At 30.9% G+C, this 85,515-nt stretch carries 77 protein-coding genes and 1 tRNA gene (1 of these 78 cut by a window edge); 47 read left to right on the forward strand and 31 right to left on the reverse strand.

Annotated elements, in window-relative coordinates:
- From WA340_RS12255 to WA340_RS12275, 6 genes are all read right to left on the reverse strand, one after another.
- A protein-coding gene (locus tag WA340_RS12255; RefSeq protein WP_304143621.1) for a hypothetical protein crosses the window boundary here: on the reverse strand, positions 1–266 show its 5' portion. Its footprint begins 91 nt before the window's first position; 266 of the gene's 357 nt are visible here — the first part of the coding sequence; it begins with the start codon at positions 264–266; its stop codon lies off the left edge, out of view.
- A 9-nt stretch (positions 267–275) separates the two neighbouring features.
- Positions 276–509, reverse strand: coding sequence for a hypothetical protein (locus WA340_RS12260; protein ID WP_336129287.1), 234 nt, complete (start codon positions 507–509; stop codon positions 276–278).
- A complete protein-coding gene (locus WA340_RS15270; protein WP_442920774.1) occupies positions 503–964 on the reverse strand; it encodes a lysoplasmalogenase family protein in 462 nt (153 codons plus the stop codon). The genes WA340_RS12260 and WA340_RS15270 overlap by 7 nt, the downstream gene beginning before the upstream one ends.
- A gap of 79 nt (positions 965–1,043) precedes the next feature.
- Positions 1,044–1,739 (reverse strand): lysoplasmalogenase, encoded by a 696-nt coding sequence (locus tag WA340_RS12265; RefSeq protein ID WP_336129288.1) that lies wholly within the window; start codon positions 1,737–1,739, stop codon positions 1,044–1,046.
- Between the two features lie 72 nt (positions 1,740–1,811).
- Positions 1,812–2,987, reverse strand: a complete 1,176-nt coding sequence (locus WA340_RS12270) for a GlmU family protein (RefSeq protein ID WP_106676920.1) — start codon at positions 2,985–2,987, stop codon at positions 1,812–1,814.
- Positions 2,988–3,090: 103 nt separating this feature from the next.
- Complete coding sequence (locus WA340_RS12275; protein WP_027878633.1) at positions 3,091–3,342, reverse strand: type B 50S ribosomal protein L31; 252 nt, start codon at positions 3,340–3,342, stop codon at positions 3,091–3,093.
- Positions 3,343–3,501: 159 nt separating this feature from the next.
- Here WA340_RS12275 and WA340_RS12280 point away from each other — a divergent pair, with 159 nt between their 5' ends.
- The 7 genes from WA340_RS12280 (at position 3,502) to WA340_RS12310 (ending at position 10,371) form a co-directional block, all read left to right on the forward strand.
- The gene (locus tag WA340_RS12280) at positions 3,502–4,032 is read left to right on the forward strand and encodes a DUF4199 domain-containing protein (protein ID WP_336129289.1); all 531 of its coding nucleotides are present in this window, start codon (positions 3,502–3,504) and stop codon (positions 4,030–4,032) included.
- A gap of 35 nt (positions 4,033–4,067) precedes the next feature.
- Positions 4,068–5,018 (forward strand): glycosyltransferase family 2 protein, encoded by a 951-nt coding sequence (locus WA340_RS12285; protein WP_336129290.1) that lies wholly within the window; start codon positions 4,068–4,070, stop codon positions 5,016–5,018.
- Between the two features lie 53 nt (positions 5,019–5,071).
- Entirely contained in the window at positions 5,072–6,802 is a 1,731-nt protein-coding gene (locus WA340_RS12290; RefSeq protein ID WP_336129291.1) for a phospho-sugar mutase, read from the forward strand.
- 2 nt (positions 6,803–6,804) lie between these two features.
- A complete protein-coding gene (locus WA340_RS12295) occupies positions 6,805–8,634 on the forward strand; it encodes an ABC transporter ATP-binding protein (protein ID WP_336129292.1) in 1,830 nt (609 codons plus the stop codon).
- A 232-nt stretch (positions 8,635–8,866) separates the two neighbouring features.
- Positions 8,867–9,412, forward strand: a complete 546-nt coding sequence (locus WA340_RS12300; protein ID WP_442920775.1) for an RNA polymerase sigma factor — start codon at positions 8,867–8,869, stop codon at positions 9,410–9,412.
- Positions 9,413–9,445: 33 nt separating this feature from the next.
- Positions 9,446–9,922 carry a hypothetical protein gene (locus WA340_RS12305; protein WP_336129293.1) on the forward strand — a complete coding sequence of 159 codons (477 nt, stop codon included), beginning with the start codon at positions 9,446–9,448 and terminating at the stop codon, positions 9,920–9,922.
- 11 nt (positions 9,923–9,933) lie between these two features.
- The gene (locus tag WA340_RS12310; protein WP_336129294.1) at positions 9,934–10,371 is read left to right on the forward strand and encodes a sensor of ECF-type sigma factor; all 438 of its coding nucleotides are present in this window, start codon (positions 9,934–9,936) and stop codon (positions 10,369–10,371) included.
- A gap of 32 nt (positions 10,372–10,403) precedes the next feature.
- On the opposite strand, the gene WA340_RS12315 is transcribed toward WA340_RS12310, so the two are convergent.
- Positions 10,404–11,462, reverse strand: a complete 1,059-nt coding sequence (locus tag WA340_RS12315) for a WD40/YVTN/BNR-like repeat-containing protein (protein WP_336129295.1) — start codon at positions 11,460–11,462, stop codon at positions 10,404–10,406.
- Positions 11,463–11,568: 106 nt separating this feature from the next.
- On the opposite strand from WA340_RS12315, the gene WA340_RS12320 reads away from it, so the two are divergent.
- From WA340_RS12320 to WA340_RS12370, 11 genes are all read left to right on the forward strand, one after another.
- Positions 11,569–12,780, forward strand: a complete 1,212-nt coding sequence (locus WA340_RS12320; protein ID WP_336129296.1) for an RsmB/NOP family class I SAM-dependent RNA methyltransferase — start codon at positions 11,569–11,571, stop codon at positions 12,778–12,780.
- A gap of 23 nt (positions 12,781–12,803) precedes the next feature.
- Positions 12,804–14,660, forward strand: a complete 1,857-nt coding sequence (locus tag WA340_RS12325) for an endonuclease (RefSeq protein WP_336129297.1) — start codon at positions 12,804–12,806, stop codon at positions 14,658–14,660.
- Positions 14,661–14,822: 162 nt separating this feature from the next.
- A complete protein-coding gene (purL, locus tag WA340_RS12330; RefSeq protein WP_336129298.1) occupies positions 14,823–18,497 on the forward strand; it encodes a phosphoribosylformylglycinamidine synthase in 3,675 nt (1,224 codons plus the stop codon).
- A 68-nt stretch (positions 18,498–18,565) separates the two neighbouring features.
- Complete coding sequence (locus WA340_RS12335; protein WP_336129299.1) at positions 18,566–19,372, forward strand: AraC family transcriptional regulator; 807 nt, start codon at positions 18,566–18,568, stop codon at positions 19,370–19,372.
- A gap of 290 nt (positions 19,373–19,662) precedes the next feature.
- Positions 19,663–21,432, forward strand: a complete 1,770-nt coding sequence (locus WA340_RS12340; protein WP_336129300.1) for an AMP-dependent synthetase/ligase — start codon at positions 19,663–19,665, stop codon at positions 21,430–21,432.
- Between the two features lie 135 nt (positions 21,433–21,567).
- A complete protein-coding gene (locus WA340_RS12345; protein ID WP_027878619.1) occupies positions 21,568–22,023 on the forward strand; it encodes a MarR family winged helix-turn-helix transcriptional regulator in 456 nt (151 codons plus the stop codon).
- Positions 22,024–22,028: 5 nt separating this feature from the next.
- Positions 22,029–24,437 (forward strand): 3-hydroxyacyl-CoA dehydrogenase/enoyl-CoA hydratase family protein, encoded by a 2,409-nt coding sequence (locus WA340_RS12350; protein ID WP_336129301.1) that lies wholly within the window; start codon positions 22,029–22,031, stop codon positions 24,435–24,437.
- Positions 24,438–24,509: 72 nt separating this feature from the next.
- A complete protein-coding gene (locus tag WA340_RS12355; protein WP_106676948.1) occupies positions 24,510–25,700 on the forward strand; it encodes an acetyl-CoA C-acyltransferase in 1,191 nt (396 codons plus the stop codon).
- A gap of 37 nt (positions 25,701–25,737) precedes the next feature.
- Positions 25,738–26,091: a four helix bundle protein gene (locus WA340_RS12360; protein WP_336129302.1), complete on the forward strand. Its 354-nt coding sequence runs from the start codon at positions 25,738–25,740 to the stop codon at positions 26,089–26,091.
- Positions 26,092–26,133: 42 nt separating this feature from the next.
- Positions 26,134–27,942 (forward strand): acyl-CoA dehydrogenase family protein, encoded by a 1,809-nt coding sequence (locus tag WA340_RS12365; protein WP_027878615.1) that lies wholly within the window; start codon positions 26,134–26,136, stop codon positions 27,940–27,942.
- A 95-nt stretch (positions 27,943–28,037) separates the two neighbouring features.
- Positions 28,038–29,369 carry a M28 family metallopeptidase gene (locus WA340_RS12370; protein ID WP_336129303.1) on the forward strand — a complete coding sequence of 444 codons (1,332 nt, stop codon included), beginning with the start codon at positions 28,038–28,040 and terminating at the stop codon, positions 29,367–29,369.
- A 40-nt stretch (positions 29,370–29,409) separates the two neighbouring features.
- Here the strand turns inward: WA340_RS12370 and WA340_RS12375 are convergent, their stop codons facing one another.
- Positions 29,410–31,215 carry a glycoside hydrolase family 15 protein gene (locus WA340_RS12375; RefSeq protein ID WP_336129304.1) on the reverse strand — a complete coding sequence of 602 codons (1,806 nt, stop codon included), beginning with the start codon at positions 31,213–31,215 and terminating at the stop codon, positions 29,410–29,412.
- Positions 31,216–31,294: 79 nt separating this feature from the next.
- On the opposite strand from WA340_RS12375, the gene WA340_RS12380 reads away from it, so the two are divergent.
- Together WA340_RS12380 and WA340_RS12385 are read left to right on the forward strand one after the other, a co-directional pair.
- The gene (locus WA340_RS12380) at positions 31,295–33,505 is read left to right on the forward strand and encodes a bifunctional alpha,alpha-trehalose-phosphate synthase (UDP-forming)/trehalose-phosphatase (protein ID WP_336129305.1); all 2,211 of its coding nucleotides are present in this window, start codon (positions 31,295–31,297) and stop codon (positions 33,503–33,505) included.
- Positions 33,506–33,513: 8 nt separating this feature from the next.
- Positions 33,514–35,160 (forward strand): M1 family metallopeptidase, encoded by a 1,647-nt coding sequence (locus WA340_RS12385; protein WP_336129306.1) that lies wholly within the window; start codon positions 33,514–33,516, stop codon positions 35,158–35,160.
- 38 nt (positions 35,161–35,198) lie between these two features.
- On the opposite strand, the gene WA340_RS12390 is transcribed toward WA340_RS12385, so the two are convergent.
- Both WA340_RS12390 and WA340_RS12395 read right to left on the reverse strand, forming a co-directional pair.
- Positions 35,199–36,665, reverse strand: a complete 1,467-nt coding sequence (locus WA340_RS12390) for a magnesium chelatase (RefSeq protein ID WP_336129307.1) — start codon at positions 36,663–36,665, stop codon at positions 35,199–35,201.
- A gap of 8 nt (positions 36,666–36,673) precedes the next feature.
- Positions 36,674–37,801: a vWA domain-containing protein gene (locus WA340_RS12395; RefSeq protein ID WP_336129308.1), complete on the reverse strand. Its 1,128-nt coding sequence runs from the start codon at positions 37,799–37,801 to the stop codon at positions 36,674–36,676.
- A 98-nt stretch (positions 37,802–37,899) separates the two neighbouring features.
- On the opposite strand from WA340_RS12395, the gene WA340_RS12400 reads away from it, so the two are divergent.
- The 5 genes from WA340_RS12400 (at position 37,900) to WA340_RS12420 (ending at position 43,841) form a co-directional block, all read left to right on the forward strand.
- Entirely contained in the window at positions 37,900–41,118 is a 3,219-nt protein-coding gene (locus WA340_RS12400; protein WP_336129309.1) for a VPS10 domain-containing protein, read from the forward strand.
- A gap of 90 nt (positions 41,119–41,208) precedes the next feature.
- Positions 41,209–41,766 carry a superoxide dismutase family protein gene (locus WA340_RS12405; RefSeq protein ID WP_336129310.1) on the forward strand — a complete coding sequence of 186 codons (558 nt, stop codon included), beginning with the start codon at positions 41,209–41,211 and terminating at the stop codon, positions 41,764–41,766.
- Positions 41,767–41,787: 21 nt separating this feature from the next.
- Positions 41,788–42,414, forward strand: a complete 627-nt coding sequence (locus tag WA340_RS12410; protein ID WP_027878606.1) for a YceI family protein — start codon at positions 41,788–41,790, stop codon at positions 42,412–42,414.
- Positions 42,415–42,514: 100 nt separating this feature from the next.
- Positions 42,515–43,042, forward strand: a complete 528-nt coding sequence (locus WA340_RS12415; RefSeq protein WP_027878605.1) for an RNA polymerase sigma factor — start codon at positions 42,515–42,517, stop codon at positions 43,040–43,042.
- A gap of 1 nt (position 43,043) precedes the next feature.
- Complete coding sequence (locus tag WA340_RS12420; RefSeq protein WP_336129311.1) at positions 43,044–43,841, forward strand: anti-sigma factor; 798 nt, start codon at positions 43,044–43,046, stop codon at positions 43,839–43,841.
- A 377-nt stretch (positions 43,842–44,218) separates the two neighbouring features.
- On the opposite strand, the gene WA340_RS12425 is transcribed toward WA340_RS12420, so the two are convergent.
- The 4 genes from WA340_RS12425 to WA340_RS12440 all read right to left on the reverse strand — a co-directional run bounded on the left by WA340_RS12425 (position 44,219) and on the right by WA340_RS12440 (position 49,063).
- Positions 44,219–46,441 (reverse strand): TonB-dependent receptor, encoded by a 2,223-nt coding sequence (locus tag WA340_RS12425; protein WP_336129312.1) that lies wholly within the window; start codon positions 46,439–46,441, stop codon positions 44,219–44,221.
- Positions 46,442–46,460: 19 nt separating this feature from the next.
- Positions 46,461–47,744: a tetratricopeptide repeat protein gene (locus WA340_RS12430; protein ID WP_336129313.1), complete on the reverse strand. Its 1,284-nt coding sequence runs from the start codon at positions 47,742–47,744 to the stop codon at positions 46,461–46,463.
- Between the two features lie 85 nt (positions 47,745–47,829).
- Positions 47,830–48,390 carry a DUF4331 family protein gene (locus tag WA340_RS12435; RefSeq protein ID WP_027878601.1) on the reverse strand — a complete coding sequence of 187 codons (561 nt, stop codon included), beginning with the start codon at positions 48,388–48,390 and terminating at the stop codon, positions 47,830–47,832.
- A 22-nt stretch (positions 48,391–48,412) separates the two neighbouring features.
- The gene (locus tag WA340_RS12440) at positions 48,413–49,063 is read right to left on the reverse strand and encodes a DUF4331 family protein (protein WP_336129314.1); all 651 of its coding nucleotides are present in this window, start codon (positions 49,061–49,063) and stop codon (positions 48,413–48,415) included.
- A gap of 152 nt (positions 49,064–49,215) precedes the next feature.
- On the opposite strand from WA340_RS12440, the gene WA340_RS12445 reads away from it, so the two are divergent.
- A complete protein-coding gene (locus WA340_RS12445; protein ID WP_336129315.1) occupies positions 49,216–50,400 on the forward strand; it encodes an LETM1-related biofilm-associated protein in 1,185 nt (394 codons plus the stop codon).
- Here the strand turns inward: WA340_RS12445 and WA340_RS12450 are convergent, their stop codons facing one another.
- The 4 genes from WA340_RS12450 to WA340_RS12465 all read right to left on the reverse strand — a co-directional run bounded on the left by WA340_RS12450 (position 50,401) and on the right by WA340_RS12465 (position 53,174).
- Positions 50,401–51,156, reverse strand: a complete 756-nt coding sequence (locus WA340_RS12450) for a LytR/AlgR family response regulator transcription factor (protein WP_336129316.1) — start codon at positions 51,154–51,156, stop codon at positions 50,401–50,403. It abuts the gene before it with no gap.
- Positions 51,157–51,270: 114 nt separating this feature from the next.
- A complete protein-coding gene (locus WA340_RS12455; RefSeq protein WP_027878597.1) occupies positions 51,271–51,612 on the reverse strand; it encodes a 2TM domain-containing protein in 342 nt (113 codons plus the stop codon).
- Between the two features lie 22 nt (positions 51,613–51,634).
- Positions 51,635–52,993: a histidine kinase gene (locus WA340_RS12460; protein WP_336129317.1), complete on the reverse strand. Its 1,359-nt coding sequence runs from the start codon at positions 52,991–52,993 to the stop codon at positions 51,635–51,637.
- A 1-nt stretch (position 52,994) separates the two neighbouring features.
- The gene (locus WA340_RS12465; RefSeq protein WP_336129318.1) at positions 52,995–53,174 is read right to left on the reverse strand and encodes a hypothetical protein; all 180 of its coding nucleotides are present in this window, start codon (positions 53,172–53,174) and stop codon (positions 52,995–52,997) included.
- Positions 53,175–53,347: 173 nt separating this feature from the next.
- Here WA340_RS12465 and WA340_RS12470 point away from each other — a divergent pair, with 173 nt between their 5' ends.
- Together WA340_RS12470 and WA340_RS12475 are read left to right on the forward strand one after the other, a co-directional pair.
- Entirely contained in the window at positions 53,348–53,842 is a 495-nt protein-coding gene (locus tag WA340_RS12470; protein ID WP_336129319.1) for an RNA polymerase sigma factor, read from the forward strand.
- A gap of 3 nt (positions 53,843–53,845) precedes the next feature.
- Positions 53,846–54,478 carry a hypothetical protein gene (locus WA340_RS12475; RefSeq protein WP_336129320.1) on the forward strand — a complete coding sequence of 211 codons (633 nt, stop codon included), beginning with the start codon at positions 53,846–53,848 and terminating at the stop codon, positions 54,476–54,478.
- A 25-nt stretch (positions 54,479–54,503) separates the two neighbouring features.
- Here WA340_RS12475 and WA340_RS12480 read toward each other — a convergent pair whose 3' ends face one another.
- A complete protein-coding gene (locus tag WA340_RS12480; RefSeq protein ID WP_027878592.1) occupies positions 54,504–55,310 on the reverse strand; it encodes a lysophospholipid acyltransferase family protein in 807 nt (268 codons plus the stop codon).
- Between the two features lie 47 nt (positions 55,311–55,357).
- Complete coding sequence (locus WA340_RS12485; protein WP_336129321.1) at positions 55,358–55,999, reverse strand: NUDIX hydrolase; 642 nt, start codon at positions 55,997–55,999, stop codon at positions 55,358–55,360.
- A 7-nt stretch (positions 56,000–56,006) separates the two neighbouring features.
- Between WA340_RS12485 and WA340_RS12490 the strand changes: the two genes are divergently transcribed.
- Complete coding sequence (locus tag WA340_RS12490; RefSeq protein ID WP_336129322.1) at positions 56,007–56,714, forward strand: peptidylprolyl isomerase; 708 nt, start codon at positions 56,007–56,009, stop codon at positions 56,712–56,714.
- Between the two features lie 9 nt (positions 56,715–56,723).
- On the opposite strand, the gene WA340_RS12495 is transcribed toward WA340_RS12490, so the two are convergent.
- Complete coding sequence (locus tag WA340_RS12495) at positions 56,724–57,326, reverse strand: trimeric intracellular cation channel family protein (protein ID WP_336129323.1); 603 nt, start codon at positions 57,324–57,326, stop codon at positions 56,724–56,726.
- A 303-nt stretch (positions 57,327–57,629) separates the two neighbouring features.
- A complete protein-coding gene (locus WA340_RS12500; protein WP_336129324.1) occupies positions 57,630–58,376 on the reverse strand; it encodes an RDD family protein in 747 nt (248 codons plus the stop codon).
- A gap of 79 nt (positions 58,377–58,455) precedes the next feature.
- On the opposite strand from WA340_RS12500, the gene WA340_RS12505 reads away from it, so the two are divergent.
- From WA340_RS12505 to WA340_RS12545, 9 genes are all read left to right on the forward strand, one after another.
- Complete coding sequence (locus WA340_RS12505; RefSeq protein WP_336129325.1) at positions 58,456–59,439, forward strand: stage II sporulation protein M; 984 nt, start codon at positions 58,456–58,458, stop codon at positions 59,437–59,439.
- Positions 59,420–60,361, forward strand: a complete 942-nt coding sequence (locus WA340_RS12510) for a hypothetical protein (RefSeq protein WP_336129326.1) — start codon at positions 59,420–59,422, stop codon at positions 60,359–60,361. The genes WA340_RS12505 and WA340_RS12510 overlap by 20 nt, the downstream gene beginning before the upstream one ends.
- Entirely contained in the window at positions 60,354–61,124 is a 771-nt protein-coding gene (locus tag WA340_RS12515) for a DUF4129 domain-containing protein (RefSeq protein ID WP_336129327.1), read from the forward strand. Before WA340_RS12510 ends, WA340_RS12515 begins: the two co-directional genes overlap by 8 nt.
- The gene (locus tag WA340_RS12520) at positions 61,121–62,317 is read left to right on the forward strand and encodes a DUF4350 domain-containing protein (RefSeq protein ID WP_336129328.1); all 1,197 of its coding nucleotides are present in this window, start codon (positions 61,121–61,123) and stop codon (positions 62,315–62,317) included. The genes WA340_RS12515 and WA340_RS12520 overlap by 4 nt, the downstream gene beginning before the upstream one ends.
- 3 nt (positions 62,318–62,320) lie before the next feature.
- Positions 62,321–63,415 carry an AAA family ATPase gene (locus tag WA340_RS12525; RefSeq protein ID WP_336129329.1) on the forward strand — a complete coding sequence of 365 codons (1,095 nt, stop codon included), beginning with the start codon at positions 62,321–62,323 and terminating at the stop codon, positions 63,413–63,415.
- Between the two features lie 5 nt (positions 63,416–63,420).
- Complete coding sequence (locus tag WA340_RS12530) at positions 63,421–63,750, forward strand: DUF805 domain-containing protein (protein ID WP_336129330.1); 330 nt, start codon at positions 63,421–63,423, stop codon at positions 63,748–63,750.
- 35 nt (positions 63,751–63,785) lie between these two features.
- Positions 63,786–65,117: a DUF58 domain-containing protein gene (locus WA340_RS12535; protein ID WP_336129331.1), complete on the forward strand. Its 1,332-nt coding sequence runs from the start codon at positions 63,786–63,788 to the stop codon at positions 65,115–65,117.
- Positions 65,118–65,211: 94 nt separating this feature from the next.
- Positions 65,212–66,456: an OmpA family protein gene (locus tag WA340_RS12540; RefSeq protein ID WP_336129332.1), complete on the forward strand. Its 1,245-nt coding sequence runs from the start codon at positions 65,212–65,214 to the stop codon at positions 66,454–66,456.
- Positions 66,457–66,558: 102 nt separating this feature from the next.
- Entirely contained in the window at positions 66,559–66,990 is a 432-nt protein-coding gene (locus tag WA340_RS12545) for a DUF2141 domain-containing protein (RefSeq protein WP_027878580.1), read from the forward strand.
- 68 nt (positions 66,991–67,058) lie between these two features.
- On the opposite strand, the gene WA340_RS12550 is transcribed toward WA340_RS12545, so the two are convergent.
- Together WA340_RS12550 and WA340_RS12555 are read right to left on the reverse strand one after the other, a co-directional pair.
- Positions 67,059–67,140 (reverse strand) — tRNA-Tyr (locus WA340_RS12550).
- Between the two features lie 150 nt (positions 67,141–67,290).
- Positions 67,291–69,669, reverse strand: a complete 2,379-nt coding sequence (locus WA340_RS12555) for a TonB-dependent receptor (RefSeq protein ID WP_336129333.1) — start codon at positions 69,667–69,669, stop codon at positions 67,291–67,293.
- A gap of 174 nt (positions 69,670–69,843) precedes the next feature.
- On the opposite strand from WA340_RS12555, the gene WA340_RS12560 reads away from it, so the two are divergent.
- Positions 69,844–70,446, forward strand: coding sequence for a YdeI/OmpD-associated family protein (locus WA340_RS12560; protein WP_336129334.1), 603 nt, complete (start codon positions 69,844–69,846; stop codon positions 70,444–70,446).
- A gap of 105 nt (positions 70,447–70,551) precedes the next feature.
- Here the strand turns inward: WA340_RS12560 and yajC are convergent, their stop codons facing one another.
- From yajC to WA340_RS12580, 4 genes are all read right to left on the reverse strand, one after another.
- Complete coding sequence (gene yajC / locus WA340_RS12565) at positions 70,552–70,845, reverse strand: preprotein translocase subunit YajC (RefSeq protein WP_027878577.1); 294 nt, start codon at positions 70,843–70,845, stop codon at positions 70,552–70,554.
- A gap of 2 nt (positions 70,846–70,847) precedes the next feature.
- Entirely contained in the window at positions 70,848–71,333 is a 486-nt protein-coding gene (locus WA340_RS12570; protein WP_106677014.1) for a DUF1573 domain-containing protein, read from the reverse strand.
- A gap of 84 nt (positions 71,334–71,417) precedes the next feature.
- Positions 71,418–72,362, reverse strand: a complete 945-nt coding sequence (nusB, locus tag WA340_RS12575) for a transcription antitermination factor NusB (RefSeq protein ID WP_336129348.1) — start codon at positions 72,360–72,362, stop codon at positions 71,418–71,420.
- Positions 72,363–72,483: 121 nt separating this feature from the next.
- Entirely contained in the window at positions 72,484–73,587 is a 1,104-nt protein-coding gene (locus WA340_RS12580) for a Glu/Leu/Phe/Val family dehydrogenase (RefSeq protein ID WP_027878574.1), read from the reverse strand.
- A gap of 149 nt (positions 73,588–73,736) precedes the next feature.
- Between WA340_RS12580 and WA340_RS12585 the strand changes: the two genes are divergently transcribed.
- Both WA340_RS12585 and WA340_RS12590 read left to right on the forward strand, forming a co-directional pair.
- A complete protein-coding gene (locus WA340_RS12585; RefSeq protein ID WP_336129335.1) occupies positions 73,737–75,479 on the forward strand; it encodes an ABC transporter ATP-binding protein in 1,743 nt (580 codons plus the stop codon).
- A gap of 83 nt (positions 75,480–75,562) precedes the next feature.
- A complete protein-coding gene (locus WA340_RS12590; protein ID WP_036226860.1) occupies positions 75,563–75,934 on the forward strand; it encodes a PUR family DNA/RNA-binding protein in 372 nt (123 codons plus the stop codon).
- A gap of 290 nt (positions 75,935–76,224) precedes the next feature.
- Here WA340_RS12590 and WA340_RS12595 read toward each other — a convergent pair whose 3' ends face one another.
- Both WA340_RS12595 and WA340_RS12600 read right to left on the reverse strand, forming a co-directional pair.
- Positions 76,225–76,533, reverse strand: a complete 309-nt coding sequence (locus WA340_RS12595) for a GIY-YIG nuclease family protein (protein WP_336129336.1) — start codon at positions 76,531–76,533, stop codon at positions 76,225–76,227.
- A 293-nt stretch (positions 76,534–76,826) separates the two neighbouring features.
- Positions 76,827–77,162 carry a tRNA-binding protein gene (locus tag WA340_RS12600; RefSeq protein WP_336129338.1) on the reverse strand — a complete coding sequence of 112 codons (336 nt, stop codon included), beginning with the start codon at positions 77,160–77,162 and terminating at the stop codon, positions 76,827–76,829.
- A 45-nt stretch (positions 77,163–77,207) separates the two neighbouring features.
- On the opposite strand from WA340_RS12600, the gene WA340_RS12605 reads away from it, so the two are divergent.
- Together WA340_RS12605 and WA340_RS12610 are read left to right on the forward strand one after the other, a co-directional pair.
- Positions 77,208–77,777: a hypothetical protein gene (locus tag WA340_RS12605; protein WP_336129339.1), complete on the forward strand. Its 570-nt coding sequence runs from the start codon at positions 77,208–77,210 to the stop codon at positions 77,775–77,777.
- A complete protein-coding gene (locus WA340_RS12610; protein ID WP_336129340.1) occupies positions 77,777–78,472 on the forward strand; it encodes a DUF2490 domain-containing protein in 696 nt (231 codons plus the stop codon). Before WA340_RS12605 ends, WA340_RS12610 begins: the two co-directional genes overlap by 1 nt.
- A 164-nt stretch (positions 78,473–78,636) precedes the next feature.
- On the opposite strand, the gene WA340_RS12615 is transcribed toward WA340_RS12610, so the two are convergent.
- Positions 78,637–79,704, reverse strand: coding sequence for a tyrosine-type recombinase/integrase (locus WA340_RS12615; protein WP_223077084.1), 1,068 nt, complete (start codon positions 79,702–79,704; stop codon positions 78,637–78,639).
- A 208-nt stretch (positions 79,705–79,912) separates the two neighbouring features.
- On the opposite strand from WA340_RS12615, the gene WA340_RS12620 reads away from it, so the two are divergent.
- The 4 genes from WA340_RS12620 (at position 79,913) to drt3b (ending at position 85,056) form a co-directional block, all read left to right on the forward strand.
- Positions 79,913–80,356, forward strand: a complete 444-nt coding sequence (locus tag WA340_RS12620; protein ID WP_336129341.1) for a GNAT family N-acetyltransferase — start codon at positions 79,913–79,915, stop codon at positions 80,354–80,356.
- A 149-nt stretch (positions 80,357–80,505) separates the two neighbouring features.
- Positions 80,506–81,015 (forward strand): hypothetical protein, encoded by a 510-nt coding sequence (locus WA340_RS12625; protein WP_117160300.1) that lies wholly within the window; start codon positions 80,506–80,508, stop codon positions 81,013–81,015.
- 123 nt (positions 81,016–81,138) lie between these two features.
- Positions 81,139–82,716, forward strand: a complete 1,578-nt coding sequence (drt3a, locus tag WA340_RS12630; protein WP_336129342.1) for an antiviral reverse transcriptase Drt3a — start codon at positions 81,139–81,141, stop codon at positions 82,714–82,716.
- Between the two features lie 3 nt (positions 82,717–82,719).
- Positions 82,720–85,056 carry an antiviral reverse transcriptase Drt3b gene (drt3b, locus tag WA340_RS12635; RefSeq protein ID WP_336129343.1) on the forward strand — a complete coding sequence of 779 codons (2,337 nt, stop codon included), beginning with the start codon at positions 82,720–82,722 and terminating at the stop codon, positions 85,054–85,056.
- Positions 85,057–85,515 lie beyond the last annotated feature (459 nt).

Raw genomic sequence — 85,515 nt, forward strand, 5'->3', positions numbered from 1 at the left:
AAGTTTTTCTTTAATAAATAATGAAATAATGCTACAGTACCTAATCCAAAAGGTATTGCTATTAAAGACATCAATAAAGTATTTTCCCAATCTATATACCAACCAAAAATTTCACTTAAAACTCCTATAATAACTCCTCCAATTACAGAACCAGCATAATAACTAATTACTCCTAAAACAGCATAAAGCCATTTGTTTTTATTATAAGCTTCAGCTAATTTGATAAAATGTTTTCCTATAAATATAATTAAAATTATTCCTAACATTATTTTACTTTATTCATTAATTAAAACCGTCTCTTTTATTATACCAAGCACTACAAGATATTGAAATAATCCGTAAAATAACATTTCAGAATACTGATTAAGACCAAAGTTTTGATTGTAAAACGATTGTAATACCGATATAGAATCTGAAAACACACTACATACAACGCCTGCAAAAACTAAATAAAAACATAAACTATTTACCTCATCATACCTTAGATAAGCAAATAAGAAGATTAACATAGACACAAAAAATAAAGTAAAACAGATATAAAGAAGTCTCCTAAATTGTCAAAAATTAAAGAAGCAACAAAGACAATGTATATAAAAAGGATAGTTAGAAAAGGAAATAACCTTTTAATTTTAAAATCCTTTTGATTAGAAAACCTTACTGTGTAAGCTATTTTACCTAACATAAAACAGAATAAACCTGTAAGATATATTGTCTCATATTCATAGAAAATTAGAAAAAAATCTCCCAAAAGAAAAGCAAACAAACCTGCTAAAAAAATTTTATCTTTTAATAGTTTAATTGGTTTATTATATTGAAAGAAAAATACAATAAGTAGTATAACTAAAGATAGTTTTGTGAAGATTCTTACATAGAAAAAATCAGATATGTTTTTAAAAATTATATCTAAGAATAATATAAAGAAATAAACGAAAGTAAAATATTTAATATTTACAAAAGCTGTCATAAATTATTACAAATAGCATTTGCAATATAGAATAATTATACGGCTATCACAATAATTTAAAACTAAAAACAAACAATAATCAACTAGTTACTAGAGTGTTATTTTCTTTTAGTATGCCTAAAACTATTAGATATTGTGATAAACTATAGAAGAGCATGATTGTATACTTATGATAAAAAAAGCTTGAATCATAAAAAGATTTTAAAAAAGCAATACTATCGGATGCCATAGAGAATAAAACACCTATTAAGACCAAATAATAGCTTAAATTATTCACTTCATTTTTTCTTAAATAAGCTATTTGACCTAGCAATAGCACCACAAATAAGTATATTAAAGTAGGTATAAAATATAAGCCTAATTTACTGTAAATAAAATTCATCATCAAGCTCATGTAAATAAAGCAAAACAGTAAAAAAGGGAGTAGATTTTTTATATAAAAGTCTTTTTTATTTCTAAATCTAACAATATAAAATGCTTTTGCTATCCCAAAAAAAACACCTCCAATAGCAAAAGATTTTGTAGTATTTTCTCCTACTAAAACTAAATCTCCAATAATAAAACTAAATAAAGCTAATAATACTAATCTATAATTAAATACACTTTTTTCTTTTTGATTAACTATATAAAATAATAGTAAAATTAAGATTAAAAATGTCTTAGAAATATATCTAAAAGGGAAACGAAACTGAGAATTTTTAATAAAAGTATCAATAATAAATACTAAAAAGTATAGCAAAGTAAATAACTTTACATCCTTAAATATTAGTTTCATAAACTTGGGGCAGTTTTAAGTATATCCAATATTAAAATACTTTTTTATTAAATGCAAAATTTTTAGATAATCTTAGTCTTTTCTATATTTTTTTGTAATTTCAAAAACATGTTCTAAAATAGCTTTATCTTGTAATGTAAACTCTATATTTCTTCTAGACATTACTACTTCTGCTACTTCAAAAGCTTTTTTAGTTAAATATGTAGAAAACCCAGATGCTCCGCCCCAACTATAGCTTGGTACAAAATTTCTTGGGAAGCCACTTCCAAAAATATTAGCATTGACACCTACAACTGTTCCTGTGTTAAACATTGTATTTATGCCACATTTACTATGATCACCCATCATTAAACCACAAAACTGAAGACCAGTTCTAGCAAAACGCTCGGTATCATAATCCCAAAGTCTTACTTCTGCGTAATTATTTTTTAAATTAGAATTATTAGTATCTGCACCAAGATTACACCATTCGCCTAAAACAGAGTTACCTAAAAACCCATCGTGTCCTTTATTAGAATATCCAAATAGTACACTGTTATTAACTTCTCCTCCTACTTTAGAAAATGGACCAATGGTAGTAGGACCGTAAATTTTAGCTCCTAATTTAATAGTAGCATTATCACACAAAGCTAACGGACCTCTAATGATTGAGCCTTCCATAATTTCGGCATTTTTACCAATATAAATTGGTCCAGAACTAGCGTTTAGTGTTGTAAATTCTAGCTTAGCGCCTTCTTCTATAAATATATTTTCTGGTGCAATTACGTTATTACTTGATGGTATTGGTTGCGATGTACGGTCATTAGTCAATAAATCAAAATCTTGTTGTATCGCTTCTCCGTTTTTAGAAAAAATATCCCAAGTATGCTCTATTTGTAGTATATCGTTGTCAAATTCTATCGCTTCAAACTTATCAAAATCTATATCCTCTTCGGCTTCTGTAGTAAAAAAAGCAATAACGTCTTCATCTTTAAAAATTGCTTGATTTTTTTCAAGACCAATTATTAATTCTATTAATTCTGGGTTTGGTAAATATGACGCATTAAGCATAATATTTTCTTCCATTTCTACCATGGGATATTTGTCCGACAAATAATCTTCGGTTACAGTAGTTGTGGTTGTTTTAAGATACTGTTCCCATTTTTCTCTAATGGTCAAAATACCTACGCGTATATCTGCAACTGGTCTTGTATATGTAAATGGTAGTAATTGGTTTCTTACTGGTCCGTCAAATAGAATATAATTCATGGTAACTTTTAATGATTAAAGTATAAAAATAGCTTAATTAGAGGTAACAAAAAAGCCTTTCAAAAAATATTGAAAGGCTTTTAATATATGATTGCGTCTAAACTTATTTTTTAAATTTAGCGTATTTGTTTTTGAATTTATCGATACGTCCAGCTGTATCAATTAATTTAGTCTTACCAGTGTAAAAAGGGTGAGATGTTCTAGAAATTTCCATTTTAATTAATGGATACTCAACACCATCAACTTCTAAAGTTTCATTAGTATTTGCAGTAGATTTTGTTATAAAAACATCTTCATTAGACATGTCTTTAAATGCTACTAATCTATAATTTTCTGGATGTATACCTTTTTTCATCGCTTAATGCTTTTGTGTCTTTACTAAATTCGAGGTGCAAATTTAAGCATTTTTTACAAATCAACAACAAATTTATCAAAATTTTTTATTTCATTTTTTATGTAACAATTTGTTGTAAAATTATACTAACTTACAAATACTAACTTAAATCAAAATATTATGGAAAAAACTATTAAATCTATTGCATCTAATTATGGATTGTATTTAGGGCTTTTTATCGCTGTTGTATACGTTGTATCGTATGCTGTTAATCTTGAATTACTAACAAATCCATTTGTAGGAATAGCAATGCTTTTAGCTATTATTATTTTTGGTATTGTATCTATCTCTAAAGCAAAAAAAGCTCAAAATGGTTTCATTTCTTTAAAAGAAGCTTTTACATCTTATTTTATTACTATTTTAATAGGATTAATTGTTGCTAGCGTGGTAGCCATAGTTCTTTTCAATGTTATTGATCCTGATGCTGCTATAACTTTAAAGGAAAAAACTATTGAAGGAACAGCAGAGATGATGAGAAACTGGAACGCTCCAGAAGAATCAATTGTTGAAACCGTTGAAAAAATGCGCGAGCAACCAAACCAATTTAGTATTGGTAGCGTATTACAGTCTTTAGTTATCCAACTTGTTATATTTAGTATAATTGGTTTAATAGCTGCATTAATCATGAAAAAATCTGATGATAACGCATAATAATTCTATATTTGAAATAATTTTCAAGTTGAATTATGGATATATCAGTAGTCATACCACTACTTAACGAACAAGAATCTTTAACAGAGTTACACCATTGGATTTCATCAGTCATGAAATTCAATGGTTTTTCTTATGAAATTCTTTTTATAGACGATGGTAGCACGGACCAATCCTGGCAAACCATTTGCACTTTAAAAGAGCAAGATAAAAATGTAAAAGGAATTAGATTTTTAAAAAACTTTGGTAAGTCTCAAGCATTACATGCAGGTTTTGCGCAAGCTAAAGGTGATGTAATAATCACTATGGATGCAGATTTACAAGACAATCCAGAAGAAATACCAGAACTTTACAACTTAATTACAAAACAAAAATTTGACCTTGTTTCTGGTTGGAAAAAGAAACGATTTGATAATAAATTTACCAAAAACTTACCTTCTAAACTTTTTAATTGGGCTGCAAGAAAAACATCTGGTGTTAAACTAAATGATTTTAATTGCGGACTAAAAGCCTACAATAAAAACGTAGTAAAAAATATAGACGTTAATGGCGAGATGCATCGTTACATTCCTGTACTAGCCAAAAATGCTGGTTTCACAAAAATTGGTGAAAAAGTAGTACAACATCAAGCCAGAAAATATGGCGAAACAAAATTTGGTATGGATCGCTTTATTAATGGCTTTTTAGATTTAATTACCATTTGGTTTTTATCAAGATTTGGAAAAAGACCCATGCACTTATTTGGCGCCTTAGGCGTTATCATGTTTATTATTGGATTTGGTTTTGCTGCATATCTAGGTATTGATAAAATCTTTTTTAACCCTGCGGGAAGACTAATCACACAAAGACCACAATTTTACATTGCGCTTACAACAATGATTTTAGGTTCTCAGTTTTTTATAGCTGGTTTTTTAGGTGAAATTATTCTACGCCAAAACGCAAACAAAACACGCTATTTAATTAAAGAATCTTTAAATTTAGAATAGTAAAACTTTAGCATTTTATAAATGCTTACTTTTGTATACAATTTAATTACATTATGAGATATATTGACCCAGAACTTTTAGATCGTGTCAACAAATGGTTAACTCCAACTTTCGATAAAAAAACACAAGATTACATAAAAGATTTAATCGCTTTAAAACCTGAAGAACTAAAGGAAAGTTTCTATAAAGATTTAGAATTTGGTACTGGCGGAATGCGTGGCGTTATGGGTATTGGTACAAATCGTATCAACAAATATACACTCGGAAAAAACACACAAGGCTTAAGCAATTATTTACATAAAAGTTTTCCTAATCAAGACTTAAAAGTAGCTATTGCTTTTGATTGTAGACATAATAGTAAAACACTAGCAAAAGTAGTTGCAGATGTGTTTTCGGCAAATAATATTAAAGTGTTTTTATTTGAAGATTTGCGTCCTACACCAGAGCTTTCTTTCACTTTAAAACATCTAAATTGTCATTGCGGAATTGTACTTACCGCATCACACAACCCGCCAGAATATAACGGTTACAAAGTATACTGGCAAGATGGAGGACAATTAGTTCCGCCACAAGATGCCGAAATTATTCAAGAAATAAATAACCTTGAATATTCAGAAATTAACTTTAAAGCAAAAGAGGAAAACATTCAATACATAGGTCAAGACGTAGATGATGTATTTATAAACGCATCTGTTAAAAACGGAAGTTTTAACACAAGTCAAGACGCAAAAGATAACTTAAATATTGTATTTACGTCTTTACACGGTACATCAATAACAACCATTCCAGAAACTTTAAAACGTGCTGGTTATAAAAATGTACATATTGTAGAAGAACAACGCGAACCAAATGGAGACTTTCCTACGGTAGTTTCACCTAACCCAGAAGAGCCAGAAGCTTTAAAAATGGCTTTAGAATTAGCAGAAAAAGTTAATGCAGATATTGTTATTGGTACTGATCCTGACAGTGATAGATTAGGTATTGCAGTAAGAGATCTTGATAATAAAATAACGCTTTTAAACGGAAATCAAACCATGGTCTTAATGACAGATTTTCTTTTAAAGCAATGGAAAAACAATAACAAAATTAACAACAACCAATTTATTGGTAGTACAATAGTATCTACACCAATGATGCCTGTTTTAGGTCAAGCTTATAATGTAGAATGCAAAGTCGGACTAACTGGTTTTAAATGGATTGCTAAGATGATTAAAGACTTTCCGGACTTAGACTTTATTGGTGGTGGCGAAGAAAGTTTTGGATTTATGGTTGGCGATTTTGTAAGAGATAAAGATGCTGTTACCTCTTCCCTTCTAGCGATTGAAATTGCAGCACAAGCCAAAGCAAAAAACAGTAGTTTTTACAAAGAACTTATAAATCTGTATCTAGAACACGGTTTTTATAAAGAACGGCTTATATCAATGACCAAAAAAGGGATTGAAGGCGCGCAACAAATTAAACAAATGATGATTGACGCTAGAGAAAATCCTTTAACAGAAGTTAACGGGTCTAAAGTTGTACGCATTGAAGACTATCAACTTTCAGTAGCTAAAAACCTAACTAATAACACTACAGAAACAATAGAAATTCCAAAATCTAACGTACTAATTTATTACACAGAAGATGGTAATAAAATAGCATTAAGACCAAGTGGTACCGAACCTAAAATTAAATTTTACATTAGTGTAAATACTACTTTAGACAATGTGTCAGACTTCACTACAACGGAACAAAAATTGGAAGCAAAAATAGACGCTATCATAAACGATATGCAACTTAATTAAAAATGAAAAAAATAATACATCAATTACTTCCTTTTATCAAAGAATATAAAAAGCACGTGATCTTAAACGTGTTTTTTAATTTGTTATATGCCCTATTTAGTGCATTGGCTTTTGTTTCATTAATACCAATGTTAAAAGTATTATTTGATAAAACCGCTGTAGTTAAAGAAGCTCCTGTTTGGGAAGACATTTTTAAAATAAAGGATTACGGAGAACAACTTTTAAACTACAAAATGAGTAGTTTTATTCAAGAAGGTAATCCTCAATTAGCTTTAATTATTGCTATTGCACTTGTCATTTCTACTTTTTTACTTAAAAATCTATTTGGCTATTTTGGTTCTCAGCACATGATGTATCTTAAAAACGGTGTATTAACCGATTTAAGAAAAACCATGTTTAATAAGATAATCAATCTACCTGTTAGCTTTTATTCTAAACGTCAAAAAGGTGATGTAATGGCTCGTATTTTAGGAGATATAAACGAAGTTCAAAATTCATTTTTTATTCTTTTAGAACTTATTGTTAGAGAACCTGCAACTATCGTCTTTTCTCTTATTATTATGTTTACCATAAGTTGGCAATTATCATTATTCGTACTTGGTTTTATACCTATTGCTGGATTTTTAATTTCTAGAATTGGTAAAAGTTTAAAGAAAAATTCACTTAAACAACAACAAGAATCTGGTCGTTTAATTTCTACAGTAGAAGAATCTTTAACAGGTCTTAAAATTGTAAAAGGATATAACGCAGAAAACATCTTTGGAAACAAGTTTTTTAATTCTGCTGATACTATTTTAAAATTATCAAACAAAATAGGTCTAAAAAATAATTTAGCAGGACCAGTTAGTGAAGTTTTAGGTATAGCTACAATTGCCATTTTATTATGGTATGGCGGTAAATTAGTATTAGTAGATAAAATTATAGAAGGAGAAACTTTTATAGCTTTTATGGGATTAGCCTATGCTATACTAACACCAGCAAAAGCGATAAGTAAAGCCTCTTATCGTGTAAAAAATGGTCTAGCTGCTGCAGATCGTGTATTTGAAATTTTGCATGAAGAAGACCAAATGCCAGATCTTCCAAATGCTAAAGAAATCAAAACCTTTAATGATAAAATTTCAATAGAAAATATTTCATTTAAATATGATGAAGATTACGTATTAAAAAACTTTTCAATTCAAGTTCCTAAAGGAAAAACAGTCGCATTAGTTGGACAATCTGGTAGCGGTAAAAGTACAATAGCTAATCTTGTCACTCGATTTTACGATGTTAATGAAGGTAAAATATCTATAGATGGTAACAACATCAAAAATGTCACTAAAAAATCTTTAAGATATCAAATGGGATTAGTAACTCAAGATTCCATTTTATTTAATGACACTATAAAAAACAATATTTTATTAGGTAAACCAGATGCTACAGAACAAGAACTTATTGATGCTCTAAAAATTGCAAATGCTTGGGAATTTGTTAGCCAACTACCTAATGGTATAGAAACTAATGTTGGTGATGCTGGTAACAACTTTTCTGGCGGACAAAAACAGCGTTTAAGTATTGCAAGAGCTGTACTTAAAAACCCACCTATTATGATTCTTGACGAAGCTACTTCTGCACTAGATACAGAAAGCGAAAAACTAGTACAAGAAGCTTTAGAAAACATGATGAAAAACAGAACATCTATAGTCATAGCACATAGATTATCTACAATACAAAATGCAGATATCATTGTAGTTATGCAAAGAGGCGAAATTGTAGAACAAGGAACACATCAAGAGTTGTTAGCTAAAAATGGTATGTACAAAAGGTTAGTAGAAATGCAAAGCTTTGACTAACAAAACTCTAAATAAACAAAAAGGATAAACAAATGTTTATCCTTTTTTTATTCATTATTAAATTTGGAGACGACTAATAGCATAAGTATTATGGTAAACTAATTGCAGTTTAAATATCTAAAAAATGCTTTATCGATTAGTCCATACTAAAGACAGCTAGTTTTAAGTTAAATAAACTTAAATTCATCTAAGCAATTAAACCATGTAAATAAAATTTAGTCTAACAAATTATATGATAATAGACGAAAACCAATTAATAGCTCAATTACAATCGCAAGATCAAAAAAATCATGCGTTTAAAAAGCTTATTTCGCTTTATAAAGAGCGATTATATTGGCATATTAGACATATAGTAAAATCCCATGACGATGCAGACGATGTCTTACAAAACACGTTTATCAAAGTTTTTAAAAACATAGATAACTTTAAAGGTGAAAGTAAGCTATACTCTTGGATGTACAGAATTGCAACTAATGAAGCCTTAACTCACCTAAAAAAAAATGCAAAAAGACTTAATTTAAATAGTGAAGAAGCTAACAATTTAGCTATTAAAAATTTAGAAAGTGACGTGTATTTTGAAGGCGAAGCTATTCAACTAAAGTTACAAAAAGCGATAGCAACATTGCCAGAAAAACAACAACTGGTCTTTAACATGAAGTATTTTCAAGATTTAAAATACAGTGAAATCTCTGAAATTCTAGAAACTAGTGAAGGCGCATTAAAAGCATCCTACCATATTGCCGTAAAAAAAATTGAAACCTATTTAACTCAAGATTAAACCTTTATTAAAAAAAAGCGTCTAAATATTGAAATGAAAAAAGAAAACTTAAATAACATCAAACAATCTGGTTTTAAAACACCAAATAACTATTTTAATACTATTGAAGACCAAATTATGTCTCAAATTAGTTTAGAAAAAATAGATAAAAACTCCGGTTTTAAAGTACCCGATAATTATTTTGATACTATTGAGGATAATATTTTAAGCAAAACTAAAGAGACTAAAATATTTAAATTATTCAACAAAAAAACTATAATTACAGTAGCCAGTATTGCAGCAATGTTTGTTTTATTTTTTAATTTAAATCCTTTTAAAACACAAGTTACTTTTGACAGTTTAGACACAGAAACTGTTGAAGCTTACATTTTAAATGAAGTTGAACTTAACGATATTAGCAATCTAATTAACACCGATCAATTATCACAAACAGACTTTATTGACTATAATGACATTTCTATAGACAATTATTTAGACGACATAGATTTAGAAGATTTTTTAGACGAATAAAAACTTAACACATGAAAACACCTATAATATACCTATTCACATTTTTACTATCATGTTCTGCATTAGCACAAAGTAAATTAGAAAAAATAAAAGCACTAAAAGTAGCTCATATTACAGAGCAATTAGACTTAACAAAAAAAGAAGCCGAAGCGTTTTGGCCAATCTATAATGCTCATGAAGAAGAAAAACACAAACATTTTGAGTCTTCAATGAAAAAAAGAAAAGATTTAGATATCGAAAAACTTTCCGAGTCAGAAGCCGAAGCATTGTTAAAAGAAATGCAAGCTAATGAAGAAGCAAAAGTAAAAAGCGAAAAAGCTTTTATTGAAAAACTTTCTAAAGTAATTAGTTACAAGAAAATTGTAAAATTAATGCACGCAGAACGTACCTTTAAACGCAAAATGATTGAAGAATATAGAGGTAGACATCGAGAAGCACGAAAAGACTAAACATAAAAAAGCAGCCAAATGGCTGCTTTTTTTTATTTAAAACTTAATTTACTTATACGACCGTTTCCTGCTGCGTAAGCAGTACTATCGTTTAAAAATCTTAATGTATAAAAACCTTCATCGCTTAGATGTTTCCAGGTTTGTCCTGCATCTGCACTGTAATCTATACCTTTAAAACCTATCGCGACTAATTGTTGTGCATTGCTGTTTGGTACATATTGCACACAACTACGGTAACCTGGTCCACTTCCATCGGCAACAACCTGCCATGTTTTTCCGCCATCATTAGTCACTATTTTATTATTTTGATTAGCATCTGCATCTGTATAATCGCCACCAATTGCAAAACCATGGTTTTCATCATAAAAATCTATACTATACATTCCGGTAGTTTCTTTTCCTTGTATAATTGGCGTATCAAAAACATCCCAAGTTTTTCCTTTATCTGCCGAAAATAATATTCGGCTAGACTTTCCTCCTGTTGCTACCCAAGTCTTATCACCTACTATAGCAATATTGGTGTCACTTGCTGCAAATGCAGCTTCACCTTCATTAGCTTTTGGTAAAACATCACAAGATAGTTTGGTCCAAGTATTTCCGCCATCTCTTGTAATAATTACACTCATACAATCCTCTGTTGGATCACCAATGGCGATACCTTCTTGGTCGTTCCAAAATTCCATGGAATCGTAAAAAGCTTTTGGGTGATTTTCTTGGTAGACAATTTTAACTTTTTCAGCTTCTGCATGTAGCCTGTAAAGATATGCTGGACTACCAACAGATAAGCCAAATGCTTTATTTTTATCAACTGCTAAAGATCTAAAATTTGGTGTGATACTATCACTAGAAACATCAAAAATCTGACTCTTTTTTTCTCCTGAATAATCTATTCTATAAGCTCCTAATCGACCATCAGATGATAAATAAGCAATACCTAATTTGTTAACTACCTTTAAAGCTCTAATGTTTAGAGTTGAGTCTTTCACTAAAGTTTGAATTTCCACAGAAGTAAACTCTTTCCTATTTTTCGAACTGAAAGCACTTATAGTAACAAATAATACTGCTACTGATAAATATAAAAAGTATTTCATGATTTATAATTTTCAATAAAAATAGAAAAGCAAAACGAATTATTTAACAAAGTCATTCAAAATCCACATATAAACCTTAACTTTGTTCGCTTTTAAATTTTAAAATATGCGCTTACACAGAAACTTATGTTTTGCAACCGTAGATGGTTTACTTCAAATTTTTAACGAAGGTCAATACGCAGACAAAGTAGTACAACAACTTTTAAAAAGAGACAAACGTTGGGGAAGTCGTGATCGTGCTTTTGTAGCCGAAACCACTTACGATATCGTACGTTGGAAGCGTTTATATGCTGAAATTGCAAACGTAAAAGAACCTTTTAGCAGAGATGATATTTGGCGTATGTTTGCGGTTTGGGCAACTTTAAAAGGTATTAAATTACCCGATTGGAAGTATTTTGAAAACACACCAACACGAAAAATTAAAGGACGTTTTGACGAGCTTTCAAAAATTAGAAAAATTAAAGAATCTATTCCTGATTGGATCGACAACATTGCTGTAAAAGAACTTGGAGAAGCCAAATGGACTAAAGAAATCCAAGCACTTAACGAGCAAGCAGATGTTATTTTAAGAGTAAACACCTTAAAAACGACTAAAGAAAAGCTTCAAAATATTCTTTTTGACTTAGATATAGATACCGAAACTTTAAAAGATTATCCAGACGCATTACGTTTAAAAGAACGTGCTAATGTGTTTTCTACCGAAGCTTTTAAAGATGGATTATTTGAAGTTCAAGATGCGTCTTCACAATTAGTGGCAGACTTTTTGCAAGTAGAACCAGGTATGCGTGTAGTAGATACTTGTGCTGGTGCTGGCGGTAAAACATTACACCTAGCTTCTATTATGCAAAATAAAGGACAAATAATTGCTTTAGATATTTATGCAAATAAGTTGAAAGAATTAAAGCGTCGTGCAAAGCGTAATGGCGCGCATAATATTGAACCTAGACATATAGACTCTACCAAAGTCATTAAAAAATTACATGACCAAGCAGACCGTGTTTTAATTGATGCACCTTGTTCTGGTTTAGGCGTTTTAAGAAGAAACCCTGATGCTAAATGGAAATTAGAACCAGAATTTTTAGACCGAATTAAAAACACGCAAGCCGAAATTTTAAGTTCGTATTCTAAAATGGTAAAATCTGGTGGACAATTAGTTTATGCTACATGTTCTATTTTACCATCAGAAAATCAAGAACAGGTTAACAAATTCTTAGCTTCAGAAGAAGGAAAAGAATTTACATTTGTAAAAGATAAAAAAGTATTAGCTCATGAGTCTGGTTTTGACGGATTCTACATGGCTTTATTAAAAAGAAAATAAATTCCCCCAAAATTAACAACTAAATGAAACATTTTTACACACTTTTAGCTTTACTAGTCGCAACTGCTGGATTTGCTCAAATTCCTGCAGGATATTACAGTACAGCGACAGGTACAGGTTACACTTTAAAAACACAATTACACAACATTATTAACGGACATAGTGACCAAGGTTATAATGCTATGGACGGTTTTATTGCTAATTACGATTTAGACAATTATTACGAAGCTGGAAGCAACACTATTTTAGATCCTTATTCTGAAAACCCAACTGGAGCTGATCCATATAATTTCACACCTGTTGGTGATGAATGTGGAAATTATAATGGCGAAGGTGACTGCTATAATAAAGAACACGTCATACCTCAATCTACTTTTAATAGTAATACGCCAATGCAAAGTGATGCACACCATTTATTACCTACAGATGGTCGTGTTAATGGTTTTAGAAGTAATTACCCTTTTGGTGTTGTTGACAATAGTAGTTTAGTATCACAAAGCGGAATTAGTAACCCAACGCAAAACGGTTCTAAATTAGGAGGAAACTTAAACAGTGGTTATTCAGCTGGATATACTGGAATTGTATTTGAACCAATTGACGAGTTTAAAGGAGATATAGCAAGAATCTATTTTTACTTTGTAACAAGATATGAAGATCAAGTTTCTGCTTGGTCTGCTTATGATATGTTTGACGGAAGTTCTGATAAAGTACTTGAAGATCCTTTTTTAAATATTTTAATGACTTGGCATCAAAATGATCCTGTTTCTCAAAAAGAAATTGACAGAAACAACAATATCTATTACAACTACCAAGGTAATCGTAATCCTTTTGTAGATCATCCAGAGTATGTAGCAATGATTTGGAATCCTTCAACAGATAACACAGCACCTACTGCTCCAACAAATTTAGTGGCATCTAATGCTACTGCATCTACAATAGGCTTATCTTGGACTGCCTCTACAGACGATGTTGCTGTAGCAAGTTATGATATTTTTGTAGATGGAACTTTTTACACAAACACATCAACAGCTGTAACTAATTTTACTGTTACAGGATTAGCATCAGAAACTAACTACTGTTTTACAATTTATGCTTTAGATGCAGCAGGAAATACTTCTGCTGTAAGTAATCAAGATTGTGAAATGACAACTAATGTTCCAACAGGTATAAACGAGTTATTCTTTTCTGAATATATGGAAGGAAGCAGCACTAATAAAGCTTTAGAAATTGCTAATTATACAAACTCAACTATACAATTAGCAAATTACACTTTAAGATTAGGCTCAAACGGTAATAACTTTGGAAGTGATATTTCTTTTCCTTCAGGTGCTTCAATTGCTGCTGGTGATGTATACGTTATTGTAAACAGCGGACTATCTTTAGGTTGCGAATCTGAAGCAGATTACACCAATAATACAATCACAGGATTTAACGGTAACGATGCTATTGGCTTGTTTAAAAACGGAACTTTAATTGATATTATAGGTGAAGAAGGTAACTCTTCTACTTTTGCTCAAAACACTACTTTAGTTAGAAAGCCAACTATTACTAATCCTACTACTGCTTTTAGTTTATCAGAATGGGATAGTTATCCTGAAGACACTTGTGATAATTTAGGGCAACCTACATTATCAACTTTAAATTTTGAAAAATCAACATTCAAAATCTACCCTAATCCAATTAAAGGGAATACTTTAAACGCAGACGTAAAATCAACAACCAACTATCAAATCTATGATATTTTAGGTAAGAAAATTTTAAGCGGAACGGTAACAACAACCAACAAAAAAATTAATGTATCTAATCTTAAAAAAGGGATTTACATTCTAAAACTAGAAACTAGTAATGGTAGTGTTACAAAAAAATTAATTAGAGAATAAGCTATCAAACTTGTTAATAAAAAAAGCGACACCTAGATGTCGCTTTTTTTATGGTTAATAACCACGTGAATAACTAAAAAAAAATGACAACTTTTTAATAAAATAATCTAACTAAAAGATGTAAATTTGATGCTTTAAAAACAACACAAAACTCCTGATATAATGATTCATTTCTTCGGAAACCAAAACAGTAAAGTATTTGCTGTTCAAGCAACAAAAGAATTATCTACTGAAACAATCAATAAATTAACGTGGTTATTTGGCAACCAGCCTAAAATAGAACAAGCATCCTTAGATGCTTTTTTTGTTGGTCCACGTGCAGCAATGATTACTCCATGGAGTACCAACGCAGTAGAAATCACCCAAAATATGGGTATTGATGGCATCGTTAGAATTGAAGAATTTGAATCTTGCTCACAAGATTTTAAGGATTACGATCCTATGATTTCAGAAAAATTTAATGGTTTAAATCAAGATAGTTTTACTATAAACATTCAACCAGAAACCATTAAAAACATAGAAGATATTGCTGCTTACAACACTCAAGAAGGTTTAGCCTTAAGTGATGAAGAAGTAGACTATTTAGAAAGCGTATCTAAAAAAATAGGAAGACCGTTAACAGACTCTGAAGTATTTGGTTTTTCTCAGGTAAATAGCGAGCATTGTCGTCATAAAATCTTCAATGGTACATTTGTAATTGATGGCGAAGAAAAGCCTACATCGCTTTTCAAATTAATTAAAAAGACTTCAGAAACTAATCCAAACGATATCGTTTCTGCTTATAAAGATAACGTGGCTTTTATAAAAGGTCCAGTAGTTGAGCAGTTTGCTCCAAAACGTGCAGATGTTCCAGATTTTTATCAAACTAAAGATTTTGAATCTGTAATTTCGCTTAAAGCGGAAACCCACAACTTTCCTACAACAGTTGAGCCTTTTAATGGTGCTGCAACAGGATCTGGTGGAGAAATTAGAGACAGACTTGCTGGAGGAAAAGGTTCTTTACCTTTAGCCGGAACAGCAGTTTATATGACTTCATATTCTAGATTAGAAGACAATCGTCCGTGGGAAAAAGCGTTTCCAGAACGCAAATGGTTATACCAAACACCAATGGATATTTTAATAAAAGCTAGTAATGGTGCTTCAGATTTTGGTAACAAATTTGGGCAACCGTTAATCTGCGGATCTGTTTTAACTTTTGAACACAAAGAAGATGCTAAAGCTTTAGGTTTTGATAAAGTGATTATGCAAGCTGGCGGAATTGGTTACGGTAAAGCAGACCAAGCTTTAAAAGACACACCTAAAAATGGTGATAAAATTGTAATTCTTGGTGGAGAAAATTATCGTATCGGAATGGGTGGAGCTGCAGTTTCTTCTGCAGATACAGGTGAGTTTTCTTCAGGAATAGAGCTTAACGCTGTACAACGTTCTAACCCAGAAATGCAAAAACGTGCGGCTAACGCTGTTCGCGGTATGGTAGAAAGTGATGAAAATTTCATTGTTTCTATTCACGATCATGGTGCTGGCGGACATTTAAATTGTTTGAGCGAATTAGTTGAAGATACCGGTGGAAAAATAGACTTAGATGCTTTACCTGTTAGTGATCCAACACTTTCTGCTAAAGAAATTATTGGTAACGAGTCTCAAGAACGAATGGGATTAGTTATAGCAGAAAAGCACATCGAAACCTTAAACAAAATTGCAGAGCGCGAACGCTCGCCAATGTATACTGTTGGTGATGTAACTAACGATAACCGCTTTACTTTCCAGTCTAAAACCAATGGAGACAAACCAATGGATTTAGCTTTGGAAGATATGTTTGGAAGCTCGCCAAAAACTATAATGACAGATAAAACTGTAGCTTCTAATTACAGTGAAATCGCTTACGATAAAGACAAAATCTACCATTATTTAGATCAAGTCTTACAGTTAGAAGCTGTGGCGTGTAAAGATTGGTTAACCAATAAAGTAGACCGTTGTGTTGGTGGTAAAGTTGCTAAACAACAATGTGCAGGACCATTACAATTACCATTAAATAATGTTGGTGTAATGGCATTAGACTTTAAAGGAAAAGAAGGTATTGCAACATCAATAGGTCACTCACCTATTTCAGGATTAATAAATCCTGTTGCTGGTAGCCGCAATAGTATTACAGAAGCTTTGACTAACATTGTTTGGGCACCATTAAAAGATGGTTTACAATCGGTATCTTTATCTGCAAACTGGATGTGGCCTTGTAAAAATGAAGGTGAAGATGCAAGATTATATGAGGCTGTTCAAGCCATTTCAGAATTTGCAATTGATTTAGGCATTAATGTTCCAACAGGAAAAGACTCTTTATCAATGAAGCAGAAATATCCTGATCAAGAGGTTATTTCTCCTGGTACAGTTATTATTTCTGCAGCAGCAAACTGTAATAATATTACTAATGTTATTGAGCCTGTTTTACAAAGAAATGGCGGAGATATTTACTACATCAATTTATCTCAAGATCAATTTAAATTAGGCGGAAGTAGTTTTGCTCAAATCTTAAATAAAGTAGGAAATGATGCGCCAAACGTAAAAGATGCCGGTTACGTAAAAACGGTGTTTAACACCATACAGCAATTAATAAAAGACCAAAAAATTGTTGCTGGTCATGACGTTGCTTCTGGTGGATTAATCACCACATTATTAGAAATGTGCTTTGCAGATATCAATTTAGGAGCTGAGCTAGATCTTTCTGCTTTAAATGAAAAAGACACGTTAAAGTTATTATTTGCTGAAAATTCAGGAATTGTATTCCAAGCTTCAGATAATTCAATAGAAACTGTTTTAAGTGACGCTAATATTGAGTTTTTCAACATAGGAAAACCAACCACAAGCGATGTTTTAAGCATTATAAATAACGATGAAGTCTATACAATGACGGTTTCTAGGTTAAGAGACATGTGGTACAAAACTTCATATTTATTAGATCAAAAACAGACGTCTAACGGATTAGCAAAAACACGTTTTGAAAACTACGCAAAACAACCGCTAAACTATTATTTTCCAAAACATTTTACTGGCGAGTTAAGTTTTTACAACAAAAACCAATCTTCAGATAGACCAAAAGCTGCTATTTTAAGAGAAAAAGGAAGTAACTCTGAACGCGAAATGGCTAACGCTATGTATTTAGCTGGTTTTGACGTAAAAGATGTACATATGACCGATTTAATTTCTGGTCGCGAAACACTTGAAGACATTCAGTTTTTAGGTGCAGTTGGAGGTTTCTCTAATAGTGATGTTTTAGGCTCTGCAAAAGGTTGGGCTGGAGCAATTAAATATAACGACAAAGCTAATAAAGCTATTAAAAACTTCTTTGAAAGAGAAGATACACTTTCTGTAGGTATATGTAATGGTTGTCAATTATTTATGGAGTTAGAACTGATAAATCCAGAGCATGAAAATCACGGAAAAATGGTACATAATAACTCTCATAAACACGAAAGTTCTTTCACCTCTGTAGTTGTACAAAAAAACAATTCGGTGATGTTATCAACACTAGCAGGAAGCACTTTAGGTGTTTGGATAAGTCATGGTGAAGGTAAATTTAACCTTCCAAAAGATGAAAACAGTTATGATATTGTTGCTAAATATGCTTATAACGATTACCCATCAAATCCTAACGGGTCTGATTACAATACAGCAATGTTATGCGATAAAACAGGAAGACATTTAGTAACAATGCCACATATAGAGCGTTCTATTTTCCCTTGGAATTGGGCTAATTATCCAGAAAACAGAAAAGATGAAGTTTCCCCTTGGATAGAAGCTTTTGTAAAAGCTAGAAAATGGATAGAAAACAAAAAAAATTAAAAACCGTATAATATTTCAATCTTTTTTTATTACATTTCACTCACTTAAAAGTGTGTTAAGTATTATAAATGAAGTTTGAAAGAATTTATTGCCATAGGCCTAACAAGCTTATTGGCTCTTTTGTTGAAGTACAAATTGAAGAAAATGACTTTCCTTACGTAGTAGATTTATTACCTACAGCTCAAAGTCATATTATCTATTTCTTCTCTGATGTAAAACATGAAGTTAAAATTAATAACAAGTCCTTTTTTAACAAAGGACTTGTTATATCTGGTCAATCTTACCGATCCTATCAGTTTATACCTAAAAAACCTGTTAGAGTTTTTGTTGCTAATTTTAGCGCAACCACACTACACAAGGTATTAGGAAAACAAATGTCTTCTATAACAGATTCTCATATTCCATTATCAGAATTTTGTAATGAATTTTATCAAAAAATCATTCCTTTATTTGATCCCAAAAAAACAGCTAAAGAAATTGCTTTAGACTTTGAAAGTTTAATGTATGACTTGCCCAAAATTGATAATAAGAATGTTAATTATGTTGATATTGCAGTAGATTTGATTCATCAAAAAAAAGGTAGAATTACTGTAGATGAACTTTTAGAATTTCTTACTATATCACAAAAAAATCTAGAGATTCAATTTAAAAAGATAGTTGGCTTAACACCTTTAAAATACATTAAACTCTATAGGTTTTGGCATTTAATGAAAGCTTACGAGAGTAATAAAATTGATTTTAATCAAGCTTTAGAATTTTATAATTATTATGATTTATCTCATTTTAATCGTGACTTTAAGCTTTTTATGAAAATAAAACCTTCAGAATACGTTAAAAGAGATAATTTTTTAATAAGAAAATATTTAACAATTTAATTTTTACGATAATTTACATCCTGTTTCATTATAAATTCAATACTTTAGCTATCAAATGGTACTATTTGTTTAATTTAAATGAAAGTTAAGGGATTCATTTAAAAATAGTTAGTTATTAAATAAATATATTAAAAGTATCATTTTAAGCTATCAATCAGTTAGCAAGGAGCTGTTTAATTACAGCTCCTTTTTTGGCAAAAAAATGAAAGCTTTATTTAAATTTTAATAATTTTTGTTAACCTTAAATCATTTTTTCATAATTTGCATTCCCCTTAATTCATTTAAATATAATGATTGAAGTAACCCGACTTTTCGATTTTCCTTATTATCAACTTGAAAAACACAACCTAGAAGCTGCTTTAGTTACCAAAAAAAATGGTACATGGGAAGCAACTTCTACTAAAGAATATATTGACAAAGCCAATGCTTTAAGTAGAGCATTGTTAAAATTAGGAGTCAATAAAGATGATAAAATTGCAGTAATCTCTTCTACTAACAGAACAGAATGGAATATTGTAGATATCGGTGTTTTACAACTTGGTGCGCAAAATATTCCTATCTATCCAACAATTTCGGCTGAAGATTATGAGTATGTTTTAAACCATAGTGAATCTATTTACTGCTTTGTGTCTGACAAAGAAGTTTTAGAAAAAATAAATAAAGTAAAAGATAAAACTAAACTTAAAGAAGTTTATTCTTTTGATCATATTGAAGGCTGTAAACACTATTCAGAACTTTTTGAATTAGGAAAAGATGAAAGTAATCAAGCAGAAGTTGAAGCCAGAAAAGATGCAGTAACACCTGATGATTTAGCTACAATAATATACACTTCTGGTACAACAGGTAAACCAAAAGGTGTTATGTTAAGTCATAATAATATTACTAGTAACGTATTAGATAGCATACCACGATTACCAATTTCTACTGGTCAAACAAAAGTATTAAGCTTTTTACCAATTTGCCATGTATTTGAACGTGTATTAATTTACCTTTACCAATATGAAGGAATAAGTATTTATTATGCAGAAGCTATAGATAAAATTGCAGAAAATGCTCAAGATATTAAACCTAATTTAATGAGTGTTGTTCCTAGATTGCTAGAAAAAGTTTACGACAAAATCTATGCAAAAGGTACAGAATTAAGCGGTATAAAAAGCAGACTTTTCCATTGGGCTATAGAATTAGGAGAACAATGGGAACCTTACGGTAAAAATGGTGCTTGGTACGAGTTTAAACTAAAAATAGCTAATAAATTAATCTTTAGTAAATGGCGAGCTGCTTTAGGTGGCGAGTTAACTACTATGGTATCTGGTAGCGCAGCATTATCACCAAGATTAACACGTATATTTTGTGCTGCAGGCATGAAGGTTATGGAAGGATATGGATTAACAGAAACATCTCCTGTTATTTCTGTAGGCATGTACAGAGAAAATCATTTTAAGGTTGGTACCGTTGGTAAACCGATAAGAAATGTAGATGTAAAAATAGCAGAAGATGGCGAAATCCTAATTAAAGGACCAAACGTAATGAAAGGTTACTACAAAGATCCAGAAAAAACAGCTAGTGTTATGACTGGAGATTATTTTCATACCGGCGATAAAGGAGAAATCGATCCAGATGGTTTCTTAAAAATTACTGGTCGCAAAAAAGAAATGTTTAAAACTTCTGGAGGAAAATACGTTATACCTACTCTATTAGAAAACGACCTAAAACAGTCTAGATTTATAGAACAAGCAATGGTTGTTGGTGAAGGCGAAAAAATGCCAGCAGCTATTATTCAACCTAATTTTGAATTTTTAAGAGATTGGATTGATAGAAAACATAATCATATAGGTAAATCAGATAAAGAAATTGCAACGTCACAAGTAGTTATAGATCGTATCCAAAAAGAAATAGACAACTGCAATAAAAGTTTCGGAAAATGGGAACAAATTAAACGATTTGAACTTACACAAGATGTTTGGTCTGTAGATGGTGGACAATTAACACCAACCATGAAAATGAAACGAGACGTCATTAAAAATATCTATAAAGATCTCTACGATAAAATTTATAATTAATCATTTTTTAATACAAAATAAGAAGCCATCTAAAATTTAGATGGCTTTTTTTGTTAATATCATAATCTTTTTTTAAAATTTATTATGCACGCATAATAAATTTTACTATCTTTGAAAACCTTCAAAAGAATTTTAATGCAAAACAAAAAAGAAAGAACGATAGATTACATGCTAAGAACCACTTGGTTAGCGGTAAATAAAATGTATAACGAAGAAGCTGCAAAGTTTGACACAACTATGGCTACAGGGTTTACATTATTAAGTATCGATAAAGAAAACGGTACACCTTCTACCTCTTTAGGACCAATAATGGGCATGGAAGCAACTAGTCTTTCAAGAATATTAAAACGTATGGAAGAATTAGGTTTAATAGAACGTAAACCTAACCCAAACGACGGTCGTGGTGTTTTAATTCATCTTACTGAGTTTGGAAAAGAAAAAAGAAAAGACGCCAAAGAACGTGTTTTAGTTTTTAATGAAACTGTAAGAGCACACGTTTCAGAAGAAAAACTAAAACATTTCTATGAAGTGTCAGACACTATAAACGAGTTAATTTCTAATAAAAAAATATATACTAAAGAAACCATTTAATAAAAATGAGTAAACGTAGAATCAAAAAAGTAGCCATTATTGGATCCGGAATTATGGGAAGCGGTATTGCTTGTCATTTTGCCAATATTGGTGTAGAAGTCTTATTATTAGACATTGTACCAAGAGAATTAAACGATGCCGAAAAAGCTAAAGGATTAACTTTAGAAGACAAGGTTGTAAGGAACCGCATTGTTAACAATGCATTAGCCGCATCGTTAAAATCTAAACCATCACCAATCTATCACAAAGATTTTGCTAACAGAATTACTACTGGTAATCTTGAAGATGATATTGCAAAAGTTGCAGATGTAGATTGGATTATGGAAGTAGTTGTAGAAAGACTTGACATTAAAAAGCAAGTATTTGAAAAACTAGAACTACACCGTACACCAGGTACTTTAATTACATCAAATACATCTGGTATTCCTATTAAGTTTATGAGTGAAGGACGCAGCGAAGATTTCCAAAAGCATTTCTGCGGAACGCACTTCTTTAATCCAGCACGTTACTTAAAGTTATTCGAAGTAATTCCTGGACCAAAAACATCTCAAGACGTTTTAGATTTCTTAAACGGTTATGGCGAACAATTTTTAGGAAAAACATCTGTAATCGCTAAAGATACACCAGCATTTATTGGTAACCGTATTGGTATTTTTGGTATTCAATCGTTATTTCATCAAGTAAAAGAATTAGGATTAACTGTTGAAGAAGTTGATAAATTAACGGGGCCTGTTATTGGTCGTCCAAAATCGGCAACTTTCCGTACGGTAGATGTTGTTGGATTAGACACTTTAGTACATGTTGCCAACGGAATTTACGACAACTGTCCTGATGACGAAGCACATGAGCTTTTCAAATTACCAGATTTCATCAATACCATGATGGAAAACAAATGGTTAGGAAGTAAAACTGGTCAAGGGTTTTATAAGAAAGTTAAAACAGACGATGGTAAAAGCGAAATTTTATCATTAGACTTAGATACATTAGACTATCGCTCTAAAAAAAGAGCCTCTTTCCCTACTCTAGAATTAACAAAAACTGTAGATAAAGTTATCGACCGTTTTCCAATTTTAGTAAAAGGAAAAGATAAAGCTGGCGAATTTTATCGCAAAAACTTTGCAGCAATGTTTGCTTACGTATCACATCGTATTCCTGAAATTTCAGACGAATTATATAAAATAGATGATGCTATGAAAGCTGGATTTGGTTGGGAACATGGTCCTTTCCAAATTTGGGATGCAATTGGTGTAGAAAAAGGTCTTGAAATAATGAAAGCTGAAGGAAAAACACCAGCAGCTTGGGTAAATGATATGGTTGCTTCTGGTAACACATCGTTTTACACAGTAAAAGATGGAGCTACGTATTTCTACGATATTGATAAGAAAGCACAAGAAAAAGTACCAGGACAAGATAGTTTCATCATATTAGATAACATCAGAAAATCTAACGAAGTATTTAAAAACTCTGGTGTAGTTGTTGAAGATTTAGGTGACGGAATTTTAAATGTTGAATTCCAATCTAAAATGAATACTATTGGTGGCGACGTGCTTGCTGGTTTAAATAAAGCAATAGACTTAGCTGAAAAAGACTTTGCTGGTTTAGTGGTTGGTAACCAAGGCGCAAACTTCTCTGTTGGAGCAAACATCGGAATGATTTTTATGATGGCTGCAGAACAAGAGTATGACGAGCTTAACATGGCGATCAAATACTTCCAAGACACGATGATGCGCATGCGCTACTCTTCTATTCCTACTATTTCTGCACCACATGGCATGACGCTTGGTGGCGGATGTGAGTTATCACTTCATGCAGATAAAGTTGTTGCTGCTGCAGAAACTTACATGGGATTAGTTGAATTTGGAGTTGGTGTAATTCCAGGTGGTGGCGGATCTAAAGAAATGGCTTTAAGAGCGCAAGACACTTTCAAAAAAGGTGATGTCGAGTTAAATACTCTTCAAGAGTATTTCTTAACTATTGGTATGGCAAAAGTATCAACTTCAGCTTACGAAGCATTTGATTTAGGTGTATTACAAAAAGGAAAAGATATCGTTGTTGTTAATAAAGACAGACAAATTGCTACAGCTAAAGCACACGCTAAATTAATGGCAGATCAAGGCTACACGCAACCTGTAAAACGTAAAGACATTAAGGTACTTGGTAAACAAGCATTAGGTATGTTCTTAGTAGGAACAGATGCAATGGAAGCAAGCCACTACATAAGTGAACACGATCAAAAAATAGCTAACAAATTAGCTTACGTTATGGCTGGTGGTGATTTATCAGAACCAACTAAAGTAAGTGAGCAATATTTATTAGATCTAGAACGCGAAGCATTTTTATCGCTTTGTACTGAAAGAAAAACATTAGAAAGAATTCAGCATATGTTGAAGACAGGAAAACCACTTAGAAATTAGAAAAAAGAAACAAGATGCAAGAAACAAGACATCTTGATTCTTGATTCTTGGCTCTAAAAATCAAAAGAAAAAATGAAACAAGCATATATAGTAAAAGCATACAGAACAGCAGTTGGTAAAGCACCACGAGGCGTGTTCCGTTTTAAAAGAGCAGACGAGTTAGGTGCAGAAGTGATTCAGCACATGATGAAAGAATTACCAAATCTAGACGTAAAACGTATTGACGACGTTATAGTTGGTAACGCAATGCCAGAAGGATCACAAGGTTTAAATATGGCACGTTTTATCTCATTAATTGGGTTAAATAGTGTTGATGTTCCTGGTGTAACGGTTAACCGTTTTTGTTCTTCAGGAATAGAAACTATCGGTATTGCAACTGCAAAAATCCAAGCAGGAATGGCAGATTGTATTATAGCTGGTGGATCAGAAAGTATGAGTAGCGTACCAATGACAGGTTTTAAACCAGAACTAAATTACGATACCGTAAAAGATGGTCATGAAGATTATTATTGGGGAATGGGTAATACTGCAGAAGCGGTTGCTAACCAATTTAAAGTGTCTCGTCAAGATCAAGATGAATTTGCTTACAATTCACATATGAAAGCTTTAAGAGCTTTAGCAGAAGATCGTTTTCAAGATCAAATTGTTCCTATAGATGTAGAGCAAATTTATTTAGATGAAAACGGTAAAAAAGCAACTAAAACATACACTGTAACAAAAGATGAAGGTCCTAGAAAAGGAACTAATGTAGAAGCTTTAGCAAAATTACGACCAGTATTTGCTGCAAACGGAAGTGTAACCGCTGGTAACTCGTCTCAAATGAGTGATGGTGCTGCATTTGTTATGGTTATGAGTGAAGATATGGTTAAAGAATTAAATCTAGAGCCTGTTGCAAGATTAGTAAATTACGCTGCTGCTGGTGTTGAACCAAGAATTATGGGAATTGGACCAGTTAAAGCTATTCCAAAAGCATTAGAACAAGCAGGATTAAAACAATCCGATTTAGAGTTAATAGAACTTAACGAAGCTTTTGCATCTCAATCATTAGCTGTAATTAGAGAGTTAGATTTAAATCCAGACATTATTAATGTTAATGGCGGTGCAATAGCATTAGGGCATCCATTAGGATGTACAGGTGCAAAACTTTCAGTACAGTTATTTGACGAAATGCGTAAACGTGACATGAAAGGTAAATATGGTGCTGTAACCATGTGCGTTGGTACAGGTCAAGGTGCTTGTGGAATTTTTGAATTTTTAAACTAGAGACAAGATTTTAAGAATCAAGAAACAAGAGGTGAAGATGCATAATTTTAAAAAATTAAAAATTTGGAATGAAAGCATGAGAATAGTTTCTGAATCTTATAAAATTACTAGAACGTTCCCAAAATTTGAAACTTATGGATTAATGAGTCAAATGAATCGAAGTGCAGTTTCTATTCCTTCAAATATTTCAGAAGGTTCAAGCAAAAGCTCTGATAAGCATTTCAATATTTATTTAGAAAACAGCTTAGGTTCTGCTTTCGAATGGGAAACACAATTAAATGTAGCTTTCAATGAAAACTATATTACAGAAGAAAAATTTTTAGAATTAGAACAACAAATAAAACAAATACAAAAAATGATTTCGGGATTTCAATCTAGACTTGATTTATAAGTCTTGGATCTTGAATCTTGAATCTCTTAATCTTATAAAAATATGGCAGAAACAGAAAAAGACATCCTACGTGGCGGTCAATTCTTAGTAAAAGAAACAAATTGTGAAGATATTTTCACACCTGAAGATTTTTCAGAAGAACAACAAATGATGAAAGACTCGGTTATCGAATTTAATGACCGTGAAATTATACCTAACAAACCTCGTTTTGAAGCTAAAGATTATGCTTTAACAGAAGAAGTAATGCGTAAAGCTGGAGATATGGGCTTTTTAAGCGTTGCTGTTCCTGAAGCTTATGGCGGAATGGGAATGGGCTTCGTATCTACAGTGTTAACTTGTGACTATATTTCTTCTGGTACTGGATCTTTTAGTACTGCTTTTGGTGCACATACAGGTATTGGTACTATGCCAATTACACTTTATGGTACAGAAGAACAAAAACAAAAGTATGTACCAAAATTAGCTTCTGGTGAATGGTTTGGTGCGTATTGTTTAACAGAACCTGGTGCTGGATCTGATGCAAATTCTGGTAAAACTACTGCAGAGCTTTCTGCAGATGGTAAAACATACAAAATCAACGGTCAGAAAATGTGGATTTCTAACGCTGGTTTCTGTAACTTAATGATTGTTTTTGCTAGAATTGAAGACGATAAGAATATCACAGGTTTTATTGTAGAATATGATAAAAACAATCCTAACGGAATCACTTTAGGTGAAGAAGAACATAAATTAGGAATCCGCGCAAGTTCTACACGTCAAGTATTCTTTAATGATACTGAAGTTCCTGCAGAAAATATGCTAGCAGGTCGTGGTGAAGGTTTTAAAATAGCAATGAATGCCTTAAACGTTGGTCGTATCAAATTAGCTGCTGCTTGTTTAGATTCGCAAAGACGTATCACAACTACAGCTGTTCAATATGCTAACGAGCGTAAACAATTTAAAACACCAATTGCAGACTTTGGTGCTATAAAAATTAAGTTAGCCGAAATGGCAACTAACACTTATGTTGGTGAATCTGCAACTTACAGAGCTTCAAAAAATATCGAAGACCGTATCGCTTTACGTGTTGAAGCAGGAAACACACATCAAGAAGCAGAACTTAAAGGTGTAGAAGAATACGCTATCGAGTGTTCTATCTTAAAAGTAGCAGTATCAGAAGACGTACAAAATTGTGCAGATGAAGGTATCCAAATTTTTGGAGGTATGGGATTCTCTGAAGAAACTCCAATGGAAGCTGCTTGGAGAGATGCTCGTATTGCTCGTATCTACGAAGGAACAAACGAAATTAACCGTATGCTTTCTGTAGGTATGTTAGTTAAAAAAGCAATGAAAGGTCACGTAGACTTATTAGGTCCTGCAATGAAAGTTCAAGAAGAATTAATGGGTATTCCTTCTTTTGATACACCAGATTATTCTGAGCTTTTTTCTGAAGAAAAAGAAATGATTGCAAAACTTAAGAAAACCTTCTTAATGGTTGCTGGTGCTGCAGTACAAAAATTTGGACCAGATTTAGAGCAACATCAACAATTACTAGTTGCTGCTGCAGATATTTTAATTGAAATCTACATGGCAGAATCTGCTATTTTACGTACAGAGAAAAACGCAAAACGATTTGGAGAAGAGTCTCAATCTGCTCAAATCGCAATGTCTAAATTATACTTATATCACGCTGTAGAAACTATAGAGAAAAAAGGAAAAGAAAGTATTATTTCTTTTGCTGAAGGTGATGAGCAACGTATGATGTTAATGGGACTTAAGCGCTTTACTAAGTACCAAAACTACCCAGACATTGTAGACTTACGCAATGAAATTGCAGAAAAAATAAAAGAAGAAAACAAATATTGTTTCTAAGAATTTAAGTGAGTTTTAGTTTTAATTTCGAAAAGGCTGATTCAAGTATTTGAATCAGCTTTTTTATTTTAGTACTTTAGAGAAAAATTAGAAAAATGAAAAAACTAATCATTCTCCCTTTATTATTATTTGCTTACATTTCGCTAGGTCAAACTAACCAAAAGATTTATGATATTATCGATTCTGTTTCAGCAAAACGAATAGAGAAAGATATACAAACATTAGTAAATTTTGGAACAAGAAACACCTTTAGTGATACCATTTCTAACACAAGAGGAATTGGTGCTGCAAGACGTTGGATAAAGTCTGAATTTGAATCAATTTCTAAAAACTGTAACAACTGTCTTGATGTATTTTATCAAAAAGACTTTGTGACTAAAGAAGGGAATCGACGTGTACCACATGATGCTTGGGTTGTAAATGTTGTAGCTATCCAAAAAGGAACAAAATATCCTAATAGATATATTATAATGAGTGGAGACATAGACTCTAGAGCTAGTGATACTATGGACTTTACCACAGATGCGCCTGGAGCAAATGATAATGCATCTGGTATGGCAGGAACCATTGAAGCTGCAAGAGTCCTATCTAATTATCAATTTGAAAGCAGTATTGTTTATGTAGGTCTTTCTGGTGAAGAACAAGGTCTTTTTGGAGGTAGTGGTTTAGCTAAATATGCTAAAGAAAACAATTGGGATATTATTGGTATTCTTAACAATGACATGATAGGAAATATCAAAGGAGTTGATGGAGTAATAGACAATCGTACTTTTAGAATTTTTTCTGAACCTGTTCCTGCAAACGAAACAGAAAGAGAAAGACAACTTAGACGCTTTTATGGTGGTGAAGTTGACGGAATATCAAGACAATTGGCTAGATATGTACACAAAACGGTGAAGACATATATGCCAGAAATGAATCCTATGATGGTTTACAGATTAGACCGTTTTGGTCGTGGTGGTCATCACAGACCTTTTAATGATTTAGGTTTTGCAGGAATTAGAATTATGGAAGCACATGAAAATTATAATCAACAACATCAAGATATTCGTGAGGAAAACGGAATTAAATATGGAGATGTTATTGAACACGTTAATTTTGAATATGCTAAAAAACTAACTGCTGTTAACGCTATAAACATGGCTAGTTTAGCTTCTGCGCCGCCAGCTCCAAAAAACGTTGCTATTGGTGGTATTGTAGAACCTTCGGCTAAATTTAAATGGGATAAAGTTGAAGGTGCTGTTGGCTATAAAATATATTGGAGAGACACAACTTCTCCTACTTGGGATTACAGTAGATATGTAGGTGATGTATCAGAATTTACTTTAGAAGGCATTGTTATAGACAACTTCTTTTTTGGGATTGCTACTGTAGGAAAAGATGGTTTTGAAAGTCCCGTTGTTTTTCCTAATAAGGTATTTAGATAATAAAAAAGGACTTCAAATTTGAAGTCCTTTTTTTGTTTATTTAATTAGCTATACTACTTTTTACTTTTTCATCTGTTGTCACATTAGACAAGTTAATCGCTGTTTCAATTAAAGCTAAATGAGAATAGGCTTGTGGGAAATTACCTAACAATCGTTTTGTTTTAAAGTCTATATCCTCACTAAACAATCCTAAATGATTACTGTAAGATAATAGTTTATCAAACATAGCTTTAGCTTTTTCCTCCTCGCCTATTTTATACAAACTGTTTATAAACCAAAACGTACAAATTGTAAATGATGATGATGGTAAACCAAAATCGTCTTTATTTTTATATCTATAAAGTAATCCGTCGTTACTTAACTCTCTTTCTATTGCGTTAACCGTGCTAACATATCTTGGGTCTTTAGCATCAATAAATCCATAAGGTTCCATTAATAAGACAGAAGCATCTAAATCTTCAATACCATAAGCTTGCGTAAATGCTTTAGCAGAATCACTCCAAGCATTGCTCATAATATCGTTTTTAATTTCTTCTTTAATAATTTTCCATTTATTTGCTTTATGGTATTTATTTAATATTTCAGCAACTTTAATAGCACGATCTATAGCAACCCAACATAACACTTTAGAAAACGTAAAATGCCTATCCTCGCCTCTAAATTCCCAAATTCCTTTATCTGGTTCTTTCCAGTGTTTGTTTACTACCCAAACAATTCCTTTAGTAATGGTCCAAAGTTCTTCGGTATTTTCTATGTCTAAAGAAAAAGACACAAATTGCTGATGGATTACATCCATTAAAATACCATAAATATCATTTTGTTTTTGCTTATAAGCAGCATTACCAACACGCACAGGTTTAGAATCTTTATAACCGCTTAAATGATCTAAACTATACTCGGTTAACTTTTTCTCCTTATTGATTCCATACATGATTTGCAGTTTTTCATCTTTATCAGGAATCAAATCGATAATAAAATTTAAGTAGCGTTTAGCCATATTTTTATGACCTAATTGTGATACTACTTTTATCACCATAGAAGCATCTCTAATCCAGCAAAAACGGTAATCCCAGTTTCTTACCTCGCCTATTGTTTCTGGTAAAGAAGTAGTTGCTGCTGCTAGTACAGCACCAGATTTATCGTAGGATAGTAATTTTAACGTTAATGCACTACGCAAAATTTGTGCATTATACATATTGTATTTTGGTGTTTTATCTATCCAATTTAACCAATATACTTTGGTACGTTGGTGATCTAAGTAAATACTTTCTACTGTTGGGTTAAAAATCTTTTCGTTGTAACCTATTAAAAAGTAACCGTCTTCTTTAAGTGTAATTTCTTTTTTATCTACAATTGCATTTTTATCAAATGACGTGTATAAAAAAAGCGTATCAAACTTTTCACCATGAGTTAGGCTAGCTATAAAATCATCTTTTACGTAAATTTCTGTTTTACCTTTAGCATACTCTAATTTTGGGTTATAATCCACTGTAAATGTAGGTTTACCTGAAATATGTTTAAAATATCTTACTAATTCTGGTGGATAATAATATGTTCCATCTTGCTTATGAAATCTTGGCATAAAATCATGCACTTCAAAAACATCAATACCATTACTAAATCTAGTAACCAAGATATTTGTTTTATCAATGTAAAATTGGTTAGTTGTATAACTATCATCTAAATTAATAGAAAAATGACCTCCAATTTTTTCATCTAAAAGTTTAGCAAAAACAGATGACGAATCAAATTCTGGCAAGCAACACCAATCTACAGATCCTGTTTTTGATATTAATGCTGCACTTCTACAATTTCCTACAATTCCGTAATCTAAATTATTTCCCAAATCTTTTGTTTTATAATGTTTTCAATCAATTTTTCATTAAATTAACGAAAATCTTAACTTTAAACCAAAGCAAACCCTTATGAATAAAACAATTATTGTTTCTAATCGTCTTCCTTTACAAGTCAACATTGAAAATAATGCTTTAAACATAAAACCTAGTGTTGGTGGTTTAGCTACCGGTTTAAAATCGGTTCATGAAGAAGGAAATGGTATTTGGATTGGTTGGTCAGGATTGACCGAAGAAGAGTTAAATAAAGACTTGTCAAATCAAGTTAAAAAAGAAGTTACTAAAGCAAAATGCGCTACTGTACCGTTAACACAAGATGATGTAGACAATTTTTACTTCGGATTTAGCAATAAAACCCTTTGGCCTTTATTTCATTATTTTATGGAATATACCGAGTTTGACAACGACCAATGGGAAGCTTATAAAACCGTTAATCAAAAATTTGCAGATGTTGTTTTAGACAATATCGAAGATGGTGACACAGTTTGGGTACATGATTATCAATTACTGTTACTGCCAAAGCTTATTAAAGACAAAAAACCAAATACAACCATAGGTTTCTTTTTACACATTCCTTATCCGTCTTATGAAATTTTTAGAACGTTTCCTTGGCGTGAAGAATTGCTGCACGGTATGCTTGGTGCCGATCTTTTAGGATTTCATACCTATGATTACGAGCGTCACTTTTTAAGTTCTGTAAAACGAATTTTAAGATTAGATGTTCAGTTTAACGAAATTTCATATTTAGATCGTGTTGTTAAGGTAGATTCATTCCCAATGGGAATAGATTATAATAAATTTCATAACGCAGCGCTTTCTCATTTAAATCAATCAAATACTGAAAAATCCGAGCTTCAAAAACGATTAGACGATCATATTCAGGCTGGTCCAGACACCAAATTAATCTTGTCTATAGACCGTATGGATTACACCAAAGGTATTCCAAATCGTATTCGCGCTTTTGAATATTTCCTTAATAAATATCCGCAGTTTAAAGAAAAAGTAAGGTTGGTGATGTTGGCGGTTCCGTCGCGTTCTGATGTGCCTCAATATCAAAAATTGAAACGAGAAACAGACGAACTTGTTGGTCGTGTTAACGGAGAATTTTCTACCGTTAGTTGGACGCCAATCTGGTATTTTTATAGATCTATGCCTTTTGATAATTTAATAGACTTGTATACCTCATCACAAATTGCATTAATTACGCCAGTAAGAGATGGAATGAATCTTGTTGCTAAAGAATACGTTGCAACACGCGTTAACCAAGATGGTGTTTTGATTTTAAGTGAAATGGCTGGCGCATCTAAAGAAATGAACGAAGCATTACTTATTAATCCTAATAACTTCGAACAACTAGCTGATACTTTAAAACATGCTATTGAAATGCCTGCTGAAGAGCAATCTAAAAGAATAAAAATTCTTCAAAAACGTCTACAACGTTACAGCGTAGAAAAATGGGCAGATGAGTTTATGAAATCCTTAAACGACACCAAAAAAATAGGCAAGACAATTGTTGCTAAAAAAATGGATAAAGACCATCAAGCAACTATGATTTCAGATTTTAAAAAGGCTAAAAGAAAGCTATTATTCTTAGATTATGATGGCACTTTGGTTGGGTTTAAAGACAATCCTCAAGATGCTAAACCAGACGATAAATTAATACAACTTTTAGACCAATTAAATCAAACAGAACATACAGATGTGGTTATTGTTAGTGGTCGCGATCGCGAAACTTTTGAAGACTGGTTTGCAGACAAATCTTATAACCTAATCACAGACCACGGAGTATGGTTAAAGGCTAAAAACGACGATTGGCAAATGTTAGAAATCTTAAAAACTAACTGGATGGATAACATACAACCGATACTTCAAACCTTTGTAGATCGTACTCCAGGAACATTTATCGAACAAAAAAAATACTCGTTAGCTTGGCATTACCGCAAAGCCGATCCAGAATTAGCTCAAATAAGAACTATAGAATTAAATACAGTTTTAACACATTTAATATCTAACAACGATCTATCTGTTTTAAAAGGAAATAAAGTCATCGAAATTAAAAGTAGTAGCGTTAATAAAGGTCGTGCAACTTCACGCTGGTTAACAAAAGCTAATTACGATTTTGTGTTTGCTATTGGTGATGATTGGACAGACGAATTTATGTTTGAAGATTTACCAGAAAACACCTATTCTGTAAAAGTTGGCTTTAAAAAAACAAAAGCAAAATATTACGTAAAAGATACAGACAAAGTCAGAGATTTATTAGCTAATTTTACGCAACAATAATTTATTAAATGAAATCAATTTTCACCTTTGCTATTTGCTGTTTGGCATTTACAATATCTCACGCACAATTACTTCATAAAAAGAAAAATTTTACACGACAAGATACGCTGCGCGGAAGCATTACACCAGAGCGAGAATGGTGGGATTTATCATATTACCATTTGGATATAAAAGTAGAACCAGAAACCAAAACAATTTCGGGTAAAAACACCATTCAATACAAAGTATTAGAACCATATCAAGTCATGCAAATAGATTTGCAACCGCCTTTAGAGTTGACTAAAGTTACTCAAAATGGAGAACAACTTGATATTAAACATGATGGAAATGCTCATTTTGTCACACTTAAAAACACTCAAAAAATAGGAGAAGTAAATAGCGTTGTAGCCTATTATGAAGGTCAACCACGTGAAGCTATTCGTGCTCCTTGGGATGGCGGTATTTCTTGGAAAAAAGATAAAAATGGTAATCATTTTATAGCGTCTTCTTGTCAAGGACTTGGCGCAAGTGTTTGGTGGCCAAATAAAGATCACATGTATGACGAGGTAGACAGTATGCTTATTAGTGTAAATGTGCCTGAAAAATTAATGAATGTTTCCAACGGAAGACTTAGAAAAATTGAACAAAAAGATGATCAAACAAAAACGTATCACTGGTTTGTAAATAACCCAATTAATAATTACGGAGTAAATATTAACATAGGTGATTACGCTAATTTTTCAGAAGTTTATGAAGGTGAAAAAGGCGATTTAGACATGAATTATTACGTCCTAAATTACAATCTAGACAAAGCCAAAACACACTTTACAGATGCTCCAAAAATGATGAAAGCTTTTGAGCATTGGTTTGGTCCGTATCCATTTTACGAAGATAGTTTTAAGCTAGTTGAAGTACCATATTTAGGCATGGAGCATCAAAGCTCTGTTACCTACGGAAATCAATATTTAAAAGGATATTTAGGTAACGATTTGTCTGGTACAGGTTGGGGATTAAAATTTGATTTTATCATTATTCATGAAGCCGGACATGAATGGTTTGCAAATAATATAACGAACGTAGACATTGCAGATATGTGGATTCATGAAAGCTTTACTGCGTATTCTGAAAGTTTATTTTTAGATTATTACTATGGTAAACAAGCAGCATCAGAATATGTGATTGGAACAAGAAGAAGTATACAAAATGACAGACCATTAATTGGACAATACGATGTAAATAATGAAGGTTCTGGAGACATGTATTACAAAGGTGCTAACATGCTTCATACGTTAAGAACTATGGTAAATGACGACGAAAAATGGCGTCAGATTTTAAGAACTTTAAATAAAAAATTCTATCACCAAACTGTAACAACACAACAAATTGAGAATTTTTTAGCTGAAGAAACTGGTTTAGACCTAACAGGTTTCTTTAATCAATATTTACGCACGACTAAAATTCCTGTGTTTGAGTATAAAATTGAAAATAAAACTCTGAAATTCAGATTTTCAAACACTGTAGAACATTTTAAAATAACTTTACTAATTAATATTGATGAAAAAGAACATTGGATCAATCCAACTAATGAATGGAAATCTATTAAAATCCCTTCAGCAAATTCTTCAATTAGAGTTAATAACAATTTTTATATAAAATCATCACAAATAAAGTCTTAGATAAAAAAAGCATCGTAATAACGATGCTTTTTTTTTATTTACAAACCTTTAATAAAGCTTCCGTAAGGATCTTTAAATTGAATTCCTTTTGTAAATCTGTATTTACTCAATTGCTTATATTCTACTAAAGCCCAAAGCACAAACTCTTTCATAAAGTAGCTATCTTCTTTGCTTAAATTAGATTGGTGTTTTGCAATTAAATCATCTAAAGGAGAAACAGCTTCTAGTAACGATTTATATTCTTTATCTCTTAAATCATCAAGTAATTCGAAACCATCAGATTGGTTAAAAAACCAAGATACAATATCATCATATGGACCAACATCATCTTGTTTTTTAAGTTTTTCAATTTCAGGAAAGTATTGAATAAATAATGTTTTTACAGCTTCTCCAATTAAATTATAAGCCACATTAGCTGCACCTTCTTGTTCGCCTTCATAAACCAATTCTACTTTACCAGTTATTGCAGGAATAATCCCTAAAAAATCAGATAACCGTACAGCAGTTTTTTCATCATTATTTTTTAATGCTCTTAGTTCGGCAGCACTTAATAAGTTTTCATAAGCTGTAATACTTAAACGTGCGCTCACACCACTTTTTTCGTCTATAAAATCGCTATGTCGTGCTTCAAAAACTACTTGTTCTAAAACATCTTTTGCTAATTCTGGTACGTAAATAGCCTCTTGTTGTCTTGTGTCTGATTTTGCTTCTTGCTGTGTAATGGTTTTTGCGGTTTCTAAATCATTAGGATAGTGCGTTAATATTTGCGAGCCAATTCTATCCTTTAAAGGTGTTACAATACTTCCTCTGTTGGTATAATCTTCTGGATTTGCGGTAAACACAAATTGCATATCTAATGGCAATCTTAGTTTAAAACCACGTATTTGAATATCGCCTTCTTGCAAAATATTAAATAATGCCACTTGTATTCTGGCTTGTAAATCTGGCAACTCGTTAATCACAAAAATACAACGATTAGCACGTGGAATCATTCCGTAGTGAATAACACGATCATCTGCATAACTTAATTTTAAATTGGCTGCTTTTATGGGGTCAACATCACCAATAATATCTGCTACAGTAACATCTGGTGTTGCTAATTTTTCGGCAAAACGCTCGCTTCTATGTAACCAACTAATTGGCGTATCTTCTCCTTTGTCTTCAACTAATTGAATAGCGTATCTTGAAATGGGTTGTAACGGATCGTCATTAATCTCGCTACCTTCAACTACAGGAATATATTCATCTAATAAAGTCAGCATTAATCGTGCAAGTCGTGTTTTTGCTTGACCGCGTAATCCCAACAAATTAATGTTATGTCTTGATAAAATGGCACGTTGTAATTCTGGAATTACTGTGTTTTCGTAACCGTGTACACCGTTAAAAATGGTTTCCTTATTTTTTATTTTTTCTATTAGATTATCTCTTAATTCATCTTTTATAGATTTTGATTGATAACCAGATTTTTTTAATTCTCCTAAAGTTGTTATGTTTTCTATTTTCATTTTAGCTTTTATCTTCTAATTCTTTTTTTTCTGTTGGTTTCGTAATCTTCAAAAATCATTTCGCCCAAACCTTTTAAGCCAGTATAAAATGCTTTTCCTTGATTGGCTTGCGTAAACTCTCTTACAAATTGCATTAAATAACGGTCTTGAGCAATCATAAATGTTGTGATTGGGATATGTAATTTTCTGGCTTGTTGCGCCATAGCATAACACTTATTGGTAATGTATGGGTTTAGTCCGTTACTATCTTTATAATAAGTACCATCAGGTAAGCGCAAGCAACTTGGTTTACCATCTGTAATCATAAAAATTTGCTTGTTTGTGTTTCGTTTTCGTCTTAATAAATCCATTGCTAATTGCAAACCAGCAACTGTATTTGTATGATACGGACCAACGTTTAAATACGGTAAATCTTTGATTTTTATTGGCCAAGCATCGTTACCAAAAACCAAAATATCTAAAGTGTCTTTTGGGTATCTGGTCGTTATTAATTCGGCTAACGCCATAGCTACTTTTTTAGCTGGCGTGATTCGGTCTTCACCATACAAAATCATACTGTGACTAATGTCTATCATTAATACGGTACTCATTTGTGATTTATGATTGGTTTCTTCTACAACCAAATCGTTTTCAGTAAGATTAAAATTACCAATACCGTTATTGATTTGTGCATTTTTTAAGCTTTCGGTCATTGAAACTTTATCTAAGTTATCACCAAATTGGTATGCTCTAAAATCGCCAGTATGCTCGTCTCCTACTCCAATACTTTTGCTTTTATGGTTACCGCTACCACTCTTTTTAATATTCCCAAAAATTTGCTCTAAAGCAGATTGTCGTATAGCTCTTTCTATTTTTGCTGTAATCGCATTACCTTTTTTTCCGTCAGGTTTAATTTCTTCTCTTATGTAACCTTTCTTTTTAAGGTCTTCAATAAAGTCGTCTATTGTATACTCTGCAGTAGTTAAGTTATACTCGTCATCAAGTTGCTTTAGCCAATCTATAGCTTCATCAAAATCGCCAGAAGTATGTGTAATTAACTCTTTAAAAATTTCAAAAAGTTTTTCAAAAGGTGTTTGCGAAGGTGCTTCGTAGGGTTTAAAAACAAAGCCTTTTCTATGTGTTTTTTCATTTTTCATTGCACTATAAAAATACAATATTTTAAAATGAATTTAAATGCCTTAACAGCTTTTTAATATTTTGTTGTTTAACTTTATGCCTAACTAATTTTATTAAAATGAAAAAACTTTCCCTTTTACTACTCTTAATGATTTCTTTTTCAGGTTTTTCTCAAGAAATAAACTTGGATTTACTTAAAAATATGAAACCTAGAAATATTGGTCCTGGCGGAATGTCTGGTCGTGTAACTGCTATAGATGTTGTACATAAAAATCCAGACATAATGTATGTTGGTACAGCTTCTGGTGGACTATGGAAATCTACTTCTGGCGGCATAAATTGGGAACCTATTTTTGAAAAAGAAGCAACTGCATCTATTGGTGCTGTAGCTATCCAACAATCAAATCCTAGCGTGATTTGGGTAGGAACTGGTGAAGGAAATCCTAGAAACAGTTTAAATGGCGGTTATGGTATTTATAAATCTTTAGATGCCGGAAAAACATGGCAACTTATGGGATTGGAAAAAACAAGACATATCCATCGTGTCATTGTAGATCCTACTAATCCTAACACTGTTTATGTTGGCGCAATTGGAAGTCCTTGGGGAGAGCATCCAGAGCGTGGTGTTTTTAAAACTACTGATGGCGGAAAAACATGGAACAAAATTTTATTCGCAAATAACAAAACTGGTGCTGCAGATTTAGTCATGGATCCATCAAATCCTAATAAATTAATTGCTGCACTTTGGGAACATAAACGCGATCCTTGGTTTTTTAAATCTGGAGGCGAAGGTTCTGGCTTACATATTACCCATGATGGTGGTGAAACTTGGAAAAAAATAACCGATGAAGACGGTTTCCCTAAAGGCGAATTAGGTCGTATTGGTGTTGCTATTGCTAAAAATAAACCTAACGTTATTTATGCTTTAGTCGAAGCTAAAAAAAATGCACTTTATAAAAGTGAAGATGGTGGTTTTAAGTGGGAAAAAATAAACGACAAATCTGATATTGGTAACAGACCTTTTTACTATTCTGAAATATATGTAGATCCAGAAAACGAAAACCGTGTTTACTCTGTTTTTACCTATGTAAATGTAAGTGAAGATGGTGGTAAAAACTTTGATCAATTAATGCCAGCATATGGTTCTAGTAACGGTGTACATCCAGATCATCATGCATGGTGGATACATCCAGATAATGGTAATTTTATGATAGATGGTAATGATGGTGGACTTAACATTACCAAAGATGGCGGAAAAAATTGGCGCTTTATTGGCAACTTACCTGTGGCGCAATTTTATCATATTAATGTAGATAACGAGTTTCCTTACAACGTATATGGCGGAATGCAAGATAATGGATCATGGCGCGGACCAGCTTATGTCTGGAAAGCACAAGGTATTCGTAACAGTTATTGGCAAGAAATAAGTTTTGGAGATGGTTTTGATGTTATCCCTGATAGAGATAACTCACAATATGGATGGACCATGAGTCAACAAGGATATGTAAGTCGTTACGACTGGAAAACAGGTAATAATTATACCGTACAACCAACACATCCAGATAAAGATGTAAGATTAAGATTTAATTGGAATGCTGCCATAAATATCGATCCTTTTGATAATAGCACGATTTATTTTGGAAGTCAGTTTGTACATAAGTCTACAGACAAAGGTTTAACTTGGGAAGTAATTTCGCCAGACCTAACCACTAATGATCCTGAAAAATTAAAACAACACGAAAGTGGTGGGTTAACTATGGATGCAACAGGTGCAGAAAACCATTGTACAATATTAGTTATAGAACCATCTCCAGTAGAAAAAGATGTGTTTTGGGTTGGTACTGACGATGGTAAAGTGCATATCACACAAAATGGTGGAGCTACTTACGACGACGTATCTAATAACTTACCTGATTTACCAAAAGGAAGTTGGATTGCTCAAATAAAAGCTAGTAATAAAAATAAAGGTGAAGCATTGCTAATAGCAAACGACTACAGACGTTTTAACTATTCACCTTATGTTTACAGAACAAAAAACTACGGAAAAACTTGGCAACGTATTGTAGACCAAAACGATGTAAAAAGTTATGCGCTAGCTATAATCGAAGATTTAGAAGAACCAAACCTTATGTTTTTAGGTACAGATGATGGTTTATACATCTCGATAGACGCAGGAAACCAATGGACCAAATGGACTAACAACTTCCCTACTACGTCTGTTAAAGACTTAGTAATCCATCCACGTGAGCATGATTTAGTCATTGGTACTTTTGGTCGAGCTGCTTGGGTATTGGATGATATTAGACCGTTAAGAGCAATTGCAAAAAATAAAAACACGCTTACAGAAACCATAACTTTATTTAATCCTCCAACCGCTTATCAAGCGGCATACCAACAACCTACGGGAAGTCGTTTTGGTGCAAACGCGATGTTTAATGGCGAAAATCGTGATAGCGGAGGACGTTTTAGCTACTTTATTAATCCAAAAGACGTTAAAAAAGAAGACACTAAAGACGAAGAAAACAATGATGAAGCTGAAGAAGATAGTCTAGAAACTGAAAATAAAACAGAGATCAAATGGGATTCAATTTCACTTAAAATCTATGATAATAACAAGCTAATTAGGACTTTAAAACAAAAAGCGCCTAAAGACAAAGGATTACACAAATGGACGTGGTATATGGATGAAAAAGGTGTAGACAGACCTTCACGTTCAACAAGAAAAAGAAAGAGAGAACCTAGCGGAGTTGATGTAAAACCAGGAACTTACAAAGCTGTATTAGAATATGGTGATCAAATTTCAGAAACAATTATCACCGTAAAATCGGACCCTAGATTAGACGTTTCTAAAGAAACTATAAATGAAGTTTACAATACTTTAAAGCAATTAGAACAAATGCAACAAGTTGCTGCAAACGCTACAAAACAACTTGCAGAAAGCAAAGCATTAGCAGAAAAGTATAAAAAAGAACTTACCGATTTAGATAAAGATAAATACAATGAAGACATCAAAACATCTAAAGACATTATAAAGAAGATAGATGAAGTTTTAGATATTTATCTTGGTAAGCAAGATAAAAGACAAGGTATTACTATGACACTAGATGTTAGTGTAACAGACAGGTTAAGTAAAGCTAGATGGTATGTTGGATCAAGAAAAACTGGAATTACAGAAACAGAAAAAAATTTAATCAATCATGCTAAAAAAGATCTAGAAGCCGCTTTAAAAACAACTAACTTGTTTTTTGAAGATACTTTTAAGCCTTATTATCAAAAAATGCAAACTATTAACATGACAAAAACATTAGATAACATTAAAAACTTCAAACTAGATTAAACTATTTTAAAGAATTATTAACTATAGATATTTGCAAAAAGACTTATTAGTAGTTAAATTTCTTTGTCTAACCATAAAATTTAATATAATATGAAAAAGATAAGCCTTATTACGCTAATATTAACCTTAGCAGTTTTTGTTGGATGTAAAGAAGATAAAAAGAAAATAGACACAGAAAAAACAATTGCTGAAACGTCTAAAAAAGTAAAACTAAATTTAGAACCTAAAAGCGGTAGTAATGTTTCTGGATCTGCTATTTTTACAGAAACTAATGGTGTTGTAGAGTTTACAGCCATGCTAAGCGGTTTAGAACCTGGTACGCATGCCATTCACATACACGAAAAAGCAGATTGCTCTTCTGACGACGGAAAAAGTACTGGTGGACATTGGAATCCTACAGGAACTTCTCACGGAAAATGGGGTAGCCCAGACGGTTTTCATAAAGGAGACATTGGTAATTTAACTGCTGACGAAAACGGAAAAGCAACTGTTACGTTAAAAACAGATTTATGGTGTGTAGGATGCCAAGATGACACCAAAAATGTAGTAGGAAAAGCTATTATCGTTCATTCTGGAGAAGATGATTTTACAACACAACCAACAGGAGCAGCTGGAGGAAGAATTAGTTGCGGAGGAATAATTAGATAACCAAAATAAATATAAAAACAAATGAGAAAAATTTCAATTTTACTATTAGCTATTACATTAAGTGTTTTTGTTAGTTGTAAAGAAGAAAAAAAAGAAACCACAACAACCGAAGACGTTAAAACAACTAAACAGTTTGTTGTAAAACCAGAAGCTACTTCTGTTAAATGGACTGCTTATAAAACAACAGACAAAGTTGGAGTTAATGGAGAGTTTACTACAGTAAAATTTGATAACAAATCTGGTGCAACTCCAGAAGAAGCATTAAATAACTTAAGCTTCTCTATTCCTGTAAGTAGCCTTTTTACTAATGATGCTACAAATACAAGAGATGCTAAAATTAAAAACTCATTTTTTGGATCAATGATAGATACAGATTTAATATCTGGAACATTAAAGTATAAAGATTCTAAATATGTAGCAAGCTTAACAATGAATGGTGTAACTCATGATTTACCTTTAGAAGTTGGTATAGAAGATGAAAGACGAGTAACGTTAAAAGGAACTATGGACTTAAATAACTGGAATGCAATAGAAGCCTTAAACGCACTTAATAAAGTTTGTTTTGACCTACATAAAGGTGCTGATGGAGTAAGTAAAACATGGGAAGATGTTGCTATTCAAATTGAAACTTATTTAAGAGAAAAATAAACTTAAATACAAATAGAAACTTAATTATAAAAAATCGCTCTCGGGCGATTTTTTATTTTATCATTTATCCTTATATTTAAAAAATAACTTCAAACCTTATATGCAATTAGAATACTTAGTATCTCAATTTCAAAAGAAAGACGAAAAAGCTTTTGAAAAACTCTATAATATGTACAGTCAAAGCATGCATGGAGTTATTTATAACATTGTTAGAGACAATGAAATAGCTGAAGAAGTCATGCAAGACGTTTTTATAAAAGCTTGGGAAAAAGCAGACAGTTACAACTCTAGTAAAGGTAGATTTTTTACTTGGCTTTTAAATATATCTCGCAACGCTGCAATAGACAAAACTAGATCTAAAGCTTTTAAAAAATCTAGCAAAAACCTTAACTCCGATTATTTCGTAGATATAATACACTCATCAGATAACTTAGGAAGTAAGACTGATGCTATTGGTATAAAAAAGTTTGTAGATAAACTAGCAGAAAAATGTGTTAAGATTATAGAGCTACTTTACTTTAAAGGTTATACCCAAAAAGAAGCTTCAGAAGAGCTAGATATGCCAATAGGCACAATAAAAACAAGAAATAGAAATTGTATCCAAGAACTAAGAGATTCAGTATTATAAAATGAATATTAACGAATACATACAATCTGGAATATTAGAACTTTATGTTGCAGGACAACTTTCTGAAAAAGAAAACAAGGAGGTTTATGACTTAATGCTTAAACATCCGGAAGTTTTACAGGAAGTATTACAAATAGAAGCTGCATTTATAAAACTATCTAATAGCATAGCTCCAGAGCAACCTGTTGCTTACAGCACTATTAAAGCACACTTAAGTAACAGAAACGATAAAATTGTACAGTTACCAAAAGAGAAAAATAGAAATTGGTTTACTTACACAGGTTGGGCAGCTGCAGTAATAGTTGGTGCTGGCTTATTGTGGACATTAAACCAAAAACAGCAATTAGAAACCGAGGTAACTACAATAAACACAGAAAAAGAATTTTTAGAAATTCAAATAGAAGACTCAAAATCTAAGTTAGCCGAAACTAAAAATCTGCTTAACGTAATAAGAGATAGAAACATTATTAAGGTACCTTTAGAAGGTCAAGCAGCTTATCCTGATGCCTATGCAACAGTTTATTGGGATGAAAATAATGATCAAATTTATTTAGACTTACAAGGTCTACCTGAACCTCCAGAAGGAAAAGTATACCAAGTTTGGTCTTTATTATTAGATCCGCTTACACCAACAAGTTTAGGTACAATAGACGATTTTATGCAGGATGATAATAAGATATTTAAGCTAGATAATGCCAACAAATCTCAAGCATTTGGTATTACCTTAGAGCCTGCTGGTGGTAGCCAATCACCTACATTAGAGCAATTATATACGTTAGGTGCCTTAGCCTCTAACTAATATTTAAATACATATAAAAAGAAAGCACTTCTTAAATGAAGTGCTTTTTTATTTTCTATTTTTTACTACCAATTTATATTCTTGAATAGAATAAAAAACCTCATCATTACTTATTTCAAAATTTAATTGTTTTAAGCTAATATTAAATACACATAGTTAACGTAATTATTTATAGCTACTTAAACAACATAGTTAAAAAAAAGAAATGCCTAAAAAGTATAAACTAATTAGACATTTCCTACAAACTAACAAAAAACAAACCTTACTTTTTCATAGCATTAACCTATTTGTTAGTTCTTTATATCAATTCCCTTAAATCGATAGCTAACATATTTACGTAATTATGAATAGCAAGGTTTTATTTTTTTATTCTTTTTTTAAAAAGAATAACTTAATGTTGTTCTAAAGTTAAATGGCGTACCTGGTGTAAAGTGAATTTCTTCAACAGGCGCAACTTCATTTTGTAATCTAGACTCGGTTAAAAACTGAGTTTCTTTCCAATCTGTATCAAATAAATTTTCAATAATAACACCTAATTTCCAGTGTTTATTAAAGCTATAGTTTAAGTTAAAATCGGTTACAAAATATCCTTCTGCTGCTATACTGTTATCTTCGTTTGCAGGTCTATCATCAATATATCTGTAGTTAATAGCTCCAGAAAACTTATGAAAATCTTTAACCGATAATCCACCAACTAAAGTAAAATCTGGCGCTAATGGTATATAATCTTCTCCATCTTCAGCTTCTAGACTTCTCGCTTTTGTAAACGTTGCATCTGTATTAAAATAGAAATAATCGTTTAACTGAAATCTTACACCTAAATCTAATCCGTAACGTTCAGATTCTCCACTTGGTTCTACAATTCCGGCGTCACCAACGTAAACAAATTCTTCTTCAGAAAACAAATACCATAATGTTGTATTAAGTACAATTTTTTGTGTTGGTTTCCAGATATTTCCAAAATCTACACCATACGCTTTTGGTAACGCTTTATCTACTTCGTTATTTAAAACAATTCTGGCGTCGTTAGAATGGAATCCTATTCCTGATTTTAAAAACCATTGTAAATTTTCGTTTTGATTAAATTGAAAATTAAGTTTAGGCAATACAGCTACTTCTGTATTGGTTTGTAAATCGTAAGTTTCACTTAACTTATTATTATATTGAAAGTTGAAATACTCTAACCTTAATCCTGGAGTGATGCTAAATTTTCCTAAGTCAATTTCGGCATTAACAAAAGCATTCATATTACGTTGATACACATCTCCTAATTGGATGTAATCTAAAGTTGTCTTTCTATTTAATGTGTGTGATAGCTCTATATCTTTAATATCGTCAAAACGTAATCCTAAACCAGCTGTATAATTTATATCAAAAGAATTATAATTTACAGCTTTGTTAAATTGCGTGTTTAATCCAAAAATATCACGATTTTCTTTTTGTTTAATTTGATCACCGTTAACAGGATCTTCTAAAAAGAAGGTAAAGTTTGAGTATAATTCAAAATTATATTTAGAGTAAAACACATTACTTTGCATAGCAATATCATTATCTAAAATGGTGCTAAACTGTACATTGGCATTGCTTCTACTTGTATATCCTCCTTCTGTATCATCTATAGCACCAAAGTTAGAAATGTTACCATTGTTAACTTCTCTAACAGGAATTTGACCTGATGCGTCCCATTTACTTGTAAAATGACTAACCGTTAATCCTAATTTTGAATTATCGTTTAAATACGCATTATACTTACCCATAAGGTTTAATCTGTCAAAATTTTGAGGTGACTCAAAAGGTCCATCTGTTTCAATATATTCTAATGCTATATATGCATTTTGAGATGCTTTGTTTTCTAAAAGATTAAACATACCTAAAGTACGTAAAGTGTTAAACTGTCCTGCTGTAAAGCTAATTGTACTGTTATCTAAGCTGCTTTTAGTTCTAAAATCTACAAAACCTGCAGTATTAAAATCTCCGTGATCTGAGTAATAAGGACCTTTACCAAAGTTAATTTTCTCAATAGTTTCTGGTATTAAGAAGTGTAAATCACTATAACCTTGTCCGTGTGCATGAGATACCATATTTACTGGCATACCATCTACACTTAAAGCTACATCTGTACCATGATCAATATCAAAACCACGTAAAAATAATTGTTCTGCTTTTCCGCCACCAGCATGTTGACCTATGATTAATCCTGGCACTTTTCTTAAAATTTCTTGAGAAGAATTAATCGGATTGGTTTCTAAATCTATTTGAACAATGCTACTTAAAACATCTGTTGGTTGTGATAACACCAACTCGTCTAACATAAACGCTTTTGGTTTTAAATCTATAACTAGATTAGCAATTAAATTATTTGTTAAGGTTACTTCTTGTTTTTCGTAACCTAAAAGTCCTATTAGTAATACGTCACCAACGTTAGTATTACTAATTTCAAATTGACCTAACTGATTTGAATGTGAATGACTTTTTGACGTTTGGTTGTAAATGTAAGCGTCTTCAACAGGTTGATTATTGCTTACAACTGATCCTTTAATTTGTGCTGATAAGGACATAGTTGTTCCTATCATTACAAATAGTAATAATAATTTTTTCATAAGATTAGTTGTTGGTAGTTTATAGTTGTGACACCTGTTTTGTGGTTACAGGTCCAAGCTCGTAACTACTAGCTAGTAGTTCTTTTTTTAAAGCTGCTACTTTGTCTGTTTTTCCGTTAGCTTTGTAGATTTTTGCCATGTGGTATTGTGCTTCTGGCTCAAAGGTTTTATTAGCTACAAAAGTATCAATAATTTCTAAAGCTTTTTCCTTTTTACCTGTGTTAAAATAGCTCCAAGCTAATAAATCGTAAGACATTGGTGTTGGTCTATTTTGTACTTCTATTTTAGCTAACTCTACAGCTTTTTCGCTATTAACATCCGCTAACAATTTAGAAGTATGCGCATTATACATATCTCCGTATTTAGGATTGTTTACACTATCTAAATAAATTTTGAAATACTTATTTTTTTGTACTGTATCACCTTCAAATTCAGCTAACTCTGCTTTAAACAAATAGTAATCTGGAGATTGATGCTGTTTTTCAATCTTTTCTAAGATTCTTTTAGCTTCTTCAGGATTATTTTCATGTGCGTAAGCAATCCAAGCTATTCCTTTTTTTGCGTAAGCATTATCTGGGTTTAATTGTAATGCTTTTAAATAATTATTATAAGAGTTTTCTATTTGACCATCATGACCATAAAAATCGGCTAGATTAGTATATGTCCATTGTTTAATTTCGTTTAATTGAGAAGATTCTGCTATAGTCTGTGCTTTTTCTAGATATTTAATTGCAGAAGCTAAGTCTCCTTTATAGTCACTCCATTTTGACAATCTAATTAAATACCCAAAATCACTTAAGTCTTTAACTTTAGTTAAATAGTCTTTTGCTTGTTCATAATTACCAAGTTCCATGTGCACATCAAAAAGCATTTTTTGTGTTCCTTCAAGGTTTTCTCCATTAATTTTAGCTTTTTCTAATACGTTTAAAGCTTCTTTAAATTTGTGTTGAGAAATGTAATTTCTTGCTAAGCTTCGTAAATAGCCTGCATTGTTGTATTTGGTAATTTTATTTACCTCTAAAAGATTTTCTTCAGCTTTTTTTAAGTAGTCTATATTTCCTGTAGCTGTAAACAACTTACTTTCTGCAGCTGCTAACTTAGCTAGATATGGATATTGGTTTGGAGTCTCTTTATATTTGTTTTTCCAGAAACTATAATCTTCTTCTATTTTACTTAATATCGTATTATCTGGATTAGTAATGTAGATTTCGTAATCTGATGTTTTAGTAATCTTACTGGGTTTTTCTTTACAACTACTTGCCAAGACAAATGCAAATAGTAATAAAATAATATTGGTTTTCATTGTTTTTGTTTTTTGTAGTTTGTTTGTTGTAATAAGTAGGTAAATTAAGGAGTACTTTGGGGAAATACTCCTTAATTAAAATAGTCTACCAAGGAGATGCTAAGTAAGGAAAAGACGTCAAAAACGGCTTATCATTTGCATCTACATGATCATCTGAAAGCGAAGGGTTTTCTGTACCATCTTCACCACCAAAGATAAGTAGTAGTTCTACTGAAATAACATCGTCTGCTAATGCACGACCTGTTAAAACGTTAGTTCCATCAAAGAAAGTAGTTGTACCATCTAGTGACACATTAAGTACATCTGTAGCTAATAACCCAGTAAATGTTGGCGCATCTAAGCCTAATGCATTTTGGTCTCCTGGATTTGCATATGCAGGACTTAAACCTGTTAAGTTAGTTTCGAACATAGATTGAAACGCTGCATTTTGATCTGTAGGAATAGTTGTGTTAAACATATCTTTAGAAGATGATGATACAAATACTGTATTTACTGCAGGTCTACCCATTTGATCGTTTTGAGCATACGTCCCTGAAAAATCTGGTTCTTGTTGCGTTGGTATTTGAGTAAAGTCATCGTCGTTAGAACAACTAACAGCAGCTAATGCAAATACTGCGATGCTAAAAATTTTATATATAGATTTCATAATTTTTAATTTAAAAGTTTAATTATTGTTTAGTTTTAGTTTCTACCCAAGTATTGATAGTTCCTGTACCGCCAATAGACGATTTTGGTACTTCAATAACAACAGACATTACATTTGTTCCTGCAAAAGTATCTGTACCTGGATCATTAAAACCTGAAGCATTTCCTGCAATAATTTCTCCGTATTGCGCAAAATCCATAAAGAAAGGATCGTCTCTTGGTCCTGCAAAAGCTTTAATGTTTCCGTTAGTTTCAACAATTGCATTGCTTCCGTAAGAAGTAATATCTACAACTGTTACATCTGCAGAAGTATTAATTATACTGTTTAACCCAGTTGAAGACGGTGCAAATGGTCCAAAAAAGTACATTTTTCCGTCTCTTGGTACTGCTTGTATTACTAAGTCTTCAACATTGTCTCCTGTGTTGTCAATATTAAATTCTATCATAACGTTTTCATCAAAAGCAGCACTTGCTGATGCTGATGGACTAAGTAACCCTTGCACATTTGCAGCAAATACTAAGTTGTCCGTGTCTTCGCCCTGAAAGGCATAAAAATCTGTGATATCACTTGTACCACCTGATACTGCAGGCGCATCAATATGGTCTGCAGATAAAAAGAAGTAGCCTGCAATTGCAAAAATGCTAACTCCTAATACTAGTTTTAAATTTTTCATAATGTCTGAGATTTTGTTAATTATTATTTTTGGTTCTCAACACTACCTACGCAATTATTTAACTTAAGGTTTTATTAAAATTTTGTTAAAGAAAATTTGAAGTGATAAAATCAGATTAAAAATATATCTTTACCATCTATTTATTTTAAGACATGAACCCATCGGCTACAGGTTGGATAAAAAAATTAATAAGAGACTTAAACCCTAATATAGTCTTAAAAAATACGAGTCTTGAAAACTATTACGAAGCGTTTAGACATTGCGGATTTATCTACGGAAGCAACGTAGATATTGTAGCTAACCTTATCAAAAATAACGATTACGAAAGTGAAGAACTTTGCAAAATTAACTTAGTAATTGCATTACTTATCATTCATATTAATAGTGAAAGTGAAAATGATTTTTACACAGATGTTGATGCATTTTACAATGCTTTAAACAAAAAAAGATCTTCGTTTTTAAATATATTTATTGGAAATAAAGATAAAGAGGATAGTGTTGAAAGGATTATTAATAAGCGTATACAAATTGATGACAATCTAATAGACAAAAGCTTTAACTACTTTGTAACCAACGCCTTACTTTTTATTGATATTATTGCTTTTAGAGTTTACTTACAAGACAAAAGTATTAGTGATGATTTTTTAAGAGATCATGAAATTATTATAGAAAGTATTGTTATTAATACACTAAACGCAAAAAAACATAAGTCAAATTATGATGAAAATTTAATTGATCTTTTTGAGCAATCTGCAAGATACGAACATGAAAAAGTATTAGACTACAATCTAGCAATAGCTAAAGTAGAAACCGAAATTTTTGCAAAATATTGTTTAGATATGGCTGCTATGGCAACTTGGACAGATGCTAAAATTGATAGTGATGAAGAACTTTTTTTATCTGATTTAGGTAAACAATTAAATTTAAGCAACCTGCATGTACACCAAGCATCTAGTAGCATAGCAAGTTTTTATAAAAAATTTAAAGAAGAAGTACCGCTTTTAGGATCAAAAAACATAGTAAAAACATTTTACGATAACTCTACAAGTTTTGTTTTAAAGTTAATTAAAAGAAACGGGAAACGTCTAACTAAAGAACTTAAAGAGAGTAAAGAGTTACTGCTATTATTATCTCAATCTACTATAAGAGACCTTTCTAAAGAAGAACAAAAAAAAGTACAAGACCAGTTATTAGATATTTTTAAATCTATACCAAGTCTTGCTATCTTTTTATTGCCTGGCGGCGCGTTATTACTACCAATTGTGGTTAAGTTTATACCTAAATTATTACCAAGTGCTTTTGATGATAACCGTATTGAAGAAGAAAAAAAGGAATAGTTAATCTAACCATTCCTTAAAATCTTTAACACGTTCTCTAGCTACAATTACATCATTTTCATTGTAAGAATTTAACTTAATTTGTAACCTGGAATTGGTATAACTTATAATGTCTTTAATAGCTTCTATGTTTACATAAAACTTACGATTTACTCTAAAAAACTGTGTTGGATCAATCTCTTCTTCTAAAGCTTCTAAAGTGTTTTCTAACAAATAGTTTCTATTATCTGTAGTATGTAAGTATGTGCCTTTATTTTCGCTGTAAAAACATTCTATTTCATCTGTATTTACAAGCTTTATGTGTTGTCCTACTTTTATAGAAAAACGTTTTTTATATACTCTGTCAATTGGATTGACTAATAGTTTTTTTATGTCTTCAAAATCTAAAGACATATTAGTTTTTTGTGGTAATCTTGACTTATATTTTTGTACTGCTTGTTCTAAATCTTCTGCGTCAATTGGTTTAAGTAAATAGTCAATACTGTTAAGCTTGAAGGCTTGTAATGCGTACTCATCATAAGCAGTTGTAAATATTATAGCAGAATTAATCTCTATGGTTTCAAAAATTTCAAACGATAAACCATCACTTAATTGTATGTCTAAGAATATTAAATCTGGATGTGTATTGTTATTAAACCAGTTAATAGACTCTTCTACAGAATGTAAAAGCGTTGTAGCTTCTACATTTAGCTTGGTTAGCATACGTTGCAATCGTCTTGCTGATGGTTTTTCGTCTTCTATAATTATAACTTTCATTTTTATTTTTTTATGAATGGTTGATTATTGGCAACAGAAGTAATAAACTGCTTACTGCTTACTGCTTACTGCTTACTGCTTACTGCTTACTGCTTACTGCTTACTGAAAAAGAACTATTCCCACATAGACTCTTCTTTATCCATAAACTCTTTAATTTTTCTTTGTTCCCAATCTTTACCAAAAAATACTCTAGGTCCAAAAACTCCTAGGAAATGAAAAAATAAACCTATTCCCCAAAATAATGGTGTTGATAACGTACCAAAATGCCATAAGGATCCGCCATTTAATACAATTGCTAAAATAATAAATATGTTTACTACGATGTATACCGCTAAATGCCAATAAAATCCTACTATTTTCTTTACTTTTTCTTTAGCTCTTTGGTAGGCTTCTTCTTTTAAAAATTCTTTTCTAGAAAAATTATCTTCGTAAGGTTGTATATCTGTATTTCTCATGATTTTTAATGTTTTTTTGTTATTAATTCCAACGTTTTTCTTGTTCTTCTTCTCTCATAAATTGGTCTATTTTTCTTTGTTCCCAGCTGCGTCCAAATTTGCCATTATTTACAAATACTCTAAAGGCTTGTGCTGTTAGTCCAAATCCCCAACCTATCATAGGAAACCAAAACCATTGAATTGTAAATGGTGTAAATTTGTACCAAATAAAATATAAACTTGGTATAATGATACAGTAAGCTACTAGGCTAAAATAAAACCCTTTTAGTTCTTCTACGTGTTGTCTTGCTCGTGCATAACTGTCAAGCATTTTTGATTGTGATAATTGTTGTTGTCTCATAACTGATACTTGTTTTGTAAGCATTGGTAATGCAACTGCAAAACTGTTTGCTTCTTGATTGATGATTACTTTTTTATTTGTTAATAATTGGTAGCGTTGTCTAATGTTTGCTAATCCAACACCACTACTCTTTTTCAATATTTTTTTGGATTGTAGATTATTTTCTACAACTAAATTTCCGTTGCTTTCAAATATTTTAATGTGTAAGGGTTTACTACTTGTTACTACATTATGTTTTACAGCATTTTCTAATAATAATTGTAGTGATAGTGGTACAACTTTACTTTCTGGATTTACTGCTTGTTCTGGTATTTCAAAAATTATACTATCTTCAAATCTGTTTTTTAATAAAGACATGTAGGTTTTTGCAAACTTTAGCTCTTCGTCTACTGTCACTAATTCTTTATTTTTCTGCTCTAATACATATCTATATACTTTTGATAAACTGGTTGTAAATTGCTGTGCTTTGTCTGGATTCTCTTCAATTAAACTGGTTAATACATTTAAGCTATTAAATAAAAAATGAGGATCTAATTGATTTTTTAAAGCATCAAACTTAGCACTTGCTGTTCCTGCAATTACTTTTTGCTCTTTTACCTTAGTTTCTTGTTTAGATTTTATATAGTAAACCGTATAAAATATAGCTGTTATGACTACAGATATAGTTAAAGACATCCAATAAAAAACTACTTTCTCATTTTGTAAAAACGATGTAGCGTCTTGGTTATACCCATAAACTATTATTAAAAATCTAAGTATAAAAATGGTTGCTAATGATATAAATACTGAAGACAATAAAGCAACTAAAAGACGATTAAGTTTAAATAAGTCTTGCTTATACTTATTCATCATGTACGTTACAAAATAAGCGTTGGCTAAGTATAATGACACTGCAAATAATTGATTATAAAAAAAATCTAAAGCTAAATCTTGGTTAAAATCTAATGTGTTACCATTAGCCAATATAAATATGCCTCTAATTAAAAAGACTAGAACACCAATTGAAAAGGCTTTAGCGGTTTCTTTTAAAAATTTAATCATCTTATTTTTTGTTAGTTTCTAAAGTTAATAAGCACTTATTTTTGCTATACAAATTAGTGTCTTGATATGGATTAAAGGTAGTAAAAATAGGTGTTTTATCTGCTTTTGCTACTAAAGGTTTGTCTAGACCTTTTACTTGTCCTGTTACAGCCATTACAATTATTAATACGAGTTTAAACATGGTTTGTGTTTTAATTACAAGGCAAATATCTATTAAGAGTTAAAGTTTTTAAAAAGTGAAATACCGAACTGTTATTTTTTTATGACGAATTGTAGCTGCGCAAAAAATAATTCTAATTTTGTGTAACATCTTCTTTATATAAACTACAAATAAGTACAACTAACTAAAAGATATTGGATAAACCATCAGAACATAATTTTGTAGAATTACTAGAAAAGCATCAAAATATTGTGCACAAAGTCTGTAGACTTTATACTAATAATTATGATGCACACAACGACTTATTTCAGGAGATTACCATACAACTATGGAAAGCCTTCCCGAAGTTTAGAGGCGATAGTAAATTTACAACTTGGATGTACAGAGTTGGTTTAAATACAGCAATTACATTGTATCGTAAATCTAAACGCCGTATAAAAACGCAAGAATTTGATGCTATACAATTTAAAATTAGTGCAGAAGAATATGACAGCACAGAAGAAGAACAATTAAAATTATTGTATCAAGCTGTACACCAATTAAATGACATTGAAAAAGCTCTAGTATTTTTATATCTAGAGGATAAAGATTACCGAGAAATTAGTGAGACCCTAGGAATTAGCGAAGTTAATGCCAGAGTGAAAATGAATAGAGTGAAAAAAAAGCTAAAAACCATTTTAAATCCGTAAAACATGGATGAATTAGAATTATTAAAGAAAGATTGGCAAAAAAACAATAACACTTTTGAAAAAAAATCAAGTAGTGATTTATATGCCATGTTACATAAAAAGTCGTCAAGTCTTGTAAAAAAGCTATTTTACATAAGTATTGCTGAGTTAATTTTCTTGATTAGTGTTAATGTATTACCTTTTGTTTTTTCAAAAAGTTACAGACAGCATTTTAATAAAGTATATAATGATAGCCTTCTTAATCAAAGCATTGAAGTTCTATCATACGTTGTAATAATTCTTTTTGTTATTTTACTCTTTAGATCTTATAAATCTATTACAGTCGTTGATGACACAAAAAAATTAATGAAAAGTATTTTAAGAACAAGAAAAATAGTAAAATACTATGTCTTATATAATCTAACTTTCATTGTTGTTTTAGTCCCTTACTTTATGTATAAAGCCATCAAAACAAACTCTAGTGAGATAGATTTAGAACATTTGACAAACTTTCAAATTTTTAAACTTATTGGAGGTATTTTTCTTTTTACGCTCTTATTTGCTGGTGTTGTTTGGTTTATCTATAATCTAATCTATGGTATTATCCTTAGACGATTAAATAGAAATTATAAAGAGCTTAAGAAAATGGAAGTTTAGTGTCTATATTTACTAATAAATATTACTATTCATTTAAGAATTCTCGTTGTTTATTAAGCTCTTCTTGTGCAAGTAATTCTTTCTCTGGGATTACTTTTAAAAATGAAGGATGTTGCTCTATAGCGTATTCTATTTTTTCAACAATATCTTGAATACTTTCATTCTCGTAATCAATTTTTAAAGGCTCTTTAATTTCAAAAGTTTGATAGACGTTTTTCTTTTTAATTCTTAGTCCTTTTTTATCAAAACTTCTTCTAAAACCATCAATTACAATAGGTACAACTACAGGTTTGTAGTGTTTTATAATATGGGCTGTTCCTTTTCTAATAGGCTTAAAAGGTGTTGTAGTTCCTTGAGGAAATGTAACAACCCAACCATCATCTAAAGCGCGTTTTATTGCAGAAATATCACTCATTTTTACTTGACGATTAACATCTTTTCCTTGACTACGCCAAGTACGCTCTATACTTATAGATCCCGTGTAAGCAAAAATCTTTGGTATTAAACCAGATTTCATAGTTTCTTTTGCAGCTACATAATACATGTTTAGCTTAGGATTCCATAAATAACCTACATTCTTAATATTATCTTGTCGGTTTGATAAAGCAGCATTAAATACATGAAACATGGCAATAACATCTGCAAAATACGTTTGGTGATTAGATATAAATAAAACGTTTGTATCTGGTAATTGTCTTATAATTTCAGAACCTTCAATTTGTAACTCATTAAAGCCTCTATAGCGTCTGTGTGTTAAAAGACCTAAGATTCTGATTAACCATTTTTTTACAAAAAGTATATGTCCGAAAGGATTTTTTTTAAGTAATCCCATATTGTGTTTAAGTTTTAAGGAGCTACAAATATAACAAATCAAAACACTTATAAAACCTGTTTTAATAAGTCTTTAACTTCGCTAAGCATCATTGCTGTTGCGCCCCAAACCAAATAATTACTTAAATTATAGGCAGGTACCTCAACATCAACACCATAACTGGTTTTTACTGTTTTTTGGGTTAAGTTACTATCACTTAACAAATCTTTTAAGTAAACTTCTATTAAATCTTCTACTTCTGTTTCTTGTTTGACAAATTTTGGAGTTTGCTCTGCAATACCTAAATAAGGCTGAACTACAAAGTTACTTGGCGGAATATAAACTTGCGTCATTTCTTTGTAAACCTTAATATAATCTGGTTTTACACCTACTTCTTCGTGAGTTTCTCTTAAAGCTGTTTGCATCAAATTTTGGTCAGAATGTTCTACTTTTCCACCAGGAAAACCAACTTGTGCCGAGTGTACACCTTTGTAAGTTTTTCTTAAAATTAAAATAAGTTTAGTTTGTAACTCTAAATCTGGATAAAACAATGCCATTACCGCACTTTGCCTAGCATGTTTCATCTTATCTTTTTGCTGTTGCAAAAGAGCTTCACGATAAGGTGGAGCCATTTTAAACTGAGATGTTTCGGCTGGTAGTGGTATATTTTTTATTTTTGACAATGCTATGGTAAAATCCTTAAAATTCATTTTAAAAATGCGCCTATTTCTTTTTTTTAGTCTTTGTCTTATTTTATTTAACTGTGAAGATAAGCAATCTAAGACTAAAACTAACTATAACAATGCTAAACAAGCTGCAGACACTGTAAAAACAGATACTAAAAAGGTAAAAAAAGATACGATTAAGAAAAAAGAATATCCTTACCTAACAGAAGAAAATGTTATGGACTTTTTCTTAGAATATGAAAAAGAAAACTTAGAAAATAAAGTACGCATTAAAACAAGCATGGGAGATATTGATATTTTATTGTTTGACGAAACCAAGTTTCATCGTGCTAACTTTATTTATCTAGCAAAAATTGGAGCTTTTGATAATACTCAGTTTCATCGTGTAGTTAAAAACTTTATCATCCAAGGTGGAAACACAGATGATATTAGAGTAGCCAGAAAACGACATAAAATAGGTCATTACTTATTACCTACAGATACTAAACGTGGTTTTACACATCATCGAGGTGTAATTTCTATGCCAAGTAGTGATATTGAAAACCCTCATAAATTAGCATCGCCTTATGAGTTTTTTATTACGCAGCAAGACGCCTTTCATCTAGATGGTGATTACACTATTTTTGGAAAAGTTGTTAAAGGAATGGATGTTGTTGATAAAATAAACGCTGTAAAAACAGACGAGTCTGATTGGCCTTTTGTTAATGTATATATTAAAACTGTTGAAGTTTTAGAATAAACAATGATACTAATCTTTGTAAAGACTTGGTAAGCTTACCTTAAATCTTACAGCTATTAACCTTACTATAATTACTACTAGACCAGAGATAACAAATACAAAGTTTGTAACTACAGGTAACTGGCTTATAGCAAAATAAGTAATACCGCCTAATATACATGCGGTTGCGTAGATTTCTTTTCTAAAAATTACTGGTATTTCGTTACATAGAATATCTCTAATTACTCCACCAAAACAAGCACTCATCGTACCCAAAAAAACACAAATTATTGGATGCAAATTTGCCGAAATTCCTTTTTCAATTCCAATTACAGTATACAAACCAATACCAATTGTGTCAAATAAAAACAAAGACTTGCGCAAGTAATCAATCTTATGTCTAAAAAGTACGGCAAATACTGTAGAGCCAAAAATAAAGTAGGCATAACTCATATCTTTCATCCAACTTACTGGTGTTTCGCCAATCAAAACATCTCTTAATGTTCCGCCACCAACTGCTGTTACAAACGCAATAATTAAAATACCAAATGCGTCCATACGTTTGTTAAGTGCTACAAGTACACCAGAAATTGCAAAAGCAATAGTTCCTAAAATATCTATGATGTAAAACATTGATTGAAATTGTTTTTAAAATTTAATAGTAAGAGATACTTCGACTGCGCTCAGCATAAGCGATTCATACACTTTTTTTTACTAAAAAAGTGGTTCTCAAAGATACTTCGACTGCGCTCAGCATAAGCGATTCACACACTTTTTTTTACTAAAAAAGTGGTTCTCAAAGATACTTCGACTACGCTCAGCATAAGCGATTCACACACTTTTTTTTACTAAAAAAGTGGTTCTCAAAGATACTTCGACTGTGCTCAGCATAAGCGATTCACACACTTTTTTTTTACTAAAAAAGTGGTTCTCTGCTTACATGTTTTGTGTGTAGTAATTATAATCTTTTATAACTGTGGAAATAAATTCCATATCATTACTTTCAACTTGGTGTCTAATTTCCATTACCTCAATTACTTTAGCTCTTAATTTAATTAATGTAGCGTAGTCTTTAGATTTTTTAGCAGCCAAATACGTCTCTTTGATAATACGTACATCATTATCTGACAACTTTATTACTGATGGATAAGTTGGTGTGTAATCTTCTTTAAGTTCTTCTAAAATAGTATGACTAATATTAACTTTATTTTTTAAAGCTATAACACCTGTTCCTGCTGTCATATCTCCTATTCTTTGGTTTTTATTACTAGTAACTACTGCTATTAACCCTATAATACCAGAAAACAAATTCAAATCTACTATTCTAAAAAACCATCTTACAATAAAGTCTGGAAAAGAAGCTTGATAGCCATCTATTTTAACTACTTTAATTTTTATTATTCGTTTTCCTGGTGTTTGTCCATCTAAAAGCGATTCAAAAATTAGAGAATAAAATATAGCTGGCAAATAAAAAAATACAACAACTGCACCTACAGACCACTGGTCCATATCTTTAGCCCAATCTTCAAAATTAAATGCTTTAAACATTAATTGATAAACAACAATAACATAAGCTATTTTTATAATCCAATCTATAAGATATGCGAGCAAACGTTCGCCAACACTAGCTGCGACAAAATTTATATTTACGTTTTGTGTAGTATTTATTGATATATTGACCATAAGCTAAGGTCAAATGTAAGCATTTTTTTAACGCATAAAAGTGGTTTTAATATAAAAAATATGTAGATTTGGTTGCTTTATGAGAGAAGTCGCTTTTATCAAAACCAACAAAGAAAAATGGCTAGAATTTGAACAAGCTATTTTTGGAAAACAACTAAAAAACCCAGACGAATTAGCCTCACTTTACACACAATTGGTTAATGACTTGTCATATGCACAAACGTATTACCCAAAAAGCAAAACAGTTTTATATCTTAATAATTTAGCAGCAAAAGCGTTTCAAAAAATCTATAAAACTAAACGACAAGACACTAATAGATTTGTATATTTTTGGAAGACTGAAGTACCATTAATAATGTATGAATACAGACGTTACGTGGCTTACGCTTTTTTAGTTTTTTTAAGTTTTGTAGCTATTGGTGCTCTATCTGCAGAGTTTGATGATGCTTTTATCAGATTAGTTCTTGGTGATCATTATGTTAATCTAACCCTAGAAAATATTGAAAAAGGAGATCCTGTTGCTATTTACAAAAGTGGTAGTAATTGGGGAAGCGCTTTTGGTATTACATTAAACAACCTTTATGTTGGTATAACCTCTTTTGTCTTTGGTATTTTTGGAGGTTTAGGCACAGGTTATATTTTAATGGAAAATGGCATTATGCTAGGCTCTTTTCAATATATGTTTGTAAAAGAAGATGTGTTTTGGGAAAGTGTTAGAGGTATCTGGATACATGGCGCTATGGAGATTTTTGCAATTGTTATAGAAGGTGCTGCTGGTTTTATTTTAGGCGCTAGTATTTTATTTCCTAAAACTTTCTCTAGGATGACATCTTTTAAAAGAGGTGTAAAAGTTGGAGTTAAAATTTTAATAAGCACATTTCCTTTTACTATTGCTGCTGGATTTTTAGAAGGTTATGTCACTAGATATTCTAACATAATGCCAAATTGGCTATCTATTGGTATCATATTTACAACGCTAAGTATAATTTCATTTTACTATTTAATATATCCGTTTATTGTTAACCGAAAAACAAAACTAAACTATGAAGCTTTATCAAAATAGAGACTTTAACTCGTTTTTTCAAGACACATTTACTTTTTTAAAAGAACACGGTAAACACTTCTTTACTTTCTTTTTTACTGTTAGTGGTGCACTTATTATTCTATTAGCTATTGCAAGTTATTATGTAACTAAAACTTATACAGAATCTTTTATGTATAGTTTTTCTACTTCTGGTAACCCATCTGCGTCAATAGACCAATTTGCTAATGAAAACTTTGGTGTTTTTGTGCTTACCTTTATAGGTGTTGTGATTTTATCTATTTTATTTTGGATAATTGTGTATGCCTTCACTCCTATTTACTTTAAACTTTTTGAAAAACATAATGGTCCCAATTTTGGTATGAAAGAAATTAAAGATAGCTACAAAGCCAATGCTGGTAAACTTATCATGTTTGTAATTTTAGGCTTTATTTTAGCTATACCTTTAGCTATTATCTTTGGTATAGTTGGTTTTATATTAGCAATAACTATTGTTGGTATACTTGCGCTACCGTTTTTAATAGGTATTTTTAGTAGTCTTTACCATATGACGCTTTTAGAGCAATTAGACAATAAACGTAATTTTTGGGATAGCTTTGGTTATGCATGGCAATTAATTAGAAGTAAATTTTGGCATGCTGTAGGTTGCATTGGTATTTTTTATTTAATGGCTTACGTTGTACAGATGGGTGTTGGTCTAATTCAGGGTATTGTACAAGGTGTACAAAGTATAACCGTTATACAAGAACCTGTAACTATAGATGAGATGCCTGTTGGCAGTTTAATTTTAGCTATAGTTATTTCTGTAATTGCATTTATTATTAGTACAACTTTACAAACCATTATACAAGTTAACCAAAGTATTGTGTATTACGGTTTAAAAGAAACTAGCGAAAACGTAAATACTAAAAGTGTTATTGACGAAATAGGATCTGGTGAGTAAATTACTTAAACTACATATTATCCTTTTTTTATTAGCTTTTGGTACTGCTAATGCGCTTCAAAAACACTCGCAAGAAGTCTATGAAGACTATGAGTATTTAGAAGCAATAGATTCTGTAACAACAGATAATGCAAACGTCCTACCAAAACAATTTGATAACTTATCTGAAAAATATACCGGAGACGATTTTATTTACCAACGCAGTAAAGCTAGTTCTGGTTGGTGGACACGTTTTAAAAAAGCGGTTTCAGATTTTCTAAAAAGTCTATTTAACATTCAAAACGCTGGTCAAGCTTCTAGAGCAACAGACATAGCTCTAAAAATTGCTGGTGTTATCATTTTCTTATTGGTTATTTATTTCATCTTTAAAGCTATTGTAAATAAAGAAGGCACATGGGTTTTTGGCAAATCTTCAGATAAAAAAATTATTCCTGTAACAGATCTAGAAAACAATATTCATCAAACAAATTTTAAAGCTTTAATAAGCGAAGCCGAAAGTAATAACAATTACAGGCTAGCCATTAGATATTACTATTTGTGGCTTTTAAAAGGCTTATCAGAAAAAGAAATTATAGACTACGATCCAGAAAAAACAAACAGCGACTATCAATACGAAATAAAAACACCAGAAATCTCAGAACAATTTGCCTACACATCCTATTTGTACAATTACATTTGGTATGGCGAGTTTAATGTAGATCAAACTCAATTTGATAAAGCCAAACGTGCTTTTACTAACTTTTTAAACTCAGTAAAAGCATGAACAGAACTATAAAAATTTATGTAGGATTACTAATCCTTTTTTTAGGCTTAATTGCTTTTATTGAGCTTACTAAAGAACGACCTATAAATTGGAAACCAACTTATAATGAAAGACATAAAATACCTTTTGGAACTTATATTTTTCATGAAGAATTAGAAAGCGTTTTTTCTGATAAAGAATTTACAGACGTAAGAAAAACACCTTACGAGTTTTTTGATGAATATTACGATTGGGAAGAAGATGAATACACCACTACAGGTAATTTTATACACATTGCCCAATACTCAGAAATGGACGATATTTCTGCACAAGAACTTCTAGATTTTGTATCCTACGGTAATACAGTTTTAATGTCTAGCAATTACTTTCCTAAACGATTAAAAGACTCTTTAGGATTTAATACTACTAATGAATATGATTTAAAAGGTAATAGCTATTTTACATTAACCAATCCAAGGTTTAAAACAGATAGCATCACCATAGATAGAGGTATTAACAACTTTCATTTTTCAAAACTTGATAAAGATCTTACAACTGTTTTAGGACATCAAACGTTTGACAGTATTGCGTTTCCTAACTTTATAAAAGTAAAACATTATGATGGACAGTTTTTACTTCATTTACAACCTATAGCATTCACAAATTATAGTTTATTAAAGAAAAACAATAAAAAATATACCGAAGCTGTTTTAGGATATCTGCCAGAAGACAATATTTATTACAACTCATTAAATAAAGCTAACACTAACGTTAGCGGTTCTAAACTTAGGTTTATATTAAGTCAAGATGCACTACGTTATGCTTGGTATTTAGGATTAATTAGTTTGTTTTTGTTCTTAATTTTTAACGCAAAACGAAGACAACGCATTGTTAAAGAAATTAAACCTCACGAAAATACAACCGTAGCATTTACAAAAACCATTGGTAATTTATATTACGAAACTAAAGATCATAATAATTTAGTTGAAAAGAAAATAACCTACTTTTTAGAATATTTAAGACGTGTTTACTTTTTAGACACTCAAGTTTTAGACGAACGTTTTACTAAGCTACTGATCCAGAAATCAGGAAAAGACAAAGAACAAATACAACAGCTAGTTAAATCTATAGTACATTTAAAAGCAAAACCACAATGTACAGAAGCAGATTTAATCCATTTAAATAAGCAAATAGAAGATTTTTACACCGCATAAATTATGGAAGAATTTAATAACGAAGACAAAAAAAATCACATTCCGTCAGATGCTGAAAACACAGAAAATTCGGCACCAAAAAATGATGTAACTTCAGATAATGTTACACCAGAAGCAAGTGACGATAATGTAAACTTTACAAACCGTATTGACTTAACCGAACTGCAACAAGGTGTTGCACAAATAAAGTCAGAAATTAGTAAAGTAATCGTTGGTCAAAAAGGAATGATTGATATGTTAATTGCAGCTATTTTAGCCAACGGTCATGCCTTGATAGAAGGTGTTCCTGGTGTTGCAAAAACAATATCGGCACGTTTATTAGCCAAATCTTTAGCAATAGATTTTAGTCGTATTCAATTTACGCCCGATTTAATGCCTAGTGATATTTTAGGAACTTCGGTTTTTGATATGAAAAAATCTGAATTTGAATTTAAACAAGGTCCTATTTTTTCTAACATGGTTTTAATTGACGAGATTAACCGTGCACCAGCAAAAACTCAAGCTGCGTTGTTTGAAGTTATGGAAGAACGCCAAATAACTATAGACGGTAATAAATATCAAATGAGTTTACCTTTTATTGTTTTAGCTACTCAAAACCCTGTAGAGCAAGAAGGGACGTATCGTTTACCAGAAGCACAATTAGACCGTTTTCTTTTTAAAATAGATATTGATTACCCTAATTTAGAAGAAGAAATAGAAATCTTAAATCGAGAACACGACTTAAAAGGGAATAAAAAAATTAATCAAATCACAACTTATTTAAGTCAAGAAAAAATTAAAGAATTTCAAGGTTTAGTCAATCAGATTATTATCGAAAGTCATTTAATAAAATACATCGCAGACATCATAGTAAACACGCGTAACAATCCATTTTTATATTTAGGTGCATCACCAAGAGCTTCTATAGCTATTTTAAAATCTAGTAAAGCTTTTGCAGCAATGAATGGACGCGATTTTGTAACGCCAGAAGACATTAAACAAGCAGCAATACCAGTCTTACAACATCGTGTTATTGTAACACCAGAACGCGAAATGGAAGGTGTAACAAGCAAACAAATTATAAAGCAAATTATTGAAGCTGTAGAAATACCGAGGTAATTGATATGTTTAAAAATCCATTTTCATTTCAAGGTAGAATTAGAAGAACTGAATTTATAATAAGCATTATTATTTGTAAAGTTTTTGGGTTAACATTTAACATAATCCAAAACATTTATTTCTATAAAATTCCACAGATTCTTGGGTTGATTATAGTAACTCCTTTATTCTGGTTTCTGTTTGCTCAAGGTGCTAAAAGATGTCATGATAGAGGTAATAATGGTTGGTATCAATTTATACCATTTTACATTTTTGTAATGTTGTTAGGAAATAGTGAATGTGGAGTAAATCAATTTGGACCAAATCCAAAAAATTTAATTAAACAAAATAGATAAACAATAATTAGAATACCTCATTGAAGAATAATTAGATGAAACTCATAAAACCATTTTACATACAAAACCGTTTTTTCTATGCATGCATTGCCATAATGATATTGTATGTGGTTAGTTTTTTGTTTCCAAGATTACTAAATATTGTTTCTTTTTTGCTTTTAGGTTTAATCGCATTAACATTATTAGATACGTTGCTATTATTTTCAGCTAAAAAAGGGATTTTAGCCTCAAGAATTTTACCCGAAAAACTTTCAAACGGAGATCAAAATTCTATTCAACTTGAGATTGAAAACTTTTATACATTTCCTATATATACAAATATCATTGACGAAATTCCTGAACAATTTCAAGTAAGAGATTTTAATATTGAAAGAAAGCTAAACGCAACATCTTCATCTAAATTAGAATATCAATTACGTCCCGTAGAACGTGGCGAATATCACTTTGGCAAACTAAATATATACGCAAAATCGGTATTTGGCTTAGTCGCAAGACGTTTTACTTTTAACGATAATGCAATGGTACCTAACTACCCAAGTTTTATTCAATTAAAAAAATACGACTTGATGGCTTTTAGTAATAATTTGTTGCAATACGGTATCAAAAAAGTGCGTAGACTTGGTCACACAATGGAGTTTGAACAAATTAAAGACTACGTTTTAGGTGACGATTTGCGTACCATTAACTGGAAAGCTACCGCAAAACGAAATGCGTTAATGGTTAATCAATTTCAAGATGAAAAATCGCAACCAGTATATTCTGTTATAGATAAAGGTCGTGTTATGAAAATGCCTTTTAACCAATTGACCCTTTTGGATTATGCTATAAATGCATCTTTAGTGATTAGCAATGTAGCATTAAAAAAGCAAGACAAAGCAGGTATTTTCACCTTTTCTAAACGTGTTGAAAATCGTGTAGTTGCAGAAAGAAGAACATCTCAAATGAATTTAATTCTTGAAGGCTTATACAATGTTAACACCGATTTTTTTGAGAGTGACTTTGGCAGATTATATGCAGATATAAAAAGAAATATTACCCACAGAAGTTTAATATTACTCTATACAAACTTCGAAACATTAGACAGTTTACATAGACAATTACCATATTTAAAAGGTATTGCAAAAAACCATTTACTAGTTGTTATTTTCTTTGAAAATACAGAGCTAGATAAATTTATCAAAGCACCTGCCGAAACGATACAGCAAACTTATGATAAGGTAATTGCAGAAAAATTTGCTTTTGAAAAACGCCTAATCGTTAACGAACTTAAAAAGTATGGTATTTACTCTATTTTAACTACTCCAGAAAACCTTACATTAGATACTATTAATAAGTATTTAGAAATTAAAGCACGTGGTTTATTGTAAGCTAATCGCCAAACTTTACCTGTTATCTATTTATTTTTAATATTCTGTTTTTTTAGTTTATATTGGCTTTGCTATTAATCAATTTACTAAAAACATGAAACACTTAGTTTTATTACTAACTGTAATTCTTTCCCTATCCTTTACATTAACAACTTTTGCTCAAGATAATTATTCTCCTTGGACAGCAAGTTTAAGCACAAACGCAGTAAATAATCCTGTAAGAAAATTACCCGGTGAAGAAGGAAAATTTCAAACATGGAATATGGATCCTGCAGGTTTTAAATTAGCTTTAGCTAGACATTTAAAGAATAAAATATCTTTTGAAGCACTTGTGTCACTAAATAGCATAAAACAAGAACATACCAACAGAGACGAAAAATTTCCGTACATATCTATTGACGGTATGTTTAAATACAAACTAATCAATAATATTACTTTTAATCCATACGTAAGTCTTGGTGGCGGATATACTTGGTTAGACGAAATTGGCGCAGGAACAGTAAACGGAGCTGTAGGTATAGATTTTTGGTTGACATACAATTTTGGCTTTACAGCACAAAGTGCCTACAAGCATTCTTTTGAAGATTATGGTTTAAGTCATTATCAACATTCTGCAGGAATAATTTTCAAATTTGGAGGTGCAGACAATGATAATGATGGTATTTTTAATCAAGAGGACGAATGCCCTGACACATTTGGATTAGCAAAATTTAATGGATGTCCCGACACCGATAAAGATGGAATACCTGATAAAGAAGACAACTGTCCAGATACACCAGGAACCAATAACGGTTGTCCAGATCAAGATAACGATGGTGTTGCAGACCTTTATGATAGATGTCCTACAATAGCAGGAGATATTAGCAACAAAGGTTGTCCATTACCAGATTATGATAAAGATGGTGTACCAGATAAATATGATAAATGTCCTAAACTACAAGGAACAGAAAATGGTTGTCCTAAAAAAGAGATAAAAAATGCTTACAGTAAAGAAGAGCTTAAAAACCTAAAACCTATTGTAATTTATTTTGAATTAAGTAAAGCAGAAATTAGACCTTCAGAAATTAAAAAACTTGAGAATATTGCTCAACTTATATCAAAAGGAAAATTTAAAAAATATTTAATTTCTGGACATACAGATAATACAGCAACAGAAGAAACCAATCTTAAACTATCTTTTGAAAGAGCTAATACAGTAAAAAATTACTTATTAAATAAAGGTATTAACGCAGAAAGTTTAATAGTTAAAGGTTTTGGAGAACAATATCCTGTAGACACAAGTAATACAGAAGAAGGTAGAGTAAAAAATAGACGTGTAGAGGTAATTCCTGTAGAATAAACAATTCGTCATAAAAAATCTACAGTTCGGTGACTTAGTTTGTGAAAGCCTCATGTTTTGTTAGACATTTGAACTATCAAAAAACAACAAAACCGATTAATTATGAAAACTATTTACACACTTTTAATAGCTTTAATATTTACTTTAAATGTAAATGCTCAAACAGAAACAAAAGTAACTTCTAATGGTCAAAATATTACTGTTACCATACAAAACATTAAAAATGATAAAGGTAGTGTTATTTTGGGTCTACATACCGAAGACACTTTTATGAAAGGTCCTGGTATAAAAAACTTAAAGTCTAAAATAGAAAACGGACAAATAACCGTTACTTTTAAAAATGTTGAAGTTGGCACATACGCCATTATGGTTATGCATGACGAAAATGATAATAATCGTATGGATTTTGAAAATGGTATGCCATTAGAAAGTTACGGTATGTCTAACAATCCAATGTCTTATGGTCCGCCTCAATACCAAGATGCAAAATTTGAAGTAAACGATAAAGATTTAAGCTTTAATATTAGATTTTAATCAATAAACCAACCAACTCAATCAATCAAAAAACTAAAAAAGCGCTCTAAGTAGAGCGCTTTTTTTTGTGGGGAGAGCAGGATTCGAACCTGCGAAGACATAGTCAGCAGATTTACAGTCTGCCCTCGTTGGCCGCTTGAGTATCTCCCCAAAACCGTCGGCAAATATATTTAAGTTATTATTCTAAACAAAGTAAAATTTTAACCTTTTTTGTATTTATTTCAAATTAATTTGATTTTTAAGTAGTTACAAAAAAGCCTCAAGAAAGAATTGAGGCTTTTTTTAAGAACATCAAATCAATTAAAATGAATAAGTTAATACTCCTGCAAAACTTCTTGGATCTGTTTGGTTAATAAATCTCGTTCTGTATGCATTATAACCTATTTCGTCAAACACATTGTTCAATAAAACTCTAAAGTTCCAGTGTTGATCAAACTTGTATGCTACTTGAGCATTTACTAATGTATAAGAGTCTACATTAAATGGTTTTTGGTTTGGTACAATACCTTCATGCGTTACAGCTCCTGCGCTCCAATCATTAATTGGTCTTTCTCCTGTATAATATACTCCTGCTCCAACAGATAATCCTTCCAACTGTTGTTTAAAGCTATAGTTAGCATAAGCATTAAATGTATGCTTTGGTGTGTTTAGCGGTGAAGAACCGTAAACAAAAGATGTATGTTCTTTATACTGCGCATCTATGTAAGAGTAACCTGTAATCACTTCTAAATTTTCTAAAATACGACCACTTAATTCAACCTCAACACCTTGTCTTTGGTCATTTCCTCCTTTTTGATAGTAACCAGTTGCAACCCAGTTTTCATCATACACAGGAAGGTTGATATCTCTGTTATTGATTTTGAAATACGTCAAGTTAAAACGCAATCTATTATTTAACCAATTGGTTTTTACTCCTGTTTCAAATTGATCAAATCTTTCGTTACCTAATTCATTTCCATTAACATCTAAACGAGTTGCTGTTCTTGGATAAGAGCTATTAGTGTAAGAAGCAAATAAGTTAACATTATTAAATGGTGATACTATAATTCCTCCTAGTGGATTAAAAGCATCACTTTCTGTTGTTTCTGTTTCAGTAATTGTTTGCGTTTTACTATAACGTACTCCTAAAAATGTTTTTAACCATTTATTAAATGTAATAACATCTTGTGCTACAAAACCGATTGCTTTAGATTTTGCACCACCAATATTTACTGCAGAAAAACTTAAGTTATCAGGCAAAGTATGTGTATTTTCTGTAAAAACATCTATGGTATCTATTGCAGAAACACGTTGAGATGTTGTGCTAAAATTAGATGTACGATAATCAAATCCTACTTGAAAACTGTGCTTTAATTTACCTGTTTCAACCTCGTCACCTATTAAATCAAACTGTAATACGCTATTATCATCACTTCTTGTAGACACTGAATAGCCTCTTACCCTTTGATTGTAAATAGGATTTCCGTTAATGTCTTCTATTACGTTTCCTAAGCTAGTTCCTTTATCATCTAAATCCAAACTAGATTTATAAAAAGCTCCTTTTAAGCTTAATTTATCGGTTAATTTTCTGTCTAAACGAATTGCATAAGTTGCATTTGTAGTTAAGGATTTATCATTTTCATATCCTAAATACTGGCTATCAGGTAGATCATAGATAGCGTTTAAATCATTTCCGGCAAGGTTAACTGTTCCAACATCTGGAGTACGGCTATCTTCAAAATAATCCATTTCAAAAGTTAATGTAGTTTTCTCATCTGCCTTCCACTCAAAAGATGGATTGATATAAAAACGGTCACTAGATACATTATCCCTAAAGCTATCTGCACGCTCTAAAGCACCGTTAATTCTAAATGCTGTATTCTCAGATTTAGTTAATGGACCATACACATCAAAAGTAGTACGTGCTTGACCAAAACTACCTGCACGTAATGAAGCATTACCGCCAAAGGTGTACTTAGGTGTTTTTGTAACTAAGTTGATAACTCCACCAGGACTACCTAAATCTGTTGCTACACCTTGCGTAATAGATGCAGCTCCTTTTAATACTTGTATATTATCAACACCTTGCATGTCTGTTAATACTCCTACACCTCTAAAATCTGAATGTACTCTAACTCCATTTTTTAAGATAGGAATACCTCTAAACCCACGTGAAGACATACTTTCTCTCTTATTACCATACGTAGCAAACGTATATACACCTGGTACATTTTTAGTTGCTTCAGAAATGGTTAAATTACCTTGTTGCATAATTAACTTATCAGAAATTATAGAAATACTCTGTATTTGCTCATAAGGTGCTAATGGTAATCTGGTTAATGCTTCAATTTTATCAGGATGTTTAAAACGACTTCCAAAAACTTCAACTTCTTCTAAATCTGTATCACCTTTTAGTTGAAAATTAACTGTTAAAGTTTGATTCTCTTCTAAGTTTACTGTCTTAGTTTGAGCTACAAAACCTACGTAAGACACTTTTATATTATACGTTCCCTTTTGTAGATTTTCTAATGAATAATAACCTTCTTGATTTGCAGATGTTCCTTTAGATGTACCTTCTATGATCACATTTGCAAAAGGGATTATCTCATTAGTTTGACTAATAACTTGACCTTCAATTTTTGATTGAGCAATAGCAAATTGCGTAAACAAAATTAATAATAGAGTAATATTTTTTAACATAATTTATTTAGATTGATTTTAAATAATGCCGCAAATATATACCTGAAAAGTAACAAAACAAACTTTATTTAGACTAAATATAAATAATATTTATAATGATTTGAAAGTCAACAATCTAATTTATGTTAAAGTTTAAGCTATAAATTATGTAACTTAGTCCTAAATAATAATAAAATGAAAAAGGTAAGTTCAGTTGATGAGTATATTGAGAATCATCCAAAATTTTCTAATCAATTAATTGCTTTAAGACAGCTTTTAATTTCAACAGAATTAGAAGAACAAATAAAATGGAATGCACCAACCTACTCTATAAATGGGAAGAATGTAGTTGGATTAGGTGCTTTTAAAAATCATTACTGTTTATGGTTTTTTAATGGTGTGTTTTTAAAGGATGAAGCTAATGTGTTAGTTAATGCGCAAGAAGGAAAAACTAAAGCATTGAGACAAATGCGGTTTGAAGTGGATGATACAGTAAACTCTAATTTAGTTTTATCTTATGTAAAAGAGGCTATACAAAATCAAAAATTAGGTAAAGAGATTAAAGCTACAAGAACTAAAAAAGCAGATATTACTATTCCTACGGAATTAGAATTTGCTTTTAAAGAAGATAATAATCTTAAAGATGCTTTTGAAAAACTAAGTCCTTCTAAACAAAAGGAGTATTGTAATTATATAAGTGAAGCTAAACGAGAATCAACAAAAGTGAGTCGCTTAGAAAAAATAACGCCTATGATTATGGAGTTAAAGGGCTTACATGATAAATATAAAAATTGTTAATTTACATCGTGCTTTAGTTATGTGATATCTAATAATCTTTTGAAATGATATATAATAAAAAAAGGCAACCAACTTGGTTGCCTTTTTTTAAATATGTCGTAATAATTACTTTTTTTCTACTGATGGATTGTTTAATGTTTTACTCATTTCCATAGAAATAGCAGAACGATCAAACTTTAATTTACCAGACATAGTTTCTATAATACAGCTGTTATCTTTTTCATTAAGATCTACAACTTTACCATGTAAACCACTTTTAGTAATTACTTTATCACCTCGTTTTAATTCTGCAGCAAACTTTTTTTCTTGTTTAGCACGTTTCATTTGTGGTGCTATCATAAAAAAGTATACTACAGCAAACATTAAAATTATTGGTAAAAAACTTCCTATTTCTCCCATAATTATTGTGCCATAGGTAAGTTAGCTTTTTGTGCAGCATTTGGATCTGGCTTCACAAAAGCAGAGATTTTTACAGTTTCTCTTCCTGTTTTAGTGTTTGCAGTAACTGTTACTACTTTAGTTACTTTGTTTGTTCCTTTACCGTTAAATTTAACTGTAAACTTTCCTGATTCGCCTGGTGCTAATGGCTCTCTTGACCAATCTTTAGGAATAGTACATCCACAAGAACTTTTTACATCTGTAATTACTAATGGTGCTTCTCCTACGTTTTTGTAAGTAAACACAGTTTCTACAGGTGTACCAGAAGCTATTTCGCCAAAGTCATGCTCTGTTTTATCAAATTCCATTACAGGAAAAACGTTTGCTTTTGCATCTCTTTCTGCTGCAGCTGCAACATTTTCTGCATCAATTTTTTTTGTTGCATCTTCTTTACATGATGTAAATCCTACTAAGCAAATTGCACTTAATACAACTAGTACTTTTTTCATAATATAATTTTTTAATAGTTATTTATTGCCAAATTGGCTAAAGGGTTAAAATTTTAGAATGGTAAAAGTAAGAATATTTTTTTACTACATCAATCCTCTACCTACTTTATTTAGTTTTCCTTCGTTTTGGTATTCTTTTAGAAGTTTATCTAAAATACCATTTATAAATATGCTACTTTTTGGTGTTGAGTATTCTTTAGATATTTCTAAATATTCATTTATAGTTACTTTGGTTGGTATTGAAGAAAAGTGTAATAACTCGCATATTGCCATTTTTAGTAATACCATATCTAGTGATGCAATACGATCTCTGTCCCAATTGCTTGTTTTTCCTGTAATTTCTTCGCCTAACTTACTTTGATTTAGTAACGTCTTTTTAAATAATTTTATAGCGTATTCTTTGTCTTCTATATCTTTATATAGCTTTGGTGTTAAGGTTACAGGATCACTAGTTTCTTTAAGTTTTCTTAATAATTTAAGGATAAATGTATTTACTGTTGGTAAATCGTCTAACCATGTTAGATTTTTATCTTCTAGATAGTCGTAAAGCTTGTCGTTTGGTGCTATAATTTCTTTAAAGATATCTATTATAAAGTTTTTATCTTCTTTAAATGTAGAGGTCTTTGTTGACATGTAATCTTTGTACAGGTCACTGTTTTTAATTTCTTTGTAAAGTAAATCTACGTACTCGTTATCTAATTGCCAATTTGTTATTTTTCTGTCTTCTAATTGAACTTTTAGTCTTTCGTTATTAACGATTAATTGTAGTAATTGGTTGTTAATAAACTTTTTGTTTGGATTTTTATCTTCTTCTGTGGCTAGATGTTTTTTTTGTGCGGTTTCTAGATGATTTGTCGCTTTTTTATTGATTTCTATTAATAAAGACATTAATAGTAAATACAGGTTATACATATTGTCTATACTGTACAATAAAAACTTTTGATCTTTTGTAAAATCATCACTTTCTGTACCATTAAATGCAAATAGTGTTTGCATTACTTTTACACGAATATGTCTTCTTGTTAACATCATTACAAAGAACTTTTTGGGTTGTGCACTATTTAGTTTAAAATGCTTTTCTTGTTAAATTAAAAAAGGCGAAAGATTGGTTTCTTTCGCCTTGCAAAAATAATATAATTTATAGGATAACCTATTGTTGATTTTCTTTTTTTCTTGCTTCTATTCTACTTTGTGCAATATTTAAAGCAGCTTGATGTGTCGTGATATTATTAACATCTGCATTGTTTAAAATCTCAATAGTTGTATTGTATATGTTTTCTGTTTTGCGCATAATTTCTGTTTTGTCATAATTTTCTAATTCTGCGTAAACATTAATTATTCCTCCAGCGTTAATTAAAAAGTCTGGTGCGTAAACAATACCTTTTTCTTGTAGTAAACGACCGTGTTTAATCTCGTCTGCTAATTGGTTATTAGCTGCTCCTGCTACAACTTTTGCTTTTAATGTTTGGATAGTAGCATCGTTAATTGTTGCTCCTAATGCACATGGTGCATAAATATCTACTTCTTCTGCATAAATATTTTCACCTTTATAAATTGTTGCACCGTACTTTTTACTAATAGCTTCAAGACGCTCTTGGTTAATATCGTCTATAATTACTTTTGCTCCTTCTTGTACTAAGTGTTCTACTAAAGTTTCGCCAACATGACCAATACCTTGTACTATTACTTTTTTACCTTCTAATACATCCGTGCCAAATTTAAATTTAGCTGCAGCTTTCATCCCCATAAACACACCGTATGCGGTAATTGGTGATGGGTTACCTGCGCCTCCTTTTTCTTCAGAAATACCTGTTACGTATGGTGTTACTTCTCTTACTAAATCCATATCTGATGTTTCCATACCAACATCTTCTGCTGTAATATATTTTCCGCTTAGGCTATGTACAAACTCTCCAAAACGCTTCATTAATTCTGGTGTTTTTTGCGTTTTTGCATCACCAATAATTACTGCTTTTCCTCCACCTAAGTTTAATCCTGTAATTGCAGATTTAAAAGTCATACCGCGTGATAAACGTAGTACGTCATTAAGTGCTTCCCACTCGTTAGCATACTGCCACATTCTGGTTCCTCCTAATGCAGGTCCTAATACTGTATTATGTATCCCGATTATTGCTTTTAATCCCGTATCTTTGTCGTTGCAAAAAACAACTTGTTCGTGATTGTCAAAAGATAATTGCCCAAAAACAGGATCTGCTTTTTGTAATTGATTTGTATTGATTAATTCTGAAATCATTTTTTATTGATATTAATTTTAAACCTAGTCAAAATATAGATTTTATAAAATGACGGTGCAAAATTAGACTATAATTAATATATGAACAATTTTTTTAGTGTTAAAATACGAATTTGACAATATCATTTATTTCAATTATTAATTTCTTAATGAAAGAACTACAACATCTTAATAAATATTTTTACAAGTACAGAAGCCGTATTATTATTGGTATTTTTATAACTATAGCTTCTAAAGTCTTTTCGGTTTTTGTCCCAAAATACATTGGATCTATAATCGATGTGGTTAACCAACAGCTTCAAAATGAAAATATAAATGAAGCACTATTTAAAAGTACACTTCTTAAATACATTTTAATTATTGTTGGTGCTGCTGCATTTTCGGGTATTATGACCTTTTTAATGCGTCAAACTTTAATTAACGTTTCTAGATTTATAGAAGCCGATTTAAAAAATGAAGTCTACCAACAGTATCAAAGACTATCGCTTAATTTTTATAAGAAAAATAGAACTGGAGATTTAATGAATCGTATTAGCGAAGATGTTGGTAAAGTACGTATGTATGTTGGTCCTGCCTTAATGTACAGTATTAACACCTTAACGCTTTTTGTGGTTGTTATTATTTTTATGTACCGACAATCGCCAACGTTAACAATGTACACCTTAATACCATTACCAATTTTATCGGTTATTATCTATAAAATAAGTTCAGAAATACATAAAAGAAGTACCGTTGTACAACAGTTTTTATCAAAACTATCAACGTTTTCTCAAGAAACATTTAGCGGAATTTCAGTAATTAAAGCCTACGGAATAGAGCCACAAACCTATACCAATTTTGAAGATTTAGCCGAAACTAGTAAACAAAAACAACTAAGTTTGGTACGCATTCAAGCGTTTTTCTTCCCGATGATGATTTTACTAATTGGATTAAGCAACATCGTAGTAATCTACTTTGGCGGTAAACAATATATGGCTGGAGAGATTACTTTAGGAACCATTTCTGAATTTATCATGTACGTCAATATGCTAACTTGGCCAGTTGCTACTGTTGGTTGGGTTACTTCTATTGTACAAGAAGCAGAAGCCTCTCAAAAAAGAATAAACGAGTTTTTAAAGACCGAACCTGAAATTAAAAACAACAATCCAAAACCTTCTACTATAAAAGGTGATATCGAATTTAAAAACGTGTCCTTTACTTATGATGATACTAACATACAAGCCTTAAAAGATGTAAGTTTTAAAGTAAATTCTGGCGAAACGCTAGCAATAATTGGTAAAACAGGATCTGGTAAATCTACCGTTTTAGATCTGGTTGGAAGGTTATATGATGTAGAAAAAGGAGAAATTAGTATAGACCAAAATCCAATAGAACAACTTAACTTAAACAGTTTAAGAAACGCAATTGGTTACGTGCCACAAGACGCCTTTTTATTTAGTGACACTATAAATAACAACATAAAATTTGGTAAAGAAAATGCTACTGATGAAGAGGTTATTGAAGCTGCAAAACAAGCACAAGTCCATAAAAATATTATCAAGTTTAATAAAAAATATGATACTGTTTTAGGCGAACGTGGTATTACATTATCTGGCGGACAAAAACAACGTGTGTCTATTGCCAGAGCATTAATAAAACAGCCACAAATAATGTTATTTGATGACTGTTTATCTGCTGTAGATACAGAAACAGAAGAAAAAATATTAAATAATCTTAAAAAAATAACCGAAGGAAAAACCTCTATTATTGTTAGTCACCGTATATCTGCAGCAAAAAATGCACATAAAATTATAGTATTAGACAACGGTAAAATTGTTCAATCTGGCACACACGATCAGCTTATAAACACAGATGGTTACTACAAAGAGCTATACTTAAAGACAACCAAGTAAAAAGATTTGCATGAAATTGTTGTGACATTCAACTTTTTTTTTGATTTTTGGTTTAGAAATTTTTAACAAACACAACTCATATTATGAATAACGAAATGATGGAGAAAGAGGAAATTTTTTCTAAAGTACTTAGAGCAGGAAGACGTACTTATTTTTTTGATGTAAGAGCTACTAAAGCAGACGATTATTATTTAACCATTACAGAAAGTAAAAAGTTTACTAACGACGATGGATCATTTCATTACAAAAAACATAAAATCTACTTATACAAAGAAGATTTTAGCGAATTTAACACCATCTTAAAAGAAATGACCGATTATATCGTGAATGAAAAAGGTGAAGAAGTAATTAGCGAACGTCATCAAAAAGACTTTAAAAAAGAATACAATACAGAACAAGTTACTTCTGAAAGTGCAGAAAGCAGATTTACAGACGTAGACTTTGACGATATTTAAGATAACTTAACTACTCTAACTTAAAAGGCGCTTTTTTAATTTTAAAAAGCGCTTTTTTTATATCTTACTTTTTAAGATTTTTCGCTTTGCTCTGAATGACAATCACATTCTAAAAAAGATTCTTTTGTCATTCAGAAGGAAGTATGACTGATGAATCTGCAAATAAAGCAATCACTATAATAGATTCTTCGCTTTCACTCTGAATGACAATCTTAATCTTAATACTTAAATCTGTTATCCAGAAGGCTGTGTGCTAAACTTAGTCGAAGTGAAACACGACTAATATCTTTTCATTGTATTTTTTGATTTAAAAAATTCCAATTTGGATTAAAACTGCTTATCAAATTTTCTTTCTTAACTCTACTCTTTCCTTTTATTTCTTTCTCTCTTTTAATTGCGGCTTCTATTTCAGTAAAATGTTCAAAATAAATTAAAAAGAAACACTTATACTTAGCTGTAAATGACTTTGAAAAAGGTAATGGGTTATTATGGTAATGTAATCTTTCAACTAAGTTTCTAGTAACACCTGTATACAATACTGTTTTATTCTTATTTGTTAGTATATAAACATAATAATTATGTGTTCCTAAAGGTTTCAATATTTAAGATTTTTTGAATCTGAATTTACTTTTATTAATTTAAAGATACTTTATTAAAAAACACCTTTGTCATTCAGAAGGAGGAACGACTGATAAATCTACAAATAAAGCAATCACTATAATAGATTCTTCGCTTTCGCTCTGAATGACAGTCACTTCCTGAAAAAGATTCCTTTGTCATTCAGAAGGAAGTATGACTGATAAATCTACAAATAAAGCAATCACTATAATAGATTCTTCGCTTTCGCTCTGAATGACAGTTGCATATCTTATTAAAACTACTTTAAGTATTTTTAACTTACACTAGTCCCATTTGGTACTTTTTGTTCTGGATTAAGTAAAAACACATCTTTTTCTTTTACTGCACCAACAACTAAACACTCGCTCATAAAATTAGCAATCTGTTTTTTAGGAAAATTTACAACAGCTACAATCTGTTTATTAAGTAAATCTTCTTTATTATAAATTGTGGTTATTTGAGCAGACGTTTTTTTAACACCTAAACCTCCAAAATCAATTTTTAATTGAAATGCAGGGTTACGTGCTTCAGGAAAATCTTTAACCTCTATGATGGTTCCTATTCTTAGATCTACTTTTGTAAAATCTTCAAATTGAATAGTATTACTCATAAATATCTATTTCAATGTTTATCTTTGCAAGATAATTGTTTACTCATGAAAAAATTAATTTTTCTACCTCTATTTTTCTTCACAGTACTTCAACTTTCAGCTCAAAATAAATATGAGCAAGAGTCTAAAATTTCGTTTACAAACGTACCTGAAAAAGCCAGGTTATTTGTATCAAAAATCATTCAATCTAAAAAAGTAAAATGGTATAAAGAGCAAAGCAATAACGGGATTAGCTTTGAAGCAAAATCTAAATTTAAAGGTAAAAAATACAGTATCGAATTTGACACTAACGGAACAATTGAAGATATTGAAATTGAAAAAAAATGGAATGATCTACCAAAAACCATTCAACAAAACATTATAAACTCTTTACAAAACACTTTTATAAAGCATAAGATTAGAAAGATACAAATTCAGTTTTCTGCTGAAGAAAAAGACCTAATCAACTATTTTAAAGATGATGTTAAAAATAATATTACGGTTAAATATGAAATAGTTGTAAAAGGAAAATCTGATTCTGGAAAACATCTTTTTGAGCTTTTATTTAATCACACAGGACAATTAGAAGCTACGTCTAAAATTGTGTTTAGAAACACTGATAATATCGAGTTTTAATGAAAAAACGTTATGCTTTTTTAGTTATATGTATACTTGCTATTTCGGTTAGTTTTGGTCAAAACAGATACCAAGTTGGTACGTTACCTACACTAAACATTAGTAAATCTTTAAACAATAATTGGCAGTTAAATTTTAAATCAGAATTTAGGCAATTATTTAAAGAAGGCATTACCAACAGCACCCAAAATTCTGGTTACGATTACGTACATACAGACGCAGCTTTTGTAGTCTCTAAAAAAGTGGGATTAAACAATAAATTGGCTGGTGGTTTTTTACTTAGATTTACCAATAAAGACGTTATTAAACGTAGTATACAACAATTTACTATTATAAATACTTTAAGCAATTACCGTTTAGGACATAGATTTGCATCCGATCAAACTTTTGAAAGTGATCAAGATATGCAATTAAGACTTAGATATCGTTTAACTTTTGACTTGCCTTTAAACGGTCAAACCGTAGATGCGCAAGAATGGTATTTTAAAATAAGTAATGAATACTTAAATATTTTTGAAGGTAAGGATTACGATTTAGAATTAAGATTATCGCCTAATTTTGGCTATGTTTTTACAGATAATAATAAACTAGAACTTGGTTTAGAATACCGTACTAACGACTTTGTTAATAATAATAATAATAATAATACCAGAAACAGATATTGGTTAACTATTGGTTGGTATTTAAGTTTATAATTGTTAATCTGTACATTACTAATGTATTAGTAGTCAAAGGATCTTTAATTAAGATTATTATAATATTGATTTTTCAGCCATGCATCACTTCAACTACGCTTAGTGAACAGTTTGAATAAGGACAAAACATGTTATTTAGATTCCTCTTTTCGCAGAAATTTTATTTACAAATAATCCAAAGGACTTTTAATTTTATGCTTAGAAAGATTAGTTACATTGGTGTAAACCTGAGTAGTTTTAATGCTATAATGCCCCAATAATTCTTGAATAAACCTAATATCTGCGCCACTTTCTAAAAGATGTGTAGCGTAGCTGTGTCGTAAACCATGTATACCAATACGTTTGTTAATTCTGGCTTTTTTCATTGCGGTTTTAAAAATACTTTGCACGCTTCTGGTCGAATATTTTCCGCCGTATTGACCGTTAAATAAATAATATTCTGGTTTATATTTTTGGTAGTAATCACGCATTTCTTCCAAAATACTTTCGGGTAAATTTACTACTCGGTCCTTTTTTCCTTTTGCTCCTTCTACTCTAACCATCATATTTTCGCTATCAATATCGGTTATTTTAAGATTAGTCACTTCGCTTAGGCGTAACCCCATACCATAAACCAGTTTTAAAATAAGCAGATGTTTTTCATTTTTAACTTGTTTAAATAGTCGTTTTATTTCGTTTTTAGATAAATGTTTAGGTAATGTAATTGGCTTTTTAGGTCTAGGTATATCAAAAAACATTTTTGGTTTATGTAATACTTGCTCATAATAAAATTTAATAGCATTAATCTTTCCATTAAGTTTTCGTTCTTTCATTTTATCATGCTCTAAACAAAATAAAAAGTAGGATTTTAGTTTTTCTGGAGTAAGCATATTTACATCATAATTTTTTATCAATTTAAGTAAATGTGCAAACTCATAAAGATAGGTTTTTATGGTGTTTGGGCTATATGCTTTAAGTTTAAGTAACTGATGAAAATTTATAAATGCTTCTTGATTATTTGGATGAATTTTTTGCAGATAACCAACAGATTTGTCTTTACTTGGTAGCTGTAACGCTTCTCTAACCGAAGTACCATCTATCATGTACCAGCATTTTTGAGTCTTACTCCATTTTGCAGAAGGAAAACGCTTTTTAAGTTGATTTATAAGCGTTGAGGAGTATGGAAACTTAATCCAAATAACATCTTTGTCATTGTGTTTACCAAATTGAAATGAATAATTACTTAAAATCAAAACCTGCGTAATTTGTATATCTATTTATCAAAAATAAAAAATAATTTTAATTAGATATACCAATTACGCAATTAATTTAAAATCTTCTCATCTACTGTAAACAATAAGCTTTTAAAATATTTATATATATAGATTGAATATTTATTTTATATTTAGTATTATTGCGTATATATAAGTGTTGTAGCCAATTTGAAAAATGACCTCGGATTTGAGATTTAGACCGGCAAAATATGAAGATTGGAAACTGACTTTTGAGTTTAAAAAAGATGGACTGAAAAGTTACGTGGAAAAAATTTGGGGCTGGGACGAAAAAATCCAAAAGAAAATGCACAAGGATAATTTCGACCCTAAAAAAACCGAAATAATCCAATCGGAAAACAACGAAATCGGATATTGGACAATTCAAACTTCTGAATCGGAAATCTATCTTGAAAACTTGATTCTTGGAAAGGAATTTCAAAATAACGGATTTGGAACAAAAATTATGGATTCGATTATCCGAAAATCGGAAAAAGAAAAAAAATCAATCGGATTAAGGGTTCTGAAAGAAAATAAAAGAGCAAAGAAGTTCTATGAGAAATTAGGATTTGAAAAAATATTGGAATCTGAAAATCACTATGAAATGAAAAAAACTGGCTACAACAATGTATAACCGCAATTACGGCGGATTCGACTACGTCCGAATCCACTCGGAATTGCTAACGTCTGTGTTTAACCGAAAAATTTGCGTACTTTAACCCGTAACTGACGGTTATACGAGACCGTTGGCAACAAGCTGAAAAACGAACTCAACGAAAAAAAATGAACTCAAGAACAATCGAGAAAAATATTGGAAAACCGACAAAAATCGATTGGAAAAAACCGAAAGCAATTGGTAGTTCATCATTTTATCTAAAGTCTTTTAAAGCAAAAAATAATTCGACGGAATTTATAAAAGAAAACTCTAAATGTAGTTTTGAAAAATATTCAGGAGGAATTCTTTTAAGGTCAAATTTGTCTAATAAAACAAGTGCGTTGACAATAAAAGAATCGGAAATCGAATACATAAAATTAATACGTGGAAAAGAAAGTGTTGAACCTCTGACTTTATCACCAATGTGGATTATGTTGAAATTAGGAGTTTCTAAATTGATTGCAAGATATTTTAGAATTGTGCTTGGAGAATATTCAATCGACGAAATGAAATTAAAAATCGAGACCGAAAATCAAATTATGGAATTCACGCAAAACGGATATATATTTGAGAGACAATTGAGTTTCTTTAAAAACCTGAATTACGGAGAAAAATTAATAATTGAAATGAACGAATAAAATAAAAATCGGAACGAAAAAAAGAAAGCCAGTTGCCAACACCGTATATAATTTATTGCTAGTTATAGCCTACTTACGAAAATCCTCGCGGATTTTCTATTCGGTTTTTATTTGCTAAATTACGTGCTAAACCACGCAACAAACCATATACAAACACGTTGTAGCCAATACGACCAACACACAGAAAACCAAGAAATGTTAGACCAATCCTTCTCTTACGAAAATTTCAGAATCTTACTTGATGTAGAGAATAGAAAAGGTCGTTACCTCGAAGATAAAGCTTTTTTTGATTCGGATATTTTTAAAAAATCAAGAGATGTTTCAAAATTAATCATTGATAAAAACCAAGAAATTAGGGACGAATCATTCAAGGTCTTTTCAATAAAAATCATTAAGAATAGAGATTACACAAAATTAAACAAACTAAAAGAAGAAAAACAGGAGCTAAAAAAAACAAGGGAAGAAATTCTTCAAAAGATTCTAATTGAAATTGCTCGAAAAACGGACATTGAAGATTATGAATTGAAAATAAAAAAAGGACAAATAAAATGGGGAAGTCAGTTATACGAAATTGAGCATAATCCTGAAAATTATTTTGTAACCAAACAGTTACAGCGAAATATTTATAAGACTTTTAAAGTTAAACAATCCAGTCGCAAAACTATTATAGACCAATTACGACTTTTATTAGATGATGGATTTCCTAAAATAATTATTAGAACAGATATTAAAAAGTTTTACGAATCTATTCCTCACAAGGAACTTTTAGAAATAATTGAAGAGAACAGCTTGTTAAGTTATCCTTCAAAAAAAATAATTAGACGTGTTTTAAATCAATATTGGAACATTTTAATTGCAGACGGTTCAAAATCAACAACAGATGAACGTCAAGGTATACCTAGAGGAATCGGATTTAGTGCCTATTTGTCTGAACTTTATTTAAGAGGTTTTGACAAAAAAATTAAATCTCTGAGCAATGTATCCTACTATACAAGATATGTCGATGACATTATTATAATTATCACGCCAAATCACAGAAAAGAAATTAGAAGTAAAACATCATACATAAATAACATCAAAAACATTTTATTGACTTCTACTAAATTAGGACTCAACACCAACAAAACCGAGGTTTTAAACTTAACAAAAGAGAATAAAGAAAGGAAAATCTCACAGAGTTATGACTTAACATATTTAGGGTATAAATTTAAATTGAGTTACACTAAAAAAACAGAAACAAAAGGCGAGAAAACCGTAACAAAAATTACCAAAGACAAACTTCAAGTGTTTATGTCTGATGATAAACTTACTCGCTATAAAAATAAAATAAACGCATCTTTTTCTGATTATAGTTCTGACATAATAAAATATGCTAGTGCGAAAAACACAACAGAAAGAATGTTATATAAAAGGCTAAAATTTTTAACCAAAAATCATCAATTATTTAGACGAAAAAGTAATGTATTTATAGGGATTTATTTTTCAAATGAATTCCTAACTGAACCCTATACTGATTTAATAGAATTGGATAACTATTTAAAACAAAAAATATCTACTCTACCCGTATCAACTAATTCAAAAATTAGAGCAAAACTAGATACCTTATCATTTGAAAAAGGTTTCAGAACAAAGAAGATTGTTCGTTTCAATATTGACTCTTTTAAAAATGGTAAAATGACTAAAATCTGGAAAGGACTATAACTTATGCGAAAAAAAGTTCCAATTTCATACTCAAAAGAAAGAGTAGTATTATCAGATGTTTTACCATATGAAACGCCTGTAACATTTTCAAATAGATATTTCTATAAATATTTACTTAAACGTAAAAAAAGTGAGTCTAATTATAGTTTTAAAGATAAACATAACAAAGCCTATTCAGAAATAGAGTGGATTTTATTTAATGTTAAAGAAAAAACTACACCATTTAGTTTTAACATTACACATAAAAAAAATGACTTTAGACAACTGTGCGTAATTCATCCAGCCAATCAAAGGAAAATGGTTGAATTTTATGACAAGTATAAGGAACTCATAATTTACTATTGTTCTTTAAGCCCTTTTTCAATTCGTAGACCTTCTAAAGTTGCTAATTTCACTTTCTATAACGATGTTCTTCATAAAAAAAATGAAGACAAAGATTTACAACATTCTCAAATCGAGCAAGAAGATAGTGAATACGAAAACTTAAAATCATTTTTCAGTTATAGAAAGTATAGCAATATCCATAAATTTTACGAGTCCTATCAATTCCACAGAAGTGAAAAAAAATATAATAAACTTTTAAAAATTGATGTTACAAAATGCTTTGACAGTATATATACACATACTATATCTTGGGCAGTTTTTAATAAAAACATTGTCAAAACCAATATTGAGTCTTCACTTTCAACTTTTGGAGGAGAATTTGACCGTTTAATGCAAGACCTAAACGCAAATGAAACTAATGGAATAATTATTGGTCCTGAATTTTCACGAATTTTCTCTGAATTAATCCTTCAACAAATTGACATTGACATTTATGAAAAATTAAAAACACGTGATAAAAATGGAAAAGAATTAATACATAAAGTTGATTATGAAATTTTTAGATATGTAGATGATTATTTTATTTTTTACAACTTAGAATCAGATTTAGATAGAATATCGGAAACTTTCAAATTATCATTAAAGAGATATAAAATGTATCTCAATGATAAAAAATCAATTCAATATTCTAAACCAATCATAACAGAAATCAGTATTGCAAAACAAAAAATAAATGACCTATTTAATAATCATTTACTTTTAAAAGAAAAGGATAAACAAGAAGACGATGAGGAAATAAAACCAATTTTGTATTTCAGTTCAAACAATGTAATTACACGCTTTAAATCAATTATAAAGCAATCTGAAGTTGATTACAAAGATATAATGAATTATACTTTAGCTGTTCTTGATAACAAAACGAATAAACTAATCAAGAAATTTAAAAAGCTTCAAGAGGAAGACGAAGAAATTTCAAAGAAAACTCAAAAAGAATTCGAGACAGGATTTTTAGAAATTTTAGATGTAACATTTTTTCTTTATTCGGTTTCTCCTAAAGTTAACTCTACAATAAAAGTTTGTCTAGTAATTGACAAGATTACCAGCTTTCTTAAAAAAAATAAAACTAACGAATACAAAGAACCATTCACATCTAACTCAAAACATAATATTCTAAAGAAAATATCAGATGAAATAAACTTAATACTTCAAAAGAACAAAACAAAAAAAGAAACACAAATTGAAACACTTTATTTACTGATTGCTTTAAGTCGACTAGGAAGAGAATATCGTTTAAATTTTAAGCTACTATGCTCTTATCTAAATATCAAGATTCATAAGGATAATTCACTAGATTTTCTCAATGAATTAAATTATTTTTCGATTACAGTCCTATTATTCTATATAAGAGATATTAAAATCTACCAACCTATATTAAAAGAGTTAAAAAAGACAATACTGGAAACATTTAAAGTTTGTAAAATAACAGGATGGAGAGATAAAACAGAATTGGTTTTATTATTAATGGATATATTAACTTGTCCTTTTTTAAATAATAAATTAAGTAAAGAGGAAAAAGATAGTCTTAACTCTGACATTTCTGGTGTTTATAATTCAGCTATTTCACCTATGCATAATCCAGAAGATTATTTATTTACATTGAAAAAAAGTTTAGAACAGTTTAAAACAAATAAATCATTACATAAAATAGAAAAAAATATTATTTTTAGAGTTATTGGTAATTATGAAAAATATGTAACCGAATTACAAAAATCTATTTGGCAGAGACAAAATATTTACAATCTAGAGGCTAAATTTGTCAATTCTATTATATCATTTAAAGAAAATTTTGATAATCATATCAACAAATACGAATATAAATTAAAGCTTCTCAAAGAAGTCGGAATAAACAAGAATAGGATAGCACTTATTGAACAAGAAAAATATTGGTTTACAAAATGGACTAATTTTGATTTTGGTCTAGAGCTTCAAGCAAAAAGAAGTCAAGAAGTGTATTAAAGCATACCGTAACTGACAGCTAGCAATAGCAACACACACAAACGGTGTAAGTAAACTCTACAGCTGAGTTCTTACTAAAAAGTAGTCTGAGTCAGGGACTACTTTTAATATTAACACTTAAAAGTACTGGCTACAACAATGTATAAAAATAATAGCGGTTTAATCGCTAAAACGAAAGTAAGTAAATATAAAAAAGGTCAGTGTTTAACCGAAAAGTTAGTGCGTGAAAATCCGCTACTATTCTTATACTAGACCGTTGGTTGCAATAGCGGAATTAAAAACTAAACGTAAAAATCGTGTGAATTCCGAGCATTGAAAACAACGGAACTTTGCGCAAAAAAATATAACAGAAACTGAATTTAATACTAGAAACCAAAACGTAACGCTGAATTGAAAAATGTAAAACGGAACTGTGCGCAGAAATCAACTTGAGCGGAATTTAAAAAACGTGAATTGATC

Origin of the sequence: Mesoflavibacter sp. CH_XMU1422-2 (assembly GCF_037029245.1) — a bacterium.
Classification (GTDB): domain Bacteria; phylum Bacteroidota; class Bacteroidia; order Flavobacteriales; family Flavobacteriaceae; genus Mesoflavibacter; species Mesoflavibacter zeaxanthinifaciens.

Bases quoted from the DNA above. Each gene is read 5' to 3' on its own strand.
- WA340_RS12260 (WP_336129287.1), bottom strand. From the start codon at position 509: ATGTTAATCTTCTTATTTGCTTATCTAAGGTATGATGAGGTAAATAGT.
- WA340_RS15270 (WP_442920774.1), bottom strand. From the start codon at position 964: ATGACAGCTTTTGTAAATATTAAATATTTTACTTTCGTTTATTTCTTT.
- WA340_RS12265 (WP_336129288.1), bottom strand. From the start codon at position 1,739: ATGAAACTAATATTTAAGGATGTAAAGTTATTTACTTTGCTATACTTT.
- WA340_RS12270 (WP_106676920.1), bottom strand. From the start codon at position 2,987: ATGAATTATATTCTATTTGACGGACCAGTAAGAAACCAATTACTACCA.
- WA340_RS12275 (WP_027878633.1), bottom strand. From the start codon at position 3,342: ATGAAAAAAGGTATACATCCAGAAAATTATAGATTAGTAGCATTTAAA.
- WA340_RS12280 (WP_336129289.1), top strand. From the start codon at position 3,502: ATGGAAAAAACTATTAAATCTATTGCATCTAATTATGGATTGTATTTA.
- WA340_RS12285 (WP_336129290.1), top strand. From the start codon at position 4,068: ATGGATATATCAGTAGTCATACCACTACTTAACGAACAAGAATCTTTA.
- WA340_RS12290 (WP_336129291.1), top strand. From the start codon at position 5,072: ATGAGATATATTGACCCAGAACTTTTAGATCGTGTCAACAAATGGTTA.
- WA340_RS12295 (WP_336129292.1), top strand. From the start codon at position 6,805: ATGAAAAAAATAATACATCAATTACTTCCTTTTATCAAAGAATATAAA.
- WA340_RS12300 (WP_442920775.1), top strand. From the start codon at position 8,867: ATGATAATAGACGAAAACCAATTAATAGCTCAATTACAATCGCAAGAT.
- WA340_RS12305 (WP_336129293.1), top strand. From the start codon at position 9,446: ATGAAAAAAGAAAACTTAAATAACATCAAACAATCTGGTTTTAAAACA.
- WA340_RS12310 (WP_336129294.1), top strand. From the start codon at position 9,934: ATGAAAACACCTATAATATACCTATTCACATTTTTACTATCATGTTCT.
- WA340_RS12315 (WP_336129295.1), bottom strand. From the start codon at position 11,462: ATGAAATACTTTTTATATTTATCAGTAGCAGTATTATTTGTTACTATA.
- WA340_RS12320 (WP_336129296.1), top strand. From the start codon at position 11,569: ATGCGCTTACACAGAAACTTATGTTTTGCAACCGTAGATGGTTTACTT.
- WA340_RS12325 (WP_336129297.1), top strand. From the start codon at position 12,804: ATGAAACATTTTTACACACTTTTAGCTTTACTAGTCGCAACTGCTGGA.
- purL (WP_336129298.1), top strand. From the start codon at position 14,823: ATGATTCATTTCTTCGGAAACCAAAACAGTAAAGTATTTGCTGTTCAA.
- WA340_RS12335 (WP_336129299.1), top strand. From the start codon at position 18,566: ATGAAGTTTGAAAGAATTTATTGCCATAGGCCTAACAAGCTTATTGGC.
- WA340_RS12340 (WP_336129300.1), top strand. From the start codon at position 19,663: ATGATTGAAGTAACCCGACTTTTCGATTTTCCTTATTATCAACTTGAA.
- WA340_RS12345 (WP_027878619.1), top strand. From the start codon at position 21,568: ATGCAAAACAAAAAAGAAAGAACGATAGATTACATGCTAAGAACCACT.
- WA340_RS12350 (WP_336129301.1), top strand. From the start codon at position 22,029: ATGAGTAAACGTAGAATCAAAAAAGTAGCCATTATTGGATCCGGAATT.
- WA340_RS12355 (WP_106676948.1), top strand. From the start codon at position 24,510: ATGAAACAAGCATATATAGTAAAAGCATACAGAACAGCAGTTGGTAAA.
- WA340_RS12360 (WP_336129302.1), top strand. From the start codon at position 25,738: ATGCATAATTTTAAAAAATTAAAAATTTGGAATGAAAGCATGAGAATA.
- WA340_RS12365 (WP_027878615.1), top strand. From the start codon at position 26,134: ATGGCAGAAACAGAAAAAGACATCCTACGTGGCGGTCAATTCTTAGTA.
- WA340_RS12370 (WP_336129303.1), top strand. From the start codon at position 28,038: ATGAAAAAACTAATCATTCTCCCTTTATTATTATTTGCTTACATTTCG.
- WA340_RS12380 (WP_336129305.1), top strand. From the start codon at position 31,295: ATGAATAAAACAATTATTGTTTCTAATCGTCTTCCTTTACAAGTCAAC.
- WA340_RS12385 (WP_336129306.1), top strand. From the start codon at position 33,514: ATGAAATCAATTTTCACCTTTGCTATTTGCTGTTTGGCATTTACAATA.
- WA340_RS12390 (WP_336129307.1), bottom strand. From the start codon at position 36,665: ATGAAAATAGAAAACATAACAACTTTAGGAGAATTAAAAAAATCTGGT.
- WA340_RS12395 (WP_336129308.1), bottom strand. From the start codon at position 37,801: ATGAAAAATGAAAAAACACATAGAAAAGGCTTTGTTTTTAAACCCTAC.
- WA340_RS12400 (WP_336129309.1), top strand. From the start codon at position 37,900: ATGAAAAAACTTTCCCTTTTACTACTCTTAATGATTTCTTTTTCAGGT.
- WA340_RS12405 (WP_336129310.1), top strand. From the start codon at position 41,209: ATGAAAAAGATAAGCCTTATTACGCTAATATTAACCTTAGCAGTTTTT.
- WA340_RS12410 (WP_027878606.1), top strand. From the start codon at position 41,788: ATGAGAAAAATTTCAATTTTACTATTAGCTATTACATTAAGTGTTTTT.
- WA340_RS12415 (WP_027878605.1), top strand. From the start codon at position 42,515: ATGCAATTAGAATACTTAGTATCTCAATTTCAAAAGAAAGACGAAAAA.
- WA340_RS12420 (WP_336129311.1), top strand. From the start codon at position 43,044: ATGAATATTAACGAATACATACAATCTGGAATATTAGAACTTTATGTT.
- WA340_RS12425 (WP_336129312.1), bottom strand. From the start codon at position 46,441: ATGAAAAAATTATTATTACTATTTGTAATGATAGGAACAACTATGTCC.
- WA340_RS12430 (WP_336129313.1), bottom strand. From the start codon at position 47,744: ATGAAAACCAATATTATTTTATTACTATTTGCATTTGTCTTGGCAAGT.
- WA340_RS12435 (WP_027878601.1), bottom strand. From the start codon at position 48,390: ATGAAATCTATATATAAAATTTTTAGCATCGCAGTATTTGCATTAGCT.
- WA340_RS12440 (WP_336129314.1), bottom strand. From the start codon at position 49,063: ATGAAAAATTTAAAACTAGTATTAGGAGTTAGCATTTTTGCAATTGCA.
- WA340_RS12445 (WP_336129315.1), top strand. From the start codon at position 49,216: ATGAACCCATCGGCTACAGGTTGGATAAAAAAATTAATAAGAGACTTA.
- WA340_RS12450 (WP_336129316.1), bottom strand. From the start codon at position 51,156: ATGAAAGTTATAATTATAGAAGACGAAAAACCATCAGCAAGACGATTG.
- WA340_RS12455 (WP_027878597.1), bottom strand. From the start codon at position 51,612: ATGAGAAATACAGATATACAACCTTACGAAGATAATTTTTCTAGAAAA.
- WA340_RS12460 (WP_336129317.1), bottom strand. From the start codon at position 52,993: ATGATTAAATTTTTAAAAGAAACCGCTAAAGCCTTTTCAATTGGTGTT.
- WA340_RS12465 (WP_336129318.1), bottom strand. From the start codon at position 53,174: ATGTTTAAACTCGTATTAATAATTGTAATGGCTGTAACAGGACAAGTA.
- WA340_RS12475 (WP_336129320.1), top strand. From the start codon at position 53,846: ATGGATGAATTAGAATTATTAAAGAAAGATTGGCAAAAAAACAATAAC.
- WA340_RS12480 (WP_027878592.1), bottom strand. From the start codon at position 55,310: ATGGGATTACTTAAAAAAAATCCTTTCGGACATATACTTTTTGTAAAA.
- WA340_RS12485 (WP_336129321.1), bottom strand. From the start codon at position 55,999: ATGAATTTTAAGGATTTTACCATAGCATTGTCAAAAATAAAAAATATA.
- WA340_RS12490 (WP_336129322.1), top strand. From the start codon at position 56,007: ATGCGCCTATTTCTTTTTTTTAGTCTTTGTCTTATTTTATTTAACTGT.
- WA340_RS12495 (WP_336129323.1), bottom strand. From the start codon at position 57,326: ATGTTTTACATCATAGATATTTTAGGAACTATTGCTTTTGCAATTTCT.
- WA340_RS12500 (WP_336129324.1), bottom strand. From the start codon at position 58,376: ATGGTCAATATATCAATAAATACTACACAAAACGTAAATATAAATTTT.
- WA340_RS12505 (WP_336129325.1), top strand. From the start codon at position 58,456: ATGAGAGAAGTCGCTTTTATCAAAACCAACAAAGAAAAATGGCTAGAA.
- WA340_RS12510 (WP_336129326.1), top strand. From the start codon at position 59,420: ATGAAGCTTTATCAAAATAGAGACTTTAACTCGTTTTTTCAAGACACA.
- WA340_RS12520 (WP_336129328.1), top strand. From the start codon at position 61,121: ATGAACAGAACTATAAAAATTTATGTAGGATTACTAATCCTTTTTTTA.
- WA340_RS12525 (WP_336129329.1), top strand. From the start codon at position 62,321: ATGGAAGAATTTAATAACGAAGACAAAAAAAATCACATTCCGTCAGAT.
- WA340_RS12530 (WP_336129330.1), top strand. From the start codon at position 63,421: ATGTTTAAAAATCCATTTTCATTTCAAGGTAGAATTAGAAGAACTGAA.
- WA340_RS12535 (WP_336129331.1), top strand. From the start codon at position 63,786: ATGAAACTCATAAAACCATTTTACATACAAAACCGTTTTTTCTATGCA.
- WA340_RS12540 (WP_336129332.1), top strand. From the start codon at position 65,212: ATGAAACACTTAGTTTTATTACTAACTGTAATTCTTTCCCTATCCTTT.
- WA340_RS12545 (WP_027878580.1), top strand. From the start codon at position 66,559: ATGAAAACTATTTACACACTTTTAATAGCTTTAATATTTACTTTAAAT.
- WA340_RS12555 (WP_336129333.1), bottom strand. From the start codon at position 69,669: ATGTTAAAAAATATTACTCTATTATTAATTTTGTTTACGCAATTTGCT.
- WA340_RS12560 (WP_336129334.1), top strand. From the start codon at position 69,844: ATGAAAAAGGTAAGTTCAGTTGATGAGTATATTGAGAATCATCCAAAA.
- yajC (WP_027878577.1), bottom strand. From the start codon at position 70,845: ATGGGAGAAATAGGAAGTTTTTTACCAATAATTTTAATGTTTGCTGTA.
- WA340_RS12570 (WP_106677014.1), bottom strand. From the start codon at position 71,333: ATGAAAAAAGTACTAGTTGTATTAAGTGCAATTTGCTTAGTAGGATTT.
- nusB (WP_336129348.1), bottom strand. From the start codon at position 72,362: ATGTTAACAAGAAGACATATTCGTGTAAAAGTAATGCAAACACTATTT.
- WA340_RS12580 (WP_027878574.1), bottom strand. From the start codon at position 73,587: ATGATTTCAGAATTAATCAATACAAATCAATTACAAAAAGCAGATCCT.
- WA340_RS12585 (WP_336129335.1), top strand. From the start codon at position 73,737: ATGAAAGAACTACAACATCTTAATAAATATTTTTACAAGTACAGAAGC.
- WA340_RS12590 (WP_036226860.1), top strand. From the start codon at position 75,563: ATGAATAACGAAATGATGGAGAAAGAGGAAATTTTTTCTAAAGTACTT.
- WA340_RS12600 (WP_336129338.1), bottom strand. From the start codon at position 77,162: ATGAGTAATACTATTCAATTTGAAGATTTTACAAAAGTAGATCTAAGA.
- WA340_RS12605 (WP_336129339.1), top strand. From the start codon at position 77,208: ATGAAAAAATTAATTTTTCTACCTCTATTTTTCTTCACAGTACTTCAA.
- WA340_RS12610 (WP_336129340.1), top strand. From the start codon at position 77,777: ATGAAAAAACGTTATGCTTTTTTAGTTATATGTATACTTGCTATTTCG.
- WA340_RS12625 (WP_117160300.1), top strand. From the start codon at position 80,506: ATGAACTCAAGAACAATCGAGAAAAATATTGGAAAACCGACAAAAATC.
- drt3b (WP_336129343.1), top strand. From the start codon at position 82,720: ATGCGAAAAAAAGTTCCAATTTCATACTCAAAAGAAAGAGTAGTATTA.